Raw genomic sequence first — 109253 nt, 5'->3', positions numbered from 1 at the left:
GGGGCGTACGTCGCCGGTGATCCTCACCCCGCACCAGGGGGAGTTCGCGGCGATGTTTGGCGATATGCCCGGCAGCAAGCTCGACCGTGCGCGCGCGGCGGCCCGGCGCGTGGGGGCGGTGGTGGTGTTGAAGGGCGCCGACACCGTGATCGCCGCGCCCGATGGCCGCGCGGCGCTGACCGAAACCGGCGTGCCGTGGCTCGCGACGGCGGGGACGGGCGATGTGCTCGCCGGCGCCATCGCCGCGGCGCTCGCACACGGCGGCGATTCCTTCGCGGCGGCGCAAGCCGGGGTGTGGCGTCATGCCGCCGCCGCGCGACTGCTTGGTCCGGGCATGATCGCCGACGATCTGGCGCGCGCGCTGAGCGAGGTGGGGCCATGAGCCGGATCGTCCGCGTCGCCGCGCGGGGCGAGGGGGTGAGCGAGGATGGCCGTTTCGCGCCGCTCGCCGCGCCGGGGGATTGGCTCGCGGCCGACGGCACGCTCACGCCCGGGCCGCATCGGGCGACGCCGCCGTGCCGCCACTTTCCCGACTGCGGTGGCTGCCAGCTCCAGCATCTCGATGACGCGAGTTACGCCGACTTCATCGCCGATCGCGTGACGAGCGCGCTCGCCGCGCAGGGACTGGCGGCGCCGATCCGCGCGCCGCTGCTCTCGCCGCCACGCACGCGCCGCCGCGCGAGCCTGCATTATGAGCGCGGCCGGCTGGGGTTCAGCATGGCGGGCAGCCATCAGCTGGTCGATGTCACCGAATGTCATATCCTCGCGCCCGAGCTGTTCGCGCTGATCGCGCCGCTGCGGCGGCTGCTCGGCCGGCTCGCGCCCAAGCGCCGCGCCGAGGTACGGCTGACGCTCGTCGACCAGGGGGTGGATGTGTTGCTGGTGGGGGTCGAGGCCGAGGGGCTCGCCGCCGCCGAAGCGCTCACCAACTTCGCCGAGACCCAGCGACTCGCGCGGCTCGGCCTCGATAGCGGGCTCGGCCCCGAGACGCGCTGGGAACCGCGGCCGGTGACGATTACCCTCGGCGCGGTGCCTGTTTCCCTGCCGCACGCCGCGTTTCTCCAGGCGACGCCCGAGGGTGAGGCGGCGCTGGTGGCCGCGGTGCGCGAGGCGGTGGGGGCGGCACCCGCGATCGCCGATCTGTTCGCCGGGCTCGGAACCTTCGCGCTGGCGCTCGAGGCGCGTGTCTATGCGGCCGAAGCCGCGCGCGACGCGGTGTTCGCGCTGAAAGCGGCGGCGGCGCGCGCGCAGCGTCCGGTGTTCGCCGAGCACCGCGACCTGTACCGCCGGCCCCTGCAACCCGCCGAGCTCGATCGCTTCGCCGCGATCGTCCTCGATCCACCCCGCGCCGGCGCGCGCGATCAGGCGGAGACGATCGCCCGGTCAGCGGTGCCGGTGATCGCTTATGTCTCGTGCAATCCCAGCAGCTTCGCGCGTGATGCTAAGGTGCTGAGCGAAGGCGGCTACACGCTTGATTGGGTCCAGCCGGTCGGCCAGTTCCGCTGGTCGACGCATATCGAGCTGGTCGGGCGGCTGAGCCGGGGCTAGCGCCGGCTCACACCCAGCCTTCGAGCACCATGTCGGGCGGGCGGTGACCATCGGCCCAGACGCGGATGTTGCGGATCACCTTCTCGCCGCTCGCGATCCGCCCCTCATAGGTCGCGGAGCCCATATGCGGCGTCATCACGACATTGGGCAAAGCGAGCAGGCGCGGATCGATCGCCGGCTCGTGCTTCCACACATCGAGCCCGGCGCCCGCCAGTCGCCCGCTTTCGAGCGCGTCGATCAGCGCATCCTCGTCGACGATCCCGCCGCGCGAGGTGTTGATGACATAGACATGCGGCTGCAGCAGCGCGATCCGCTCGGCGCTCAGCAAATTCTCGCTGTCGGGATTGCGCGGGGTGTGGATCGTCAAGATGTCGATCGCGCCCAGCATCTCATCCAGATGCGGGTGCCATTCGGCGCACAGCTCGGCCTCCAGCACCTTGGGCAGGCGGTGGCGGTTGTGATAATGGATCGCCAGGCCAAAGGCGCGCGCGCGCCGCGCCACCGCCTGGCCGATGCGCCCCATGCCGATGATGCCGAGCGCCTTGCCGCCGATGCGGTGGCCGAGCATCGCCCCCGGGCTCCAGCCGTTCCACTGGCCCGAACGCACGAGCTTCTCGCCTTCGGCCAGGCGCCGCGGCACGCCGATGATCAGCGCCATCGCCATGTCGGCGGTATCCTCGGTCAACACGCCGGGGGTGTTGGTGACGATGATCCCGCGCCGGCGGCAGGCGCTGAGGTCGATATGGTTCACCCCCGCGCCGAAATTGGCGATCAGCCCGAGCCGGTCGCCGGCCTGCTCGATCAGCCCCGCGTCGATCTCGTCGGTCACCGTCGGCACCAGCACGTCGCAGTCGCGCATCGCCTGGGCGAGCTGATCGCGGGTGAAGGCGATGTCGGCGCGGTTGAGCGAGACGTCGAACAGCTCCGCCATCCGGTCCATCGTCACGTTCGCCAGATCGCGCGTCACAATCACCCTGGGATTGGGCACCTTGGCCAGCGGGCGTCTCAAATCGGGCATGGGTTTCAGGCTTGGCGAGCGGCGGGCTTTGCGTCAACGGTGTTTGCGGACAGATGGTAAAGGATCGGACCATGCGTCGCCTGATGCTTGTGCTTGCCGCCACGGGGCTCGTCGCGGCCCCCGCGGCCGAGGCGCAGAAGCGCGCCTACCCCTATTTCGCGTCGATCCGCGCGACCAAGGCGCGGATGCGCAAGGGACCGGGACGCAACTATCCGGCGAGCTGGCTTTACGTCCGCCCCGATCTGCCGGTGCGCGTGCTCGATAGCTATAAGGAGTGGCGCAAGGTCGAAGACCCCGGCGGCACCACCGGCTGGATGCAGGGCAATTTGCTGTCGGACGATCGCACCGCGATCGTGCTGGGCAGCGAGGCGCCGCTCCATGCGACGCCCGATCCGGGCGCGAAGCTGCTCTACCGCGCGGCGCCGGGCGTCGTGGGCCGGCTAAGCAAGTGCGCGCGCGGCTGGTGCCTGTTCGACGTGCATGGCCGGGTTGGCTATGTCGAGGCCAATCGGCTTTGGGGCGTGGAGCCGCAGGAAGCGGTTCCCTGAGCCCGCCGGAAGCGAATGTTCATCTACATTGGGAAGAAAAATCGCGACTTCGGCAAGGCTTGCGTTACCAAAACAGCATGAAAATACTCCTTGCTGAAGACGATGAAGTCACCGCCCGGCTGGTAGAACAGGGGCTGGTTGATCTGGGCCACCAAGTCACCCGCGCGGCGACGGGCGACGATGCGCTGAAGACTGGCGGGACGGACAGTTTCGACGTCGTCGTGCTCGATCGGATGCTGCCCGGGATTGATGGCGTCGAAGTGCTCACCCGCTGGCGCGCGGCGGGGATTTCGACGCCGGTGCTGATGCTCACCGCGCTTGGCGGAATCATGGACCGCGTCTCAGGGTTGGAGGCGGGGGCCGATGATTATCTCGTCAAACCCTTTGCTTTTCCAGAGCTTACCGCACGGCTCTCGGCGCTTATGCGCCGGCCCCCGATCAGCGACTCGCAAACCCGGCTCGCGGTCGCCGGCATCGAGATGGACCTGATCAAGCGCGAGGTCCGGCGCGAGGGGCGGGAGATCCACCTCCAGCCGCGCGAATTCTCGCTGCTCGAACAGTTGATGCGCCATGCGGGCAAGGTCGTCACCCGCACGATGTTCCTGGAACTCGTCTGGGGTTTCCACTTCGATCCACAGACCAACATCGTCGAAAGCCATTTGAGTCGGCTGCGTTCGAAGCTGAACGAAGGCTTCGACAACGATCCGATCCAGACGCTGCGCGGCGTGGGCTATCGTATGCGCGCGGATGACTAGGCTCCTCGCGAGCGCCGCCTATCGTATTGCCTTTGTTTACGCCGCGATCTTCGCCTTGACGATCGCGGCGCTCGGCGTCGCGGTCTATTTCGCGGCGGATCGCCAGATCGGCCATCAGCAGGACGAAACGCTCCGGCTCGAAGCCGCCGAGTTGATCGTCGAACACGATGGTGGCGACTTGGCTGAACTCGCCGCGACGATCGACGCGCGGGCGCGCGCCGGGGGCACCAACACCTTCATCTACGGCCTCTACGGGCCTGACGGCCGACCGCGCGCCGGCACGCTCACGATGATGCCGCTCCCCGCCAGGGGCTTTCATTGGGTGACGCTCTCGACCGGCCCCACCCGCTTGCTCGTCGAACCCTTGCGGCGCGGCAACCGGCTGGTGGTCGCGGTTGATGGCGATGCGCTGGGTGCGGTCGAACGGATCATCCTGGAGTTGACGCTCGCGGCGATGGGGATCGCGATCATCGTCGGCGTGGTCGGCGCGATCCTGTTGGGCGGCTATCTGCGGGAGCGGCTCGAAACCGTGGGCGAGACCGCCGAGGCGATCGCGCGCGGTAATTTCGAGCGGCGCGTGCCCGTCTCGCCCCGCGGCGACGAGTTCGATCGGCTGGGCATGGCGCTCAACGCGATGCTCGATCGGATCGTGCAGCTGCTCGAGAACCTTCGCCAGGTGTCGAGCGACGTCGCCCACGATCTGCGCACGCCGCTCGCCCGGCTGCGCGGCGAGGTGGAGCTCGCGCTCGGCACCGGCGAAGCGGCGGGCGATCCCGAGGTTCAGCGCGCCGCGCTCGAACGCGCGCTGAAGCAGAGCGACGATCTGTTGAAGCTGTTCGCGGCGATCCTGCGCATTTCCGAAGTCGAGGGCGGCGCGCTGCGGCGTGGTTTCACGCTGGTCGATGTCAGCCGTCTGGTCGAGGATCTGCACGAGGCCTATGTGCCGGCGGTAACCGACGGCGGCCGATCGATCACGGCCGACATCGCGCCTCATCTGGCGGTGCGCGGGGACCGGGAACTGATCGCCCAGGGGCTTATCAACCTGCTCGATAACGCCCAGCGCCACACGCCGATTGGCACCCATATCTTCCTGGCGGCGCGCGGCGCCGGACCCGACGCGGTGGAGGTGGTGGTGGCCGATAATGGCCCGGGTGTCCCCGAAAAGGATCGCGCGCGGGTCGTCCGCCGCTTCGTCCGGCTCGATCCCAGCCGTGGGGAAGGGGGCCACGGACTGGGGCTGAACCTGGTCGTGGCGATCGCCGCGGCGCATCATGGCCAGTTGATCATCGGCGATAACGCGCCCGGGCTGCGGGCGACGCTGCTGCTCAAGGGCCGGCAGGGCGGTGATGACGAAGCACGCGAAAAAAATTCGGCGGTCGCGTCGCCAAGTTAATCCTTGCGCGTTAGGCTGAGGCTATGTCCACCCCCGCGCCCCATGCCTACCGGATCGAGATCGACCCCCACGACATTGATTTCATGGGGCATGTGAACAATGCCAGCTATTTGAAATGGGTGCAGGAAGCGGTGCTATCCCACTGGCGCCAGCTCGCGCCGACCGAGGCGATCGCGCAGCATCTGTGGGTCGCGCTGAAGCACGAGATCACCTATCGCAAGCCCGCTTTCCTGCAGGACGATGTCGTCGCGACCGTGCTGCTGGAAAAGGTCCACGGCGCGCGTGCCTTCTATCAGACGATCATCAAGCGCGGCGAGGAGGTGCTCGCCGAAGTCCGGTCGAGCTGGTGCTGTGTCGACGCGGCGACGCTCCGCCCCGCGCGGCTCGCCGAAAGCGTGATCGAGCGCTTCTTCGGGCGAAGCGACCCGCGCTGAACGACACCCGCCGCCCCTCGGGGTCGGCGGGCGCGTTGGCCGTGACCGTTTAGAACTTGATCTCGGAAATGCTGCTGATCACGGTGCCGAGGATACCGTATTCCTTGGCCTCGTCGGTGGTCATCCAATAATCGCGCTCGATATCTTCGCGCACGCGCTCGACCGGCTGGCCGGTCTTCTCCGAAATCACCCGCGCCAGACGCTCGCGCATCTTGACGATTTCCTTCGCCTGGATCGCGATATCGGTCGCGCGACCACCGGCGCCGCCCGAGGGCTGGTGGATCAGGAAGCGGGTGTTGGGCAGGCAGAAACGCCGTTCCTTGGCGGCGCCCAGGAAGATGTGCGTGCCCGCGCTCGCCACCCAGCCGGTGCCGATCACCGCGACGGGGCTGGCGATGAACTCGATCAGATCGTGTATCGTGTCCCCCGATTCGACATGGCCCCCGGGCGAGTTCACGAAGATCTTGATCGGATCGTGGCTGATATGATCGAGGTAGAGCAATTGCGCCGACACGCGCTGGGCGAGGCGCTGGTCGATGCCGCCGAAGATCAGCACCGTGCGCGCTTCCAGGAACTTGGCCATCAGCACGCCATTGCCGCCTTCGGCACGCTCCTCCTGCTCGTCTTCGTCGTCGAGGCGGAAGGGCGGGAAAGCGCGATCGAACATGGAGTTTCCTTCTTGGCGGTTTTCGCCGCCTGAGGTAGCCCCGCCCCATCGCCCGCGCAAGGGAGCCTCCCGGGGGCTTGCGCGCTCGCCGCGAGCACCAGATATAGGCTTGGCTGACAACAAGGACATCACATGCATCCGCTTCACGACTCGCTGGTTCCCATCGTTATCGAACAATCGAACCGCGGCGAGCGCAGCTTCGACATCTATTCGCGGCTGCTGCGCGAACGGATCGTGTTCGTGACCGGGGTGGTCGAGGATCACATGGCCTCGCTCATCACCGCGCAGCTGCTGTTCCTGGAGAGCGAGAACCCCAAGCGCGACATCTTCATGTACATCAACTCGCCCGGTGGGGTGGTGACCGCCGGCATGGCGATCCATGACACGATGCAGTATATCCGCCCGCGCGTCGGCACCGTCTGCATCGGCCAGGCGGCCTCGATGGGCAGCTTCCTGCTGGCGAGCGGCGAGCCGGGGATGCGCGTCGCGCTCACCAACTCGCGGATTATGATGCACCAGCCCTCGGGCGGGGCGCAGGGCCAGGCGAGCGATATCGAGATCCAGGCCAAGGAAATTCTGCGCATCCGGCACCGGATGAACGAACTTTACGCAAAATATACCGGGCAGCCGCTTGATGTCATTGAAACCGCGATGGAGCGCGACAAGTTTCTTGCGGCGGACGAGGCCAAGGCATTTGGGTTGATCGATGAAGTGTTCGACAAGCGGCCGGTGCCGGCGGACGAGGCAGCGGCTGCCTGAAGGGGCTAGCGCATAAACCGGATTTTGGTGATTGTCCGATTGAAGCGGGGCAGGCTATGCTAGCTGCCTCTTGGCCGCGCCGTTGGCGCGAAGGATGTTGTGAATGCCTAAAATGACCGGTGGCGATACCAAGAGCACCCTCTATTGCTCCTTCTGCGGGAAATCGCAGCACGAGGTGCGCAAGCTGATCGCCGGCCCCACGGTGTTCATCTGCGATGAATGCGTCGACCTGTGCAACGACATCATCCGCGAGGAAACCAAGTCCGCCCTGGTCTCCAAGAAGGACGGGGGGGTGCCGAGCCCGCAGGAAATCTGCGACGTGCTCGATGATTATGTGATCGGCCAGAGCCGCGCCAAGCGCGTGCTCTCGGTGGCGGTGCACAACCATTACAAGCGCCTCAATCACGGCCAGAAGGGCGCCGATGTCGAGCTCGCCAAGTCGAACATCCTGCTGATCGGGCCAACCGGCTGCGGCAAGACCCTGCTCGCACAGACGCTCGCGCGCATCCTCGACGTGCCCTTCACGATGGCCGACGCGACGACGCTGACCGAGGCGGGCTATGTCGGCGAGGACGTCGAGAACATCATCCTCAAGCTGCTTCAGGCGTCTGACTATAATGTCGAACGCGCCCAGCGCGGCATCGTCTATATCGACGAGATCGACAAGATCAGCCGCAAGGCGGAAAATCCCTCGATCACCCGCGACGTTTCGGGCGAGGGCGTGCAGCAGGCGCTCTTGAAGCTGATGGAAGGCACCACCGCGAGCGTGCCGCCCCAGGGCGGGCGCAAGCATCCGCAGCAGGAGTTCCTGCAGGTCGACACCACAAACATCCTGTTTATCTGCGGCGGCGCGTTCAGTGGCCTTGAGAAGATCATCGGCGACCGCCTGCAGGGCAAGTCGATCGGCTTCGGCGCGCATGTCGCCGCGCCCGAGGAGCGGCGCACCGGCGAGGTGCTGAAGAATGTCGAGCCCGAGGATCTGCTGAAGTTCGGCCTCATCCCCGAATTCGTCGGCCGCCTGCCGGTGATCGCGACACTGGAAGATCTCGACGTGCCGGCGCTGGTGAAGATCCTCACCGAACCCAAGAACGCGCTGGTGAAGCAGTATCAGAAGCTGTTCGACATGGAGAGCGTCGACCTCGGCTTCACCGACGATGCGCTGGTGACGGTCGCCAAGCGCGCGATCGACCGCAAGACCGGCGCGCGCGGGCTGCGCTCGATTCTGGAGGGCATCCTGCTCGACACGATGTTCGATCTGCCGAGCATGGACGGCGTCGATCAGGTGATGATCGACAAGGACGTGGTCGATGGCCGCAAGGAGCCGGTGCGCGTCTACGCCAAGAAGGAAAAGGCGGGCGGCGCCGCCTGACGCTGGCGCCGCATGACCTTCCGCCTCGCGACTCGTCCCGATCGCACCGCCGTTTCGGCGATGCTCGCGCGGGCATTCGCGAACGACCCGGCGATGGCGTGGCTCTACCCCAGCCCGGCGGTACGGGCGCGCAAGCTGCCGGCGCTGTTCGGTCTCCTGTTCGATAGCGATGCGGCGCATGGGCTGCGGCTGATGGGCGGCGGCTGCGAGGCGGCGACGCTATGGCGCGCGCCAGGCCATGCCCAGACCCCGCTCGGCGAGTTCCTGCGCTCCGCCCCACGATTGCTAGGCGCGTTCGGCCTCGCGCTCCCGCGCGCGCTGGCGCTGGCCGGCGCGATCGACGCGCATATGCCGCGCGAGCCCTTCTGGTATCTCCACATCGCCGGCTGTGATCCGGCGCATCAGGGGAAGGGGCTTGGGCGCGGGGCGGTGCGCGCCGGGCTCGACCGGATCGAGGCGAGCGGCGTGCCCGCATATCTGGAGACCGCGACCGAGGCCAATCTCGGCTTCTACCAGGCCCTCGGCTTCCGGGTGACGCACGACTGGCGCGTGAGCCAGAACGGCCCGCGCTTCTGGTCCATGCGTCGCGACCCAGCCTGATCCTACGGAACCGCCGTCGCACCGATCACGTTCAGCCTCCACCCAAAAACAGGAGGATGGGATGGCTGAGAAATATGACGCGCCCCAAACGACGGTGATCGAACGGCGTGGCGGGGGCGCGGGGCTGTTGATCGGAATCGCGGTGCTGCTGCTGGTGGCGGTCGTCGCCTATTTCCTGATCGTTCAGAACCGCAACGACACGCTGCGCACCGATGCCGTCACCAGCGCCGCCAAGGACGTGGGCGACACTGCCAAGAAGGCCGGCGACGCGGTCGAGCGCTCGGTCGATCCGAACAAATAAGTCCTAGCGCAGGCAGGCATCCAGCGCGGCCCGGCGGACCACGCCGGCCCGCGCCCGGATCGCCCCGCCATAGCGCCGGGTGAAACCGACCGGCGCGATCGCGGCGCGCTTCTTGGGGAGCGGCAGCACCGCCGCGATCCGCGCCGCCTCTATTGGGGTCAGCCGGGTGGCGTCATGCCCGAAATAGCGCTGCGTTCCGGCATTGACGCCGTAGGTGCCGATGCCGGTCTCCGCGACGTTCAGATAGACTTCCATGATCCGGCGCTTGCCCCATAAATTCTCGATCAGGAACGTGAACCACGCCTCGAACACCTTGCGGACATAGCCGCCGCCCTGAATCAAAAAGGCGTTCTTCGCCGTCTGCTGGCTGATCGTCGAGCCGCCGCGGATGCGCCCGCCCTTCTGGTTGCGGCGGTAAGCCGCCTCGATCGCCTTGGTATCGAAGCCGTTGTGGAGGCAGAAGCGTGAGTCCTCGCCCGCGATCACCGCGCGCGCCATGTTCGGATCGATCTTGGCCAGCGGCAGCCATTGCTGGGTGATGCTGTGGCCGCTCAGTAGATCGCCGATCATGGTGAAAGTGATCGGCGGGTTGACGAAGCGATACAGGCCCACCCACAGTATCGACAATAGCACGAAGCCAAGCACGGTCTTGAGGAGCAGGCTGAAGGCGCGGGCGAGCATGTCGCCCGGTTGCCACGGGGCGGGGGCGCGGATCAAGCGGAAGGGTGGGGCGTGTTCGACATTCGCGAGGACGATCTTTCAAGCGAACAAACCCGGGCGTTGCTGGCGCTGCACCTGAGCGGGATGCGCGATGGTTCACCGCCGGGCCATAGCTTCGCGCTCGATCTGTCCGGTCTGAAGCAGCCGGGGGTAACGGTTTGGAGCGCCTGGCGCGGCGATCGAATCGCGGGCATCGGCGCGCTCAAGTTGCTCGGTGACGGCGGGGCCGAGCTGAAGTCGATGCGGACCCACCCCGATTATCTCCGTCAAGGGGTGGGGGTCGCGTTGCTCGAGCACATCATCGCTGCCGCACGGTGCCGCGGAGTGCGGCGGCTGAGCTTGGAAACGGGGAAGGGAGCCGCCTTTGAACCGGCGCTCGCGCTCTATCGTCGGCGCGGCTTCGTGAACGGGCCGGCCTTTGCCGACTATGAGGCCAGCGACTTCAACCAGTTCCTGCACGTATCGTTGGCTTGACGGCGATCCTTTGGTTCAGATGACAGCCATTAGTTGCGACGGGAAAGGGTGCGCCAACGCCTGGCCGCCCGCATCGTCGGCCGCCAGCCAGCGCGCATAGTCGTCGGGCTGAAGGATCACCGGCATCGCCTTAGGATGGATCGCGGCGACCAGCGGGTTGGGCTCGCAGGTTAGGAACGCGAAGGCGGCGCCCTCCGATGTCGGCCGCCAGATGCCGGCAAAGGCGAACACAGGAAGGCTCGGTACGCTGAACCAACGTTTGATCTTGGCGCCTTTTTCGCCCTCCCACTCGCAGAACTGGGTAACCGGCACCAGGCACCGGCGGGCGGCATCGGCGAGCGCCGATCGCCAAAAGGGACTGGCCAGGTTGCGCACATTGGTCACTGGCGCGCGGGCAGAGGCGGGCGGTGGGAAGCCCCATCGCATCTGCTCCACCCGCCGCGCGCCGGATTGCTGCACGATTACCGGCGCGAGGCTCTTCGGGTAGAAGTCGCGGTCGCCATCGAACGTGAAGCTAGGCGTGGCGGCGTCGAAAAGCTGGGCTATTTCGCTTCCGGTTCGGCGGGCCGTATAGAGATTGCACATGCCACCAGCATAGCGCACGCGCGAAACGAAACGACAGGGGCAATCGGGCGCGATTGGAGCGGCGCTTTCCGCCAGCCCCATTCGCGTTGTCAGCGCCGGCTCAGATCGCCAGCAGCCGCTTTTCCCCCGCGACCCGCAGCATCGCCTTTTGCAGCTTCTCGAACGCGCGCACCTCGATCTGGCGGACGCGTTCGCGCGAGACGCCATAGACCTGGCTCAACTCCTCCAGCGTCTTCGGGTCGTCGGTCAGCCGGCGCTCGGTGAGGATATGACGCTCGCGATCGTTGAGCGAGCTCATCGCCGAGACGAGCATGTCGTGACGCACATCGGCTTCCTGCGCTTCGGCGACGCGCTCGTCCTGAAGCGGGCTGTCGTCGGCGAGCCAATCCTGCCACTGGCCCTCGCCATCCTCGCGCATCGGCACGTTCAGGCTGGTGTCGCCGCCCAGCGCCATGCGCCGGTTCATGCTGGTGACTTCGGCCTCGGTGACGCCCAGGTCGGTCGCGATCTTGGCCAAATCCTCGGGTCGCAGATCGCCGTCCTCGAACGCGTCGAGCTTGGCCTTCATCCGGCGCAGGTTGAAGAACAGCTTCTTCTGCGCCGCCGTGGTGCCCATCTTCACCAGGCTCCACGAGCGCAGGATGAATTCCTGGATCGAGGCGCGGATCCACCACATCGCATAGGTGGCAAGGCGGAAGCCGCGATCGGCCTCGAACTTCTTCACACCCTGCATCAGGCCGATATTGCCCTCGGAAATCAGCTCCGAAATCGGCAGGCCATAGCCGCGATAGCCCATCGCGATCTTGGCGACGAGGCGCAGGTGGCTGGTGACCAGTTTGGCCGCCGCCTCGGTATCGCCATGCTCCTCGAAGCGCTTGGCGAGCATATATTCCTCTTCGGCCGAGAGGATCGGGAATTTCTTGATCTCGGCGAGATAGCGGTTGAGGCTCGCCTCACCACCGAGCGCGGGGATCGTCGCGGGGACGTTGCTGCCGCTAGCCATGACCGAAACTCCTTTCCCTTTGACCCGAGCGGATAACGAAAATCCGACCGCGCTGAGGCACGGCCGCCGCTCCTACTCCTAGACACGAAGAATATTGAACAGTTCCTGCATGTCTGCAGGGAGTTCGCTATCGAACGTTAAAGCGCTACTGTTAATGGGGTGAATGAACCCCAGGTGAGCGGCGTGCAGGGCTTGCCGACGGAAGTTGAGCGTTTCCAGAGGCCCACGCAGCGGATGAGTAGTTCTACCGTAAACCGGATCACCGAGCAAGCTGTGTCCGAGCGACGCCATATGGACGCGCACCTGATGCGTCCGCCCCGTCTCTAGCCGACATTCGACCAGCGCTGCATGACGCAGCGGCGACAGGGTTCGGTAGTGCGTCACCGCGCGCTTGCCGCCGGGCACGATCGCGATCTTCTTGCGATTGGCGGGGCTGCGCGCGAGCGGTGCGTCGACGGTGCCGGCGGGGGGCGCCGGTCGCCCCTGGACGATCGCCTTGTAGCGCCGATCGATCGAATGCGCGGCGAATTGGCGCGCCAGCCCCTCATGCGCGCGATCGTGCTTGGCAGCGACCATCAGCCCCGACGTATCCTTGTCGATCCGGTGGACGATCCCCGGCCGCGCGACGCCGCCAATGCCCGAGAGGCTGCCGCCGCAATGATGCAGCAAGGCGTTGACCAAGGTGCCGTCGAGATTGCCGGCCGCCGGGTGGACGACGAGCCCCGCGGGCTTGTCCACCACGATCAGATGCTCGTCCTCATAGGCGATCACCAGCGGGATGGCCTGCGCCTCGTTATGCGCGGGGGCGGGGCGGGGCAGGGCGATGGCGAACGCCTGGCCAGCCTCGGTCTTGCGCGCCGGATCACGGTGGAGGACCCCGGCAGCGTCGGACACCTGACCCGATGAGATCAGCGCTTTCATCCGCTCGCGGGAGATTTGGGGCACGGCATCGGCGAGGGCGCGATCGAGCCGCAGCCCGGAAGCCGCGACCTGTACTTGCACAACCTCAACCCCCCGGTCCATTGTGCAATGCGATATGGTCGCGCGCGTTTCCATTTCAAGCGCCCTGCTCGACGAGTTGCAGGCGGCGTCGGCGGCGAGCCCGGGGGCCGAGATTTGCGGGCTGCTATATGGCCGCCCTGACGCGATTTTCATGGCGGAGGCCTGCGCCAATGTCGCGCCGAGGCCGGACCGCGCGTTCGAACTCGATCCCGCCGCACTGATCGCCGCGCATCGACGCGCGCGGGCGGGCGGGCCTGCCATCATCGGCCATTATCATTCCCACCCGAGCGGCCGCGCCGAGCCAAGCGCGATCGATGCCGAGGCCGCCCCGCCCGATGGTGCGCTGTGGCTGATCCTGACGGCCGGGGAGGCGCGATTGTGGCGCGCCACCCCCGACGGAGCGTGGCACGGGCGCTTCGATCCGGTGCCGCTGGCGATCGACGCGCCTTGCGATGCGCCACCGCCTTCGCCATGAGGGGCTTTGTCTAGAAATTGGGGCGCCAGTTACCATGCCAGTCAGCGCGGTCGAGTTCGCCAGCCTGCTTTGTTCGCGGCTGTGCCATGATTTGTTGAGTCCCGTCGGGGCGCTCAACAACGGGCTGGAGCTGCTGGCGGACGAGAACGATCCCGAAATGCGCCAGCGCTGCCTCGATCTGCTCAGCGAGAGCGCTCGGGCAAGCGCGAACAAGCTTAAGTTTTTCCGCCTGGCGTTCGGCGCCGCCGGGGGCTTTGGCGAGACGATCGATGCCCGCGAAGCCCGTGCGGCGATCGAGGGGCTGTTCGGCGACAATCACCGCGTGAAGATCGGCTGGCTGGTCGAGGCGGGGGTGTTGCCGAAGCCGGCGATCAAGGTGATGCTCAACCTTGCGCTGATCGCCGGTGACGCGCTGGTGCGCGGCGGCCAACTCGACATCGGCGCCGAGCTGCAGGGCGAAACGATCGAGATCGTCGTGCGCGGCGATGGACCCCGCATCGTGCTCGATCCCGAATTGCGCAACGCGCTGACGGACGCCGATGAGAGCCTGATCACCCCGCGCGCGGCCGCTGCCTTCCTGGTGCGATCGCTCGTCGCCGAGAATGGCGGGCAATTGCAGGTTTCGCCACCCGATGCGCCGGTGCTGCTGTTCGGGGTTGCTTTCAACGTGCGGTAAACTGCTCTTTAACCGCTGATCGGCCATGAAACGAGCGCGTTAACGCGCGGGGGCTCATGGACGATCTGCTGCAGGAATTCATCGCGGAAACGCGCGAGACGCTCGAAGCGCTCTCGGGCGAGATCGTGATGTGGGAGGCCGCGCCCAGCGATCGGCAGCGGCTCGACGCGATTTTCCGCTTCGTTCACACCGTCAAGGGGAGCTGCGGCTTTCTCGATCTGCCGCGCCTGAGCCGCCTCAGCCATGCCGCGGAGGATGCGCTGGCGGCGGTGCGCGCCGGCGAGCGCGTGCCCGATACTCATCTTGTGAACGCGGTGCTCGCAATCGTCGATCGGATCGGCGAGATCATCGAGGCGATCGACGCGGGCTCTGCATTGGACGATAGTGGCGAGGATCTGCTGATCGCCGCGCTCGCGCCGGGCGGCGCCGGGGCGAAGGCGCAACCGCAGGCGGCGCTGGCGTCGGCGCATCAGGGTGAAGAAGGGGCCGTCACCGCGCCACGCGCCGCGAACCGTTCGGTTCGGCTCAGCGTCGAACTGCTCGACCGGATGATGAGCGGCATGTCCGAAATGGTGCTCGCCCGCAACGAGCTCGCCCGGCGGCTCCGCGACCAGGGGGTCGAGCCGGTGATCGAGGCGGCGCTCGAACGCCTGTCCCACACCGTCGCTGAGATGCGCGACACGGTGACGCGCACGCGAATGCAGAAGATCGACGCGCTCTTCTCCGCGCTGCCGCGGATGGTGCGCGATACCGCCGCCGAAGTCGGCAAGAGCGTGTTGCTGTCGATCGAAGGCGCCGATGTCGAGCTCGATCGCGAGATGATCGAGATGATGCGCGATCCGCTGGTCCACATCATCCGCAACGCGATCGACCACGGTATCGAAAGTCCGGAAATTCGCCGTGCCGCGGGCAAGCGCGAGCATGGCCGGCTCGTCGTTTCCGCCCGGCAATCGGGCAACCAGATCATCATCGAGATCATCGACGACGGCGGCGGCATCGATACCGAGCGGCTGATCGCCAAATATGCGAAGATTAGCGGGCGGAGCGAGGCGGAACTGCGCGCGCTGCCCGAACGCGCCAAGCTCGCTCTGGTGTTCGAGCCAGGGCTCAGCTCCAAGGACAAGGCGACCAGCATCTCCGGGCGCGGGGTCGGCATGGATGTGGTGCGCGCCAATATCGAGCAAATCGGCGGCCGGATCGAGCTGAGCTCCACGCCCGGCAAGGGTTTGGCCATCGCGATCCACGTACCGCTGACCTTGTCGATCATCTCGACGATCGTCGTTGGCGCCAAGGGGCAACGTTTCGCTCTGCCGCGCCAGGCGGTCGAAGAAATCGTGCGCGTGCGCGGTGACGCGATCCGTATCGACATGCTGGGCGACACGCCCGTCGCCACCGTGCGTGACCGGCGGCTGCCGATGATCGCGCTCGACGGGGTGCTTGGGCTGGCGCATTCGACCGATGCCCCGGTGATGCTGGCCATCGTGGCGATCGGCGGCGGCAGTTACGCGCTTGCCGTCGACGAGGTGCACGATACCGAGGAATTGGTGATCAAGCCCGCGCCGCCGGCGGTGATGGCGACGGGGCTTTATGCCGGGCAGACATTACCCGACACCGGACGGCCGATGCTGCTGCTCGATTGTTCGGGACTGGCACAGAAGGCAGGGCTGCGCTTCGGGCGGGATGCACTGGTCGAGGAGGACTCCCCTGTCCAGGCCTGCGAGGACACTGGACGGACGGCGCTGTTGTTCGTCGATCTGGACGGGCAGCGCCGCGCCGTGTCGCTGGACGTAGTCGACCGCGTGGAGCCGGCGAACCCGGAGGCGGTTCGCTTCAGCGCGGGCAAGCTTCGGCTCGCGATCGACGGCACCGTCGTGCCGCTTGCGACGCTCGCGGGCGACGGTGCGCTCGATCTCATCGCTCAGCGCGGCGCGATCAGCGTGCTGCGAATGGCTGATGGCGTTGCCGAGATCGGCTATCCGATCTCCGAAGCTCTCGACATTATCGGATTGACGGATGCGGTGGTGCCGGCGGGTGTTCCGGGGCCTATCTCGGGAATCGTGATGGTCGACGGCGAACCCATCGAATTGCTCGACGTGCACTGGCTGTTCGGCACCGTCGTCGACACGGCGCGACCCAAGGTTCCGCCGCTCTGCCTGTTCGCCGGCGGCGAGGCGCGCTGGATGGAGAATTTCCTGCGCCCGGTGCTGGAGGCGTCGGGCTATCGCGTGGCCAGCGGTGCGGCCGACAATGAAGTGCCTGCCGTGGTGCTGGCGATGGAGGGCGAGGAGATCGCGGCGCGTGCCCCTGTCGTGCGCCTGCGAACCCAGGTCGCGCCGGCGGGCCGAGCAGACAGCATCTATCGTTATGACCGCGCGGCGCTGCTCGCGGCAGTCGCGGCGCGCTCCGGGGAAGCAGCATGACAAGCAAATTGTTCCTGATCGCGCGTATCGCCGGTCGCGCGGTGGCGATCGATTCCGATCAGGTGGAATCGGTCGTCGATGTGCCCGAAATCACACCGGTGCCGGGGGCGGGAGCGGTCGTCCATGGCCTCGCCGCGCTTCGCAGCCGGGTGGTGACAGTGATCGACACCTGCATCGCGCTCGATCTCCCGCCGTCAGAACGAGCCGCGCGACGCGCCGTAATCACGCATGTCGACGGCCATCACTATGCGCTCCCCGTCGATCAGCTGGAGGATGTGGCGATGTTCGATCTGCTGCCGCTGTCCGACGGGTTGGCGATCGAGGGCGGCTGGGCGCGCGCCGCCGCGGGGCTGATCGTGCGCGAGGGCGATCCGATGCTGGCGATCGATCTGCGAGCTCTGATCCCCGGCTTGGCCGCGGCTGCTTAACGTTAAGGTCAGACTTTTCTGCGACCGAGATAGTGAACCGAAAAAGGTGCCCGAGATGAAGACTTGCCTGGTGGTTGATGATTCGAAGGTGATCCGCAAGGTCGCGCGGCACATTCTCGAGACGATGGATTTCCAGGTGAGCGAGGCGGGCGACGGGCGCGAGGCGCTCGATCATTGCCTAGCGAGCGTGCCCGATGTCGTGCTGCTTGATTGGAACATGCCGGTGATGAGCGGCATGGATTTCCTGAAGGCGTTGAAGGACAGCGAGCTGCCGCGCCGACCCAAGATCGTGTTTTGCACGACCGAAAACGGCGTCGCCTATATCCGCGCGGCGATCGAGGCCGGGGCGGACGAGTATGTGATGAAGCCGTTCGACCGCGAAACGCTTGAGTCCAAGCTGCAGATCGTCGGCGTCGCCTGATCGCTGCAAGGGGGTTTCCGCCATGCCCGCCAGGCCACAAAAGCTTGCCGCGTTCACCACGCAGGCGCCGCCCGCACGCATCCTGATCGTCGATGACTCGGTCGTCGCGCGCGCTGTGATCGGCAAGATGATCGAGTCGAACCCGCGCTTCGTCGTGGCAGGCGCGGTCGCTGATGCACATGCCGCGCTCGATTTCCTGCAGCGCGAAACGGTTGACGTGATCCTGCTCGACATCGAGATGCCGGGCGTCGACGGCCTGACCGCGCTGCCCGATCTGCTCGCGGGCGGACGCGGCGCGCGCGTCATCGTCGTTTCCTCAAGCTGCGCCGAGGGTGCCGCGGCGACCATCCAGGCCTTGACCCTTGGCGCGGCCGACACGCTGGTGAAACCGGGGCTCGGCAATCTGGTCGGCAAGTTCGGTGACATGCTGACGGAGAAGATCGCACGGTTGTTCGATGCCGATGACGCGGGCGCCAATCGGTCCCTGCCCGCCGCCACCGCCGGCGCGGTTAGCGATTTCGATATTGTCGCGATCGGTGCGTCGACCGGCGGCATCCATGCGCTGAGCCAGATGCTGCGCGCGGTGCCGCCCGCCTTCCAGGCGCCGATGCTGATCACCCAGCATCTGCCGCCCTCGTTCATGCCCTATTTCGCGGCGCAGATCGCGGTGCTGGCCGGGCGGCCCTGCGAGGTGGCGCAAGAGCATCTGCGGATCAAGCCGGGGCGGATCGTCGTCGCGCCGGGCGACGCGCATTTGCGTTGCGCACGCTATGGCGACGCCGTCGTCGTGCGCCTGACCAATGAGCGCGTGGCGAGCGGATGCCTGCCCTCGGTCGATCCGATGTTCGCCTCGGTCGCGGAGACGTTCGGCACGCGGGCGCTGGGCGTCGTGCTGTCCGGCATGGGCCGCGATGGCGCCCAGGGAGCGGCGCAGCTGTCACACGCCGGCGGCGCGCTGGTGGTGCAGGACAAGGCAAGCTCGGTCGTTTGGGGGATGCCGGGCGCCGTGGCGCAAGGGGGCTTCGCGCAAGCGGTGCTGCCCCCAGATGAGATCGGCCGGCTGATCGCCGCCGGCAAGCGCCCGCAATGATCGTCGATCGGCGCGTGCCCCCGCCCACCACCAGCGCGATGGTCGTGGTGGCGGCATTGCTCGAACAGCGGACCGGCCAACAGATCTCCGCCAATCGCAGCTGGCGCATTGAAACCGCCCTGAAACCGCTGCTCCGCACGCGCGGGTGGCCGACGCTTGAAGCGCTTGTCGACGAACTGCTTCGCGATCCCAACGGGCTTGTCGCCGAGCAGATCGTGGATGCGTTGCTCAACCAGGAAACCTCGTTCTTCCGCGACGCCCCGGTGTTCGAAGCGTTGCTCACCGCGATGAGCGGGTATCGTGCCGAGGGCCGCCGTCCGCGCATTTGGTCCGCTGCCTGTTCAAGCGGCCAGGAGCCGCTCTCGTTGGCGATGCTCCTTGCCGAGCAGGCGCGCAATGGTACGCCGATCGAGGCGGAGATCGTCGCGACGGATGTTTCCGAGGCCATTCTCGCCCGGGCGCGTGCGGGCCGTTATTCGCAGTTCGAGATTCAGCGCGGCCTGTCGGTGCGCCGGATGATCGACTGGTTCGAGGCGATCGGCCCCGATTGGATCGCCCGCCCCGAACTCGTCAACCGGATTACTTTCCGCCGCCATAACCTGGTGAGCGATCCGGCCCCGCCGGGACGGTTCGATATCGTGCTTTGCCGCAATGTGATGCTCTACCTGTCGCCCGCGCTGCGGCGCTCGGTGCTCGATCGCATCGCGCAGGTGCTGCGGCCGGGCGGGCTGCTCGTGCTCGGCGCGGGGGAGACGGTTATCGGCCATAGCGAGGCCTTCGTCCCTTCGGCGCGCTACAAGGGGCTGTATGAGCCCGAGAGCGGCGCGCGCGCCGCCGCCTGAAACCTTGCCAGAGGGTCTGTAAGCCGGGTTCTGTCCACCCCAGACGGGGTTGGGCGACCATTCCTCTTGGCCGGCGCTCGCACGCCGGCTCCAGCAACCAACCCGGGCAGCGGGCCGGAGAAGCCCTGGCGCGCAGCAATGCTGGGCCGTGCCGCCCCTATTCGGTCTTGCTCCCGGTGGGGTTTGCCATGCCACGCCCGTTGCCGGCCGCGCGGTGCGCTCTTACCGCACCCTTTCACCCTTACCGCCCGGTTCTGAGCGGCGGTCTGCTCTCTGTGGCACTGTCCCTGGGGTCGCCCCCGCCGGGCGTTACCCGGCACCGTTTCTCCATGGAGCCCGGACTTTCCTCGACGCCGAAACGCCGCGGCCGCCCGACCCTCTGACTCCTCCGCCTTAATCGTCCCCTTGTGGCTTTGGCAACAGCAGCGCGAGCAGGATCATGCGGCATTCGGCATCGATCTCACCGTCGATCAGCTCGGGGCGGAAGCGGCGCTGGAAGGCCATGATCGCCGCCATCGGATCGCTCACGTCATAGCCGAAGCGTTCGAGCGCGAGCAGGAAGCCGCTCTCGGTCCAATGGGGGTCCATCAGATTCTTGGTCGGGCGCGGGAGCGCGAGGCGCAGCCGGGCGAGCATTCCCCAGGGAAACAGCTCGCCGGGGTCGCGCTTGCGCGCGGGCGCCACATCCGAATGGCCGACGATATTGCCCCGCGTGATGGCGTAGCGCTCCTTGATCGAGGCGACGAGGCGGATCACCGCGTCGATCTGGGCATCGGGGAAGGGGCGGTAGCCAAACTCATGGCCGGGATTGACGATCTCGATGCCGATCGAAACCGCGTTGACGTCATCCCAGTCTCGCCAGTGCGATTTGCCCGCGTGCCAGGCGCGCTTGTCCTCATCGACCAGGCGCAACACCACGCCATCCTCGGCGACGACATAATGGGACGAAACTTTTGCCGCCGGATCGCGCAGTCGGGCGATCGCGCCCTCGGCGGTTTCCATGCCGGTATAATGGAGCACGATCATCGTGATCGGCCCGCTGCGCTCGTTGAAGTTCGGGGAGGGTGCCTCGATAACCGGCGGCATGTCGAGCGGGGTCATGCGCTCCGCGCCGCCGTCCGCATGGTGACGATCGCCACCCCCGCCATTGCCAGCGTGCCCCCAAACAGCATGATCATGGTGACAGGGGTGCCGAAATACCACGCCGCCGTAAAGACCGAAATCACCGGCGCCGCGAGCGTGAACGGGGTAACCGTCGTCACCGGATGGCGCTGCAGCAGCCAGGCGAGCGCGCCGTGCCCGCCCAGCGTCGAGCCGATCGCCGAGAAAGCGATCCAGCCGAGCGTCGACAGCGGCAGCGCCGGCAGCGCGGCGACCGCGCGCGGTTCGAAGGTGATCGCGGCGGCGCCGAGGCCGATCGTGCCCCACAGCGCGATCCAGCCATAGAGCGTCAGCACGGGCACTCCGCGCAGCCGACGCTGGATCAGCGAACCGATCGCCCAGATGAGGCTCGACAGCGCGGTGAGCGCGAGCGCCGGCCCCTCATGCGCCGCGGCGGGATCGAATACCAGCACCGCCACCCCGCCCAGCGCGAGCGCGATTCCGGTCAGCCGGGGCCAATGGATGCGCTCCCCCTGGAACAGCACCGCCAGGATCAGCGCGAAGGGTACGCCCAATTGCCCAGCGATCGCCAACGCCCCCAAATTGGTCGCGAGCGCGAGGGAGAGATTGATGACGATGTAGAACGCGACCCCCAGCAGCAGCCCCAGCGCGCTGATCGCCGCCATGCTGCCAGGCACGCGCCGCAGCGACCCGGCACACACCGCGAGCACGATCGCTTGGCGGAGGAACGCGGCGGTGAGCGGCGCGACCAGCACCACCGATTGCTTCACCGCGATGATGTTTAGCCCCCAGAACAGGTTCATCATGACGACGACAGCCAGATCGAGCGGGCCGAAGGGGCGGGTTGGTTGCATCACCGTGAAGCTTGGCGGTGCGGGCGGCGGTTGTAAACCGGCACGGTCGTGATGCCATCGAGGCCGTGCTTTTGGCAGTTGCGCCGCCGCCCTGGCCGCCTATTTGGAGGCGCTATGCCGCGGCCGACACGCACCAACGACTGGGGTTTTCCGCGCTGGCGCGGCTATGGCAGCGCGCGCGATGCGCAGGCGGTGCGGCTGTGCGACCGCGAGGGATGTAGCGAACCGGGCAAATGCCCCGCGCCCAAATCGCCCAATAGCCCCGATCGCTGGTATTTCTGTGAGCGCCACGCGGCGGAATACAATGCCGGCTGGAACTATTTCGAAGGGTTGAGCGCCGAGGAAGCCGCTGCGCGCGAGGCGAAGGAGCGGCGCGAGGCAGCGGGCTTCACCGCCTCGCAACATAATCGCTGGGCGGGGCCGGGCGACGGCAGCCGATCGCGTGACGAGATGCGCGCGCTCGAAGCGCTCGAGCTCGAACCCGATGCCGATTTCGAGGCGGTGCGTGCGGCCTGGCGCCGGCTCGCCAAGGAACTCCACCCCGATGTCCGCCCGAACGACGCGGAAGCCGCCAAGCGCTTCCAGCAGGTGCAGGCGGCCTATGAAGTGCTGCGCGCGGCGGAAGAGCGGAAAACATGGCGCCCGGCGTGACCAAGTTCGTCAAGGCCGAGTGGGACACCGCCATCCTGGTCTGCGCCAAATGTTCCAAGCGGCTGGATGGCGGTTTCGGCAAGAAGGGCAAGCAGCGCCTCGCCAAGGCGCTCAAGGCCTATTTGGGGGTCAAGCGCTTCCGCAAAAGCCGGCTCGGCGTGGTTGAGGTCAAGTGCCTCGGCGTCTGCCCGCGCGGCGCGGTGACGGTGGTGAACGCCGCCGACCCCAAACGCTGGCGGCTGGTGCCCAAGGGAGCCGATCTCGCCGAGGTGGCGGCGGGGCTGGGGATCGGCGTTCAGGCGTAGCGCCGCGCCGTTTCGCGGATCAGGGCGATCATGTTGGGGATGCCCTGCGTGCGGTTCGAGCTGAGCTGATTCTTCAGATCGAACGGCGCCAGCGCGCCTTCAATGTCGACCGCCAGAATGTCGGCCGCCGGCCGATCCTGCACCGTCTTCAGCACCAGCGCGATGATCCCCTTGGTGATCGCCGCGTTTGAGTCCGCCAGGAAGCGCAACCGGCCATCGTCCAGCCGCGTGGGATAGACCCATACCGAGGCGGAGCAGCCCCGCACCAGCGTCGCCTCGGTCTTGAGCGCTTCGGGCATCGGCTCCAGCGCACGGCCAAGATCGATCAGCAGGCGATAGCGATCATCGGCGTCGAGAAAGCCATATTCGTCTTCAAGTTCGGCGAGAGTCGTCATGGGGAAGGGCGCTAGCGGCTTTTGCCGTCGGAGCAAGCCTGCGCTTCAGGCTTGGCTCGCGGGGCTGGGCCTTGGCCTTTGCCGGGGAAGGTTTTGGACGCACCCCGGTTTCTTCTCCGGCGCAGGCCGGCGCCTAGTCTCGTGCCCTGTAACTACAGATCCACCCCGGCCGCGATGGCTTCCAGCTTGCGGATGCGCTCTTTAAGATCGGCGATTTCGATGCGGGCGCTAGCCGAGGGCACTGCTGGTTCACCACCACCGCCGAGCCGCGCCAGCTCCAGCTGCTTCAGCTGCAACCAGCCGCGCCAGCCGGCGAGCGTCGCCACGGTGACCATCGCGAGCGCGGCGAGCCCGGCGCTGGCGATCGTTAGATAGAGCATCGGATCGGTCATGAGTCCCTCCGGTCGCGCAGCCGCTCGATTTCGCGGTCGAGCCGCGCGGCGTTGCTGTTGTCGTCGGTCGCGAGCTTTTCGAGCACCGCGATGCGTTCCTTGAGTGCGCGTATTTCCTCGTGCTGGCGGATGAAGTCGCCATTCTCCTGAGGGGGCGGGGTGAGGCCGCGGCCCTCGTAGCGTGCGCGCAAGATTCTGCCGATGGTGACGATCAGGACGATCGCGACCACCATCTCTGCCCATTGCATGGTTCTGGCCTCCTTGGCCTTGGGGGTTAGTTAAGCGGCTTGTCGCGCAACCGTTCGATTTCGTCGGCGAGACCCATACCGCGATCGGTGACGATCCGCTCGAGCACCGCGACGCGCGCTTCGAGCCGTTCCTGCCGCGCCGAGTCGATCGAGGCGCGTTCGCGGGCGAGTTGGGCCTCGACTTCAAGCTTGCGCTGCTGGAAGCGCAGCCAGGGCCGCACCACGACACCGCCGAAGATCGCCATCAGGCCGCAGCAGATGCCGAGGATCGGAATGAGGACGGGGTTGATCATCGGTCCATTCCCTTCAGTTGGCGCGGCCGCGCAGCGCCTCGATCTCGCGTTCCAGGCTGTGCGCGCCGTCGGTCACGATCCGCTCGACATTGACGAGCCGGTCCTTCAGCGAACCGAGTTCGGCGCGCAGCTGGGCATTTTCCTGGCTCAGCAGGCGCACGCGCTCGATGATCTCGTCGTTGTGCTTGGGGTAGAGCGCTTGGCCCCATTGCCCATCGAGCGGATAGCCGTGCTTCACCCGAAGCCAGGTGGTGTAAACCCATCCGCCAACGCTCAAGCCGATCACGATGATCACGAGCGGGGCGATCCGCATTACCATTTCACCGAATTCAGCGTGCATGATCGAATTCCTGTTCGCTAGAGCTTGGGTGTCAGCGCAGCGCGTCGATCTGGCGGGCGACCCGCTCGGCGGGATCGGTGGCGATCCGTTCGAGCACCGCGATCCGCTCTTCCAGCCGGCTGATCTGGCCGGTCAGCTTCTCATTCTCGCTGGTCAGCAGCTCCAGCGTGCGCGCGGTCCGCGGATAATCTTCGCGCATGTCCTCGTCGGTAATCTTGCTGACGCTCGCGCCCCATTCATTTTCCACGGGATAGCCATGCTTGGCCCGGATCCAGCTCGTGATCACCCAGCCCAGCGTCGACATGCCGATGATCGCGAGGACGAAGATTTGCCCTGAACTCATTTTATTTCACTCCCCCAAGGGGCGGTTGTTGATCAGCGCAGGCTGTCGATTTCGTCCGACAGGCGCTTGTTGCGGCTGGTGTAGAGCAGTTCGATGTCCGCCAGGCGGCGATCGATGTCGCGGAATTTCGAGCGGACCTCGGCGGTCGAGCGGCGCGGGTTGCTGCGCACGCCCTGCCAGAATTTGGCATCGTCTGGCCCTTCATACAGCCCCGCTGGCTTTTTGTCCGCCGCCCAACCGATCACCAGATACACCAGCAACGGCCAGCCAAAGGCGCAGGTGAGCACAACGGTACCGATGCGGATCAGCAGCGGGTCGATCCCGGTATAATCCGCGATCCCGGCGCAGACGCCCATCACCTTCGCGTTCTGCTTGTCGAGGTAGAATTTCGTACGGCTGACGCTCATTGGTCAGTTCCTTTTCGAAAGGTCATAGTCAGGCCGCTCGGCGAGCGGCATGTTGGGGCGCCAATCGGGGTGATCGGCCGCGATGATCCGTTCGACGGTCGCCAGCCGATCGTCCAGCCGGCGCGCCATCATATAGAGTTCATCGAGCAGCTTCTCGTCCTCGTCGGTGATCTTGGGCGCCTGCCGCCACTTGGTAACATAGTGCAGGACCATCCAAGGCAGCGCGACGAACAGGATACCGACGACGCCCAGCGGGATGAGGACTTCGGACACCTCAGCCGTCCTTGCCCATCCGCGCCTTCAGCGCGGCGAGTTCGGCCTCGACCTTGTCGGTCGCGCGGAGTTCGGCGATTTCCTCCTCCAGCGTCTTGGGCGCGGCGCCCAGCCCAGCGGCATCGGCGCGGCCCTCGGCCATGTCGACCCGGCGCTCGAGCGTTTCGAAGCGGCTGAACGCATCCTGCATCTTCACTCCGGCATAAAGGTCACGCATCCGGTAGCGATTCTGCGCCGATTCCAGCCGCGCGGCGATCGAATTCTCGCGGGTGCGGGCCTCGCGCAGCTTGGTCTGCAGCTTGGTGATGTCGTCCTCGGCGGCCTTCAGCGTTTCGTCCAGCAGGGCGATTTCGCTGTGGAGCTGCTCGCACATATCGGCCGACTTCTGCTTTTCGACCAGCGCGGCCTTCGCCAGATCGTCACGGCCCTTGGACAGCGCCAGCTCGGCCTTTTCGGTCCAGTTCGCCTGGAGCTGTTCGAGCTTGGCGATGTGGCGGCGCATTTCCTTCTGGTCGGCGATGGTGCGCGCGGCCGAGGCGCGAACCTCGATCAGCGTTTCCTCCATCTCGACGATGATCATGCGGATCATCTTGCGGGGGTCTTCGGCCCGGTCGAGCAGATCGGTGACGTTGGCGGCGATGATGTCGCGGGTGCGGGAAAAAATACCCATTGGTCACTCCTTGAGGAACTTGAAAAAGCCGGGGCGGCGAGGGGCGCGCCGCCCCGGCAGGGTGCGTCGCCGGGGCCTAGGCGACGAACGTGGAAGCAGTGGCGGTGGCGGGCGCGATGCCGAACTCGGCAGGGCCGACGGCGCTCAGCAGGAACACCGCGCTCAGCGCCGCGGCGAACAGCGCGGCAGTCGCATGGCGGAAGGATTTGGTCAGGGTCATCTTTCGTCTCCCGTGTCATTCTGATGCTGCCCGGTGGCAGATGCCAACTGCATTGCACGCGCCGTGCCAAACCGAATTATCGCCTCTTTTCCGTGATTTGCCATGATTGAGCTTGGCGAATTGGCGATTTTTGCTTGCCAAGAATTGGGGTTTTGCACCAAGCTTTGGGAAAAGGGGGTGAGGGTGGACCGCCAGACCCAAGTGATCGGCCAATCAAGCGCGTTTCTGGACGTGCTGAAACATGCCAGCCGTGCCGCGGCGCTCGATCGCCCGGTGCTGGTGATCGGCGAGCGCGGCACCGGCAAGGAGCTGGTCGCCGAGCGCCTCCACCGCCTCTCCCCACGCTGGGACGCGCCGCTCATCGTGATGAACTGCGCGGCGCTTCCCGAAACGCTGATCGAAGCCGAGCTGTTCGGCCACGAAGCGGGCGCCTTCACTGGCGCGACTAAGGCGCGACCGGGCCGGTTCGAGGAAGCCGATGGCGGCACGCTGTTCCTTGATGAGCTTGGCACGCTGTCAATGGCGGCGCAGGAACGGCTGTTGCGCGCGGTGGAATATGGCGAGGTGACGCGGATCGGTTCGTCACGCCCGGTGCGCGTCGATGTCCGGATCGTGGCGGCGACCAACGAGCATCTGCCCGAGAAGGTGGAACGCCATGAGTTTCGGGCTGATCTGCTCGATCGCCTGTCGTTCGAGGTGGTGACCTTGCCGCCCTTGCGCGCTCGCGCGGGTGACGTGATGATGCTGGCTGAACATTTCGGGCGCCGCATGGCGAGTGAAATGGGCTGGGAAGACTGGCCCGGCTTCACCGAACGCGCGACCGAGGCGCTGCTTCAGCACAAATGGCCGGGCAATGTGCGCGAGTTGCGCAACGTCGTCGAGCGCGCCGTCTATCGCTGGGAGCAGGGCGGCGCGGTCGACGAGATCATCTTCGATCCCTTCCTATCGCCCTATCGCCCCGCGCCGATGCCGGGGGCGGCGAGCGCGCCGGCAGTAGCGCTCGCACCTTCCGAGCCATTGGTGATCGCCGACGCGCCGCCGCCGTGCGATCCCGACGCCCCCATGGACTTCAAGAGCCAGGTCGCGCGGTTCGAACAACAGATACTGGCCAAGGCACTTAGCCAGCACCGTTTCAACCAGCGCGCGACCGCCGAGGCACTGGGGCTGAGCTACGACCAGCTCCGCCACGCGCTGCGCCGGCATGACATGCTGCCCGGCGGCTAGGGTTGCGCGACTCAGGCCGGGCGCCCAAGTGGGACGCGACGCTTGGGCGGCCCCAAGTGCTGTATCAGAAGGAGGAACCTCATGGCATTCGAACTCCCGCCGCTGCCCTATGATTACGAAGCGCTCGCCCCCACGATCGATGGTGAAACGATGCGCTTCCATCATGACAAGCACCACAAGGCCTACACCGACAAACTCAACGAGGGCGTGGCCAAGGACCCCGCGCTCGAGGGCAAGACGATCGAGCAGATCCTGAGCACGATCTCGTCGCAGCCGGCGCTGGTGCGCAACAATGGCGGCGGCTTTTGGAACCATGATTTCTTCTGGAAGATCATGGGTCCGAACGGCGGCGCGCCGAGCGGCAAGCTGGCCGAGGCGATCGCCACCTATGGCGGGCTCGACAAGCTGCAGGACGAGTTCAACAACCGCGGCGCGGGCCAGTTCGGCTCGGGCTGGGCCTGGATCGTCGCCGATGCGAGCGGAGCGCTCAGCGTCGGCTCGACGCCGAACCAGGACAATCCGCTGATGGATGACGTAGCGCTCAAAGGCACGCCGATCCTTGGCAACGACGTGTGGGAACACGCCTATTACCTGACCTATCGCAACGACCGTGCCGGCTATTTGAAGGCATGGTGGAACGTGGTGAACTGGGAAGAAGCCGGTCGCCGCTATGAGGCGGCCCTGGCGTAAGCTGGAGAGCCGACGAGCCCCTCCCCCTCTGGGGGAGGGGTTGGGGCGGAGGAGATATTGGCACGTTGCCCGCCCGGCAAGCACCCACGCCAAACCCCTCCCTTTGAGGGAGGGGCTTTCATTCAGATCAGCCCTTCGGCTTATCCTCCAGCTCCAGGCCATGCTTGGTCAGCATCGGCAGATTAGCTAGCGCGAAGACGAAGGTGAGGGGTATCACTCCCCAGGTCTTGAAATAGACCCAGGCGGTTTCCGAGAAGTTCAGGCGCACGACTTCGTTGGCGATCGCGAGCGCGACGAAGAAAACCATCCAGTTGATCGTCAACTTGCGCCACCCGACCGGGGACAAGCCCGGAAAGCTCTGCCCCAGCACCTGTTGCAGCAACGGCCGTCCGGTCGCGAGCCCGAAGGCAAGCAGCGCCGCGAGGATACCGTAGATGATCGTCGGCTTCATCTGGATGAAGCGCGCATCGCGGAAATAGAGCGTCAGCCCGCCGAATACGATCACCAGTACCCCGGTAAGCGCCATCATTGGTGGGATACGCTTGTAGAGCGCGACGGCGGTGATCATCGCCGCGATCATCGCGACCATGAAGGCTCCGGTCGCGACCAGCAGCTTGAACAGCGCGATGCCGGGTGCGAGATTGTACGCCAGGAAAAACAAGGCCAGCGGCCCGTAATCGAGCGCGACGTTGATCCAGGGGTTCTTCTTCGCTTCGTTATTCTCGCCGTTCAACGGCTGCTCCCATTCACGTAGTTCGGCGCCAGCCCTCATAAGTCCGGCATGGCGATAGCGCCGATTAGACCGGCCGATCTATCCCCGCGATGATCCGCGCCACTTCGCGCGCGTCGAACGGGCGCAGGTCCGCCATGCCCTCGCCGACCCCGATCGCGTGGATCGGCAGGCCGAACTGCTCGGCCGCCGCGACCAGCACGCCGCCGCGCGCAGTGCCGTCGAGCTTGGTCATGACGAGGCCGGTGACACCCGCCACCTCGCGGAAAATCTCGATCTGCGACAGGGCGTTCTGCCCGGTGGTCGCGTCGAGCACCAGCACCACGTCGTGCGGGCTCGCGGGGTTGAGGCGGCCTAGGACGCGGCGAATCTTGGCCAGCTCGTCCATCAGCTCGCGCTTGTTCTGGAGGCGCCCGGCGGTGTCGACGATCAGCGCATCGGTGCCAACCCCGGTCGCCTGCTTCACCGCCTCGAACACGACGCCGGCGGCATCGCCCCCTTCCGGCCCGCGCACGATCGGCACCCCGACGCGATCGGCCCAGGTGGCGAGCTGGCCAATCGCGGCCGCGCGGAAAGTGTCGCCGGCCGCCAGCATCACCGCATAATCCTGTTCGGTGAACAGATGCGCGAGCTTGGCGATGGTCGTGGTCTTGCCAGAGCCGTTGACGCCGATCACCAGCACGACATGCGGCCGCGGAAAGGCGCTGATTTCCAGGGGGCGCGCCACCGGCGCGAGGGTGCGCTCGATCTCCTCGGCCACGATCAGGCGGATGCCGAGTTCCTCCAGGTTGCGTTCGAAGCTGCCCTCGGCCAGGCGCGCCCGGATGCGCGCGGCGGTCGCGGGGCCGAGATCGGAGGCGATCAGCGCTTCCTCGATCTCGTCGAGCGTGGCCTCGTCGAGCTTGGCGGTGCCGAAGCTCGCCAGGTTGCCGAGCAGCCGGTCGGAAGTGCGGCGGAAGCCGCCGAGCAGCTTGTCGTGCCAGCTCATTCGGCCTCTCCCAGCAGGCGGACGCCGTCGTCGCCGGTGATGCGGACCGGGACGATCGCGCCGACCGGGGCGGGTGTTGCCAAGCGGACCTCGGCATGGTTCGGGGCATGGCCGCGGTCGCCGGGGCGCTCGATGAGCACCGCCGGGACAGTCCCGTGCTGCCCCGAGAGCCATGCCGCGCGCCGTAAAGCCGCCGCCGCGCGCAGCCGGGCAGTGCGGGACTTTACCGTGCGCGCCGGAACCTGCGGCATTCGCGCGGCGGGCGTGCCGGGGCGCGGCGAATAGGGAAAGACATGCGCGTGGACGATGTCGCCCTCGGCGATCAGGTTCAGCGTGTTCTCGAACATGGCCTCGGTTTCGGTGGGAAAGCCCGCGATCAGATCGGCGCCGATCGCGACCTCGCGCCGCGCCTTCACCCGCGCGATCACCCGCAAGGCGTCGGCGCGGGCGTGGCGGCGCTTCATCCGCTTCAGGATCAGGTCGTCGCCCGCCTGGAGCGACAGATGGAGGTGCGGCATCACCCGCGCCTCGCCAGTGATGAGTTCGAACAGCCGGTCGTCGATCTCGATCGAATCGAGCGACGACAGGCGCAGCCGTTCCAGACGGGGGACGTGGCGCAGGATGCGCTCGACCAGCGCCCCGAGCGTGGGCGCGCCGGGCAGGTCGGGGCCATAGCTCGTCAGGTCCACGCCGGTCAGCACAACCTCGCGGTGGCCGGCCTCGACCAGCCCGGCGACACGATCGACCACCGCCCCGGCGGGCGCCGAGCGGCTGTTGCCGCGCCCATAGGGGATCACGCAGAAGGTGCAGCGGTGATCGCAGCCATTCTGCACCTCGACGAAGGCGCGGACATGGCCGGCGAAGCTCGCCGCCAGATGCGGCGCGGTTTCGCGGACGCGGAAGATGTCGGCCACCTGCACCCGTTCGGGCGCGGCCCAGGCGGCGGGGCTGAGCTTCTCGCCATTGCCGATCACCCGGTCGACCTCGGGCATCGCGGCGAAGCCCGCCGGGTCGATCTGCGCGGCGCAGCCGGTGACGACAAGCTCGGCGGTGGGATGCGCGCGCCGCGCCTTGCGGATCGCCGCGCGGGTTTCGGCGACCGCGCTCTGGGTGACGGCGCAGCTGTTGACGATCACCCGCTCGCCCGCGCCCGGCCCGGCTTCCGACAGGGCACGCAAGCTCTCGCTTTCGGCGAGGTTCAGCCGGCAGCCGAGCGTGATGATGTGGGGGGCGGGGGCGGACATCGCCTGGCTCCTCTAGGGTGCCGGGCGCGCGAAGTCCATGTGGGCCGGGTGCGTCGACCGGGGGCGTCAACCGACGGCGGCGCGCGGGGCGGCGGGCAGCGCGCCGCGCAGCAGCCGGCGCTCGGCAAGCATCGTCCGCGCGGCGGCGGGGGCCATCGGCTGACCATAGAGATAGCCCTGGGCGCGCTGGCAGCCCATCGCCTTCAGCCGTTCGGCGATCGCGCCATCGCGCACCCCTTCCGCGATCACCGGCAGGTTGAGGCTTTCGGCGAGCCGCAGGATCGCGTTCACCACCGAGGCGCTGTCGCTGCTGTCGTTGAGCGTGCCGACATAGGCGCAATCGATCTTCAGCCGATCGAGCGGCAGCGCGCGCAGGTGCGAGAGCGACGAGTAGCCCGTGCCGAAATCATCGAGCACCAGCTTCACCCCCTGCTCCTTCAGGCTGGTGAGGGTGGACTGGGCGAGCGGCAGGTTGTCGATCAGCGCCGCCTCGGTGATCTCCAGCTCCAGCCGGTGGGCGGGGAAGCCGGTTTCGGTGAGCAGCTTCACGATCTTCTGGGCGAGCCATGCGTCCTTCAACTGCGCCGGCGACAGGTTCGCCGCCACGCTCAACTCCGCGTCCCAGTCGCGCGCCTGCGCGAAGGCCTGGAGCATCAACGCCAGCGAAAGCTGGTCGATCAAACCGCTTTCCTCGGCGATCGGGATGAAGCGATCGGGCGTCAGCGGCGGCTGGTTGGGCCGTTCCCAGCGCGCGAGCGCCTCGAAGCCGGTGAGCGCCCCGGTCGTGAGATCCACTTGCGGCTCGAAATAGGGCACGATCTCGTGCCGGGGAATCGCGACGCGCAGCGCCCGCTCGACCGCGTTGCGCGCTTCCAGCTCGCGCGCCATCGCCGCCTCGAACCAGATGATCGGGGCCGATTCCGCGCTCTTCGCGGCCGCCAGCGCGATGCTCGCCGCGCGGATGAGGGAATCGACCTGCCAGCCGGCAGCGTCGCTGCGCGCGATGCCGATCGCCGCCTCCACCTGAAGCGGCCGGCCATCGACCTGGAACGGTTCGGCGAGCCGCGCGGCGAGCCGCTCGGCGAAGCGATCGACGGTTTCGGGATAGCTTGGCTCGACCGGCAACAGGCACGCGAATTCGGTGCCCGACAGCCGCGCGACCGGCGCGCCATGCGGCGATGCCTCGACCACTTCGCTGGCGATCGCCTTCACCAGCGCGTCGCCTACCGCATGGCCGTGCAGATCGTTCACCCGTTTGACGCGGTCGATATCGATCAGCACCAGCGCCGCCAGCCGGTTGCGCGCGCGCGCCTGGGCGATCGCGGCGGCGCCCGCCTCGCCGAACGCGCGGCGGGCGAGCAGGCCGGTCAAGGCATCATGCCCCGCGACCAGCGCGCGCGTCTGCGCCGCCTTCAACTCCTCGACCAGCACCCGCTGGCGGCGCCAGCCGAGCAGGATCAAGGCGATGTTGAGCAGCAGCGCGATCGTCAGCCCGCGATCGAGCGACGCGCCGTGCTGGCTGCGCGCGAAAGCGAGCGAGAGTACCGCGCTCGCCGTCGCCACGAACACCAGGATGGCCAGCAGGGTGATGCCGGTCGTCAACTGGCCAAGCGGGCGGGCGATCCGAGGGGGAGGCGTGATCATGCGCAGCCATTCTTGCCACGCTGGCGGTCAATGGCCGGTTAAAGCCGCCCCATTGCAAAGCGACACGTTTTGGATTAGGCGCCGCCGCCTGACCGTTTCCATGCGAAACGCTGGACGCGCGTCCAAATGGCGCGCACACGCTGGCCGACGAGGTTTCGTCCGCCGGCGTTTCTTGCGTTTGGCGCGGGGCCGGCTCGGCAGGAGTGATTATGTTCGAAAGTCTCAGCGATCGCCTTGGCGGCGTGTTCGATCGGCTTCGGGGGCGCGGCGCGCTGACCGAGGCGGACGTGCGCGCGGCGATGCGCGAGGTGCGGATCGCCCTGCTCGAAGCCGATGTCGCGCTGCCGGTCGCGCGTGATTTCGTCGACAAGGTGACCGAGCAGGCGGTTGGCCAGCAGGTGCTGCGCTCGGTCACGCCGGGGCAGCAGGTCGTCAAGATCGTCAACGACGCTCTCGCCGAGATGCTCGGCGGCGGCGAGGTCGGGCTCGAGATCGACGTTACCCCGCCGGCGATCGTGATGCTGGTCGGCCTGCAAGGCTCGGGCAAGACGACGACCACCGCCAAGCTCGCCAAGCGGCTGGCGGGGCGTGAGCGCAAGAAGGTGCTGATGGCGTCCTTGGACGTCAACCGCCCCGCCGCGCAGGAGCAGCTGGCGACTTTGGGCAAGCAGGTCGAGGTGGCGACGCTGCCGATCGTCCCGGGCCAGCCCCCGGTCGATATCGCGCGGCGCGCGGTGCAGGCGGCGAAGCTGCAGGGCTATGACGTGCTGATGCTCGACACCGCCGGGCGGCTCCACGTCGACCAGGCGCTGATGGACGAGATGAAGGCGATCGCCGAGATCGCCCGGCCGAATGAAATCCTGCTCGTGGTCGACGCGCTCACCGGGCAGGACGCGGTGAACGTCGCGCAGAATTTCAGTTCGCAGGTGCCGCTGACCGGCGTGGTGCTCACCCGGATGGACGGCGACGCGCGCGGCGGCGCGGCGCTGTCGATGCGCGCCGTCACCGGCAAGCCGATCAAGTTCGCGGGCACGGGCGAGAAGATGGACGGGCTCGAAGCCTTCCATCCCGGCCGCGTCGCCGGGCGCATCCTGGGCATGGGCGATGTCGTCAGCCTGGTCGAGAAGGCCGCCGAGGCGATCGAGCAGGAAGATGCCGAGCGCATGGCGAAGCGGCTCGCCAAGGGCGAGTTCGACATGAACGACCTCAAGGGTCAGCTCCAGCAGATGCGCAAGATGGGCGGGCTGGGCGCGCTTGCCGGCATGATCCCGGGGATGAAGAAGGCGCAGGCCGCGATGGCCGCCGGCGCGATGGACGAGCGCATCCTGGTGCGGATGGAAGCCATGATCGGCTCGATGACGCCCAAGGAGCGCGCCAAGCCCGAACTGCTCAACGCCAAGCGCAAGATCCGCGTCGCCAAGGGCAGCGGCACCACCGTGCAGGAGGTGAACAAGCTGCTGAAGATGCACCAGGACATGGCCACCGCGATGAAGCGCCTGAAGAAGATGGGCGGCATCAAGGGGATGATGGCGATGCTCGGCAAGGGCGGCATGGGCGGGCTGGGCAACGCGCTCGGCGGCCCGGACCTGGGCGAGATGATGGGCCAGGCCGATGGCGTGCCCGGCCTGCCCGGGATGCCCAAGCTGCCGCCGGGCTTTCAGAATTTCATGAAGACCAAGAAGAAATAACTCCAGATTATTGAAAAGGAAGAATAATGGCACTCAGCATTCGTCTGTCGCGTGGTGGCTCGAAGAAGCGCCCCTATTACCGCATCGTCGTCGCCGACGCGCGCGCGCCGCGTGACGGCCGCTTCATCGAGAAGATCGGCAGCTTCAACCCCCTGCTCGCCAAGGACAGCCCCGAGCGCGTGAAGCTCGAGGCCGAGCGCGCCGCGCACTGGCTGAAGATGGGCGCGCAGCCGACCGATCGCGTCGCGCGCTTCCTCGACGCCGCCGGCCTGCGCGAGCGCCCCGCGCGCAACAACCCCAAGAAGGCGGAGCCCGGCGAAAAGGCCAAGGAGCGCGCCGAGGAGCGCGCGGCCAAGCTCGCCGCCGCCCAGGAAGCGGCCAACGCCCCGGCCGAGGAAGCCGCCGAGGCGTGAGGCGATTGAGCGGCATCATGCGTTCGCCTGGCAACGCCCAAGGAGCGCATGATGCCAGCCGATCCCAAACAAGCCCCGCCGCCTTCGGAAACCGAGCGTGACGCGCCCGGCCAGACCCAGATCAACCCGACCGGCGTCTCGGCCGAAGGGCCCGCCGAGGGCGACGACGCCGCGCCCGAACCCGACCCCGGCTCTCCCCGGGGGTGAGGGCGCGCGCGAGGTCGTGCTCGCCGCGGTGATCGGCGCGCACGGGCTTGCGGGCGAGGTTCGGCTGAAGCGCTTCGCCGATGATCTCGGTGCCTATCGCGTCTTCAATGGCGGCGCGCTGACGCTCGTCGGCTTGCGCGAGGGGCCGAACGGCGCGATCGCCCGCTTCGCCGAAGTGGGCGACCGCAACGCCGCCGAGGCCCTGCGCGGCACCCAGCTCACCGTCCCGCGCAGCGCGCTACCGCCGCTGGGGGAGGGGGAATATTATCACGTCGACCTGATCGGGCTGGCGGTGGAAACCGATGCTGGGCTCGCGGTCGGCCGCGTGGTCGCGGTGGAGAATTTCGGCGCGGGCGACGTGATCGAGATCGAGCGCGATGGCGGCGGCCGCTTCATGGTGCCGATGCGACCCGAGGCGGTGATCGCGTGGGACGAGGCGCGGCTGGTGGTGACGGCGGCGTTCGCCGAGGGATGACGCGGATCGGTCGCGGTAACGGGAACGATCTGCCATCGCCCATCGCTTGACAAATAACTCCTACTGATCTAGTAGGAATACATGCCTGCGGCCGATCCACGGTCTGCCCTTCTCGACCACCCTGTGTGGCAGGCGCTCTCGCATTACATCATCGGCCCCCAGGGCGCCGCGTTCGGCTTCGCCGATCGGCTCGCGCGTGAAAATGGCTGGAAACCCGCATTCGCCGCGCGGGTGATCGAGGAATATAAGCGTTTTTGCTTCCTCGCCGTCACCGTTGGGCGCGAGCTGACGCCGTCCGACGCGGTCGATCAGGCGTGGCACCTGCACCTTACTTACACCCGCGATTATTGGGAGCGTTTCTGCCCGCAGGTGCTGGGCCGCGCGCTCCACCATGGCCCGACCGCGGGCGGGGCTGCGGAGGGGCACCGCTTCTTCAGCCAATATGCCGATACGCTCGCGGCGTATGAAGCCGCGTTCGGCACGCTGCCCCCGGCGGACATCTGGCCCAATGCGCGCCGCCGGCTGCTCCACGATCCGCGCGCCCGCCGCGTCCACCCGCGCCAGGCGCTGATCGTGCCGCGCTGGGTGGTGCGTGTCGCGGCGTCGCTCGTGGTGGTCGCGCTGGGCGTAATGTGGTGGCGTTGGAGGGAAATATGGGCATTTTTGACCTGACCGGGCGTCCATTCCTGTTGCTGTACGCGGCGCTGTTCGTCGGCGCGCTGATCGCGAGCATCCTCATCCCGCGCTGGCTGCGTGCCGAAGGGCGCGCGCCAGCGGGGCTCGATGTCGAGGGTCTCGCTTATCTCGCGGGCGGAGCGGGGCGCTATGTCGACGCGGTGATGGCGCGCCTGCTCGCCGCGCGCGACGTGGCGATGGAGGCGGGCGGCAAGGTGCGCGTGCTCGCGCCGGCGGCGGGTCGCGGGGCGCCCGATCGGGCGGTGCTGCTACTCGACACGCCCGCCCCGTGGCACAAAGTCAGCGCGACGCTCGCCCGCCAGGCCGCGAGGGTCGAGGCGCGGTTGGTCGAGGCCGGATTGTTGATCCACCGCGCAGGCGCTCTGCAACTGCGTTTCTGGGCGATCGCCCCCTGGCTGGCTCTGCTCGCGATCGGCGCGACCAAGTGGGAGATCGGCCGGCTGCGCGACAAGCCGGTCGGCATCCTCACCTTCTTCCTGATCGTCACCGTGTTCGCGCTGGTGGTGCGCTTCGCCAGCGTCGATCGCCGTACCCGCGCCGCGCTCGACCTGCTGCGGCGCGAGCGTGACGGGCGCGAGCGGCTGCGCCGCGCGCCGCGTGCCGAGGAGATGCCGCTCGCGGTCGCGCTCTACGGCACCGGCGTGCTCGCGGCGTCCGAGTTCGGCGCCTATCACGCGCTGCGGGCGCAGGGCGGTGGCGATGCCGGCGTCAGCGCCGACAGCGGGAGCGGCGGCAGCGGCTGCGGTGGCGGCGGCTGTGGGGGGTGCGGCAGCTGAGCTTGTCGGGTTCGGCGTTCCGCCATATATCCGGCGGACCAACGGAGGCGACGATGGGCCGGGAATATCGCGCGAAAGTTTTCAGATCGGGCGACGCACTGGCGCTAATGCTGCCGGAGGCGCTCGGCCTTAAGGAGGGCGCGGAGATGCGTGTGCGCGAGGACGCCCAGGGTGGTTTCACCGTCGAGCCGGCGACCAAAGAGGGCAAGATCGATCTGACGGGCATCGCCGGTTCGATCCCTGGCCTCAAGCCTCTGACGCGCGAGGATCGCGAGATCGAGGAGCGCGAGCTTGATTGGGCGTTAAAACGGATGCGGCGTGACTGACGCCCGCTTTTTGCTCGACTCGAACATCTGCATTTATATTCTCGACGATGCTCATTCCATGGCGGCCGAACGGTTGCAGCTTTGCGACTCCGGGGAGGCTGTGGTTTCCTCGACCACCTATGCCGAAGTGGCGCTCGGCATTCCCCGCACGCCTGATGCACTCACTGGCTTTGCTGCTTTGTTCGAGGTTGTTCCGGTTATCGCGATCGATCGGGCAGCGGCCTGGCAATACGCGCTCTTGCCCTTCAAACGCGCGCGGTTCGATCGGCTGGTCGCCGCCCATGCCTTGGCGCTCGACCTGACGCTCGTCACCAACGATACGACGGACTTCGTCGACATTCCCGGCCTTAAGCTGGAAAACTGGACATGACCTTCGCCGCCACCGTTCTGACGCTTTACCCGGAGATGTTCCCCGGGCCGCTGGGGCTGTCGCTCGCTGGGCGCGCGCTCGCGGAAGGGCGCTGGTCGCTCGACACCGTCCAGATCCGCGATTTCGCGACCGACAAGCATCGCAGCGTCGATGATACACCGGCCGGGGGTGGCGCCGGCATGGTGCTGCGCGCCGATGTCGTGGCTGCCGCGTTCGATAGCGTGGCGGACGCACGCCCGGCGATCGCGCTTACGCCGCGCGGGAGCCCGCTCACCCAGGCACGGGTCCGCGACCTGGCGGCGGGGCCGGGCGTGGTGCTGCTCTGCGGCCGGTTCGAAGGGTTCGACGAACGCCTGTTCGAGGCACGCGCGATCGAGCCGGTCTCGATCGGCGACTATATCCTGTCCGGCGGCGAAATGGGCGCGCTGGCGCTCCTCGACGCTTGCATTCGGCTGCTGCCGGGCGTAATGGGCGCGCCTTCTAGCGGGGATGACGAGAGCTTCGAGACGGGGCTGCTCGAATATCCGCATTATACCCGCCCCGTTGAATGGGAAGGGCGCACGATCCCTGAAGTGCTGCGATCGGGGGATCATGCGAAGATCGCCGCCTGGCGCAAGGCCATGGCGGCGAGCGATACACGGCTAAGGCGGCCGGACCTTTGGGAGCGCCATGAGGGTGCTCGGGTCGGGTCGCCCTCTGGCGCGCGGCGACCTGAGGGACGTTGACGATGAACATTATTCAGCAGATCGAAGCCGAGCAGATCGCGAAGCTCACCGCCGCCCGCAAGATCCCCGAATTCCGCCCCGGCGACACGCTGCGCGTTGGCGTGAAGGTGGTCGAAGGCGATCGCACTCGCGTGCAGGCCTATGAAGGCGTCTGCATCGCGCGCGCCAACAAGGGCATGGGCAGCAACTTCACGGTGCGCAAGATTTCATTCGGCGAGGGCGTCGAGCGCGTTTTCCCGCTCTATTCGCCGAACATCGATTCGATCGAGGTGGTGCGCCGGGGCGTGGTGCGCCGCGCGAAGCTCTATTATCTGCGCGGTCGCCGCGGCAAGTCGGCGCGCATCGCCGAGCGCCGCGAGACCAAGGGCGAGTAAGCCTTTCGCTGCGGATTTAGGTTGCAGGCGGCGCGGGGAGCGATCCTCGCGCCGTTTTTGCGTTGCGATGTGGGGTGTTCGAAACGCGATCTGTCACCCGGGACTTGCTCCGGGGTCCACCGGGGCGCTCGCTCTGCCGGCGTAAACCCTGGCGCAGCGGCGGATGCCGGAACAAGTCCGGCATGACGGATTTTCTTTCGCAATCGCCGCTGGTCCATGGCTCTTTACCTCGGCCCTTCCCGTCGCGATAACGCGCGCCAAATGCGCGACAGGGAGAGCGACAATGCGGGGGTTGATCGGGGCGGCGAGCGCGGTGGCGCTCGCTTGGAGTGGTGCTGCCTTGGCTGAGGAAGCCCCCAGGCTCACCCTGCAGCGCGTCTTCGCCAGCCCCGAACTCGCCGGCCCGGCGCCGCGCGCGGTGCGGCTTTCGCCCGATGGCGCGCTGCTCACCTCGCTCAAACCGCGCGCCGACGAGAAGGAGCGGCTCGACCTGTGGGCGCTCGACACCAAGACCGGGCGCGAATGGATGCTGGTCGATTCGAAGAAGGTCGGCTCCGGCGCCGAGCTTTCGGAGGCCGAGAAGATGCAGCGCGAGCGCGCGCGGATCGGCGGCAGCAAGGGCATCGTCGCCTATGAATGGACGCCCGACGGCAAGGCGATCCTCGTCCCGCTCGATGGTGATCTGTTCCTCGCCCGGCTCGATGGCCAGGTTGATCGGCTGACCAACTCGCCCGAGGGCGAACTGAACCCCGCGATCAGCCCCAAGGGCGGCTTCGTCAGCTTCGTGCGCGACCAGAATCTCGTCGTCCAGCCGCTCGGCGGGCAGCCGCGCGCGATCACTACGGACGGCCAGGGCAATGTCCATTGGGGCGAGGCCGAGTTCGTGGCGCAGGAGGAGATCGACCGGCGCACCGGCTATTGGTGGTCGCCCGATGACCGCCGCATCGCCGTCGAACGCTTTGACGAGACGCCGGTGGGCATCGTCACCCGCGCGGCGATCGGAGCGGACGGGACGAAGGTGGTCGATCAGCGCTACCCCGCCGCCGGCACGCCCAACGCGCTGGTCGAGCTTTACGTGATGAACCCCGATGGCAGCGCCCGGGTGAAGGTCGATCTGGGCGAGAACCCCGACATCTATCTCGCCCGGGTCGATTGGGCGCCCGATGGCAAGACGCTCTATGTCCAGCGCCAGTCGCGCGACCAGAAGACGCTCGACATGCTCGCGGTCGATCCCGCGACCGGCAAGGCCCGCGTGCTGTTCACCGAGCGCAGCGGCGCGAAGAGCTGGCTCAATCTCTCCGACGCCTATCATTTCATGAAGGACGGCTCGCTGATCTGGCGGTCGGAGCGCAGCGGCTATGGTCAGCTCTACCGCTTCAAGGAGGGGAAATGGACCGCGCTGACCCAGGGCGATTGGGTCGTCACCGCTTTGGTCGGGGTCGATGAAGCGCAGGGCAGGCTCTATCTGCTCGGCAACAAGGATGATGTGCTTGAGCAGCATCTCTATGCGCTCGATCTCGCGAAGCCGAACGCGCTCACTCGGCTGACCGAGCGCGGCTGGTGGAACGGCGCGACGATGGACGCGGCCGCCAAGCGCGTGATCGTTGCCCGCTCCAACCCCAATCAGCCGCCGCAGGTCTATCTGGCGGATACGAGCGGCAAGCGGATCGCCTGGATCAGCGAGAATGCGCTGAAGCCCGGGCACCCCTATTACCCGTTCCTCGCCCAGCATCAGGAGCGCAAATTCGGCACGCTGAAGGCCGAGGACGGCACCACGCTCTATTGGGAGATGATCACCCCCAAGCTGGAGCCGGGCAAGAAATATCCCGTGTTCTTCCAGCATTATGGCGGCCCCGGCACCGGCCAGCAGGTGACGCGCGGCTGGGGCGGGGCGCTGCAGCAATATCTCGTGAGCCAGGGTTACATCTGGTTCCAGATCGACAATCGCGGCTCGTACAATCGCGGCAAGGCGTTCGAGGACCAGATCTACCGCGCGATGGGCACGGTGGAGGTCACCGATCAGCTGGTGGGGGCCAGGTTCCTGAAGGAACAGCCGTTCGTCGACGCCAAGCGCATCGCGACGTTCGGCTGGTCCTATGGCGGCTATATGACGCTGAAGATGCTGGAAAAGGCGCCAGGCGTCTTCGCGGCGGGCATCGCCGGCGCGCCGGTGACCAAGTGGGAGCTGTACGATACCCATTATACCGAGCGCTATCTCGGCGACCCCAAGGCCGAGCCCTATGAAGCGAGCAACGCGCTTCTTGATGCGGGCAAGATCAGCGATCCACTGCTGCTGATCCACGGCATGTCGGACGACAATGTCGTGCTCGATCACTCGACCGCCTTCGCCGCGCGGATGCAGGCGCAAGGGCGCCCGTTCGAGATGATGTTCTACCCCGGCCAGACGCACCGCGTGGGCGGCCCCGGGGTGAGCGAACATCTGTGGCGGACGATCCTGGGCTTCCTCGATCGCCGGATGCCGAAGGGGGAGTGATCGCGCAAATGAGACGCCTTCGACCTTACGGGCAGAGGCGCGGCCGGGCCGAAAGATTGAACTGATCGCGCAGCCTGGTCGCCGCCTCCACGACCTGCGGCGCCATGCTGTTGCTCCGGCTGGTCAGTTGAGCCCGGCTTCCGGGGAAGATGAGATATTCATAATCGCCGCGCGGCTTTACGGCCAGAACCGCCCGGTAGTTGGCGGGTCTTGCTTCCTGCCCGGTTACCTGCTGCGCCAGGCGCAGGGTGCCCTCGCCGAGAAACTTGTTGTTGGTGTCGCCGACAATCGCCGGGAACCACTCAGCGGTGCCGGCCTTGCGCACGAGGACCAGGTCGAACAGATCGACCCCGCGCGGCTTCACCAACGCCGGCGGGACGACGATCGCCGGGATGCGGGCGGCGTCAATCCAGTGCTCGGGATCGCACACCGACACGCCGGGGTTCATCGCGCGCGCGGTTTGCGAGACGTAGAAGCCGTCATGTTCACAAGGCGTGCCACGGCTCTTGCCCGGGCGGATCGTGCCCGGTTGCAGGGCGATCGCGTAGAATTCCACATAGCTGCCATCCGCCGGCGCCCAGTTCGCCTCTCTGATCCGGCGGAATTCGGCGATCAGTTTCCCGCATTGGCGGTGGTCGAACACAAGGGCGTCCTGCGAGCCCCTGCCGCGCTTGCGGATACGGACGGCGTTGCAGATGGTGTTCAGCGCGTGGCGGGTGTTCAATTTCGGCCCGAAGAACCCCAGGTCATCGACGGCATAGGATTCCAGCGCCCCATCGGTGTTCACGTCCATATCGGCGGTGAACGTCACCAAGCCGTCGCTGGTGAGGTTGACCGAGCGCTCCTCCACTTTGCCGAGCGATCGACATGTCGGCGGCGGCGACGCCGCAAGAGCGACGAGGCACGCCGCCGCGCCCATCGCGATGATCAATCGTCGTGCCATGCTGTTGCTCCCGCGCCGCTGCAGGCTTGGCCCATGATATCATCACTCCCCCCGACACGCCATTCCGCACCGGGTGAGAGGGGGCCAGGTCGAACGATTTCGACTTCAATTTGCCATCGACCTGCCTATGGAGAACCACCAGCAACAGAAGGTTACGGCGGATAATGGCGTATCGCATCGTGGTCGCGGGCGCGACGGGCAATGTCGGGCGCGAGATGCTCAACATCCTGGCGGAGCGCGAATTCCCCATCAAGGACTTGGCGGTGCTCGCCTCGGCGCGCAGCCAGGGCGACCAGATCGAATTCGGCGATACCGGCCGGATGCTCAAGGTGCAGAATATCGAGCATTTCGATCCCGCCGGGTGGGACATCGCGCTGTTCGCGATCGGCTCCGAAGGATCGAAGCTCCACGCGCCGCGCTTCGCCGCCGCCGGCTGCACGGTGATCGACAATGCTTCGCTCTACCGCATGGACCCCGACGTGCCGCTGATCGTGCCCGAGGTGAACCCGCAGGCGATCGACGGCTATACCAAGCGCAACATCATCGCGAACCCGAACTGTTCGACCGCGCAGATGGTCGTCGCGCTGAAGCCGCTGCATGACGCGGCGGGCATCAAGCGGGTCGTCGTCTCGACCTATCAATCGGTGTCGGGCGCGGGCAAGGCGGGGATGGACGAGCTGTTCGAGCAGAGCCGCAACATCTTCGTTGGCGATCAGGCCGAGCCGCAGAAATTCACCAAGCAGATCGCGTTCAACGTGATCCCGCACATCGACAGCTTCCTGGATGATGGCTTCACCAAGGAAGAATGGAAAATGGTGGTCGAGACCAAGAAGATCCTCGATTCGAAGATCAAGGTCGTCGCCACGTGCGTGCGGGTGCCGGTGTTCGTCGGCCATTCGGAGGCGATCACGATCGAATTCGAGCGTGAAATCTCCGCCAAGCAGGCGCAGGCGATCCTGCGCGAGGCGCCGGGCGTGATGCTGGTCGATAAGCGCGAGAATGGCGGCTATGTAACGCCGGTCGAATGCGTCGGCGAATACGCCACTTATGTCAGCCGCGTCCGCGAAGACCCGACGGTCGAGAACGGTCTGGTACTGTGGTGCGTGAGCGACAATCTGCGCAAGGGCGCGGCGCTGAACGCGGTGCAGATCGCCGAGCTGCTCGGGCGGCGGCATCTGCGGAAGGCGGCTTGAGCGCTGCCCGGACCATGACCGAGGTCACTACCCACCGCTTCGCCTCGTTCGACGGACTGGAGCTTGCCTGGCACGAGCTGGGGGCGGGGCGGCCGGTGGTGCTGCTCCACGGCTTCTTTTCCGACGCGGCGACCAACTGGCTGAAATATGGCCATGCCGCCACGATCGCCGCGCGCGGGTTCCGGGTGATCATGCCCGATCTGCGCGCGCACGGGGCGAGCGCCAAGCCGCACGACGCCAGCGCCTATCCGCTCGACGTGCTCGCGCATGATGGCCTCGCGCTGGTCCGCCATCTTGGTCTCACCGACTATGATCTGGGCGGCTATTCGCTCGGCGCGCGGACCACGGTGCGGATGCTCGCGATGGGCGCAGCCCCCGCCCGCGCCGTCGTAAGCGGCATGGGCTATGAGGGCGTCCGCTCGGTCGGCCAGCGGATCGATTTCTTCCGCCGCGTGCTCACCGAGCCGGGCTTCGAGCGGGGCACGCCCGAATGGGCGGCGCAGGCATTTCTGAAGACGACCGGGGGCGACGCGGCGGCGCTCGTCCACCTGCTCGACACGTTCGTCGCGACGAGCGACGCCGAACTTGCCCGCATCGCGCAGCCGGTGCTCGTGCTCTGCGGCAGCGACGACCAGGATAATGGCTCGGCCGAGGCGCTCGCCGGCGCGCTTCCTCATGCGCGCTATCAGGCGGTGCCGGGCAACCATATGAGCGCCGTGACCACGTCCGAGCTCGGCGCGGCGATCGCCGACTTCCTCGCCGCTTGACGCCGGGCGCCGGACGGCGCCATCAAGCGCGCCGAGGGAGAGACCAATGTTCCGCACCATCAGCGCACTCGCGCTCGCCGCCGCGCTCGCCAGCCCCGCTTATGCGCAATCGACCGACGCCAACGCGACGATCCGCGACGCCGAAGCCAAGCTTGAGACGCTCGCGGTCGACGATGCGCGCGTTCAATGGGTCAACGCCACTTACATCACCGACGATACCGATGCGATCGCCGCCAAGAGTGGCGCGCAGCTCAACGCCTATGTGGTGAAGCTCGCGCTCGACGCGGCCAAGCTGCGGCAATCGCCCGGGCTCCAGCCCGATACACTGCGCAAGATCGACCTGCTCCGCACGGGGCTGCCGCTCGCGGCGCCAACCACGCCTGGCGCGGCCGAGGAACTGGCAGGGCTGGTGACCAAGATGTCGTCCAACTACGGCAAGGGCCGGGGGACGCTCGATGGCAAGCCGATCAATGGTTCCGACATCGAAGCGGCGATGGGCACGGAACGTGACCCCGCCAAGCTCAAGGAAATGTGGGTAAGCTGGCACGACAATGTCGGCGCGCCGATCCGCAAGGATTATGCGCGCGCGACGGCGCTCGCCAACGAGGGCGCGCGCGAGCTTGGCTTCCCCGACACCGGCGCGATGTGGCGTTCAAGCTATGACATGTCGCCCGAGCAGTTCGCCGCGCTCACCGACAAGCTGTGGGCGGAGGTGGAGCCACTCTACAAGGCGCTCCACACCTATGTCCGCTGGAAGCTCAACGCCAAATATGGCGACGCGGTGCAGCCCAAGACCGGGCCGATCCGCGCCGACCTGCTCGGCAATATGTGGGCCCAGGAATGGGGCAACATCTACGACGTGGTCGCCCCCGCCGGCAGCGGCGATCTCGGCTTCGACATTGGCGAGCTGCTGCAGGCCAAGGGCTATGACGCGGTGAAGATGGTAAAGGCGGGCGAGGGCTTCTATTCCTCGCTCGGCTTCGCGCCGCTGCCGGCGAGCTTCTGGGAGCGCTCGCAGATCGTGAAACCGCGCGACCGCGAGGTGATCTGCCACGCCTCCGCCTGGGACATCGACAACAAGGACGATCTGCGCATCAAGATGTGCACCAAGGTGAATAGCGACGATTTCGTCACCATCCACCATGAGCTTGGCCACAACTATTATCAGCGTGCCTATAATGCGCAGTCCTTCCTGTTCAAGAATGGCGCCAATGATGGCTTCCATGAAGCAATCGGCGATTTCGTCGCGCTGTCGATCACGCCGCAATATCTGGTGCAGATCGGGCTGCTCGACGCGGCCAAGGTGCCGAGCCCGGACAAGGATCTGGGGCTCCTACTGCGGCAGGCGATGGACAAGGTGGCGTTCCTGCCGTTCGGCCTGCTGATCGACAAATGGCGCTGGGGCGTGTTCTCGGGCGCGATCAAGCCGGGCGAGATGCAGGCGGGGTGGGATAAGCTGCGGCTGCGCTATCAGGGGGTCGTCCCGCCGGTCGCGCGCGACGAGACGCGCTTCGATCCGGGCGCGAAATACCATGTGCCGGCGGCGGTGCCCTACACCCGCTATTTCCTGGCGCGGCTGCTGCAGTTCCAATTCTACGAGGCGGCGTGCCGGCAATCGGGGTGGAAGGGGCCGCTCCACCGCTGTTCCTTCTACGGCAACAAGCAGGTCGGCGAACGGCTGAACGCGATGCTCGCGCTTGGCGCCTCCAAGCCGTGGCCGGAGGCGCTGAAGGCGTTTACGGGCACCAGCGAGATTTCGGGCAAGGCCATGCTCGCTTATTTCGCGCCGCTAAAGACCTGGCTCGACGAGCAGAACAAGGGCAAGCCGAGCGGGTGGTGAGGAGCTAGGCCGCTTCGCCCCGCGATAGGCAAAGCGGCCATACTCTTGGGGGGCTTCTAGATGATCGCCTCGGGAACACGTTCGGGAATCATATTCTCGTCGGCGATTTGCGCCGCGAACTGGTCGCTTGAGTTGCGGCCATCGACCTGGTGGGCGGGCCAGTCGTCGCTTCGGCGCGGGCTCGCGCGCTTACCACCGAGAGCATAGACGAGCGCGGCGACGCCCGCGCCAGCGGCGCCGAGCACCGCGACGGCGCCCCAGCCGTTGGTCGCGCCCGGTGGCGGCGCCTTCGCGCCACGCGCCACCGGCTCGGCGGGGCTGCGCCTGGCTTTGGGGGCCGGCTTGGCGCTCGCGGCCTTGCGTTGCGCGCGCTGCGCTTTGGGACGCGGAGTGGATTTTGCTTTGGTCGTCATCGGCGAAATCTCCATTGCTGCCGCAGCAACGCGCCAGCCGCCGGCGGGCTCCCAAACGGCATTGCGCCGCCCTGCCCCTTGTGCTAGCGGCCCGCGCTCGCACGCTGGTCGGTAACCAGCGGCACTAGGAGTCCATTCCCGTGAAGACCGACACCCATCCCGATTATCACTGGATCAAGATCCAGATGACCGACGGCACCACCTATGAGACCCGCTCGACCTGGGGCAAGGAAGGTGACGTCATGCTGCTCGAAATCGATCCCAAGTCGCACCCCGCCTGGACCGGCGGCAACCAGCGTCTGGTCGATGCGGGCGGCCAGGTCGCGCGCTTCAACAAGCGTTTCGGCGGGCTGTCGCTCGGCAAGAAGTGAGCGCCGCGCGGCACCGTAGCCGGGCCGCGCACGCTTAATCGCGCTTTAACTAAACATAGTTTAGGTTCCCCGATGCATGAAGGGAGCCTTGTTCACCGCGGAAGTCGAGCCGGCCTTGGCCAACGCCCAAGGCCGCTTTCCGCGTCCGCGACCCGAAACCGCCGCGATGCGCCGCGTGTGCGCCGTCCGCGGGCTCACCCGCAACGTTCTCACGCTGGACACGTTCGTGCCGCTGCGCACGGGTACCATGCTGTGGCTGACCCTGCCGGGCATGGCGCCGACCTTGGGCTCGGTAATCTGGGCCGAGGATTTGAGCGCTGGCTGCCTGCTTGGCAAGCCGCTGTCGCGCGATCAGTTCGATCGCCTCACCAAGCGCTCCGAAACCCCGGTGACGGCGTCGGCCCGCTGAATTTTCGCCACAAGCGCGCTCTATCGAACCGGCTGATGTCTGAGGTGTTTCGCCTTGCCGATCGCTCGGGCATTCACTAGATGGGCGCGCACGATCATTGGGGATCGTCAATCTCTGACGTATCAAAAGGGAGCAGCAGTGGCAGAGGCCGCTAAATCCGTTCGGTTCCGGGATTTTATCGGTTGGGCGCGGCCTATATTGTGGCCCGACCGCCCCTTCCTGCTGCTCGCCGCGATCTATGGCGTGGCGATCAGTCTGTTGTCGCTCGTCACCCCCATTTCGGTGCAGCTGCTCATCAACAGCATCGCCTATACCGCGCTGCCGGTGCCGCTGTTCACCCTGTCGCTGGTGATGTTCGCGTTGCTGATGACGTCGAACATCCTCAGCGCTTTTCGCACCCATTTGATGGAAATCTTCCGCCGTCGCTTCTTCGCGCGGCTGGTCGCGGAGATCACGATGCGCGCGGTGCAGGCGCGCGATCCTTTCTTCAGCGACGCCCGCCGCGCCGATCTGTTCAACCGCTATTTCGACGTGATGAACGTGCAGAAGGCGGTGCCCTCGCTGCTGATCGGGCTGTTCACGATCCTGCTGCAATCTGCGGTCGGGCTGGTGGTGACCTCGCTCTATCACCCGATCTTCCTGGCGTTCAACCTGGTGTTCATCGGCTTGGTATGGCTCGTCTGGCGGCTCTGGTCGCGCCCGGCGATGAGCGCCTCGGTGCAGCTGAGCCACGCCAAATACGACATGGCGCATTGGCTGGAGAGCGTGGGCGCCTCCAATGGCTTCTACAAGTCCAGCCGCCACATCAACTACGCGATCGCGCGCAGCGACGCGCTGAGCGAACGCTATATCCAAGCCGACCGCCGCTTCTTCGGCCACAGCTTCACCCAGAATGTGATGTTCCTGACGCTCTATGCGGCGGGCAGCGCCGGCTTGCTCGCGCTGGGCGGCTGGCTGGTGATCCAGGGGCAGCTCTCGATCGGCCAGCTGGTCGCGGCCGAGTTGATCCTGTCGAGCATCTTCTACGGCGTCGCCCAGCTTGGCCCCTATCTCGACAGCTTCTATGAACTGGTCGCGGCGTGCGAGGAACTGCACCTGTTCCACGAAGTACCGCAGGAAGCGCCCGTCTCCAGCGAACCGCTCGACCGGCTGCCCGGCGGACTGCGGCTGGCGGAGGTCGAGATCGACGATTGCCGCTTCGACTTCACGGTGCCCGAGGGCGTGCGGCTGATCGGCGCCGCCGAGCCCGATGTGAACCGCACGCTGCAACTGCTGCTGAAGCGTCACCGCAGCCCCGCGCGCGGCTTCGTGACGCTGGGGGGCGCGGACATCAGCGCGCTCGACGTGTACCAGCTGCGTTCGGAAGTGATCGTGCTCGATCGGCCGAGCATCGTCGAAACCTCGATCTTCGATTATCTCGGTCTCGCCGATGCCGATGCGACGCCGGCGATGATGATGGAAGCGCTGCGCCAGGTGGGACTGGAACAGGCGATCGGCCGCCTGCCCGAAGGCATTCATACCACCTTGTCCTCGACAGGCTGGCCGCTGGCGCTGCCGGAGGTGATGCGTCTGAAGTTCGCCGCCGCACTGCTCGCGCGGCCGCGCATCCTGATTCTGTCGCCGCTGTTCGACATGGTGCCGCGCCCTGATCTTGAGCGGATGCTCGCAGGCTTTGGTGGTGGGCTCACCAGCCTGATCTATTTCACCAACCGCACCCATCCGCCGCAGCTCGACGGCTATTTGTGGCTCGGCCGCACCGCGCAACATCAGGTCGCGAGCCAGGCCGAGTTCGACGCGCTACGCTATGCGGGCGAGCAGCGGGAGGCGCGCGATGGCCGCTAAGCCCTTGTTCCCGCAATTCACCGCGCTCCACCGGCTGCGCGTGCCGCACATTACCCGCGCGGTCGGGATCATGCTGACGATCGGCATCGTCGTGTCGGTGCTGTTCATGATCTACGTCCCCTGGCTCCAGACCAGCCAGGGCACCGGCAAGGTGATCGCGCTCGATCCGCGCGACCGCGTGACGACTATCACCGCGCTCGTCCCCGGGCGCATCGACCAATGGTATGTCACCGACGGGCAGCTGGTGAAGAAGGGCGATCCGATTGCCAAGGTCATCGACAATGATCCGCAGTTGCTCCCCCGCCTGCAGGCGCAGCGCGAGCAGACGCTCGCCGAGATCGCCTCGGTCGAACAGGCGCTCGCCACCGCCGAGCTCGACGTGAAGCGCACCAGTACCTTGTACCGCGAGGGTCTGGCGGCGCGGCGCGACTATGAACTCGCCCTGATCAAGGTGGCGGATTACAAGGCCAAGCTGGCGAGCGAGCGCGCCTCGCTCAGCACCGTCGAAATCAATCTCAACCGGCAGGACGTGCAGCTGGTGCGGGCGCCGCGCGCCGGGCGCATCCTGAACGTGACGGCGGGCGATCAGTCGACCTTGGTGAAGGCCGGCGATCCGCTCGCGACGATCGCGCCCGAAAATTCGGAGCGCGTGGTCGAGCTTTATATCGATGGCCGGGACGTGCCGCTGATCTATCCCGGCCGCCGCGCGCGGCTGGAGTTCGAGGGCTGGCCGGCGATCCAGGCGAGCGGCTGGCCGTCGGTCGCGCTCGGCGTGTTCGACGGGCGGGTGCGCTCGATCGATCCGCAGGCGTCCGCCAACGGGCTGTTCCGCGTGATCATCGAGCAGGCGCCCGATCGCAAGCCCTGGCCCAAGGAGCCGTTCGTGCGGCTGGGCGCCAAGGTTTCGGGCTGGGTGCTGATGAACCAGGTCTCGGTTGGCTATGAAATCTGGCGCCAGCTCAACGACTTCCCGCTGCAATGGGATCGCCCCGGCGACCCCAAGGCGAAGGCGCTGCCGCCCGAGCCCGATAACGGTACCGCACCCGCGAAATGAGGCGCTGGTTGTTTCTGTCCGCGCTTGCGCTCGCGTCGGCGGCACACGCGGCGGCGGGGGAGGGCGCGCCCCAGCGCCATGCCAAGCCGCGCGGCGCGGCTCCCGCGCCCGCCGTGCCGCCCCCCGCGCCTGCCCCGGCGCGGCCGGTGCTGACCTTGGGCGAGGTGCTCGCTTCCTCGGCCCGCTTCCAGCCGCAAATCCTGGAAGCGGTTGCCAAGGTTCGCTCGGCCGAGGGCAAGCGCCTTCAGGCCGAGGGCGCCTTCGATACGCAGGTGAAGGCGCAGGCCGAAGGGCGCCTGTCGGGTTTTTATGACGGCAGCTATGCCGGCGGCACGATCGAGCGCCCGATCGAGAATTGGGGCGGCAGCTATTATGGCGGCTACCGCATCTCCGGCGGGCGTTTCCCAATCTATGAGGATGAGCGCTACACCAACGTGCTTGGTGAGATCAAAGCCGGCGCCGTACTCTCGCTACTGCGCGATCGCTTCATCGACGATCGCCGCTTCAATCGGGGCAATGCCGCGCTCGATGTCGACGTGGCGGAGGCCGAGAAGCTGATCACCGCGATTTCGGTGCAGCGGCGCGCGGTGGCGGCCTATAATCTGTGGGTCGCGGCGGGGCTGCGGCTGAAGGTCTATCGCGAGCTGCTCGATCTCGCCCGCGCGCGCCAGGCCGGGCTTGAGCGGCAGGTAGAGCTTGGCGCGCGGCCGCGCATCATCCTCACTGAGCAGGCGCAGAACATCCTGCGTCGCGAAACGCTCGTCGCGCGGACCGAACAGGAGCTGGCGAACGCCGCCAACACGCTGTCGCTGTTCTGGCGCGATGCGAACGGCCAGCCGCAGCGCCCCGCTCCCGAACTGCTGCCCGATGCCTTCCCCACCATCCCGCAGCCAACCGGCGCGGCGCGGATGGCGCTGCAGGGCCGCCCCGATCTCAAGACGCTCGATCTGCGCATCGCCCAGGCGACCAACCGGCTGGAGCTTGATCGCAACCAGCTGAAGCCCCGGCTCGATCTGAAGGTGGAGGCGTCGCAGGATCTGGGGCCGGTCGGCTCGGGCGGGCGTTCGCGCAACGGATTCGAGAGCAAGGTTGGGCTGTCGTTCAGTGTCCCGCTCGAACGCCGCGCCGCCAAGGGCCGGATCGCTGCGACCACCGCAGAGATCGACGGCCTCGAACGCCGTCGCCAGACGACGCGCGAGCAGATCGCCGCCGAGATCGAGGGCATCGCGATCGACGTGCGCGCGACCGAGCGGCTGGCGCTGCTCGCCGAGGAAGAGCGCGCCCGGGCGAGCGAGATGGCCCGCGCCGAACAGCGCCGCTTCACCGAGGGCGCGAGCGACTTCTTCCTGGTGAATCTGCGCGAGGAATCGGCGGCGGACGCGGCGGTGCGGCAGTTGGACGCGCGGTTCCGCAACCTGGTGTCGAACGCCGAACTCGCGGCGGCGGCGGCGGATTTGAAGGCGTTGGGGCTGGAATAGCTTTTCTGCGCCTTCGCCAAATGCTTGCCGGCTCGCCAGCGGCGCCCCGTCGGCCTAAGCCGAGACGCGACACAGCGGGGAGGAGGCGGCATGGCGACGCAGGCGAGAACCAAGCTCGATTGGCGGATCGAACCGTGCGGCCCGGTGCTGGGCGCGGAGCTTGGCGGGGTCGAGATAGGCGATGCCGTCGACCCGGAGGTCGCCGCCGAGCTGCGCGCGCTGCTTACCCGCTACAAGGTGCTGTTCCTGCGCGATTTGGACTTGAGCCACGAGCAGCATCTCGCGCTGGGCCGCGTTTTTGGCCCGCTCGAAGGGCATCCGGTGATCGCGCATGTGCCCGGCTATCCCGAAATCCTCGACATTCGCGGCAGCGAGGGGCGGGTGAGCGACGCGGCGAGCGACCGCGCTTTTCGTGCGCTGGATAAATGGCATAGCGACGTCACCTTTCGCGCACGCCCCAGTTTCGGCGCGGTGCTGCGGGCACGCGAGTTGCCGCCGATTGGGGGCGATACGCTGTGGGTGGACGCCGCGGCCGCCTATGAAGGGTTGTCCGACGCGGTCAAGGCGCGGATCGCGGGACGTACCGCGACCCACGATCTTCTCCACGATTTCGGCGATCGCATCGCGCCCGAACGCCGCGCGGCGATGGCCGCCGAATTTCCGCCCCAGCACCACCCGATCGCGCGCGGCCATCCCGAAACCGGCGAACACGTGCTGTTCGTGAATGCGAGCTTCACGAGCCGGATCGACGGCCTTGACGATGCCGAGAGCACCGAGTTGCTCCGCCACTTGCTCGATCAGTTCAAGGTGCCCGAATATCAGATTCGGTTTCGCTGGACGCCCAATGCCGTCGCCATCTGGGATAATCGCTGTACCCAGCACTACCCGGTCGCCGATTACTGGCCCGCGAAGCGTCGAATGGAGCGCGTGACGATCGCCGGGGAGTCGGTGCTGGCGTGACGATGGCGGACAGGGTGGGATTCGAACCCACGGTGGGCTTGCACCCACGGCGGTTTTCAAGACCGCTGCCTTAAACCACTCGGCCACCTGTCCTTGAAGCTCCGCTTAAGGCGCTTATCGCATTTCGCGCAAGGGGCGGGCTTTTCCGGCTTCAGCCCCGCGCGGGGCTGTGGCAAAGCCTTGGGCCATGGGGCGTATCACCACCATCTTGTTCGCCATCACCGCCTGGGGCGCGCTCGGCGGGGCGGCCGAGGAGAGCGGGGACGCGGGCTTTGAGGCCTTTCTCGCCAGCCTGCGCGCCCAGGCGGCGGCGCGCGGGGTGAGCGCCCAGGCGATCGAGGCGGGGTTCGCCGGCGTCACGCTCAACCGCCGCGTGATCGAGCTCGATCGCGCCCAGCCAGGCGGCCCGGTCAACGCGCCGCCACCCAGTTTCGAGCCCTATCGCCGCAGCCATGTCGACACCCCCCGGATCGAGCGCGGGCGCGCGATCTATCAGGCGACGCGCGCGCGCCTCACCGCGATCGAGCGCGAGACCGGGGTGCCCGAAAGCATCATGGTCGCGATCTGGGGACATGAGAGCAGCTATGGCGCGGTCACCGGCAAGTTCGATCTGCCGAGCGCGCTCGCGAGCCTTGCTTATGACGGGCGCCGCCGCGCGCTGTTCACCGACGAGTTCATCGCCGCGCTCAAGATGATCGACCGCGGCGTGCCGCGCGAGCGGCTGAAGGGCAGCTGGGCGGGGGCGACGGGCAACCCGCAATTCCTGCCGAGCGTCTATCTCCGCCTCGCGCGCGACGCCGATGGCGATGGCCGGGCGGACATCTGGACGAGCGAGGCCGATACGCTCGCGTCGATCGCCAATTATTTCGCCGATGCCGGCTGGCGGCGCGGCATACCCTGGGGCTTCGCGGTGAGCGTGCCGGCGGGGCTGGATCGGGCGGGTCTCGCGGGCCGCACCGTCGCCCCGCGCTGCCCGAAGGTGTTCGAGCGCCACAGCCGCTGGCTGACCATGCGGGAGTGGCGCGCGCTCGGGCTGGTGCCGCTCGATCGCCCCTGGCCGGGCGACGAGGTGCTCGCGACGCTGATCGAACCCGATGGGCCGGGCAAGACCGGCTATCTCACCACCGGCAATTACCGCGTGATCCTCGACTATAACTGTTCCAACTTCTATGCGCTGTCGGTGGGGCTATTGGCGGACGCGGTGGAGCGGTGATGCGGGCTTTGGGGGGTGTGATGCTGGCGCTGTTGAGCGCCGCAGCGATGACGCAAGAGCCGCCAGCGGGCGCGGGGCCGCGCGGCACGAGCCAGGAATTCGGCAAGGATCGCTATGACGCGGTCGGCTATGCCAGCTGGTATGGCGAGGAAAGCGGCCAGTTGATGGCGAACGGCCAGCGCTTCGATCCGCAGGCGGTGGTCGCCGCGCATGCCAGCCTGCCGCTCGGCAGCTTCGCCGAGGTGACCGCGCTCGATACCGGCAAGACGATCCTGGTGCTCGTCACCGATCGCGGCCCCGGCGCGCCAGGGCGGTTGATCGATCTGTCGCGCGGGGCGGCCAAGCTGCTCGGCGTCGATAGCAACCCGCTCGCGCCTGTGCGGGTGCGGCGGGTCGATCCGCCCCCGGCCGACCAGGCGGCGCTCCGCGCGGGCAAGCCCGCCTCGCCCCGGCTCGACGCTCCCGCTGCTTTGCTTGCCGCCTTGCGCAAGCAATTGCCGACCGCCCCGCGCCCGGTAATCCCGGCGAGCGCGAAGCCCGTTCCGGTGTCGCCGCGCCGGCCCGTCGCTCAAGCGGCACCAGCACCCGCGCCGGCCGGGCAGGGCCTGTTCGTGCAAGTGGCCGCGCTCTCCAGCAAGGCGCGCGCGCAGGCGCTCGCCGAGCGGCTGGGAGGTGGAGTGCAGGCGGTGGGGCCGGTGTTCCGCGTGCGGCTGGGGCCGTTCGCTTCCCGCGCCGCCGCCGATGCCGCCCGCGCGCGCGCCGCCGCCGCCGGCTATGGCGATGCCCGTTTGGTTCAAGAGTAAGCCTGTGAGACCCGTTATGTTCAAGAAGTTCGCCGCCACCCTGTCGCTCGCCGCGCTTGCCGCAGCACCCCTTTCCGCCGCGGCGCCGCCGTTCAGCACCCCGGCGCCGGTCGCTTACATGGAGGATCTGTCGAGCGGCGCGGTGCTGTTCGCCAAGGACGCCGACCGGCGGATGCCTCCCGCCTCGATGGCGAAGATGATGACCGTCTATGTCGCCTTCGAGATGATCAAGCATGGCGATCTGAAGCTCGATCAGCTGATCACGGTGCGGCCCGAAACCTGGCAGAAATGGCACGGCCCGCAGGCGGGATCGACGATGTTCCTCTCGCCGAACGAGCAGGTGAGCGTCGCCAATCTGCTCTACGGGATCATCACTCTTTCGGGCAACGATGCCTGTGTGGTGCTCGCCGAAGGGGCTTCGGGCACCGAGGAGGCGTTCGTCGCGCAGATGAACGTGGCGGCGAAGAAGCTCGGCCTCACCAACAGCCATTTCGGCACCTCGAACGGCTGGCCCGATGGCGGGGTCACCTATGTGACCGCGCGTGACCTCGCCAAGCTCGCCAGCGCGACCATTCGCGACTATCCGCAATTCTATAAGCGCTTCTATTCGCGGCCCGATTTCACCTGGGGCAAGACATTGGGCAGCGGCAGCCCGATCACCCAGGCCAATCGCGATCCGCTGCTGGGGCGCGTCGCGGGGGCCGATGGGCTGAAGACCGGGCACACCGAGGAAGCCGGCTATGGCTTTACCGGCTCGGCCGAGCAGAATGGCCGGCGCCTGGTGATGGTGATCGCGGGGCTCACCAGCTTCAACCAGCGGATCGAGGAATCGGTGCGCTTCATGGAATGGGGCTTCCGCGCTTGGAAGGCCAAGAAACTGGTCAGCAAGGGCCGCCAGGTGGGGGAGGCCGAGGTCCAGCTCGGAAGCGCGAGCAAGGTGGGGCTGGTCGCGCCGAATGATCTCAACCTGACCTTGCCCGGTGGGCCGACGCCCGAGTTGACGACCAAGATCGCCTATCAGGGGCCGGTCAAGGCGCCGATCAAAGCCGGGCAGCATATCGCCGATCTGGTGGTGACGGCGCCGGGCCTGCCCGCGCAGAAGCTGCCGCTGGTGGCGGCGAAGGATGTCGGCGCGGCCGGCTTCTTCGGGCGCGCCTGGGCGGGGCTCGGGTCGCTCTTCGGTTGGTGACAGGCGCGCGCTTCATCACGCTCGAAGGCGGCGAGGGGGCGGGCAAGTCCACTCAGGCCCGCGCGCTCGCCGAGGCGTTGCGCGCACGGGGGCTGCCCGTGCTGGTAACGCGCGAGCCCGGCGGCAGCGCCGGCGCCGAGGCGATCCGGGCGCTGCTGCTGCAAGGCGAGGCGGGGCGCTGGAGCCCCCGCGCGGAAGCATTGCTGTTCGCCGCCGCCCGCGCCGATCATCTGGAGAAGACCATTCTCCCGGCGCTCGCGGCGGGCGAATGGGTGATCTGCGACCGTTTCATTGACAGCACCCGTGCCTATCAGGGCGCGGGCGGCATCGAGGATGCCGCGATCCTCGCGCTGCACCGCTTTGGCGCGGAAGGGCGGTTGCCCGACCGCACCTTCGTGCTCGATCTGCCGGTGGCCGCCGGGCGGGCGCGTGCCGAGGCGCGTGACGGCGCTGCCGCCGATCGCTTCGCCGCGCGTGGTGATCCCTTCCACGCGAGTGTCCGGGAGAGCTTTCACCGCATCGCCGCCGCCGAGCCCGATCGGGTGCGGCTGATCGACGCGGCGCAAAGGCCGGACGCGATCACCGCCGCGTTGCTCGCTGAACTGACGCCGTGGCTCTGATCGGCAACGAAGCCGCCCGGCACGCCTTCCGCGCGGCGATGGATTCGGGCGCCTTGCACCATGCCTGGCTGCTCACCGGGCCAGAGGGCGTGGGGAAGGGGGCCTTCGCCCGGCTTGCCGCGCACCGCCTGCTCGCCGAGGCGCTGGGCGCGCCGAACCTGCCGCCGGGGCTCGACCTGCCCGAGGGCGACCGCACCACCGCACTGATCGCCGCCGGCGCGCATCCCGATTATCGCGAACTCGTCCGCCTGCCCAAGGACAGCGACAAGCCCGAGGGCGAGCTGGCGCGCTCGATCTCCATCGCCCAGGTGCGCCAGCTCCAGCCCTTGTTCGCGACCAAGCCCGCGCTCTCGTCCAGGCGCGTGATCGTGATCGACGCGGTCGACGAACTCGAGCGCCCCGGCGCCTCCAACGCTTTGCTCAAAAATCTGGAGGAGCCGCCCGCCGGCACTCTCTTCCTGCTGGTCAGCCATGCGCCTGGCAAACTGCTACCCACGATCCGCTCGCGCTGCCGCCGGCTGCGCTTCGATCCGCTGGCCGACGCGGAGGTGCGCGACGTGCTCCGCGGCCAGTTGCCCGAGGCAAGCTCGGCGGAGCTTGAGGCGCTGGTGCGGGTGGGGGCAGGCTCGCCGGGGCGGGCGCTGCGCTATGCGGGGCTCGATCTCGCGGCGATCGACAGCGCGCTATCGGCCATCGCCCGCGACGGCGATCCGAGCAACGCCCGCCGCGCCGCGCTCGCCAAATCGTTGGGCGTGAAGGCGCAACAGTCGCGTTACGAGGCGTTTCTGGATCGCGCGCCGAGCTTCATCGCCGGCTTTGCCGTCGAGCGCCGGGGCGCCGCGCTGCAATCGGCGCTCGATGCGTACGACATGGCGCAGGCGCTCGCCGCCACCGCCCGCGCGCAATCGCTTGATGCTCAGGCGACGGTGTTCGAGCTCGCCGGCCTCGTCGCGCGGCTCGGGCTTCACCAGGCGCGCGCGATGGATTAGGGGCACGGCATGGCCGAGCCTTTCTACATCACCACCGCGATCAACTATCCCAACGGCCGGCCGCATATCGGCCATGCCTATGAAGCGATCGCCGCCGACGCGATCGCGCGCTTCCAGCGGCTGATGGGGCGCGACGTCCGCTTTCAGACGGGCACCGACGAGCACGGCTTGAAAATGGTGCAGACCGCGCGTGACCGGGGCGTGCCGGTCCGCGCGCTCGCCGATGAAATGTCGGGCTATTTTCAGGAAATGCGGGACCAACTTAACATCAGTTGTGATCGCTTCATCCGGACCACCGATGCCGATCATTACGCGGCCAGCCAGGCGATCTGGCGGGCGATGGCGGATGCAGGCGACCTGTATCTCGCGCGCTATGAAGGCTGGTATTCGGTCCGCGACGAGGCGTTTTATGACGAGAAGGAACTGGTCGACGGGGAGGGGGGCAAGCTCTCCCCCCAGGGGACGCCGGTCGAATGGACCGCCGAGGAAAGCTGGTTCTTCCGCCTGAGCAAATATCAGCAGCCGCTGCTCGACCATTACGCCGCGCATCCCGAATTCATCCAGCCCGAAAGCCGCCGCAACGAAGTGCTGCGCTTCGTCGAAGGCGGCCTGAGCGACTTGTCGGTCTCGCGCACCAGCTTCGATTGGGGCGTGCCGGTGCCGGGGTCACCCGGGCACGTGATGTATGTGTGGGTCGACGCGCTCACCAACTATCTCACCGGCACAGGCTATCCGGGCTGGGATAACGAGCTGAAGCGCTTCTGGCCCGCCGATCTGCATCTGATCGGCAAGGACATTGTCCGCTTCCACACCGTCTATTGGCCGGCCTTTCTGATGTCGGCCAAGCTGCCGCTGCCTAGCCGCGTGTTCGGCCACGGCTTCGTGCTCGCGCGCGACGGCGCCAAAATGTCTAAATCGGCGGGCAATGTCGCCGATCCGCTCGCGCTGGCGGAGGCTTTTGGGGTGGATGCGCTTCGCTATTTCCTGCTGCGAGACATCAGCTTCGGCCAGGACGGCACGTGGAGCGAGGAAGCGATCGTCGCGCGCGCCAATGCCGATCTGGCGAACAGCTTCGGCAATCTGGCGCAGCGCACGCTGAGCCAGATCTTCAAGAATTGCGACGGCTATCTGCCCGCGATCCACGGCCACAGCCCCGCCGATGCCGCGCTGTTCGAGACGATCGACCGCGCGGTGCGCGGCACCATCCCCAATGCCTTCCAGGAACTCGCTTTATCGCAGGCGACCGAGGCGTGGATCCAGGCGGTGTTCGCCTGCAACGCCTATATCGACGAGCGGGCACCCTGGGCTTTGCGCAAGACCGATCCGCAGCGGATGGAGACGGTGCTGGCGACGCTTTACATCTGTATCGCCCAGCTCGCGGTTTCCATCAGCCCGGTGATCCCGGCGAGCGCCGCGAAGCTGCTCGACGCGATGGGCATCGCGCCCGAATTGCGCACGATCGAGGCGATCGGCGGCCACTGGTACTCGCCGCTCGCCGAGAGCGGTTTCCGGCTGAGCCAGCCCGTCGCGCTGTTCCCCCGCCTCGATCCGCCGGCCGCGTGATGTTCGTCGATTCGCACTGCCACCTCAATTACAAGGGGCTGGTCGAGCAGCAGCATGACGTCATCGCCCGCGCGCGCGATACGGGCGTGGCGACGATGCTCACCATCTCGACCCGCGAGCGCGAATGGGACGAAGTGGTCGCGATCGCCAAAGTGCATGACGACATTTGGGCAAGCATCGGCATTCACCCGCACGAAGCCGATGCCCACCCGCACGTTACCGCCGAAACGCTGATCGCGCGTGCCGCGCATCCCCGCGTGATCGGGATCGGCGAGAGCGGGCTCGATTATTATTATGATCATAGCGACCGCACCGCGCAGGCGCGCAATTTCCGCGCGCATATCGCTGCCGCGCGCGTGACGGGCCTGCCGCTGATCGTCCACACGCGCGACGCCGAGGACGACACGCTCGCTATCCTGGGCGAGGAGATGGGGAAGGGGGCGTTCCCCTGCCTGATCCACTGCTTCACCGCGAGCGGGGCCTTCGCCGATGCGGCGCTGGCGCTGGGTTGTTACATTTCGATCTCGGGCATCGTGACGTTCAAAAACGCGCGCGACTTGCAGGAAGTCGCCGCGCGGCTGCCGATCGAGCGGATGCTGATCGAAACCGATGCGCCCTTCCTTGCGCCGGTGCCGCACCGGGGGAAGACCGCCGAGCCCGCCTTTGTCGCCGATACCGCGCGGTTTCTCGCCAATCTGCGCGGGATGAGCGTGGAGGCGCTTGCCAAGGCCACAAGCGCCAATTTCTTCCGCCTGTTCGGCAAGGCGCGCGCGTGAAGCTGCGCATCCTCGGTTCGGGCACGTCGTCGGGGGTGCCGCGGATCGGCAATGATTGGGGGGCGTGCGACCCGAACGAGCCGCGCAACCGGCGGACGCGGGTGTCGATCCTGGTCGAAACGCCGGAGATCCGCGTGCTGGTCGATACCGGGCCGGATATGCGCGAACAGCTGCTCGCGGCGGGCGTCGACCGGGTCGATGTGGTGATCTGGACGCACGACCATGCCGATCACTGCCACGGGATCGACGATCTGCGCCAACTCTTTCACGCGCGCGGCACGCCGATCCGCGGTCTCGCCCGTCCGGCGACGGTCGCCACGCTCAACGCGCGTTTTGGCTATGTCTTCCATGGGCAGCACGGTTATCCCGCCAGCGCCACGATCGAGCCCTTGCCCGATTCCTTGACGGTCGGCGATCTGATGATCCGGGTTGCCGATCAACCGCATGGCGGCATCTTCTCGGCGGGCCTGCGCTTCGAGCATGATGGCAAAAGCGCCGCCTATGCCACTGATTTTCATGAACTGACGCCCGCAATGGCCGCGCTTTACGAGGGTCTCGATCTTTGGGTCGTGGACGCGCTGCGCCGCCGCCCGCACCCTTCGCATCCGCATCTGGCGCAGGTGCTCGGCTGGATCGACCAGCTCCAGCCGAAACACGCGGCATTGGTGCACCTGGATCAGTCGATGGACTATGCGAGCCTCGTCGCCGAGCTACCCCAAGGCGTCGAGCCGGGTTATGATGGCCTCGAGTTCACGCTATGAACCAAGGCGCCGACGCACTTTTCTATCTGCTCGTGCTGATCCTGCCGGTATCGGCCCTGGTCGCGCGCCAGGTACCGAGGGGCCAGATGGCACGCATGGCGCTCGCCTGGGTGGGTATCTTCGCGGTCGGGCTGGTGATCGCGACTGGCTACACCCGCAACCGGGCGACGGTGGACGAATGGCTGGTTTCGGCGGGCCTGAAGCGCGTCGCGGTCCGTGGCGGCGCGGTCTCGATTCCGCGATCGAGCGACGGGCATTTCTACGCCGATGTGCAGCTCAACGGCGTCGAACGCCGGCTGATGATCGACAGCGGCGCGACCGAGACCGCGATCGATCCGGACCTGGCGAAGGCTGCCGGTATCGCCACCGATCCGACGCGCAGCGAAGTGGTCGACACCGCCGGCGGCGAGGTGACGGCGCTGATCGGCCATGCCGAACGGCTACGGCTCGGCCCGATCGAGGCCGAGCGCCTGCGCGTGCTGGTCGCGCCGAGCTTCAAGGGCGGCGTGCTGGGGATGAACTTCCTGTCGCAGCTCAAAAGCTGGCGCGTCGAGGGCGATCTGATGGTCCTGGTTCCCATCGGCGCTAGCGGAAATAATTATACATAATGTTGATTATCGTACTTGAGGAGTGGCATGGTTGATCGGCTGGTAACCATCATGGCGCGGCTGCGCGACCCCGTCTCCGGCTGCCCTTGGGATCTCGAGCAGGATTTTGCCTCGATCGCGCCTTACACGATCGAGGAAGCCCATGAAGTCGCCGACGCCATCGCCCGTGGCGACATGGCCGATCTGAAGGACGAGCTTGGCGATCTGCTGCTTCAGGTGGTGTTCCACGCCCGCATGGCCGAGGAAGCCGGCCATTTCGCGCTGGCTGATGTTATCGCGTCGATCAGCGACAAGATGGAGCGCCGCCACCCGCATATCTTCGGCGACGGCAGCGGCGGCCCGGAGCAATGGGAGGCGATCAAGGCCGCCGAACGCGATGCCAAGGGCGCGGCAAGTGCGCTGGACGGCGTCGCCCTGGGCCTGCCCGCCTTGATGCGCGCCGAGAAACTGCAGAAGCGCGCTGCGCGCACTGGCTTCGATTGGCCCGATGCCGAGGGCGCGCGCGCCAAGATCGACGAGGAACTCGCCGAGGTCGCGACCGCCCCAGACGCGGCGGCACGCGAGGAGGAAATTGGTGACCTGCTGTTCGCGGTCGTCAACTGGGTGCGCAAGCTGGGCATCGACCCCGAAGCGGCGCTGCGCGGCGCTAACGCCAAGTTCGAACGCCGGTTCCGCGCGATCGAGGCGACCGACCGTTTCGCTACGCTCGATCTGGCGGCCAAGGATGCCCTATGGGCGAAGGTGAAAGCGACCGAGGGCTGATGTCGACCGCAACCCTTCGGTAACCAAGCGCTGCTATCCAGCGAAGATTGGCAAATCGCAAGGATTGATGATGTCCGCCTCTCTCGCCCGGATCGGTCGTGCTCTCGCCGGACGGTCGTTGACGGACATCCTTCGGCTCGGGGGCAAGACGCTTGTACGCCACGCCAAGCGGCTGAGCCCCGCCGCCCGCGCCGCCGCCCGCGCGGACCGCGCTTTCGACGCGCGTTGGGGGACTGACACGAGCGCGCAGGTGACGATGAGCGGACTCGATTTTCCGCTCGAGCTCCAACGCCTTAGCCACCATTATCAGGCAAGCGGCGCGCATATGGTGGAGGTGGTCATCGCCGCCGCCGGCATCGCACCCGAGCGCTTCACCTTCATCGACTATGGCTGCGGCAAGGGGCGCATGGTGATGTTGGCGGCCGCGCGCTTCGCAGCGGCGATCGGAGTCGAATATTCGCCTAGGCTGATCGCGATCGCCGAACGCAACGCAAAGGCCTTCCTCGCGCGCGGCGGTGCCGATCGGGCGCCCATTTTTTGGCAGGGTAACGCGGCCGAGTTCCTGCCACCCGGGGGTGATCTTTTCTGCTATTTATACAATAGCTTCGGGCCGGAAATTCTGAGCGATTGCCTGCTTCGCCTCGAACAGGCCAAAACGGTTCAGGCAAGCCGGCGCGTGCTGCTTGCTTATGTGGATCCGCAGCACGGGCCGCTCGTTGTCAGTCGCGGCTGGTCGGCGCTCGCCGAAGCACCGGGTCTCACGATCTTCGAAGCCCCCTCCCCGCGAAGGCCTTAGAAGGGCAACTTAAATCCCGGCGGCAGCGGCAGGCCGCTCGTCATCTTTGCCATTTCCTCGTTGGAGGCAGCATCGGCCTTGGTGCGAGCATCATTGATCGCGGCCGCCACCAGATCCTCCACCATCTGCTTCTCGCTCGGCTGAAGCAGCGAGGGGTCGATCTCGACTCCGGTGATCCGCCCCTTGGCGGTGGCGCGGACCTTCACCAGCCCGCCACCCGCCGCGCCTTCCACCTCGATCGTGTCGAGATTGGCCTGGGCGCGCTGCAACTCGGCCTGGACGCGCTGCGCCATTTCCAGCGCTTCCTCGATACCCTTCATCATCTAGCTCCTGTTGATTTCCCACCCCGCCAGCTCGGCCTGCGGGAAAGCGGCGAGCGTAGCGGCGACCACCGGTTGCTCCGTCACCCACGCCCGTTCGGCCGCGACCCGCGCGGCCTCGGCTTCTTGCAGCGTCGGCGCGCCGGGCTCGTCACGGGCCTCGACCGTCCAGGCCGCGCCGGTGATCGCCCGCAGCGTCTCGGCCAGATCGCGGGTGAGCGTGGCGGGGAGCGGCTTGGCCGCGCTCAGCACCAACTCGCCTGGCGCGTAATGCACCAAACGCGCGACGACGCGCAGCGTGCCCGCGAGCGTCATCTTGCCGCGTGCGTCGAGCAGCGCGATCATCTCCTCGAAGCTTGCCGGCAGACCGGCATGCGGCGCCGCCGGCGCGGGGGCAGGCGGCGCGGGCGCGGCGGGGCTCGGGGCGACAGGAGCCCCTTGCCCGCTCAACTGCTTCACCAGTTCGCCCGGATCGGGGAGCGCCGAGGCATGGATCACGCGCAGCAGCGCCATTTCCGCCGCCTCGATCGGCAGCGCCGCGCGGCCTACTTCCTCATGCCCCTTCAGCAGCAGCTGCCACAGCCGGTGGAGCGCGGGAAAGCTCAGCCGCGCCGCCCAACTGGCCAGCGCCGCGCTTTCCTCGGCAGATTGCGCGGCGTCGGTTGGCGTGCCGAGCTTGGCAAGGGTGACGGCATGGCTCGTTTCAAGCAGCGCGCGCAGCACGGCGAGCGGATCGACGCCGAGATCATATTGCCGCCGCAGCGCCGCCAGGCTCTGGCGCGCTTCGCCCGCCAGCAGCAGGCCGAACAGATCGCGCGTCGCGCCACGATCGGACAGGCCCAGCATGTCGCGCACCGCCGCCGCCGCGACGCCGCCGCCCTCTATCCCGGCATGAGCGATCGCCTGATCGAGGATCGAGAGCCCGTCGCGCGCGCTCCCTTCCGCCGCGCGGGCGATCAGCGCGAGTGCCTCATCCTCGGCCTCGACGCCTTCCAGACGGCAGACCTCGGCGAAATGCGCGGCGAGCTTCTCGGCGGGAATGCGCCGCAGATCGAACCGCTGGCAGCGCGAGAGCACCGTGACCGGCACCTTGTTGACCTCGGTGGTCGCAAACAGGAATTTGACGTGCGCCGGCGGTTCCTCGAGCGTCTTGAGCAGCGCGTTGAACGCACTTTTCGAGAGCATATGGACTTCGTCGACGATGTAGATCTTGAACCGCGCCGAAACCGCCGCGTAGCGCGACGCCTCGATGATTTCGCGGACATCGTCCACCCCGGTATGGCTGGCGGCGTCCATCTCGATCACGTCGATATGGCGCCCCTCGGCGATCGCGCGGCACGGCTCGCACACACCGCAGGGATCGATCGTGGGGCCGCCCTGCCCGTCCGGACCGACGCAGTTGAGCGCCTTGGCAATCAGCCGCGCGGTCGAGGTCTTGCCCACCCCGCGCACCCCGGTGAGCAGGAAGGCATGCGCCAGCCGCCCGCGCCGGATCGCGTTGCCGAGCGTCTGCACCATCGCATCCTGCCCGATGAGCGCGGCGAAGCTCTGCGGCCGGTATTTGCGCGCGAGCACGCGGTACGCTTCGGGCTTGGCCGGTTGCGGCGGCTCGCCCAGATCGAGGAAGGAATCGGCCATTTGTGTGTGTTACTAGCGACGCGCGGCGCTCTTGTCGAAGCGGCAGCGGCGCTTTGGAGGTGGGAGCCGGAACGACCCGGGGCGAAAATCGTTGTGGCTGCTTCCTTCCGGACCTGACCAGGTTGGCGACGGCACCGTCCGCCCGACTCCCGCGCGGCATATGGGCGAAAGCGGGGCGCCGATCAAGCTTCCCGTCCTTGCCCAGCCCCGCCCATTGCGCCTAACGCCCCGCAGATGACGCGTTTTGCCTTCACCATCCACGCCCGGGACGGCGCCGCGCGCGCCGGTGCGCTGCAAATGCAGCGCGGCGAAATCCGCACGCCCGCTTTCATGCCGGTCGGCACCGCCGCCACCGTGAAGGCGATGAAGCCGCAGGACGTGCGCGCGGGTGGCGCCGACATCATCCTGGGCAACACCTATCATTTGATGCTGCGCCCGACCGCCGAACGGATCGCGCGGCTTGGCGGCCTGCATGGCTTCATGGGGTGGGAGCGCCCGATCCTGACCGACAGCGGTGGCTATCAGGTGATGAGTCTCGCCGAACTCACCACCCGCAGCGAGGATGGCGTCACCTTCAAGAGCCATCTCGATGGCGCCCGCCACGCGATGTCACCCGAGCGCTCGATGGAAATCCAGCGGCTGCTCGGCTCGGACATCAACATGTGCTTCGACGAGCTTGTCCCCACCACCGCCGCGCGCGAGGTGCAATATGAGGCGATGCGCCGCTCGATGCGCTGGGCCAGGCGCAGCCGCGCGGCGTTCGACTCCGACGAAGACCATGCCGGCCGCGCCGCGATCTTCGGCATCCAGCAGGGTGCGCTCGACGAGGCGATGCGGCGCGAGTCGGCGGACGCGCTCATCGAAATCGGTTTCGATGGCTATGCGGTCGGGGGGCTCGCGGTGGGCGAAGGCCAGGCGGCGATGTTCGGCTGCCTCGATTTCGCGCCTGGGCAATTGCCGGCGGACGCCCCGCGCTATCTGATGGGAGTCGGCAAGCCCGACGACATTGTCGGCGCGGTGGAGCGCGGGATCGACATGTTCGATTGCGTGCTCCCCACGCGATCGGGCCGCACCGGCCAGGCGTTCACGCGGCGTGGACCGATCAACATCCGAAATGCCCGTTTCGCCGAGGACCAAGGGCCGCTCGACCCGGCGTGCGCCTGCCCCGTCTGCGCCCAGTGGAGCCGCGCCTATCTCCACCATCTGGTGCGCGCCGGCGAGATATTGGGCGCAATGTTGATGACAGAGCATAACCTGTTCTTTTATCAAGCGCTGATGGCGGACTTGCGTGCCGCGATCGCCAAGGGGGGCTTGAGCGACTTCGCGCGCGATTTTCGCCGCGATTATTATCGAGAGGACCAGCCATGACCGACGCGCCCCCGGGGAATGAACGAGATCGAGGCCGCCGCGCATCACGCCAAGCGCGCCGCCGAAGGGGCCGCTGACGCCGCACCGGCCGAGCCCTCCAAGAGCTGGAGCACACTGTCGCTCGCGATCGGCGTGGGGGTCGGCTCGGCGGCGATCGCGGCGGCGCTGCTTTACGCCAATTCGGGGCGCGGCAAGAAAAGCGGCGGAGGCTGAGCGCGGCGATCGCACCGCCGCCAAGTGATTGACAGCCGCAATACACGCGGCCAGTTTCGCCGACGTTCAACCCCGCCGGAGAGTTTCATGATCCTTCGTGCCGCCCTGCTGCTCGGCGTCGCCCTCCCCGTCGCGCTTCCCGCCCATGCCGCGCGGCGCCAGCCGGCCCCCCGCCCCGCCGCCGCCAAGCCCGCCACGCCGCCGGTGAAGCCGCTCGCCTTCACCGAGCGCACCCTCGCCAACGGCCTGCGCGTCTATGCGGTGCGCGATCCTTCCGTCGCGACGGTCGCGGTGCATGTCTGGTACAATGTCGGCAGCAAGGACGATCCCAAGGGGCGTTCGGGCTTCGCGCACATGTTCGAACACTTGATGTTCAAGGCGACGCGCAACCTGGTGCCCGAACAGTTCGACCGCCTGACCGAGGATGTCGGCGGCTACAACAATGCCTCGACCGACGACGACTACACCAATTATTTCGAGACTGTGCCGGCGAACCATCTCGAACGCCTGCTCTTCGCCGAGGCCGACCGGATGGCGAGCCTGGTGGTCGAGCCGACGACCTTCGCCTCCGAGCGTGACGTGGTGAAGGAAGAGCTGCGCCAGCGCGTGCTCGCCCAGCCCTATGGCAAGCTGTTCGGCCTGTATCTGAGCGAGATCAGCTATACGGTGCATCCCTATGCCCGCCCGGGCATCGGCAGCCTCGAAGACCTGGAAGCCGCCTCGATCGACGATGTCCGCGCGTTCCATGCGACCTATTACCGGCCTGACAATGCCGTGCTCGTCGTCGCGGGCAATTTCGATCCGGCGCAGCTCGACGCCTGGGTCGACAAATATTTCGCGCCGATCAAGAAGCCCGGCACGCCCATTCCGCGCGTGACCGTGCAGGAGCCCCCGCGCACCCAGCCGGTGGTGCGTACCGTCTATGAAGAGAATGTGCCGTTGCCCGCCGTCGCGGTGAGCTATCAGATTCCCCCCGATCGCAATAAGGACAGCGCCGCGCTCGCGGTGCTCGATGCGGTGCTGTCGGCGGGGAACAGTTCGCGGCTGTACGAGGCGCTGGTCTATCGCGAGCAGGTCGCGGCGCAGGCGGGGACGTTCATCAGCAGCCGCCAGGCGACGGGAACCCTCGCCGCTTATGCGATCGTCGCGGGCGGCAAGAGCGCGGCGGCGGCGGAGGCGAGCCTGAAGCGCGAGATCGCCCGCTTGCGTACCGCCCCCGTTTCGGCGGCCGAACTCGCCGAGGCCAAGAACCAGATCCTGACCGAGGCGATCAAGCGCCGCGAAACCGCCGACGGCAAGGCGTCGGCCATCGCGCAGGCGGTGCTGATCGACGGCGACCCGCGTGCCGCCGATCGCCAGCTCGCCGAAATCGCCGCCGTCACCGCCGCCGACGTGCAGCGCGTCGCCCGCGCCTATCTGGGCGAGAACCAGGCGGCGACGATCCGCTATCTGCCCAAGACCGCGCAAAGCCCCAAGGGTGACAGTATCGCCGTGCCAGCGAGCGTGGAGGTCGCGTCGCTCACGCCGCCGGCCGATATCGCGGTGGTGACGCCCGCGCCCGAGGCTCAGCGGCTGCAACCGCCGCCGCCCGCCGCGCCCGTGGTCGCGGCAGTGCCGCAGCCGGTGGAGTCTAGGCTTTCCAATGGCCTGCGGCTGATTGTGGTCGAAAAGCATGAACTGCCGCTGGCGGCGGCGGTGCTGACAGTGCCCGGCGGCGCGGCGGGCGATCCAGAGGGGCGCGACGGCCTCGCCGATCTCACCGCGACGCTGCTCACCAAGGGCACCACCACCCGCTCCGCCACCCAGATCGCGCGCGAGATCGAGGCGCTGGGCGGCGCGATCGACAGTGACGCCGATTGGGACGGCGCGAGCGTAACGCTCACCGTGAAATCGGATCAGCTCGCCAAGGCGTTGCCGATCCTCGCCGATGTCGCGCAGCATCCGGTGTTCGCGCCGGAAGAGCTCGAGCGCGCCCGCGCCCAGGCGATCGACGCGATCCAGGTGTCGCTGAAGGATCCCGCGCAGCTCGCCGGCTATGTCGCCAACCGCGCGGTGTTCGGGCTCAGCGCCTATGGCGGGGTCGCGAACGGCACGCCCGCCTCGCTCAAGGCGATCGACCGCGCGCAGGTGCGGACGGCCTATGCCGCGCGCTGGCGCCCCGATCAGGCGACGCTGATCATCGCCGGCGACATCACCCCCGCCGCCGCGCGCGCGCTTGCCGAGCAGCAGTTCGGCGGCTGGCGCGCGCCCGGCCCGGCGCCCGAGCCCGAGGCGGTGGGCGGACCGATCCCGGCACCACGCGTGGTCGTGGTCGATCTGCCGGGCGCCGGCCAGGCCGGGGTCGTCGTCGCGCGGCGCGGTATCCGGCGCGCCGATGATCGCTATTATGCCGGCGCGCTCGCCAATGCGGTGCTGGGTGTGGGCTTCTCGTCACGGCTGAACCAGGAAATCCGCATCAAGCGTGGGCTTTCCTATGGCGCCGGCTCGACGCTCGCCGCGCGGCGGATGGCCGGCCCGGTCTCGGCGCGCACCCAGACCAAGAACCCGTCGGCACCCGAAGTCGTGGCGCTGATCCGCGCCGAGATGGCGCGCCTCGGCGCCGAGGCGGTGCCCGCGGCCGAGCTCCAGACGCGCAAGGAAGTGCTGATCGGCGGCTTCGGCCGCTCGACCGAGACGGTCGAGGGACTCGCCGGGCTGGTCAGCAGCTATGTGATCGACGCGGTCCCGCTCGACGAGCTGAAGCGCTACACCCCCGCGATCGCGGGCGTCGATCCGGCGGCGGTGCGATCGACGGCGGCGCAGCTGCTCGACCCCAACCAGGCGAGCATCGTCGTGGTGGGCGACGCCAAGCAGTTCGTCGACGCGCTGCGCAAGGACTATCCGCAGCTCGAGGTTATCCCGGCGGACAAGCTGAAGCTGGAAAGCGCGACGCTGAAGTAGAGGATTGGTGGGGCGGGGTCAGCCTAGCCCCGCCCGCCATTTCCCCCTACACCGCAACCCATGCTCAAGCCGCGCCCGCATCCCTTCTTCTCCATCCACCGCCACGAACTGCTCCGCGTTGCCGCCGCCACGCCGCGCGCGAGCGTCGCCGATCCGGAGGCGAATGCCGCCGCGCATATCGCGATCGTCCAGGCGGCGCATGGCGAGGGGGTGGACCTGATCGTCTTCCCCGAGCTCAGCATCACCAGCTACGCGATCGACGATCTGCACCTGCAACAGGCGGTTCTGCGGGCGAGCGAGGCGGCGGTCGCGCGGCTCGCGGCGGCGACGGCGAAGTGCCGCCCCACCCTGCTTGTCGGCGCGGCGATCGAGCGCCAGGGGCGGCTTTACAATTGCGCGGTCGCGATCGCGCGCGGGCGCATCTTGGGGGTCGTGCCGAAGGTCTTCCTGCCCAATTACCGCGAATTCTATGAAAAGCGCTGGTTCGCGAGCGGCGCCGGCCTCGATGGCCTCAACATCACCTATGCCGGCCAAGAAGTGCCGTTCGGCCCCGATTTGATTTTCGCGGCGACCGATCTGCCCCACTTCATCTTCCACGCCGAAATCTGCGAGGATTATTGGGCCCCCACCCCACCCTCCACCGAAGGCGCGCTCGCCGGGGCACTCATCTGCTGCAACCTCTCCGCCTCCAACATCGTGATCGGCAAGGCGCGCGAGCGGGCGCTGCTGGCGGCGGCGCAAAGTGCCCGCGCCATCTGCGCCTATGCCTTCGCCGCGAGCGGGCCGGGCGAGAGCACCACCGATCTCGCCTGGGACGGGCAGAGCTTCATCTACGAAGCGGGCGAGCTGCTCGCCGAGAGTGCGCGCTTCCGCTGCGAGCTCGATTATGTCATGGCCGACGTCGATTGCGGCCGGCTGCGGCAGGAGCGGCTGCGTAACGGCACCTTCAACGACGCCGCGCGGCTGGCTGGCGATCCCGAATATCGCTTCCGCCGGGTCGAGTTCGAGGCCAAGCCCGATTTCGCCGATCAGGGCCTGCGCCGCCTCCAGCGCCGCTTCCCGTTCGTGCCCAACACCCCCGAGAAGCTCGACGCCGATTGCTACGAAGCCTTCAACATCCAGGTCGAGGGTCTGGTGAAGCGCGTCGAGGCGGCGCGCGCGGAGCGGCTGGTGATCGGGGTTTCGGGCGGGCTCGATTCAACCCATGCGCTGATCGTCTGCGCCAAGGCGATGGACCGGCTGGAACGCCCGCGCGAGCATATCCTGGCCTACACCCTCCCCGGCTTCGCGACGAGCGAGGGTACCAAGGCCAATGCCTGGGCGCTGATGCGCGCGATGCGGGTAGCAGGCGACGAGATCGACATCCGCCCCGCGGCGCAGCAGATGCTCCACGATCTGCGCCACCCCGCCGCGAATGGCGAGCCGGTGTATGACGTGACGTTTGAGAATGTGCAGGCGGGCCTGCGCACCGATTATCTGTTCCGCCTGGCGAACCATCACAACGGGCTGGTGATCGGCACCGGCGACCTGTCCGAACTCGCGCTCGGCTGGTGTACCTATGGCGTCGGCGACCAGATGAGCCATTATGCGGTCAATGCCGGCGTCCCCAAGACGCTGATCCAGCATCTCATTCGCTGGACGATCGCGACCGACCAGTTCGACGCCGAGACCGATCATGTGCTCGAGGCGATTCTCGGCACCGAGATCAGCCCCGAATTGGTGCCGGCGGGCGCGGGCGGCGCGCTGCAATCGACCGAGGCGCGGATCGGACCCTATGCGCTCAACGACTTTTTCCTCCACCATGTCGTGCGCCATGGGTTCGCGCCGTCGAAGATCGCGTTCCTCGCCTGGCACGCCTGGCGCGATGCCGAGGCGGGGCGCTGGCCGCGCGACTTCCCGGCGGCGGCACGCACCGCTTATGATCTCGCCGAGATCAAGGGGCATTTGGAGCGCTTCCTGTTCCGCTTCTTCGAGATCAGCCAGTTCAAGCGCTCGGCGATCCCCAACGGGCCGAAAGTGTCGAGCGCGGGCGCCCTGTCCCCCCGCGGCGACTGGCGCGCGCCGAGCGATGCGAGCGCGCGAGTGTGGATTGACGAACTCCGCGCGAACCTGCCCTAGGCTGCCCGGTTCGAGGGGCGATCCGGCCCGCCCGCTGGTCGGCACCTGTTGCGACCGCTACATCTTTGCGGCATGATGGGCATGAGCCGTTCGGACTCGGGCTGTTCGCGTATCCGTCCCGTTGGGCAGGGAGGCGCTGAAGGTGGAAGGTGGATATCAAAGCCATACGGGCTATGAGCCGGTAGACGCAGTTCGCTATGCGCTTGCGCCGCGGCTAGAAGCGCATGCGGACGCCGCGACCGGGATCCTGCTCTATCGCACACTGAACTACGGCAAGGGCGAAATCACCACCGCCGAGCGCAATGCCGATGACGAGGATCTGCTGTTCCTTTCAGTTGGTGCCGGGGTGCCGGCGCATGGCAAAGTGGCGGGAACGCAGTTCGCGCTCGCCGCCAATCGCGCGACGCGGGTAACGTTCATCCCGCATGGCTGCGATACCAGCATGACCTTCGGCACCGCCGCGCGATCCACCAACTTCATGTTCCCGCGTCATTTTCTGAACGCGCACCTGGCCGGCGTCCAGCAACGCGCAACCGCCCCGGTACTCTACAGCACGGACGAGACGCTGCTGACGCTGATCCCGATGCTGGAGCGCGAAATCGCCGCGCCCGGCTTGGCCCAGCGGCTGATGATCGACAGCATTTCACAAGCCATCGCTGTAGCGCTGGCGCGGATCGACCCTGGCATATTCGCCCGCGAAGCCGCCCGGATCACGCTCCCCAAATGGCGCCTGCGGTTGCTGTTCGAGTTTATCGAAGCGAATTTGGGCGAGGAACTGGGGCTGGACGCACTCGCCAATGTCGCGCGGCTCTCACCCTTTCATTTCTGCCGGGTGTTCAAGCAATCGACCGGCATGACGCCGCACCGTTACGTGATCGAACGCCGCATCGCCCGGGCGCGTGAGATGCTCGCGACCGGCGGCCTGCCGATCGAGGCGGTCGCGACGGCTTGCGGCTTCGCGAGCCAGAAACATTTCACAACGAGCTTCACGCGGATGGTCGGCGTCAGCCCCGGCCGCTTCCGCCGGGCGACGCGCCAATAGCGGCCGCGCGGCCTGAAAAGATCAGGCCGTGACCGGCGCCTTGATCACTTGTGCCGCGAAACGCTCCATCTCTTCCTCTTGCGGGCTCATCTGGAGCAGCAACAGGTCGAGCCCGGCATCCTCATATTCCTCGATCCGCTCGCGCAATTGCTCGGGCGTGCCGACGAGATTCGGGCGCAGGCCGCGGTTGGACACCGCATATTCCTGGATCTTCATCTCGCGTTCGAGCTGCGTGCCCGAGAGCCACTGATCGAAATTATCATAGCCCGCCGGCAGCTCCTTCACCTCGGTGATGCGGGCGAGTTCGCGCTTGGCCTCAGCCTCGCTATCGCGAACGATCGCATAGGCGGCCATGCCATATTGCATCGGCGGCTTGCCGGCGGCCTCGCGCCGTTCGGCCATGTTGGCGATCTTCGGGCGGATCGCGTCGGCGGGATCGCCATGCATCACATAGGCGTCGCACTGGTTGGCGATCATCGTCTTCGCCGCCTCGCTTTCGCCACCGGCATAGATGGTCGGGTGCTTGACCGGCTTGGGGCTGCAGATCGCGCGCTCCGCCGAATAATAGCGGCCCTGGAAGTCGAATTCCGCTTCGCTCCACAGCCCCTCGACCATTTTCAGCCACTCGCCGGTGCGGGCGTAGCGGTCGTCATGCTGGTCGAATTGCAGGCCATAGCGCTTGGCTTCGTCCGCCCACCAGCTCGACACGACGTTGAGCGCGAGCCGGCCGCCGGCGATCTGGTCGATATTCGCCGCCGCCTTGGCGAACAGCGCCGGATGGTGGAAATTGGGGCGGACGGCGACCATCAGCTCCAGTTCCTCGGTCACCGCCGCCAGCGCCGCCGCCGTTGACCAGGCATCGAGCGTCGGCGCGCCCGGCCCCTTGATGTCGTTCATGTTGAGTTCGGCGATCAGCGACAGCGAATAGCCGATCTGCTCCGATCGCTGCGCCAGCCGCTTGGTATAGGCCCAGCTCGCTTCCATCCCCTCATCGGGCACGTTCCGCAGCCAACCGCCGAACACCGGCATCCAATAGCCAAAGCGCATCACTTCACCTTCGCGATTTCGCCGACCAGATAGTCGACCAGTTTTTCGTGCGGGTCCCAGCCCAGCACGTCGAGCGGGCGCGCGACGAAGTTCGACAGCGCGTTGATGTCGTAGAAGCGTGCCGAACCGTCGCGCGCGTCGATCATCACCTCGATGCCGCCAACGTCGAGCCCCGCCGCGCGGGCGATGCGTTCGGCCGCGTCGATCAGCTCGGGCGCGGGATCGGCCTTCACCATCTCGATCGGCTTGCCATCGGCGAGACAGGCATCCGCCGGGCAAAGATCGAACCCGCCACCGCCGGAAATATCCAGCGCGTAGAGATATTTGCCGGCGAGCGTTTCGATCCGAGTGATGCGGCCGTGCTCGGCGGGGACATATTCCTGCACCAGCAGCACGCCGTCGATGCTCTTGGGCAGGAAATTCTCGGCGACCGCCGCGGCCAGCTCCTCGGCGCTATCATAGCGCATGATCCCCGCGCCCGACCCACCGACATTGGCCTTCACGACGATCGGGAAGCGCAGCTCCGCGGCGGCGGGCACGGTATCGATCGGGCGGTGGACGACGCGCGTCGCCGGCACCGCCAGCCCCAGCGCCGCCATCAACGCCAATTGCCGCGCCTTGTTCGAATCGACCGCGAGCGCATCGGCGCCATTGATCACCCGCGCGCCCTTGGCCCGCCAATGGGCGAACAGCGCGTGGCTGTAGTAGATGGCGTGATCGGGCGAGCGCAGGAAGCTCGACATGGCGAGCCGGCTGAGCACCACCCGCGCCGGCGGCAGCGAGCCGGCGGGATCGAACCGATGGCCGTCGATCCCGATGCGGACATAATCCACCCCCCGCGCATCGAGCGCGGCGAAGAGCGGGGTGAACCAGGCGGGATGTTCGTAGAAAATGGCGAGATCGTGCATGGGCCAGGCTGCTAAGCGGGTACCGGCCGGAATGGCACGGCTAGAAATGCTTTGCTTGCCAAAAGCTGCGCTGCGCTCCTACCCCCTTTGCGCGGGACGGGTACGATCGCGAGACGTTAGCGCACCGGTTTTTCGGGGATAGGCGCGTCGATCTCGCACACCAGGCCTTGGGGGAGGAAGGCCATGCGGACCTCGCCCTGTAGCTCGGCGGCGAGCGCCTGTTCGATCATGCGTGAGCCAAACCCCCGCCGGGTCGGTCGCGCGACCGCCGGCCCGCCGCGTTCCTCCCAGCGCAGATGGAGCCTGGGGCCGCTCCGCCCGGCGAGCGTCCAGCTGAGCCGTACCCGCCCCTCTTCGTTCGACAAGGCACCATATTTGGCCGCGTTGGTCGACAGTTCATGCAGCGCCATCGCTATGGTGACGGCCGTTTTGGGGGTGATGCGCAGACTTGGTCCTTCGATCAGCACCCGCCCGTCGCGCCCCATATAGGCGGCGCAGGCTTCGGTCGCGACATCGGCCAGCTCGGCCGATTCCCAGCTTTCCCGCGTCAACAGCGAGTGCGCGTTGGCGAGCGCCGCCAGTCGCTCCTCGAAGGCGCGCCGAGCCTCGGTGGGCAGATCGAGGTGGCGGAAGGTCTGATGGGCGATGCTCTGAACGATCGCGAGCGTGTTCTTCACCCGGTGGTTGAGCTCATCGACCATCAGCCGCAAATGGCGCTGCTGGCGGTTGCGTTCGGTCACGTCGCTCGCCACGCCGACGACGCCGACGATCGCGCCGGTCTCGTCGCGCATCGGCGCCTTGATGCCCTCGTACAAGCGTTCGGCGCCGTCGGGTGTGGTGAAGCGTTCCTCGACCCGGAGCGACTCGCCGGTGGTCAGCACCCGGCGATCATTCTCCACGATCTCGCGCGCTTCGTCGCCGCCATGCCATTCGAGATCGGTACGCCCAAGCACCGTCTCGATCGGCTGGCCGATCACCGCGAGCGTGGCGGCATTGGCGTAAAGCAGCCGGCCCGCGCGGTCCTTGGCGAAGATCAGCTGGCCGGAACTGTCGCCGATAGCGCGCAGCATCCGCTCATTCTCGACCTGCGCACGGTGCGCACGCGCGCTGGCGAGAGCGGCGGCAGTGCGCGCGGCGACTTCGACCACAAGCTGTTCGTCGCTAGGGCGCCAAAGGCGGGGGCGCGCATGGTGGACGAACAGGATACCGCGCAGCCGCTCTTCCTGAACGAGCGGTGCGAGGATCATCGCGCCAACGCCGAGCGCGGCATAAGCGGGAAGCGTCGCAGGCGGCAGGCGAGCATCGCGCGCGACGTCACTCACCATGATCGGGTTGCCGCGCCGCAATTCCTGCATCAAGGCGGAGCCGAAATCGTCCAGGCGGTGCGTGCCCACCACCGCCGCGCCGCCCAGCCCCACCCAGTCGCGCTCAACCGTCGCGGTAAGGCCGGTCGCATCGACCTCGGCATAGCCGACGCTGCTTGCGTCCAGATGGGTTCCCAACGCCTCGGCGGCCGCCGCCAAAACCTGCGCGGGCTCGAGCAGCGCACGCAGTCTGTCCGACAGTTCGGCCAGGAATTGGTGGCGGCGATCGGCGAGCACGCGATCGGTGGTCTCGGTGCAGATCACCATCACCCCGCCGACACCGTTTTCGGCGGTTTCATCGTCGATCGGGCTGTAGCTATAGGTCCAATAGGCTTCGTCCAGCGCGCCGTGTCGCACGATCGGCACCAGATGATCGCGGTGCCAGGTAGCGCCGCGGCCGGCCATCACCAACTCGATCTGCGGACCGATCAGCTGCCAGATTTCGGGCCAGGCCACGACGCCCGGCCGCCCGAGGATCGCCGGATGCTTCTCCGGCCCCAGCGAGGCGCTGTAACCGTCATTGTATAGGCAGATGCTGTGCTCACCCCAGAAGATGAACATCGGGTGGTTGGTGCTGAGCATCAGCCGCACCGCCGTGCGCAAGCTTTGCGGCCATTGCTCGGGCCGCCCGAGCGGGGTCGCCGCCCAATCATGCGCGCGGATCAACGCGCCCATCGCGCCGCCTTCGCGCAGGAAAACCAGCGGTGCCTCCGCCATGCCACGCGACGCCGGGGCGCTTGCCTGGCGATGGTTTTGCAAGGGGCTCACCCCTTGCTCTTGGGCATGGTCGACATCAGCCATTGGTTACCGGCTAAATCCCTGCCTGTCCTTGACAATTGATAGGATTAAACGGTGGCGCAATCGCAAAGAAACGCTGTACCCACGCCGGATCAAGCGCAAAAGACTAGCAAATTTCGGGCACCCTCGCCAGCACGAAGCTTGCCGGCAGTCAGCATAAGCGGGGCGGCGCTATTCGCTCAGGTGCCGCCGCATTCGGCCCACCAGGGCGGCAACTGTCAGCAATACGGCCGGTACCGACACCGCGATCGCCAGCTCGTGATTGATGCCCGGCAGAGCCTTGATCGGATAGGCGAGCAGCGCGACCGCGTAATAGCTGATCGCCACCACCGAGAGGCCTTCCACCGTCTGCTGCAAGCGTAATTGCAGCTTGGTGCGGCGGTCCATCGAGCCCAGCAGATCGCGGTTCTGTTTGGCGAGCGCGATGTCGATACGGGTGCGCAGCAGCGAACTTGTCCAGCCGGCCCGCCGCTGCAGATCCTCGATCCGGTTGGAGAAGCTGTCACAGGTGCGAACCGCCGGCGTCAGGCGGCGCTCGGTGAAGTCGCTCAGCGTCTGGTGGCCGGGCACGGGGGCGACGTCGAGCGCGTGAAGCCGTTCGAGCGACAATTGCGCATAAGCCTTGGTCGCGCTCATCCGGTAGCGCGTCGCCGCCGCCAGTCGGGCGAGTTCGGCGGAAAGGAAGGTCAGCTCGTCGAGCAGCGCATCATCCTCGCTGCGCCGTTCGGACACGTCATGCGTGAGCACCGCGAGCCGGTGTTCGAGCTTGGTGACCTCGGGCGTCGTCGCCTGCGCGAGCGGCAGGCCGAGCAGCGCCATATTGCGGTAATTGCCGAGTTCCTGGACGCGGGTGACAAGCTGCGAGGGCTCGTCGCCCTCCAGCCCCTGATCAAGGATCAACAGCCGGCCATAGCCATCGGCGTGGAGCTTGAAGTCCGACAGCAGCCGCGCCTTACCGCCGGCCACGTCACACACCACCAGCGCGCCGGGATCGAACCAGCGGTCGAGCACCGCCTGTGCGGGTGGCGGCCTGTCGCGTGGCGCGATCGCGATTTGGGTCGCGCGGATCACTTCGCCTGGAATGCCGGCCAGCACCTCGGCGCCGACCGGATCGAAGATGCCGGGATCGAAGGGCACGTCGAAGCTGCCTTCGCGCAGCAGGGTGTAGCTCGCGAATTCGGTGTGCCGCTCCCATACCAAGGTCATGTCGTCGAGCGGGACGACGGCATATTTCGCACGCTCGGCGATGGTCAGTCCGCCGCGCGCCGCCAGTTCGCAGACGTGCCGCCAACTCGCCTCGCCCGTCTCGCCGAGCAAGGTAACGATCTGCACCGCGCGCGCCGGCGAGGCGAAGCGCGGCAGCCGGCGAACGTGCATCTCGGCCGAAAGCGAGGCACGTAAGGGATGACTGCGCAGGGCGAGCGTCAGCCGGGCAGGCGGCTCGAACGCAACGGGCGCGTCGCTCATCGCGACGCGCCCGAACGAACGAACCTGGCTGGCGCCCTCACCTCACCGCGTCGCGTGGGTCGCGGCGGTGCCGGCGGGTTGGCCTTGCGCGGCCTCCCCCACCGTCTTGAGCGGCGGCGCCTCGGGCGTGGTTTGCGCGACCACCGGCGCGGCGGCCGGAGGGCCAAGGTCCGGATAGTTCTTCAACATGCTTACCCCGCCAAGCGGCTTGTTGAGCCCCTGGTGGCAGGTCTGGCAATTGGCCTTGTAGACGTCGCCATGCGGCCCCTTGCGATAGTCCGGGAAGACGCTGGTGAGCGAGCTGATATACTCGTTGTTCACGTCGCGCGCCATGCGGATGCCGTACCAGGCGGTCACGCGCTGGGGGCTGCTTTGCGACCAGTCCGACCAGGCCCGGCTGTTGTGACAGAAGGTGCAGTTGACGCCGAGCGCCGAGGACATATGCATCATCAGGCCATAGGTCAGCTCGGTTCGCGCGATCGAGGCGTGTGACGTATCACTGGGCAGCGGCTGGCGCCCCTGGACGCGGATGTTGCTCGCGCCGCGCAGATAGGGCGTGAAGGGATCATAAGGCAACGAGGCATAAGCGGGCGTCGCCGCCGGCGTGTCCTGGCCGTGCTTATATCCCATCAGCCGCGTGCTCGCCGGCTGGGCGCCCGCCGCGTCGGCCATCGACCAGACATAGCGCGGCACGGCATTGCCACGGTGGCAGGTATAGCAGGTGACGCCCGTCTGCTTGACGTGGGCGGACCACTTGGAATTGATCGCCTGCGTCATCTGGATCATGCGCCGCGCGACGATCTTGGTGTATTTCTCGTCGGAGGCGAGATTATTGGGGTTGTGGCAGTAGTTGCAGCCGACATTGTTGGGATCGGCGCCTTCCTGCGGCGCGACCCAGGTGTTGATCGCGAGCATCAGATAGTTGAACCGCTCGGCCGAGATGTTCCCGAGCACCTTCACATTCTGATAGACCTCGCTCGCGCGCTGGCCGTCCGCGGGCGGCAGCTCATAGGGCGGCGGCGGCACAGGCTGCGGCGCGCGGCGCTTGACCGTCGTCACCTGATCGAGCCCGGTGCCGCGATAGCCGTTCTGCGAGACAAGTTTGGGGCCGAATTCGCAGCCGCTCAAGGCCAGCGACAGCGCGCCGACGGTGAGCGGGACAAGATAGCGAGCAACGCTCATTTCGGGGCTCCCGGCAAAGTGGCTGGATCGATCACGCCCGTACTTGGATAGGCCGGAGCATAGCCGTGTTGCTGGGCCCAAAGGAACCAGTTGTCGACCAGCGTACCGGTGATGAGGATGCCGATCCCGCCGGTCAGCGTCGTCAGCACCGCGAACCACCACGCCCAACGGTGGATCGATTCCATCGTCGCGTTGAAGCCCATCGTCCAACGCCAGAACAAGGCGGCGCGTTCGGTCGCGGTGCCGCGATCGACGATCTGCTCGATCTCGCGCTCACCGCCATAGCGGCCGACCGCTAGGATCGTCGCGCCATGCATCGCGAAGAGCAGCGTCGAGCCGTAGAGGAACACGATCGAGAGCGCGTGGAAGGGATTGTAGAACAAATTCCCGTAGCGGATCGAGAAAGCCGCGGTCCAATCGAGGTGCGGGAAAATCCCGAACGGCACCGCCTCCGACCAGCTGCCCATCAGGATCGGGCGGATGAAGCCCAGCACCAGGTACAGCCAGATCGCGCTTGCGAACGCCCAGGCGACGTGCGTGCCCATCTTCAGCGCCCGGGCGCGGAGATAAGTGCGTACCCACCACAGGATGATCGAGGTCGTCAGGAAGAAGCCGGCGATCAGCCACCAGCCGCCTTCCTGTAGCGGCGGCAATACGCGCAAGCCATATTGCGGCGGCGGTGGTTCCAGCGCGAGCCAGAAGAGCTGGCGGACGAACTGGATCGGGTTCCAGTTGACGCTCGCCCACATGTTGAGCCCGATGATCACGAAGGCGAGCGTGCCGAAGACGAGCGCGATCGAGCCGAGATAACCGAGGAAGATCGGGCCGATCTGCGCGTTGCCGAGCTTGCCGATCCAGTGATTGTAGAAGGGCTTGCCGATCCGCGGATCGCTGCCGTCCAGGGCCGGCGGGCCATATTCGGCCGGCCCGCGGATCTGCACTTGGGTGAAGATATTCTGATAGGTCGCCATCGCTCCCTCCCCCTCAGTGCCAGATCGGCAGATTGAGCCACCAGGTCCACCATTCGGGCCAACCGCGTGTCCACACGGGGCCGGAGATGATGATGCACACCGCGCTCCAGAACCCGGCGTTCAGCGCCAGCAATAGCCCCAGCCGGTGAATGCCGAGGGTGCCGATCGAATAGCCGATGGTGTCGCGGAAGAACGCGTCTTCATATTCGGGCGACTTCACTTCGTCGCCGGGCAGCGGGTTGACCGCCGACAGCACCAGCGCCCCGTGCAGCGCGAGGGCGAAAGTGGTGGTGAAGAAGAAGCTCACCGCCAGCATATGCGCCGGGTTGTAGTGAAAGTGCAGATATTGGTAGCCGGTGTTCGACACCCAATCCAAATGGCTCCAGATGCCGTAGGGGAAGCCCCAGTGCCACGCGCCCATCAGGAACGGGCGGAAGACAACCAGCGTCACATAGGCGAAGATCGCGAAGCCAAAGGCGACCGGGACATGATAGCCCATGCCCAATTTGCGACAGATTTCCACCTCGCGCAGCGCCCAGGAACAAAAGGCACCGATCGCGCAGATCGTAATGATCTGCCACAGACCACCATGGAGCAGCGGGGCCAGGCCCAGGCCATATTTCAGGTCGGGCGGCGCGATCGAGATTAGCCAGGGGTTCCAGGTCGGGCCTTGGCTCGCGCCGTACAGGATCAGCGCGGTGCCGATGCCAGCGAACAGGATCGTGGTGATGCCGAAGAAACCGACATAAAAGGGCCCGATCCAGTAATCGAACAGATCGCCGCCGACGAGCGTGCCGCCCCTTACTCGGTACTTCCGTTCATAACTCAACAGTGCCATGGATCAAGCTCCCTCACCCGCACGCCCAGGGGGCGGCAGGAGGTTGTGGCGTCACGCGGTGGACGGTGGGGCGAAGGGGTGGCCGCCGGGTGCGCGAGGCACACGCGCCACCACCCTCGCCCGCGTTGCCGCGCTACGCCCGCGACACGATACTCAGCCGGTCTTGCTTTACTGCGCGGGCGGAGCAGCAGCCGCCGGGGCGGCGACTGCCGCCTCGGTGTGCGGCCCATCGAGCCAGTTGTAGCGATTGGTGCTAAGCAAGATGAAATGGATGAGAATCGCAAGCGAAAACAGGAAGATCGCCAGCACCGTCAGGATGCGGCGGCCATCAAAAGTGACCCACATTCTCCACATGATCGTTCCTCCTCAGGCTTTGCCAGTGACGTGGAGCGGCGCGGTCGCGGTCAGGCCGGCCTTGTACGGCGCGGTGCCCGGGAACCAGGGGCGCCATTCCCACACCAGGAAATGGGCAACGCACGCAACGAACACGAAAAACGCGGTCGAGGTGACAAAGAGTTTGTGGAACTCCTTGGCCTCGTCCGGGGTCATATAGGTCCCCGGCCCCATGCGATCGTCAGTCATAAAAGCTCCTTCCTTCTGAGTCGTGCCGGCGAGTTGGGGCGCGCGGCTCGCGTCCCCCGACGGATCCGCCGGGGGAAGCGCCCCGGAGGATGGTGGTGCCGCGCGAAGCGGCGAATGGCGTGCGGCGGCTCATGGCACCGCCTCGGCGAGTAGCGCGTCGAGCCGCTGCGGTGAGACGCGGCTTTCCCCGGCGCGCCGCGCGGCGGCCTCGGCGGCGTCGCGCAGGCGTTTGGCGGCAGAGATGCGGACCAGCACCGGCTCCGCCTCGATCCGGGCGTCGAGCGCGGCCTTGGCGGCATCGTCCCACGCGATCGGTGCCTCGCGCGCCGGCGTCGCCTCGACAGCGTCGAGCTGGGTGGCGAGCGGCAGGATGTTGAACAGCGCGTCGAACAGCGCGTTGCACACCTCCTGCACCAGGTAGGTCGCGCCGGCATAGCCCATGAACGGTGTGCCGGTGTGGCGGCGGATGATCGCGCCCGGGAAGCTCGCGGGGACGTAGATTCCGCGGCCCCCCGCTTCGGCCAGATACATGCGTTCGTTATACGAACCGAACAGTACCAGCGGCGGATTGGCCTTGATCGCGGCGCGTACCGCGGCGTTATCAGGCTTCACCCCCGCCGAGCGCTGGAAGGCGAAGTGGCACGGCAGGCCAAGATCGTCCTCCAGAAATCCCCGCACTCCTCGCGCGTAAGTTTCGGTCGCGACGATGCCGAAGCTCGCAGTGCCGAAGAAATCCTGCGTCACCGAGCGCCACAAATCCCATAGCGGTTTGATCGTGGTGTGCTTCTCGCGCTCGATGAAGGGTTCGGGATCGAGTCCGAGCAGCTCGCCGAGCGTGCGCAGGAAAGCCGTGGTCGAGTTGAGCCCGATCGGCGCCTGGAGATAGGGCCGCTCCAGCACCTCGCACAAGGCCCGCCCGAATTCGCGGTAGAGGCACACATTCGCCTCTGCATCAGCCAGCTGGCGGATGTCGGCGAGGTGCGCGCCCATTGGGAACACCAGGTTCACCTCGGCGCCGATGCCCTCGATCAGGCGACGGATTTCAGCCATGTCGCTTGGCTGGTTGAAGCTGCCATAGATCGCGCCGATGATGTTGACGCGAGGCTTAGCGCCTGGCTTGCGGCGCACCGGCGGCACGGCCTTCGGCCCGAACTGGGTCCACAGCCAGCTGAGCGCGCGGTCGGCCGATTGCCACTGATCCTCGTCGATCGTGCGTGGCAGGAAGCGCTGGATGTTGGTGCCCTCTGGCGTCACCCCGCCACCGATCATCTCGGCGATCGAGCCGGTCACCACCACCGCGGGCAGATCGGGGTCGAGGCTCTTCCAAGCGCGGCGCATCGCGCCCTCGGTGCCGTCGCGCCCCAGCTCCTGTTCGGACAGGCCGGTGACGGTGATCGGCAGCTCATGCGGCGGCAAGGCGTCGGTGTAATGCAGCACCGAGGTGACGGGCAGATTCTCACACCCCACCGGACCGTCGATGATCACCTGTAGGCCCTTGATGGCGGTAAAGGCGTAAACCGCGCCCCAATAGCCGCCGGCGCGATCGTGATCGAGGATCAGCATGGGCCGTACTCCCCGTGGGTCGGAAGGGCGATCGCGTTAAACACCGACCGCCTCCTGCGCCTTGGCCGCGGCGATCCGCTTGGCGGCGAACTTGGCCTTGAATTCGGGATGGAGCACCGGCGTGCCCTGCCACAGCCCGGCGGTGTCGGCGCGGCCAACGCCCTCGAAGAAATCGCGCATGGCATCGAAGCGCGCCTGGTTCGCCATCGCTGCGTTCACCACGAGCGCCAGGCTTCCCGCCCCAGCCGGCCCCATCAACGGGCGCGCCGAGATGAGGTTGGTGAAATAGAGCGCGGGGATACCCTTGCTCTTGGCGTGCTGCACCACGGGCGTGGTGCCGATGGCGAGATCGGGGCCGAATTCCTCGACCGCGGCGATATCCTGCTCCAGGCTTGCGCGATACTGCACCCGCGCCCCATGCGCCTCGAGCCATTCGCGATCGGCTTCGCTCCACGGTGTGCGCGGGCAGGCGGTGCCGACATAGGGCACTTCGGCGCCGCTTTCGATCAGCAGCCGCGCGACGAGCAGTTCGCTGCCCTCATAGCCCGAGACGGTGATCCGCCCCGCCACCGGCCGCGCGGCCAGCGCACCGGCGATCGCAGGCAGGAAGCGGTTTTTCGCAGCATCGACCTTGGCCTGGGCTACGCCATAGGCGGCGCCGATCGCATCGAGCCATGCCGCCGTGCCATCGCGCCCGACCGGCGCCGATCCGACGATGCGCCGCCCCGCGCCTTCGAACACGCGGATGCTCGCGGTGTAGAAGGGATGGATCGCCGCGACGACGCCGCCCTCGAGCGCCGCGTACAACTCGCGCCACTCGCGTGTCGGGACGACCGGGCCGGCCGCGAGGCCCAGGGGTTCCAGCATCAAGCCGATACCCGGTGGGTCGGCCGGGAACATCTCCCCCAGGAGAGTCACCGTCGGCCGGTCCGATCGTTCCTTGGGCGCGGCGACCGGGCCGGCTTCGGCCTCGTTCGCCGCATAAGCGAGCATCGCGCCCGCCAGCACATCCTTCGCCTCGGCATGGGTCGGCACCCCGAATCCGGGCACGTCGATGCCGATGATCCGCACGCCGTTGATCGCCTTGGGCAGCAATTGCAGCGGCACGCCCGAAGCGGTGGGAACGCACAGGTTCGTCACCACGATCGCGTCGTACAGCGCGGGGTCGGCGGTCTGCTCGACCGCCTCCTTGATGTCCTCGAACAGCTTGCCGGTGACGAGCGTCTCCGAATTGAACGGCACATAGCCGACCGTGCGTCGCGCGCCGTAGAAATGGCTCGTGAACGTCAACCCATAGACGCAGCAGGCGGAGCCCGAGAGGATGCTCGCGGTGCGCCGCATCCTGAGGCCCACGCGCAGCGAGCCGAACGCCGGGCACATCGATTGCGGCTGATCGTGCGGCCCTTGCGGATAATCCGCCGCATAGCGATCGAGCACGCCCGCCTTGCCGGCGTCGATCGCGGCGGCACGCAAAGTGTCCTTGGAAGCGCAACCACCCTCTGCGGATGGGGCGAGCGTCAGGCGATCGGCGCTGCGGGGGGCACCTTCTCCCCCTTGTTGGGATTTGGCCTCAGACGGTGTCATAGATCACCTCGAGGCTGGGCTTGGGAACATAATCGGCGCCGCGCATGTCGGCCTGGCTCGCGGGGATCAGCGTAACATTGCCGCCGGTATCCTCGGGCTTGAACAGGCCGAGCAAAGCGTCGCCTTCCAGCGGCGTCGGGCGCACCGGGGGCGCGGCGGCAACGTTGATCGCGAGCTGCTCGAACAGCGGCGCCCACTCGCCGCCCGGCTTGCCGATGATCTGGTAATTGGCCGATTTGCGCCGAATATCCTCATGCGCCGGGATCGCGGCGAGCACCGGAATGCCGGCGGCCTCGGCGAAGGCGTGTGCCTCGCCGGTACCGTCATCCTTGTTGATCAGGATGCCCGCGACGCCGACATTGCCGCCCAGCTTGCGGAAATATTCCACCGCCTTGCAGACATTGTTGGCGACATAGAGCGACTGCAGATCGTTCGAGCCGACGACGATCACTTTCTGGCACATGTCGCGCGCGATCGGCAGGCCGAAGCCGCCACAAACCACGTCGCCCAGGAAATCGAGCAGGACGTAATCGAACCCCCATTCATGGAAGCCCAATTTCTCCAGCGTCTCGAAGCCGTGGATGATGCCGCGCCCGCCGCAACCGCGGCCGACTTCCGGCCCGCCCAACTCCATCGCGAACACGCCGTCGCGCTGGAAGCAGACATCCTCGATCCGCAGCTCCTCGCCGGCGAGCTTCCTCTTGGAGCTGGTTTCGATGATCGTAGGTGTCGCTTTGCCACCAAAGAGCAGGCTGGTCGTGTCGCTCTTGGGGTCGCAACCGATCAGCAACACGCGCTTGCCCTGCTGCGCCATCATGTAGCTGAGGTTGGCCAGCGCGAACGACTTGCCCGAGCCGCCCTTGCCATAAATGGCGATGATCTGCGTTTCCTTGGTGACCGGGCCAGTCGGCACCGGTTCGGGCTCCTGGCCAGCCTCGTGACGCAAGGCTCCTACATCGAGCATCATTTGGCGGCCCTCCAATCAAGCACCATTTTCACGCAACTCGGGTCTTCAAAGGCGGCGGCATAAGCCTGCGGCGCCTCGCTTACGGGGCGGACGTGACTGACCAAGCCGTCGAGGCTGAGCGCGCCCGCCTCGACCAGCGCGATCACCGCGCGACTATCCTCGCGGGTGAATTCGGCCGCGATCCGCAGCCGTGCCTCACGCATGAAGGCGCCCGGATAAGCGAAGCCCAGCTTGTCGTAGAAGCCCGCGAGCACGATCTCGCCGCCGCGCGCGAGGCGGGCGATCCAGCTATCGAGCTGCGCACCCGCGCCGCTCGCATCGCAAATCGTGCGATAATCGTGCCGGCCGTCGAGTTCGGGCGCGATCACCGCATAACCCATGGCGCCTGCGCGGCGCTGCGGATTGGTTTCCCAAACCATCGGCGGCGGCGCGCCGAGCGCGATCGTGAGCCGTGCGATCAGCCGGCCGAGAATGCCGTGGCCGATGATCAGCTCGGGCGTGAGGCCGCCAGCAATCGCATGATGCGCGGTGGCGGCGAGCGCGAGCAGCACGCCCCGCTCGCCGATCGCGGGATCGATCCGCAGCGCGCGGGGCGAGGGCAGCACCACTCGTTCGGCTGAACCGCCGAAAAGCGCATGCGCGCCCTCGAAGCAATTGGCGCCGGGGACGAAGACCCATTCGCCCACCCGGGCCCGCACGCGCGCGCCCGCCTCGACGATCTGGCCAACAGATTCGTAACCGGGAACGAGGGGGTAGCCCATGCCGGGGAAAGGCGGCATCGCGCCAGACCACAACAGCTTCTCGGTGCCGGTGCTGATTCCGCTCCAGGCGATTTCGACCAGCACATCGGTCTCGGCGATCGGCGCCAGCGGCAAAGGCCGTAGCTCGATGCGTTGAGGGGCTGCAAGAATGACGGCTAGCGAATGCATGATCGCTCCTTCGCCGCCAAGTACCGGGCGGGAACGCTGCTTCAGTCATGTCAATCTAACGACACCGCTCGTACTGTCAATATAGTTGGACATATTTCATTCGGCGCGCGCAATTATCAGCTGCGCGTTGAGTGGCAGCGCGGTGTCGCGCGCCCGCCAGCCGGCGAAGCCCGCTGCCTTCAGCAATCCGCCAATTTCATCGGGACGGCGCGGTCTTCCCGACCCCATCGCCCACAGATAGAGCCCGAAATAAGCGTCCCCCATGCGCTTGGCGCCCCGCGCGGCCGCCATCGGTTCGGCGATCACCAACCGGCCGGTGGGCGGAAGCGCGGCGCGGATGGCCCGCAGCAGCGTGAGCGCGGGCGTGTCGTCATGATCGTGCAACACGCGCACCAGCGTGATCAGGTCATAGCCCGTGGGCAGCGGATCGGCGAGGAATGAGCCCCCATGTACCCGCACGCGCTCAGCGAGGCCCGCTGCGGCCAGCCGGGCGGCGGCACGCTTGCCAACCTCGGGCAGATCGAACAGCCCGATGCGCAGCCCGGGCACCGCGCCCGCGACCGAAGCGGCAAACGCCCCTTCCCCGCCGCCAACATCAAGCATCGCCCGGTGACGCCCGAAGTGATACGCGCGGATCACAAGCTCGGCCACCAATGGCTGCGAGGCGGCCATCAGCCTTGAATAATCGCTCACCGCCCCTTCCGGCCCCGCGCCAGCATCACGCGCGTAATGCCAAAAGCCCTGCAAGGCCCCGCCCCCACCCCCGCGCCGCAGCAGCGCGACCGGATCGGCGAGATCGGCATAAAGCAGCCGGTGGTGGGCGATCATCGCGGTGATCCCGGGATTGCCAAGCAGCGCGGCGCCATCCGGAGCGAGTGCCCAACCGTCCCATAACGGTTCGACCAGATTGAGTGCGCCAAGCGCGCGCAACAGGCGCTCGGCGGCGGCCGGCGCCATGCCCCATTCGGCGGCGAGCGAGTCGGCGCTCGCTGGAGCGGCCCGCAGCCGCTCGAACAGATCAAGCTCGATCGCCGCCGCCAGAATCTGCGAGTAAGTGAAGCCCGCGACGCGATCGAACATCGTCCGCGCCTTCGCCTGCACCAGCCAGCGCAAGCCGGGCACGCGCAGCATCGCGCGTTGCACGCTGGGGTCGGCGAGCAGCTTGTTACGCCAGCCGACCCAGCGCGCGATGCTATTGTCTTTACTGTTGGACAGTCGCATGATGTCCACCAGACTGGACGCGCGCTTCCCGGGCGTCAATCGGTCGAGGAGCAAAGCGTGGCCAGCGAGCACGACGATGTGATCGTGATCGGCGCCGGGGTCGGCGGTCTGAGCGCCGCGGCCTTGCTCGCGGCGCAGGGGATGCGCGTGACCTTGCTGGAGGCGGCGTCCGGCCCTGGCGGCAAGATGCGGCAGCTGCGCTGTGGCGACGCGCAAGTCGATGGCGGGCCGACGGTGTTCACGATGCGCCCGGTGTTCGAGGCGATTTTCGATGCGTGCGGCGCGCGGCTGGACGATGCGGTGCGACTCCGCCCCGCGACCGTCCTCGCCCGCCACGCCTGGGGAGACGATCGGCTCGATCTGTTCGCCGATCGCGCCCAGAGCGAGGCGGCGATTGGCGCGTTCGCGGGTGCCGCCGCCGCGCGCGGCTATGCCGGCTTCTGCCGCGAGGCGGAACGGCTCTACACCGCGCTCGAACAGCCCTTCATCTGGGCCGAGCAGCCCAGCCAGGTCGGACTGGCCTGGGCGATGCTCCGCGCCAACGCCGCGGATCTTTTTTCCCGCCGGCCGTTCCAATCGATGTGGCGCGCGCTGGGCGACTATTTCTCCGATCCGCGGCTGCGGCAGCTGTTCGGGCGCTATGCCACCTATTGCGGCGCCGATCCTTGGCAGGCACCCGCGACGCTGCTGCTGATCGCGCATGTCGAAGCGAGTGGGGTGTGGCTGATCGACGGCGGCATGGTGGCGCTCGCCCGCGCGCTCGCGGGACTTGCCGAGCGGCACGGCGCGGTGCTGCGCTATGACGCGCCCGTGCGCGAGATCGTCGTCGATGGCCAAGGCGTGGCGGGGGTGGTGCTGGCAAGCGGCGAGCGGCTATCGGCGCGACGGATCGTGTGCAACGCCGATCCCGCCGCGCTCGCCGCTGGCCGGTTTGGCCCGGGCGTCACCCAGGCAGCACCCGCGATGCCGGCGCCCCTCCGCTCACTGTCGGCGATGGTTTGGACGACTCACAGCACCACCGTCGGCTTCCCGCTCGCCCATCACAACGTGTTTTTCTCGGGCGATTATGCCGCGGAATTCCGTGCGCTTGGCGCCGGGCAGGTTCCCGCCGACCCCACCATCTATATCTGCGCCGCCGACCGTGCGAGCGACGGCGGTGCCGCGCCCGGTGGGCCGGAACGCCTGCAAATCCTGGTCAATGCCCCGGCGCGCGGCGATGCCCGCGCGCTCAGCCCATGGGAGATCGAGCAATGCCAAGCGCGAATGATCGCCTGCCTCGCACGGTCGGGGCTGAACCTGGACTTGCCGCCCGAGGCGACCGTGCTCACTACGCCGGAGGGGTTCGAGACGCTGTTCCCCTCGACGGGTGGGGCCCTTTATGGACGGGCCTCGCACGGATCGGCGGCAGCCTTCCGCCGCCCGGGGGCACGCACGCCTATCCCGGGGCTCTATCTCGCGGGGGGCGCGACCCATCCGGGGCCGGGCGTGCCGATGGCGGCGCTGAGCGGCCGGCTAGCCTGCGCTACCCTGCTTGCGGACCGCGCTTCGACGGCGCGGTTGCACCCGGTGGCTATGCCTGGTGGTATCTCGACGCGACAAGCGACGACGGCCGCTTCGGGCTGACCATCATCGCCTTCATCGGCAGCGTCTTCTCGCCGTATTACAAGGCGAGCGGCCGCCCCGCGCCTGAGGATCACTGCGCGCTCAACGTCGTCCTGACTGGCCCCTATGCCAATAGCTGGGCGATGACCGAGCGCGGCGCGGGCGCGCTGCGACGCGATGCGCGCCACCTCAGCATCGGCCCGAGCAGCCTGCGCTGGGACGGGGACGCGCTCGTCATCCACATCGACGAGACATGCGCGCCGGTGCCGCTACCGATCCAGGGCGTGGTGTGCGTGCGCCCCGAATGGGTGGGCGAGACGGGCTTTCACCTCGATCCCGCCGGTCGGCACCGTTGGCACCCGATCGCGCCGCGCGCGCGGGTGCAGGTGGCGCTCGCGCACCCCACACTCAGCTGGCGCGGGAGCGGCTATCTCGACTCGAATTTCGGCGAGGAACCGCTCGAGGCGGGCTTTCGCGACTGGCACTGGTCGCGCGCGCATCTGCGGCGTGATGTCGCGGTGCTCTACGAAGGCACGCGCGCTGGCGGCGAGCCGTTCGAGCTCGCGCTGCGGATGGACCGCCAAGGTCGCTGGGAGGACATGCCCCTGCCCCCGCGTCGAACGTTGCCGCGCAGCTTCTGGCAGCTCGAACGCCTCACCCGCGCCGATGCCGACGCGTGGCCGCAGGTAGAGCGCACGTGGGTCGACGCCCCCTTCTACGCCCGCTCGCAACTCCGCACCCGGCTGTATGGCGAAGATGCTTGCGCGGTGCATGAGAGCCTGTCGATGCCGCGCTTCTGCGCCCCGGCGGTGCAGTGGATGCTGCCCTTCAAGATGCCGCGCCGGGCCTGAGGCAGCACGCCACGCGCGGGCAAGGACGAGGTTTTGGTCGGGGAGACAGGATTCGAACCTGCGACCCTCTGCTCCCAAAGCAGATGCGCTACCAGGCTGCGCTACTCCCCGACGTGGCGCGCCATGCGCCATTGGCGGCGCGGGCGCAAGTCGTGAGGCGTTACTTGGGCCCCGTGAAGGTCGCGGCGGCGGCGATCGTCGCCAGCAGCGCGGTCGCACCCGCGATCGGAAGCAGGCCATGTAAAATGAAGGGCGCGACCAGCGCCGTCCCCGCCGCCGGCAGCGCGAGCATCGCCACCACGATCAGCGCCGCCCCCCGCGCCTCGTCTCCCTTCGCGGCGATCAGCGCGGCGTTAAACCCAGCCGGCCCGCGCAGGCCGAGCCCGAGGTTCAACAAGAAGAAGATCGCGCTCACCGCCACGATGTCACGTCCGCCCGCCAGCGCGTAACCAAGCAACCCTAACCCGCCGGCGAGCGCGAGCACGGCGCCGAGCGCGATCAGCCGCCCGGTCCCGAGCCACCGCGCGAGCCGGCCTGCCAAGAGCGACGCCAGGATGAATAGCGCGACACCCGCCATTTGCATCGCGATGAACGCCCCGATCGTTGCGCCAAGCACCCGGGTAAACACCACTGGCGCGCCGAACACGAACACGAGCAGCGCGGCCACCGTCGCGGCGTGCGCCAGCGCCTGCCGCGCGAAGGCTGGCTGAACCAGCAGGCGCGCATAGCTGCCACGGGTCGCGGCCGGCGCCGGGGGCCATCCAGACGAGCCGCTCGCGGCGGCGGCGAGCAGCAACGCCAGCGCCGCGATCACCCAAAAGCTCACCCGCCAGCCGCCAAGCCCCAGAAGCGCCCAGCCCGCGACCGGCGCCAGCGCGGGCGCAAGCGACTCGATCGCGCCGATCGCACCGAGCGCCGTCACCGCCTGTGCCCCATAAAGCCGCCGCACGATTCCCGGCGCGAACACCCCCGCCGCCGCCGAAGCGACACCCTGCCCGAAGCGAAGCGCGATCAGCACCGGCAGCGACGGGCTCGCCGCGCACAGCAGCGACAGCAAGGCATAGGCCGCGAGCGAGGCGGTGATCAGCGTCCTTTCGGAAGCGCGTCCGCTAAGCGCGCCAAACAACAGCAACCCCACCGCCATGCCGCCGGTGAAGCTTGCGAGCACATATTGTGCCTGCTCGACGCTTCCCCCCATCGCACGGGGCAGCAGCGGCACGGCCGGCAGCACCAAATCGGTGCCGGCGAACCCCAGCACCGTCGCCCCGGCGAGGATGAGGAAGATCGGCGTTCGTTGCATCGCCGGTCGCTTAGCGAATGCGCGAAGCGCCGGCGACGGCTGATTTGGGGGCGACGCTTGCCAAGTCTGCTCGCACGCGAAAACACCGCCGCCCCTCGCGAAAGCACTTCTACCCGGCGGTGTCGCCTGCTAGCCGAGCGCATGATGATTGACCTTATCTGCCTCGATGCCGATGATACGCTGTGGCACAATATGCGCCATTTCGAGGCGACCGAGGCCGCGCTCGCGCAACTTCTGGCACCCTTTGCCGAACATCATGTCGCGCTAGAACGCCTCGCAGAGGTCGAGCGACGCAACCTCGCGCTCTATGGCTATGGCGCGAAGAGCTTCACCCTCTCGATGATCGAAACCGCGCTCGATCTGTGTGGTGACGCGCTCACAGCGGCCGAGGTACGCGGGATCATCGATGCCGGCCGCGCGCTGCTTGCTCATCCCATTGAACTGCTCGACGGCATCGCCGAGACAATCGCGGCGCTTCGCGACATCGCCCCGCTGGTGTTGGTGACGAAGGGCGATCTGCTTCACCAGGAAAGCAAGCTCGCTGCGTCTGGCTTGGGCGAGCATTTCACCGGGGTCGAGATTGTCAGCGAGAAGGAACCGGGATTATTCAGCCGGTTGTTCGCCAAATATGGCACGCCGCCTGAACGTGCATTGATGGCGGGCGACTCGATGCGGTCCGATGTGCTGCCCGCGCTCGCGGCCGGTGCCTGGGGTGTATACGTTCCGCACGCCATCGTCTGGAGTCATGAACGCGCGCCCGCGCCCAGCGATCATCCGCGCTTTGTCCAGCTCGATCGGCTCGGCGACCTGCCCGGCTGGATCGCCGCGCGAACCTAGGCCTTCATCGCCGCCGCCGCCGCCAGGGCCCGTTCGCGCGCGGCCTTGTGGCCGATGATCTTGCGCGGGTAGTCCCGCGGCCGCGCGCCGGCCTCGTCAGGGTCATGGATCGCGGCATCGCTGACGCCCTTCAGCTCCGGCACCCAGCGGCGGATATAGCCGGCAGCATCGAACTTTTCGGACTGGCTGAGCGGCGCCATGATCCGCACGAACATGTTCGCGTCGATCCCCGATCCCGCGACCCACTGCCAGTTGACCGCGTTAGAGGCGTAATCGGCGTCGATCAACGTGTCCCAGAACCATTGCTCGCCGGCGCGCCAATCGATCAGCAGGTGCTTGATGAGGAACGAGGCAGCGATCATCCGCACGCGATTGTGCATCCAGCCGCTCGCCCAAAGCTGGCGCATCCCGGCGTCGACGATCGGATAGCCGGTGCGCCCCTGCTGCCAAGCCTGCAGATCATCCGCGACGCGGCTGTCGTCGCGCCAAGTCAGCTTGTCGAACTGCGGCTTGGCGTTGCGACTGGCATAGTCGGGAATTTGTAGGATGACGTTCTGCGCATAGTCGCGCCAGCCAACCTCGCCGAGAAACGTGCCGACCGAGCCTCCCGCTCCTTCCACGGCGTGCCACGCCGTCGCGGGAGAGACTTCGCCGAAATGGAGATGCGGTGATAGACGCGAGGTGCCTTCGATGCTGGGCAGGTTCCGGCGCTCGTCATAGCGCGCGGCGCGGGTGGCGAACGCATCGAGCCGCGCGGCAGCGCCTGCTTCGCCCGGCGTCCATTCGGCTTCGAAGCCGGTCGCCCAATTGGGTTTGGTTGGGAGCAGGCCCCAGTCGCCGAGGGAGTCGCTCGCCGGCCAGCGTTCGGGTGCGATCAGCCGCCTAGGCGCGGAGCGTGGCGCCGCAGGGGGCAGGGTCGCCGAGAGTGCGCGCCAGAAGGGCGTGTAGATTTTGTACGGTGTGCCCGAACCACTGGTGATGCTGCCCGGCGGGGCGAGATAATTGCCGTCGTGGCACACCAGCTCGATCCGCTGCGCGACCGCCCGCTCGGCGTTGCGCCACCAGGGCTCGTAATGGCGCAAGGCGTGGACGCGGCTGGCGCCAGTCTCCTGCGCGATGGCGGCGAGCTGCTCGTCGCACCGCCCGCGTCGCAGGATGAGCCTAGAGCCCAAGGCCTGGAGGCTCTGATCGAGGCTGGCCAGGCTATGATGGAGCCACCAGCGCGAGGCGCCGCCCATCTTGCGGTGCTTGGGCGTCTCGTCGTCCAGCACGTAGACGGGAATCACAGGGCCTTCCGCGGCGGCGGCGAGCGCCGCCTGATCGGCGAGGCGCAGGTCGCGGCGGAACCAGACGATCGAGGTCATGCGCGGCGTTTAATGTCCTTCCGAGAAGAGGCAAAGCCATGAGAGAGGGTTAGTGCGGTTCCCGGCGCTGCCACCAACTTCGCGTTTGAAGGCGAGACCGTTGGCGGTTGGCGCTAAGCCTTGATAACCACAGACCCGCCCTTTTCGTGTCGGTACGTTCGCCCGCCAGATCGCGCTCAAACCTCGTGCGGCTGTTTCTCCACCATCCAGGTTTCGCCCTTCGCCACCAACCGCTGCAAGTCAGCCGTTTTGCCTGCGGCCGCGCTCTCATTCTGCGCGACGACCGCCGCCTCGAAGGTTGGCTTCGGATCGTCGTAGAGTACGCCGAGCGCCATGGGAAACTCGCCAAAGGGCAGCTCGACCAGCATATGCGCGACCGTGCGGTTGGTGACGTCATGCAGGATCACGCCCGCCGCCTGCCAGTCGCCGTCCGCCACATCGACCACCACCGGCGTCAGCGTCTTGTGGTCGATCGACAGGCCCTTGGTGCCGCCGGCGAACAGCATCGGCTTGCCATGTTCCAGCCACAGCTGATGCCCCGGCGCCTGATCCTTCGCGGTGAAGGCTGCGAACACTTCGTCATTATAGACGATACAGTTCTGAAAAATTTCGACAAATGCCGCGCCTTGGTGGCGATATGCCGCCTTCAGCACGCTCGGTAAATTCTTGTGCACGTCGATCCCGCGCGCGACGAACCGCGCACCCGAACCGAGCGCGAAGGCGCAGGGCGTGGCGGGGCGATCGACCGAGCCATAAGGAGTCGAGGGGCTGCGCGTGCCCTCTCGGCTGGTCGGCGAGTATTGGCCCTTGGTCAGCCCGTAAATCTCGTTGTTGAACAGCAGGATCTGGCAGTTAAGGTTGCGCCGCAGCAGGTGCATCGTGTGGTTGCCGCCGATCGACAAAGCGTCGCCATCGCCGGTGATGATCCACACGTCGAGTTCGGGATTGGCGAGTTTCACCCCCGTCGCGATCGCCGGCGCGCGGCCGTGGATCGTGTGGAAGCCATAAGTTTCCATATAATAGGGGAAGCGGCTCGAGCAGCCGATGCCACTGACGAACACCGTATTCTCAGGTCGCGCGCCGATCTCGGGCATGGTGCGCTGCACCGCCTTCAGGATCGCATAATCGCCGCAGCCTGGGCACCAGCGGACTTCCTGATCGGATTCCCAATCCTTGATCGTCGTCTTGGCGATGGGAGTCATGTCATTCATGAGACGGTCTTTCGTTGATCAGGCAAGCGCCGCGTCGATCGCGGCTTCGATTTCGGCGATGCGGAAGGGCTGGCCCGAAACCTTGTTGAGAGGCTTGGCATCGACCAGGAACTGATCGCGCAGCACGGTCTTGAGCTGGCCCGTGTTCATCTCGGGTACGAGCACCTTGTCGTAACTCTTGAGGAGCGAGCCCAAATTGCCGGGCATCGGCCAGATGTGCCGGATATGGATATGGCTCACGTCGAGCCCGCGCAGCCGCGCGCGGCGGACCGCCTGGTGGATCGGGCCGAAGGTCGATCCCCAGCCGACCACGACGAGCTTCCCGCCGGCCTCGCCCAGATCGATTTCTTGGTCGGGCACGTTGATGCCCAGCACCTTGCCCTGGCGCAGCTCGGTCATCGCCTGGTGGTTGGCGGGCGAATAATCGATATTGCCGGTACCGACCGACTTCTCGATCCCGCCGATCCGGTGGAGCAGCCCTGGCGTCCCCGGCTTCACCCAGGGGCGCGCGCCCTTGGCGTTGCGCGCATAGGGCAGGAAGCCGCCCTCGGGCACCGCGTCCAGGAAGCGGACCGGGAAAGGCGCGTAAGCGCTCATGTCCGGCACGCGCCACGGCTCGGCGGCGTTCGCGAGATAGCCGTCGGTGAGCAGCATGACAGGCGTCATATACTCTACCGCGATCCGGCACGCCTCGATCGCGCAATCGAAGCAATCGGCGGCCGAGCGCGCGGCGATCACCGGCATCGGCGCGTCGCCATTGCGGCCATAGACCGCTTGATAAAGGTCCGATTGCTCGGTCTTGGTCGGCAGGCCTGTCGACGGGCCACCGCGCTGCGAGTTGACGATCACCAGCGGCAGCTCGGTCATGATCGCAAGGCCCATCGCCTCGCCCTTGAGCGCGATGCCGGGGCCGGACGAGCTGGTGACGCCCAATTGCCCCGCATAAGACGCGCCGATCGCCGAGCAGATCGCGGCGATCTCATCCTCCGCCTGGAAGGTGGTGACGTCATATTCCTTCAGCCGCGCGAGGTGGTGGAGAATCGCCGACGCCGGGGTGATCGGATAGCCGCCAAAGAACATCGGCAGTCCAGCGAGCTGCGCGCCCGCGACCAGCCCGAGCGAGATCGCCTCGGCCCCGGTCACGGTGCGGTACAGTCCGGCCTCGGCCGGCGCCGGGGCGATCGGGTGCTGCTTCATCGGCCCCGAAAGCTCGGCGGTTTCGCCATAGGCATGGCCGGCGTTGAGCGCCGCGATATTCGCCTCGGCGAGGATCGGCTTCTTGGCGAATTTCTGGTTGAGCCAATCGACGATCGGCTGGCGATCGCGATCGAACATCCACAGCGCCAGCCCCAGCGTCCACATATTCTTGCAGCGCAGCGCTTCCTTGTTGCCAAGGCCGAAAGGCTTCACCGCATCGAGCGTCAGCTGGCTGATATTGAGCTTCATCAGCTGCCACTTCGCCAGACTGCCGTCGTCGAGCGGGTTGGCCTCATACTTGGCCTTGGCCAGGTTGCGCTCGGTGAACTCGCCCTCATCGGCGATGATCAGGCCGCCGGCGCGGAGCTGATCGACGTTCACTTTCAGCGCCGCCGGATTCATCGCGACAAGCACGTCGGGCTGGTCGCCGGCAGTCGTGATCTCGGTCGAGCCGAAATTGATCTGGAACGCGGAGACGCCGAACAACGTGCCCTGCGGCGCGCGGATTTCGGCGGGGAAATCGGGGAAGGTCGCAAGGTCGTTGCCCGACAGCGCGGTCGAAAGCGTGAACTGACCGCCGGTCAGCTGCATCCCGTCGCCCGAATCACCGGCGAAGCGCACCACGACCGACTCCGCGGGCGGGGTGGCGCTGGCCTCTTCGGGAAGGAGGGTGTGGGTGGCGGTCGCCATTGTCATTGTCCTGTCATCGTTGTCAGTCGCCCCATAGAGGGCAAGGCGGGTGAGCCCAAAGTAGAAAATCAGCCCGGAAGGTAAAGCCGGGATTTCGCGAATGCAGCACCAAGGGTGCGCACCGATAGCGCGTGTCGCTGGGCGACCTCCATCGCATCCGCTCCATAACCGCCGCCCAGCGTGGAGGCGAGCGGTACACCCCTCGTCTGGGCGAGGCCAGCGATCAGCGCGTCGCGCGCAACCAACCCGTCCTGGGTAAGTGCCAGCCGACCGAGCCGATCCCCGTGGAATGGGTCGACCCCCGCCTGATAGAGGATCAGTGCCGGCCGCACCGCATCGATCAGCGGTGTGAGCGTGCTCTCCAGCGTCGCCAGATAGGTGGCGTCTTCCACGCCATCCGGCAGCGGCACGTCGAGGGTCGAGCGGCACTTGCGCACGGGGAAGTTCTTTTCGGCATGGATCGAATAGGTTGCGATCCCGGGATGGCCGGCGGTGAGCGCCGCGGTGCCGTCGCCTTGGTGGACATCGCAGTCGACGATCAGCACCGGCCCGACCCCTTCCGCCGCCAGCCGGAGCGCGGCGACGGCGAGATCGTTGAACACGCAATAGCCCGCGCCGGTTTCGTAAAGCGCGTGGTGGCTGCCGCCCGCGCTGTTGGCGGCGAAGCCTTGTTCCAGCGCGATCCGCGCGGCGAGATAAGTGCCGCCCGGCACCGCCTGGGCACGCCGCGAGACCAAGGGCGTGACCGCGAAGCCGATCCGCCGCTCCTTCTCGCGCGGCACCTGGGCGCTTAGCACTTGCGCGACATAATCGGGGCAGTGCGCCGTCTCCAGCCAGGCGCGCGGCATTGGGTCGGGCGTGTGCCACTCGATCGCGTCGTCACTCTCGCTAAGTATCTGGCGGACAAGGCCGTTTTTGTTCCATTGATAGGTGGAGCCGGGCGCGCCGGGGGCGACATAATCGGGGTGATGGACGACCGCGTACATCGCTCCTAGTTAGGGCGAAACGAGGATCAGGAGGAGAGCCCGGTGACCGACCCCCACGCGACGACCCCTTATGTCCGCCCCGACGTCGCGCAATTCCTTGCTTTCCTGAACAATTTGCCCGGCCCGCGCACGCATGAGCTGGAGCCGCCGGCGGCGCGCGCGGTCTATGTCGCCTCGAGGGACATGACCGATCCACCGCTCGGCGAACTCGCCGTTCACCGCGATTTGGCCATTCCCAGCCCCGCCGGGACCATCCCGGCGCGGCTCTACGACGCCCGGGAGCAGCGCGGGGCAGGCGCGGCCCTTGTTTTTTACCATGGGGGCGGCTTCGTGATCGGTGATCTCGAGACGCATGGCAGTTTCTGCGCGGAGATGGCGCGCCAGCTCGATCTGCCGGTGATCTCGGTCGACTATCGGCTCGCCCCCGAACATCCCTGGCCCGCCGCGCCCGATGATTGCGAGGCGGCGGCGCGCTGGGTCGCGACAAGCCCGGCCGAACTGGGTCGACAGGTGACGGGGCTGGTTCTCGCCGGCGACAGCGCGGGCGGCGCGCTCACCGTGATCACGACGATGGCGCTGCGTGACCAGCCCGCCGCGGTGCCGGTGATCGCGCAGTTCCCGATCTATCCAGTCGTTGACGTCTCGGTGAATTACGCATCCTACGAAGCGTTTGGCGAGGGGTTCCTGCTCACCAAGCCGAGCATGACCTGGTTCGACGGCCATTATAAGCCCGACCTGACCCATTGGCGCGGCGCACCGCTGACCGGGGCGCACCATTGCCTGCCGCCGACGCTGATCATCACCGCCGGGCTCGATCCGCTGCGCGACCAGGGCCGCGCCTATGCGGCCGCGCTAGCCCAGCACGGCGTACCGGTGACCTATCGCGAGGCGGTGGGGACGATCCATGGCTTCGTCACGCTGCGCAAGGCGATCCCGTCGGCCCAGACCGACGTGACCCAGGCGCTGACGGTGCTGAAGCAGATCATCGCCGAGGCGACCGCGTGAGCATCGACAAGGCCAGCCTACCCTATCGTCCCTGCGCCGGGATGCTGGTGATCAACCGCGAGGGGCTGGTGTTCGTCGGCCAGCGGATGGACCAGAAGCTGGAGGCGTGGCAGCCGCCCCAGGGCGGGATCGACCCCGGCGAGGACGCACTCGCCGCCGCCATCCGCGAGCTGGGCGAGGAGACCGGCATCGGCCCCGAACATCTCGAGCTGATCGCCCAGGCGCCGCACGAGCTGTATTACGATCTGCCCGACGACATGATCGGCCGCGTCTGGCAGGGCAAATGGCGCGGCCAGCGCCAGCGCTGGTTCCTGTTCCGCTTCCTGGGGCAAGACAGCGACATCGACATCGCGACCGCGCACCAGGAATTCCGCGCCTGGCGTTGGGTCCATGCCAGTTCGGTCGTCGAGCTGGCGGTGGACTTCAAGCAGCAGCTGTACCGCGAAGTGATGGCGGCGTTCGCGGGGCATTTGAGCTAGCCTGACAAATCCTCCCCCCTCCCCACTAAGTGGGGAGGATCCCGCGCTCTAAGGCTTCGCCACCATCACCCACACCGCCGCGACCAGCGGCACCGTTGCGATCAGCCCCCAGACGAGCCAGGCGCGCGCATCGCGGCGATAGCTTTCGGGCACCTCCGCTTCCCCGGCGAAGCCCCGCGCCGCCTTTGCCTGGCGGATTTGCAGCGGCACCAGCAACCCCAGCCACATCAGCCCGCCGCCGAAGAACAAGGCCTGCCCCCAGAACAGCCAGTCGGTCGCCCACAGATCGAGGCCGGCGATCCACGCCATGGCATAGCCGCCCGCGATCGTCAGGATCACACCCCAGAAGGTCAGCCACCAATCGGTGATCGTCACCAGCCGCTGCGCGAAGGCGATGATGCGGGGATCGTCGGTGCGATCGGCGAAGAATTTCCAGATCGCGGTCGCGGTCACATTGCCGAGCAGCATGATCACGCCGGTCAGATGCACGAACTTGGCGAGGTCATAGCTCATTCGCAGCCAGTTGAGCCCAACCCCGGTGGGAAAGCAATTGGGTGGCGGCGGCAAAACGAACCGGCTAGAGGCGAAATCCATGGGGCTGAGCGGGTTGGAACATTCGCTGATCGAGCGGGCGCGGGTGGCGCCGATGCGCGGCTGGGTGGAGACTTGGGCGGCGGTGAATTCCGGCACCCGCAATTTGGCGGGACTGCGGACGATGGCCGGGCTGCTCGCCGACGCTTTCGCGGCGCTGCCCGGGGCGCTGGCGCTCGTCCCGCCCGCGCCGGTCGAAACCGTGCTGGCCGATGGCGGCGTGCTGGCGCTCGACCACGGCGCGCATCTGCTGCTGACGGTGCGGCCGGAAGCGCCGGTGCAACTGCTCTTCACCGGGCATATGGACACGGTCTATCCCGCCGATCATCCCTTTCAGACGCTGACCTGGCTGGAGTCGGGGGTGCTGAACGGCCCGGGCGTCGCCGACATGAAGGGCGGGCTCGCGCTATTGCTCGCCGCGCTGCTGGCGATCGAAGGCGCGCCGGGGGCGGACCGGATCGGCTATCAGGTGATGATCAATTCGGACGAGGAGACGGGATCGCTATCGTCTTCGACGCTGATCGAGCAGGTCGCGCGGGGCAAGCGGGCGGCGCTCACGTACGAGCCGGCGCTGCCCGATGGCACACTCGCCGGCGCGCGCGGCGGCACGGGCAATTTCTCGCTGGTGGTGCGCGGGCGCAGCGCCCATGCGGGCCGCAACCCCGAGGAAGGGCGCAACGCGATCGTCGCCGCCGCCGATCTCGCGCTGCGACTCGCCGCCGGCAAGGGCGATGGGTTGAGCGTCAACCCCGCGCGGATCGAGGGTGGCGGGCCGAACAATGTCGTGCCCGAATTCGCGCTGCTGCGGGTGAATTTCCGCCCCAAGGATGCCGGCGCGATCGCCCGGGCCGAGGCGCTGCTGGCAGACGCCGTCGCCGCCGTCGCCGCGGCGCACGAGGTGCGGATCGAGCGCCACGGTGCCTTCAACCGCCCGCCCAAGCCGATCGACGCCGGCGCCGCCGCCCTGTTCGACACGGTGAAGCGCGCTGGCGGCGATCTCGGCCTCGCCATCGCCTGGCGCGATACCGGCGGTGTGTGCGACGGCAACAACATCGCCGCCTGCGGGGTGCCGGTGGTCGATACGATGGGCGCGCGCGGTGGCGCGATCCATTCGCGCGACGAATTCCTGATCGTCGAAAGCCTGGCCGAACGCGCCGCGCTCTCGGCACTCACCATCGCCAGATTGGGGGACTTGTGAGCTACCGCATCCGCGCCGCGCGCGACGAGGATTTGCAGCATCTGTACGAGATGGCGAAGCTGACCGGGGGCGGCTTCACTAACCTGCCGCCCGACAAGCCGGCGCTGAAGACTAAGCTCGACCGCGCGCGCGCCGCCTTCGCCCAGGGCGAGGCCGGTGCCGGCGCCGACGAGCTGTTCTTGCTGGTGCTGGAAAACACCGAAACCGGCGAAGTGCGCGGCACCTGCCAGCTGTTCACCCATGTCGGCCAGCGCCACCCCTTCTACAGCTACCGTATCGGCACGCTCACCCAGCACAGCAAGGAGCTGAACCGCACGTTCCGCGCCGAGCTGCTGACCCTCACCACCGATCTTGAGGGGTGCAGCGAGGTCGGCGGGTTGTTCCTCCACCCCGGCGAGCGGGCCGGGGGACTGGGGATGCTGCTCGCGCGCAGTCGCTATCTGTTCATCGCCAGCCACCGCGCGCGCTTCGCCGAACGCATCCTGGCCGAACTGCGCGGGGTGATCGACGAGGCGGGCGGCTCGCCCTTCTGGGACGGGCTCGCCGGGCGGTTCTTCGGGATGAATTTCCAGGACGCCGATCGCTTCAACGCGACCCACGGCCACCAATTCATCGCCGATCTCTTCCCCAAGCACCCAATCTACATCGCGATGCTTTCGGAAAACGCGCGCGCCGCGATCGGCATCCCCCATCCCTCGGGCCGCGCGGCGATGCGGATGCTGGAGAATGAAGGCTTCGCGTTCGAAAAATATATCGACATCTTCGATGGTGGCCCGACGATGACCGCGCGCACCGATCAGGTCCGGTCGGTGCGCGAGGCGGCGACATCGCGCGTGATCGCGATCGATGACGATGGCGGCCAGCCCACGCTGGTCGCGGCGGGCCGGCTCGGCGATTTCCGCTGCGCCTATGGCACGGTGCGTGTCGCGGGCGACGGCGTGGTGCTCGACACCGCCACCGCCGCGCTGCTCGGCGTGACGGTGGATGACGAGGTCATCCATGTCGGGCGATAACGGCCGCCAATGAATTCCAACGTCACCCCCGGCTTGACCCGGCTCGGGGCCGGGGTGACGCCCTAAACAAGAATGGCCGGGAGGATGCGAAATGCTGCGCGAGATCAACTTCGACGGGATCGTCGGCCCCAGTCACAATTATGCTGGCCTCTCCCCCGGCAATCTCGCCGCGACCAGCAATGCTGGCGCCACCTCGCACCCGCGCGCGGCGGCGCTGCAGGGGCTGGCGAAGATGCGCGCCAATCTCGCGCTCGGGCTCGCCCAGGGCATTTTGCTGCCCCATGCCCGGCCCGATCATCGCTGGCTCGCCGCGCTCCACACCGATTACCCGCGCGCGCCGCGCCATATCCAGGCACAGGCGCTCTCCGCCTCGGCGATGTGGGCCGCGAACGCCGCGACCGTCTCCCCCGCGCCCGATACCGCCGACGGACGCTGCCACCTGACGGTCGCCAATCTGGTGACGATGCCGCATCGCAGCCATGAAGCCGCCGAGACGCTCGCCCAGCTGCGCCTCGCCTTCGCCGACGCGAGCTTCGCGGTCCATGCGCCCATCCCCGCGCCGTTCGGCGACGAGGGCGCCGCCAATCATATGCGCCTCGCCGAGCGGCATGACGCGCCCGGGATCGAGGTGTTCGTCTATGGCGAACCCGGCGGCCCCTTCCCCGCGCGCCAGGCCCGGCAGGCGAGCGAGGCGGTGGCGCGCGCGCACGGCCTCGATCCCGAGCGCGTGCTGTTCGTCCAGCAAAGCCCGCAGGCGATCGCCGCCGGCGCGTTCCATAACGATGTGGTCGCGGTGGCGAACGAGCAGGTATTGTTCACCCACCAACAGGCGTTCGCGGTGCAGGGCGATTTCTACGCCGCGCTCCGTGCCAAGCTGCCCTCGGTCCAGATCGTCGAGGTGCCGGCGAGCGCGGTGAGCCTTGAGGACGCGGTGCGCTCCTATCTGTTCAACGCCCAGCTGGTCAGCCTGCGCGACGGCGGCATGGCGCTGGTCCTGCCGCGCGAGGCAGAGGCGCATCCCCGCGTTTGGCCGTGGCTGCAGGAAATGGTCGCGGGCAACGGCCCGATCCGCCGGCTCGAAGTGGTCGATGTGCGCGAGTCGATGGCGAATGGCGGCGGTCCGGCATGCCTGCGCCTGCGCGTCGTCGCCGATCCGGCAAGGGTCGATCCGCGCTTCCTGGTCGATGCCGCGAAGCTCGATCGGCTCGCCGCGTTGATCGAGGCCGAATGGCCCGAGTCGATCAGCGCTGGCGAGATTGGCGACCCTGCCCTGATCGCCCGGATCGAAACGGCGCGCGCGCGGCTGTTCGATCTGCTCGACCTGTCGGATTTACTGACAGTTAACCACGCCGCTTAACACCGAAATGGCGGAAATCCGGGCTTGGCGCGGGGTTTGCTTAACTCTTCGCATGTTCGCGCGCGTCGCCCAGCTGTTCGTCATCAAGAACAAGTTCGAGGCCTTTCTGGTGATTTTCGGGCTGGCGAACGGGGCGGTGGAGCGCGGGGTGCATTATCTGCAGCAATATCCCGGCCCCGGCGGCTGGCTGTTGTTCGCGGTGTGCCCGATCGCGGTGTTCATGGCGGGCGTGCGCATTATCGATTCGCTCGATCGCCAGCGCGCCGAGGAGGGCTGAGCGCGCGGACGCTCGCTTTGGCGCCGCTTTTGTGGCACGAGACCCCCGTAATGCTTAGCGATCCCGCCCTGTCCGACGCCGCGCTCGCCCGCGCGATCGCGATCGAGGCTGGCGATTTGTTGCGCGCCTTGCTCGGCGATGGCGACTGCTGCGGCGACCAACTCGGCAATCGCGGCGATTTCGAAGCGAACCGGCTGATCCTCGATCGCCTCCATGCCGCGCGGCCCGACGATTTCATCCTGTCGGAGGAATCGCAGGACGATGGCGCCCGCTGCGGCGCGCACCGGGTCTGGATCGTCGACCCGCTCGACGGCACGCGCGGCTTTTGTTGCCGCTCGCCCGACTGGGCGGTGCATGTCGGGCTCGCGATCGACGGCGTGCCACGCGTCGGCGCGGTAACCCTGCCCGCCTCGGGCCGCACCTTCTCGTCGGATCAGCCCCCCGCCCTTCCGGCGCCGCATGGTGGACGGCCGCGCATCGCGATCAGCGACTCGCGACCGCCCGCGATCGCCGGCCCGGTCGCCGATGCGCTCGGTGGCGATCTGGTGCCGATGGGCTCGGCCGGGTTCAAGGCGATGGCGGTGCTAACCGGCGCCGCCGACATCTATCTCCATGCCGGCGGGCAATATGAGTGGGACAATTGCGCGCCCGCCGCGGTCGCGCTCGCCGCCGGCTGCCACGCCTCGCGGATCGACGGCAGCAGGCTCGTGTACAACTGCGCCGATCCGCGCCTGCCCGATCTGCTGATCTGCCGCCCCGAATGGGCCGCGCCCGTGCTCGCCGCGATCGCCGCGGCTTGAGCTTCCCCCGCCCGCGCCCAGGCGTTAGAGGCTGTTTCAGCAGGGCTTAAACAGCGTCGGCGCCGGCCCGCTCCCCCACCCGACCTCCCAACAGCGTAATCTATGGGAGGTCGGGTGGGGGAGCGGGCCGGTGCCGGTTCAGCGAAGCTGAAACCGACTCTAGGGGGCGCTGAAGTCAGGGGAAGTTGATTGCGCGTCGCTCGTCGGTTGTTTCTATCGTTCCTCGTTGCCGCTGGGGCGATCGTCGTGCTGGCGCTGCTCGCGGCGGGGGCGCTGCTAGCGGCGCTAAGCCTGAGCGGCGAAACCCGGCTGGCGGCGCAGCTGCTAGCGATCGGCGTGGTGATGCTGGTGGCGCTGGGCGCCGTCGCGATCGTCGGGCGCGGCTTTGCCCGGCGCCACGCCGCGCTCCATGCGCGCCTGCTGGCGGCGACCGAGGCGGTCGGCGCGCGCGAGCCGGTGATGCTCGACGAAACCGCCCCATTCGAGGTGGCGCAGGGTCTTCGCAACCTGGCGCGCATCGCCGACGCACGCGAGCGGACCGAGCGTTCGCGGCGCACCTGGCTGGTCGCGATCGCCGAGGAGATGCGCGTGCCGGTCGAGGCGCTTGTCGCCGCCGCCGAGGCGGAGGGCGCCAGCGAAGCGCGGCTCCAGCCGGTCGTCCGGCTGGCGCGGATCGTCGAGGATCTCCGCGCGGTCGCGCTCGCCGATCTCGGGCGCCTGCCGGTCGCGCTCGCCCCCACCGATCCCGGCGCGCTGATGCGCAACGCAGGTTTCGTCGCGCAGCCACTCGCCGACAAGGCCGGGGTCGCGCTGGAGCTGACGCTGCGCGCCGCCAGCGGTGGCCTGCCGCGTTGGGACGGCGCGCAAATCGAGCAGCTGCTCGGCGCGCTGATCGAACATAGCCTTCGCTACACCCCGCGTGGCGGCCGCATCCTGCTCGGCGCCGAGCCACGCGGCGGCGCCTGGGAGCTGACGGTGGACGACAGCGCGCCCGGCGTCGATATCGATCTCGCGCAGCAGCTGTTCGAGCCCTTCTACCGCGCCGCCGATCTGCCCGAGGAATCGCTCACCCACTTGTCGCTCGCCTTCGCGACTGCGCAGGCGATCGTCGAGGCGCATCACGGGCGGATCGAGGCGAGCCGGTCACCGCTCGGCGGCTTGCGGGTCGCGGTGGTGCTGCCCGGCGAGCCGCCGGTGGCGTGAGGAGGCCCGGCTGCCGCGCTAGTTCAAGGCCGCGCCCCACACCTCCAGATTGTCCACGCGTTCGACCGGCCGGCTTGTCCGCAAAGTCGCGAGCGCGCCGAGCCCGGTTTCCTCCAGCAGCGCCTTGCCCTCCGGCGTGAGCGCCGCCTGCAAGCGGTCGAGCAGCCAGAAGCGATAGGGCATCACCAGCGTCTCGATGCCGTGCCCATGCCAATCGAACCGCGCCTTGCCGATCGCGCGCGCGCCGGGGGTGTCGAGCCCATTGGTCCCTGCGGTGAGATCGGGCCGCGCGGCGAGCCAGTCATTGGCGAAGGCGACATGAGCCGCCAGCTCGGGCAGATAATCCCCGGCGACGAAGCGCAGCAGCGCGGCGAGCGTCTCGGGCACGCCGTCATCGGCGATCAGCGCCTCGCTGGGATAGCCATCGAGCAGCGCCTGGGGTCGGTTCATCCGTTCGACCCAGCGCCAGACGTGATAGGCGCGGCGCTGCATCTCGGCGACGGGGTACGGATCGCGCCCCAGATGCGCGAACAGCGGCCCGATCAGCGCATAATCGCCAAGCGTCGGCGCGCCGCCGAGCAGATAGGGGTGCTTGGCCAGATGCGCGTCGAGCAGCGCGAGGAAGCGGTGATAGCTTGCCTCGACCGCCCCCGCCGTTTCGGGCGAGACGCCGAAGCCGTCGCGCGCGCGGCGCATCCGGCCGCTGGCGTTATCGAACACCGCCGCTTCCACCTCGGGCGTCGCGCCGGGGAAGAGCGCGCGGACGAAATCGGTGCGCAGGAAGTCAAGGTTCGCGTCATCGAAATCCCAGCGATAATGCATCGCCGGGCGCAGCAGCCCCTCGCCGCCATAAAGCTCGAACACATGGGCGATCGCGCGGTGGCGCGGCGTCGCAGGATAGGCCGAGCGCCGCACGCCTTGCGCCTCGACATGATCGATGATCGCCACGCCGTCCTGAATCAGCGTGCCATCGTTAAGTTGCAGTACCGGGATGATCCAGCGGCCGACCGCCTTGGTCACCTCCGGCCAGCCGGGATCGCCGGGGATCGCCTCCTCGAAGGCGACATGCTGCTTGATCAGATAGCTGCGCGCCCGCGCGGTGTAGAGCGAGCCGGGCATCCCCCAGAGCTTGGCGGTCAAAACGAACCTCTCCCTTTGTCGTTGCGCCGATGTGCCCCGGCGCGGAGGGATCGGCAAGCACCAGTGCATTCCAAAGACGCGCCGTCACCCCGGCCCTGAGCCGGGGTCCCGCTGCCTTGCGACCGAAGAAGAAGCGGGACCCCGGCTCAAGGCCGGGGTGACGGATAGTCCAACCGAATTGTTCGGTCGGGTTTCGTCGCGGCAACCTTCAGGCGGCGGTCTTGCGTGCCTTGGCGAGTTTCTTCAGCAACATGTCGCGCTTCAACCGAGAGAGATGGTCGATGAAGATGATCCCTTCCAGATGATCCATCTCATGCTGCAGACAGGTCGCGAGCAGCCCGGTCAGTTCCTCGTCATGTGCCGTGCCGTCGGCGTCGAGCCAGCGGGCGCGGCAGCGCGCGGGGCGTTCGACATCGGCGAACTGATCGGGGACCGAAAGGCAACCCTCGGTATAGACCGAGTGTTCGTCCGAGCTCTCGACGATCTCGGGGTTGATGAACACGCGGGGGGCGCGAATCGGCTTGCCCTCCTCGTCTTCTTCTTCCTGCAGGTCGATCACCAGGATGCGCTGCGGGACGCCGATCTGGATCGCGGCGAGGCCGATGCCGCGCGCGGCGTACATCGAATCGAACATGTCGTCGATCAGCGCGCGCGTTTCGTCGGTCACCTCGGCGACGGGGGTCGAGATGGTGCGCAAGCGCGGGTCGGGAATTTCTACGATCGGACGGACGGCCATGGCGATCAGCTAGGATCGCGTTCCGTAAAGGTCAAGCAACCGGCCGCCGCGCGCGTAATGCCTGGGCGAGCGTGCCCTCGTCGAGATAATCCAGCTCGCCCCCCACCGGCAGCCCGTGCGCGAGCTGGGTGACGCGCACCGGGAAGCGCTCGATGCGATCGGCGATGTAATGCGCGGTGGTCTGGCCTTCGAGCGTGGCGTTCATCGCGAGCACCACTTCGTCCACGCCGCCGCCCTCGATCCGGCGGACAAGCGCATCGATGCTCAAATCCTCGGGCCGCACCCCTTCGAGCGCCGACAAGCGCCCGCCGAGCACATGGTAGCGCCCGGGGAAGATCCGCGCGCGATCAAGCGCCCACAGGTCCGCCACCTCCTCCACCACGCACAGCGCGCGCGCGTCGCGGCGGGGGTCGGCGCAGATGGCGCACGGATCGCAGGTGTCGACATTGCCGCAGATGTGGCACCGGGTCAGCCGGTCCGAAACGGCGGCGAGCGCGTCGAGCAATGGCGCGAGCGCGGTCTCGCGCTTCTTGAGCAGATGCAGCACCGCGCGGCGGGCGGAGCGGGGGCCAAGGCCCGGCAGACGGGCGAGCGCTTGGGTAAGGGCGTCGATCTCGGGCGACATGCCTCGCCACATAAGGGCTTGCGCGCGCCCCTGCCAAGCGCTTCACGGGAATGATGCGTATCGTCTTCATGGGCACCCCCGATTTCGCCGTGCCGACGCTCAGGGCGCTGGCGGCGGCGGGGCACGAGATCGTCGCCGCCTACAGCCAGCCGCCGCGCCCGGCGGGACGGGGCAAGGCGCTAACCCCCTCCCCCGTGCAGGCGGCGGCGGAGGCATTGGGCGTGCCGGTGCGCACCCCGCTCACGCTGCGCGACGCCGAGGCGCAGGCCGATTTCGCCGCGCTGGCGCCCGATGTAGCGGTGGTCGCCGCTTATGGCCTGATCCTGCCCAAGGCGGTGCTGGCCGTGCCGCTGCATGGGTGCTTGAACGTCCACGGCTCGCTGTTGCCGCGCTGGCGCGGCGCGGCGCCGATCCAGCGCGCAATCCTGGCGGGAGATGCGGTGACGGGTATCGGCATCATGCAGATGGAAGCCGGGCTCGATACCGGCCCCGTACGATTGGAGGAATCGGTCGAGATCGGCCGGAAAACGGCTGGCGAGCTGACCGACGAACTCGCGGGCCTGGGGGCGCGGCTGATGGTGCAAGTGCTCGCCGATCTGGCAGGCCACCCGCCCATCCAGCAGGCCGAGGCCGGCGTGACCTATGCGGCCAAGATCGACAAGGCCGAAGCGCGGATCGACTGGCGGCAGAGCGCGGCGCAGATCGAACGGCAAGTCCGCGCCTTCAACCCCGCGCCCGGCGCGTTCTTCGAACATGGCGGCGAGCGGCTGAAGCTGCTTCGCGCCGAGGTGGTGGACGGAAGCGGCGCGCCCGGGACCGTGCTCGACGGCACCCTCACCATCTCCTGCGGGCTCGGCAGTGCGCTGCGCCCGACGCTCGTCCAGCGCGCCGGCCGCGCCCCGATGACCGCCGCCGAGCTGCTGCGCGGCTTCGCGATCCCGCCGGGTACGCAACTGTGACCCGCTTCGCGCTGACGGTCGAATATGATGGCCGCCCGTTCATGGGCTGGCAGCGTCAGGCGCATGGGCCGAGCGTGCAGGAGGCGATCGAGAACGCCCTCGCCCGCCTGGCGCATGAGGTCGCCACGCTCCACTGCGCCGGCCGCACCGATGCCGGCGTCCACGGCCTCGCGATGCGCGCGCATGTCGATCTCAGCCGCACGATCACCCCGTTCCGGCTGATGGAGGGGCTCAACGCGCTGCTCCGCCCCGATCCGGTCGCGATCCGCGCGTGCGAGGTGGTGCCCGATGATTGGCACGCGCGCTTCTCGTGCCTG

The 109253-nt window shown here is 67.5% G+C and carries 120 protein-coding genes, 2 tRNA genes and 2 other RNA genes (2 of these 124 running past the window's edge); 71 read left to right on the top strand and 53 right to left on the bottom strand.

Annotated elements, in window-relative coordinates:
- A protein-coding gene (locus tag K2X73_RS09205; protein WP_294110145.1) for an NAD(P)H-hydrate dehydratase crosses the window boundary here: on the top strand, positions 1–382 show its 3' portion. Its footprint begins 983 nt before the window's first position; 382 of the gene's 1365 nt are visible here — the last part of the coding sequence; its start codon lies off the left edge, out of view; the stop codon is at positions 380–382.
- A complete protein-coding gene (locus tag K2X73_RS09200; protein ID WP_294110144.1) occupies positions 379–1548 on the top strand; it encodes a class I SAM-dependent RNA methyltransferase in 1170 nt (389 codons plus the stop codon). The genes K2X73_RS09205 and K2X73_RS09200 overlap by 4 nt, the downstream gene beginning before the upstream one ends.
- 7 nt (positions 1549–1555) lie before the next feature.
- Here K2X73_RS09200 and K2X73_RS09195 read toward each other — a convergent pair whose 3' ends face one another.
- Complete coding sequence (locus K2X73_RS09195; RefSeq protein WP_294110143.1) at positions 1556–2566, bottom strand: D-glycerate dehydrogenase; 1011 nt, start codon at positions 2564–2566, stop codon at positions 1556–1558.
- Between the two features lie 71 nt (positions 2567–2637).
- Here K2X73_RS09195 and K2X73_RS09190 point away from each other — a divergent pair, with 71 nt between their 5' ends.
- From K2X73_RS09190 to K2X73_RS09175, 4 genes are all read left to right on the top strand, one after another.
- A complete protein-coding gene (locus tag K2X73_RS09190) occupies positions 2638–3114 on the top strand; it encodes an SH3 domain-containing protein (RefSeq protein ID WP_294110141.1) in 477 nt (158 codons plus the stop codon).
- Positions 3115–3191: 77 nt separating this feature from the next.
- Entirely contained in the window at positions 3192–3869 is a 678-nt protein-coding gene (locus K2X73_RS09185) for a response regulator transcription factor (protein WP_294110138.1), read from the top strand.
- Complete coding sequence (locus K2X73_RS09180; protein WP_294110136.1) at positions 3862–5262, top strand: ATP-binding protein; 1401 nt, start codon at positions 3862–3864, stop codon at positions 5260–5262. The genes K2X73_RS09185 and K2X73_RS09180 overlap by 8 nt, the downstream gene beginning before the upstream one ends.
- A 23-nt stretch (positions 5263–5285) precedes the next feature.
- Entirely contained in the window at positions 5286–5696 is a 411-nt protein-coding gene (locus K2X73_RS09175; protein WP_294110134.1) for a thioesterase family protein, read from the top strand.
- A 49-nt stretch (positions 5697–5745) separates the two neighbouring features.
- Here K2X73_RS09175 and K2X73_RS09170 read toward each other — a convergent pair whose 3' ends face one another.
- On the bottom strand, positions 5746–6363 hold the full coding sequence (locus K2X73_RS09170; RefSeq protein ID WP_294110132.1) for an ATP-dependent Clp protease proteolytic subunit: 618 nt from the start codon (positions 6361–6363) through the stop codon (positions 5746–5748).
- Positions 6364–6495: 132 nt separating this feature from the next.
- Here K2X73_RS09170 and clpP point away from each other — a divergent pair, with 132 nt between their 5' ends.
- The 4 genes from clpP (at position 6496) to K2X73_RS09150 (ending at position 9392) form a co-directional block, all read left to right on the top strand.
- Positions 6496–7122, top strand: coding sequence for an ATP-dependent Clp endopeptidase proteolytic subunit ClpP (gene clpP / locus K2X73_RS09165; RefSeq protein ID WP_294110130.1), 627 nt, complete (start codon positions 6496–6498; stop codon positions 7120–7122).
- A gap of 103 nt (positions 7123–7225) precedes the next feature.
- Positions 7226–8491 (top strand): ATP-dependent Clp protease ATP-binding subunit ClpX, encoded by a 1266-nt coding sequence (gene clpX / locus K2X73_RS09160; RefSeq protein ID WP_294110127.1) that lies wholly within the window; start codon positions 7226–7228, stop codon positions 8489–8491.
- 12 nt (positions 8492–8503) lie between these two features.
- Positions 8504–9091: a GNAT family N-acetyltransferase gene (locus K2X73_RS09155; RefSeq protein WP_294110124.1), complete on the top strand. Its 588-nt coding sequence runs from the start codon at positions 8504–8506 to the stop codon at positions 9089–9091.
- A gap of 61 nt (positions 9092–9152) precedes the next feature.
- On the top strand, positions 9153–9392 hold the full coding sequence (locus K2X73_RS09150) for a hypothetical protein (RefSeq protein ID WP_294110123.1): 240 nt from the start codon (positions 9153–9155) through the stop codon (positions 9390–9392).
- Positions 9393–9395: 3 nt separating this feature from the next.
- Here the strand turns inward: K2X73_RS09150 and mtgA are convergent, their stop codons facing one another.
- Complete coding sequence (gene mtgA / locus K2X73_RS09145; protein WP_294110121.1) at positions 9396–10073, bottom strand: monofunctional biosynthetic peptidoglycan transglycosylase; 678 nt, start codon at positions 10071–10073, stop codon at positions 9396–9398.
- Between the two features lie 51 nt (positions 10074–10124).
- On the opposite strand from mtgA, the gene K2X73_RS09140 reads away from it, so the two are divergent.
- The gene (locus tag K2X73_RS09140; protein ID WP_294110119.1) at positions 10125–10586 is read left to right on the top strand and encodes a GNAT family N-acetyltransferase; all 462 of its coding nucleotides are present in this window, start codon (positions 10125–10127) and stop codon (positions 10584–10586) included.
- A 15-nt stretch (positions 10587–10601) separates the two neighbouring features.
- Here K2X73_RS09140 and K2X73_RS09135 read toward each other — a convergent pair whose 3' ends face one another.
- The 3 genes from K2X73_RS09135 to K2X73_RS09125 all read right to left on the bottom strand — a co-directional run bounded on the left by K2X73_RS09135 (position 10602) and on the right by K2X73_RS09125 (position 13197).
- Positions 10602–11171, bottom strand: a complete 570-nt coding sequence (locus tag K2X73_RS09135; protein WP_294110118.1) for an SOS response-associated peptidase family protein — start codon at positions 11169–11171, stop codon at positions 10602–10604.
- A 100-nt stretch (positions 11172–11271) separates the two neighbouring features.
- On the bottom strand, positions 11272–12174 hold the full coding sequence (gene rpoH / locus K2X73_RS09130; protein ID WP_294110116.1) for an RNA polymerase sigma factor RpoH: 903 nt from the start codon (positions 12172–12174) through the stop codon (positions 11272–11274).
- A 78-nt stretch (positions 12175–12252) separates the two neighbouring features.
- Positions 12253–13197, bottom strand: a complete 945-nt coding sequence (locus K2X73_RS09125; protein ID WP_294110114.1) for an RluA family pseudouridine synthase — start codon at positions 13195–13197, stop codon at positions 12253–12255.
- A 13-nt stretch (positions 13198–13210) separates the two neighbouring features.
- On the opposite strand from K2X73_RS09125, the gene K2X73_RS09120 reads away from it, so the two are divergent.
- Genes K2X73_RS09120 through K2X73_RS09090 form a run of 7 tightly spaced genes read left to right on the top strand, consistent with a single transcriptional unit; the run spans position 13211 to position 19528 of the window.
- Positions 13211–13651: a M67 family metallopeptidase gene (locus K2X73_RS09120; RefSeq protein WP_294110112.1), complete on the top strand. Its 441-nt coding sequence runs from the start codon at positions 13211–13213 to the stop codon at positions 13649–13651.
- Positions 13652–13685: 34 nt separating this feature from the next.
- A complete protein-coding gene (locus K2X73_RS09115; protein ID WP_294110110.1) occupies positions 13686–14327 on the top strand; it encodes a histidine phosphotransferase family protein in 642 nt (213 codons plus the stop codon).
- 56 nt (positions 14328–14383) lie between these two features.
- On the top strand, positions 14384–16747 hold the full coding sequence (locus K2X73_RS09110) for a chemotaxis protein CheW (protein ID WP_294110108.1): 2364 nt from the start codon (positions 14384–14386) through the stop codon (positions 16745–16747).
- Positions 16744–17175 carry a chemotaxis protein CheW gene (locus K2X73_RS09105; protein WP_294110106.1) on the top strand — a complete coding sequence of 144 codons (432 nt, stop codon included), beginning with the start codon at positions 16744–16746 and terminating at the stop codon, positions 17173–17175. The genes K2X73_RS09110 and K2X73_RS09105 overlap by 4 nt, the downstream gene beginning before the upstream one ends.
- A 55-nt stretch (positions 17176–17230) precedes the next feature.
- Positions 17231–17596: a response regulator gene (locus tag K2X73_RS09100; RefSeq protein WP_294110104.1), complete on the top strand. Its 366-nt coding sequence runs from the start codon at positions 17231–17233 to the stop codon at positions 17594–17596.
- Between the two features lie 22 nt (positions 17597–17618).
- Positions 17619–18686, top strand: coding sequence for a chemotaxis-specific protein-glutamate methyltransferase CheB (gene cheB / locus K2X73_RS09095; RefSeq protein ID WP_294110103.1), 1068 nt, complete (start codon positions 17619–17621; stop codon positions 18684–18686).
- Complete coding sequence (locus K2X73_RS09090) at positions 18683–19528, top strand: protein-glutamate O-methyltransferase CheR (protein WP_294110102.1); 846 nt, start codon at positions 18683–18685, stop codon at positions 19526–19528. Before cheB ends, K2X73_RS09090 begins: the two co-directional genes overlap by 4 nt.
- Before the next feature lie 3 nt (positions 19529–19531).
- On the opposite strand, the gene rnpB is transcribed toward K2X73_RS09090, so the two are convergent.
- The 3 genes from rnpB to K2X73_RS09075 all read right to left on the bottom strand — a co-directional run bounded on the left by rnpB (position 19532) and on the right by K2X73_RS09075 (position 21504).
- Positions 19532–19911: RNase P RNA component class A (gene rnpB, locus K2X73_RS09085), an RNA gene on the bottom strand.
- Positions 19912–19921: 10 nt separating this feature from the next.
- Positions 19922–20629, bottom strand: coding sequence for an N-acetylmuramoyl-L-alanine amidase (locus K2X73_RS09080; protein WP_294110101.1), 708 nt, complete (start codon positions 20627–20629; stop codon positions 19922–19924).
- Positions 20626–21504, bottom strand: coding sequence for a DMT family transporter (locus tag K2X73_RS09075; protein ID WP_294110100.1), 879 nt, complete (start codon positions 21502–21504; stop codon positions 20626–20628). Before K2X73_RS09075 ends, K2X73_RS09080 begins: the two co-directional genes overlap by 4 nt.
- Positions 21505–21618: 114 nt before the next feature.
- Between K2X73_RS09075 and K2X73_RS09070 the strand changes: the two genes are divergently transcribed.
- Both K2X73_RS09070 and K2X73_RS09065 read left to right on the top strand, forming a co-directional pair.
- Positions 21619–22155: a J domain-containing protein gene (locus K2X73_RS09070; protein WP_294110099.1), complete on the top strand. Its 537-nt coding sequence runs from the start codon at positions 21619–21621 to the stop codon at positions 22153–22155.
- Complete coding sequence (locus K2X73_RS09065) at positions 22140–22460, top strand: (2Fe-2S) ferredoxin domain-containing protein (RefSeq protein ID WP_294110098.1); 321 nt, start codon at positions 22140–22142, stop codon at positions 22458–22460. The genes K2X73_RS09070 and K2X73_RS09065 overlap by 16 nt, the downstream gene beginning before the upstream one ends.
- Here K2X73_RS09065 and K2X73_RS09060 read toward each other — a convergent pair.
- The 10 genes from K2X73_RS09060 to K2X73_RS09015 all read right to left on the bottom strand — a co-directional run bounded on the left by K2X73_RS09060 (position 22451) and on the right by K2X73_RS09015 (position 26041).
- Entirely contained in the window at positions 22451–22855 is a 405-nt protein-coding gene (locus tag K2X73_RS09060) for a SufE family protein (RefSeq protein WP_294110097.1), read from the bottom strand. The two genes, K2X73_RS09065 and K2X73_RS09060, sit on opposite strands and share 10 nt — an antisense overlap.
- 152 nt (positions 22856–23007) lie before the next feature.
- On the bottom strand, positions 23008–23247 hold the full coding sequence (locus tag K2X73_RS09055) for a hypothetical protein (protein ID WP_294110096.1): 240 nt from the start codon (positions 23245–23247) through the stop codon (positions 23008–23010).
- On the bottom strand, positions 23244–23495 hold the full coding sequence (locus K2X73_RS09050) for a hypothetical protein (RefSeq protein WP_294110095.1): 252 nt from the start codon (positions 23493–23495) through the stop codon (positions 23244–23246). The genes K2X73_RS09055 and K2X73_RS09050 overlap by 4 nt, the downstream gene beginning before the upstream one ends.
- 26 nt (positions 23496–23521) lie before the next feature.
- Entirely contained in the window at positions 23522–23788 is a 267-nt protein-coding gene (locus K2X73_RS09045; RefSeq protein WP_294110094.1) for a hypothetical protein, read from the bottom strand.
- A gap of 13 nt (positions 23789–23801) precedes the next feature.
- A complete protein-coding gene (locus K2X73_RS09040; protein ID WP_294110093.1) occupies positions 23802–24128 on the bottom strand; it encodes a hypothetical protein in 327 nt (108 codons plus the stop codon).
- A 31-nt stretch (positions 24129–24159) separates the two neighbouring features.
- Entirely contained in the window at positions 24160–24471 is a 312-nt protein-coding gene (locus K2X73_RS09035; protein ID WP_294110092.1) for a hypothetical protein, read from the bottom strand.
- A 32-nt stretch (positions 24472–24503) separates the two neighbouring features.
- A complete protein-coding gene (gene pspC, locus K2X73_RS09030) occupies positions 24504–24878 on the bottom strand; it encodes an envelope stress response membrane protein PspC (RefSeq protein WP_294110091.1) in 375 nt (124 codons plus the stop codon).
- A gap of 3 nt (positions 24879–24881) precedes the next feature.
- Positions 24882–25151 carry an envelope stress response membrane protein PspB gene (gene pspB / locus K2X73_RS09025; RefSeq protein ID WP_294110090.1) on the bottom strand — a complete coding sequence of 90 codons (270 nt, stop codon included), beginning with the start codon at positions 25149–25151 and terminating at the stop codon, positions 24882–24884.
- A 1-nt stretch (position 25152) separates the two neighbouring features.
- Positions 25153–25821: a phage shock protein PspA gene (gene pspA / locus K2X73_RS09020; protein WP_294110089.1), complete on the bottom strand. Its 669-nt coding sequence runs from the start codon at positions 25819–25821 to the stop codon at positions 25153–25155.
- A gap of 76 nt (positions 25822–25897) precedes the next feature.
- On the bottom strand, positions 25898–26041 hold the full coding sequence (locus K2X73_RS09015) for a hypothetical protein (protein ID WP_294110088.1): 144 nt from the start codon (positions 26039–26041) through the stop codon (positions 25898–25900).
- A 183-nt stretch (positions 26042–26224) separates the two neighbouring features.
- Between K2X73_RS09015 and pspF the strand changes: the two genes are divergently transcribed.
- Positions 26225–27265 carry a phage shock protein operon transcriptional activator gene (gene pspF / locus K2X73_RS09010; protein ID WP_294110087.1) on the top strand — a complete coding sequence of 347 codons (1041 nt, stop codon included), beginning with the start codon at positions 26225–26227 and terminating at the stop codon, positions 27263–27265.
- 81 nt (positions 27266–27346) lie between these two features.
- Positions 27347–27955 carry a superoxide dismutase gene (locus tag K2X73_RS09005; RefSeq protein ID WP_294110086.1) on the top strand — a complete coding sequence of 203 codons (609 nt, stop codon included), beginning with the start codon at positions 27347–27349 and terminating at the stop codon, positions 27953–27955.
- Between the two features lie 127 nt (positions 27956–28082).
- On the opposite strand, the gene ispZ is transcribed toward K2X73_RS09005, so the two are convergent.
- The 4 genes from ispZ to K2X73_RS08985 form a co-directional block, all read right to left on the bottom strand.
- Positions 28083–28727 carry a septation protein IspZ gene (ispZ, locus tag K2X73_RS09000; RefSeq protein ID WP_294110085.1) on the bottom strand — a complete coding sequence of 215 codons (645 nt, stop codon included), beginning with the start codon at positions 28725–28727 and terminating at the stop codon, positions 28083–28085.
- Between the two features lie 25 nt (positions 28728–28752).
- Complete coding sequence (gene ftsY / locus K2X73_RS08995; RefSeq protein WP_294110084.1) at positions 28753–29673, bottom strand: signal recognition particle-docking protein FtsY; 921 nt, start codon at positions 29671–29673, stop codon at positions 28753–28755.
- On the bottom strand, positions 29670–30917 hold the full coding sequence (gene mtaB / locus K2X73_RS08990) for a tRNA (N(6)-L-threonylcarbamoyladenosine(37)-C(2))-methylthiotransferase MtaB (protein WP_294110083.1): 1248 nt from the start codon (positions 30915–30917) through the stop codon (positions 29670–29672). Before mtaB ends, ftsY begins: the two co-directional genes overlap by 4 nt.
- Before the next feature lie 66 nt (positions 30918–30983).
- Positions 30984–32561, bottom strand: a complete 1578-nt coding sequence (locus tag K2X73_RS08985) for a GGDEF and EAL domain-containing protein (RefSeq protein WP_294110082.1) — start codon at positions 32559–32561, stop codon at positions 30984–30986.
- Positions 32562–32770: 209 nt separating this feature from the next.
- On the opposite strand from K2X73_RS08985, the gene ffh reads away from it, so the two are divergent.
- The 11 genes from ffh (at position 32771) to K2X73_RS08930 (ending at position 41105) form a co-directional block, all read left to right on the top strand.
- Positions 32771–34249, top strand: coding sequence for a signal recognition particle protein (gene ffh, locus K2X73_RS08980; protein WP_294110081.1), 1479 nt, complete (start codon positions 32771–32773; stop codon positions 34247–34249).
- Positions 34250–34275: 26 nt separating this feature from the next.
- The gene (rpsP, locus tag K2X73_RS08975; protein WP_294110080.1) at positions 34276–34662 is read left to right on the top strand and encodes a 30S ribosomal protein S16; all 387 of its coding nucleotides are present in this window, start codon (positions 34276–34278) and stop codon (positions 34660–34662) included.
- 51 nt (positions 34663–34713) lie between these two features.
- Complete coding sequence (locus K2X73_RS08970; protein ID WP_294110079.1) at positions 34714–34869, top strand: hypothetical protein; 156 nt, start codon at positions 34714–34716, stop codon at positions 34867–34869.
- A 16-nt stretch (positions 34870–34885) separates the two neighbouring features.
- The gene (gene rimM, locus K2X73_RS08965) at positions 34886–35344 is read left to right on the top strand and encodes a ribosome maturation factor RimM (RefSeq protein WP_294110078.1); all 459 of its coding nucleotides are present in this window, start codon (positions 34886–34888) and stop codon (positions 35342–35344) included.
- Positions 35345–35425: 81 nt separating this feature from the next.
- Positions 35426–36016: a hypothetical protein gene (locus K2X73_RS08960; protein WP_294110077.1), complete on the top strand. Its 591-nt coding sequence runs from the start codon at positions 35426–35428 to the stop codon at positions 36014–36016.
- On the top strand, positions 35998–36816 hold the full coding sequence (locus K2X73_RS08955) for a TIGR04222 domain-containing membrane protein (RefSeq protein ID WP_294110076.1): 819 nt from the start codon (positions 35998–36000) through the stop codon (positions 36814–36816). Before K2X73_RS08960 ends, K2X73_RS08955 begins: the two co-directional genes overlap by 19 nt.
- A 53-nt stretch (positions 36817–36869) precedes the next feature.
- Positions 36870–37142 (top strand): AbrB/MazE/SpoVT family DNA-binding domain-containing protein, encoded by a 273-nt coding sequence (locus tag K2X73_RS08950; RefSeq protein ID WP_294110075.1) that lies wholly within the window; start codon positions 36870–36872, stop codon positions 37140–37142.
- A complete protein-coding gene (locus tag K2X73_RS08945) occupies positions 37135–37512 on the top strand; it encodes a type II toxin-antitoxin system VapC family toxin (protein WP_294110074.1) in 378 nt (125 codons plus the stop codon). The genes K2X73_RS08950 and K2X73_RS08945 overlap by 8 nt, the downstream gene beginning before the upstream one ends.
- Positions 37509–38237: a tRNA (guanosine(37)-N1)-methyltransferase TrmD gene (gene trmD / locus K2X73_RS08940; protein ID WP_294110073.1), complete on the top strand. Its 729-nt coding sequence runs from the start codon at positions 37509–37511 to the stop codon at positions 38235–38237. Before K2X73_RS08945 ends, trmD begins: the two co-directional genes overlap by 4 nt.
- 2 nt (positions 38238–38239) lie before the next feature.
- Entirely contained in the window at positions 38240–38611 is a 372-nt protein-coding gene (rplS, locus tag K2X73_RS08935; RefSeq protein WP_294110072.1) for a 50S ribosomal protein L19, read from the top strand.
- Positions 38612–38894: 283 nt separating this feature from the next.
- On the top strand, positions 38895–41105 hold the full coding sequence (locus K2X73_RS08930) for a S9 family peptidase (protein ID WP_294110071.1): 2211 nt from the start codon (positions 38895–38897) through the stop codon (positions 41103–41105).
- 25 nt (positions 41106–41130) lie between these two features.
- Here the strand turns inward: K2X73_RS08930 and K2X73_RS08925 are convergent, their stop codons facing one another.
- The gene (locus tag K2X73_RS08925; RefSeq protein ID WP_294110070.1) at positions 41131–42048 is read right to left on the bottom strand and encodes a glycoside hydrolase family 75 protein; all 918 of its coding nucleotides are present in this window, start codon (positions 42046–42048) and stop codon (positions 41131–41133) included.
- A gap of 164 nt (positions 42049–42212) precedes the next feature.
- Between K2X73_RS08925 and K2X73_RS08920 the strand changes: the two genes are divergently transcribed.
- The 3 genes from K2X73_RS08920 to K2X73_RS08910 are packed head-to-tail and all read left to right on the top strand — an operon-like array spanning position 42213 to position 45848.
- Positions 42213–43241 (top strand): aspartate-semialdehyde dehydrogenase, encoded by a 1029-nt coding sequence (locus K2X73_RS08920; RefSeq protein WP_294110069.1) that lies wholly within the window; start codon positions 42213–42215, stop codon positions 43239–43241.
- A gap of 14 nt (positions 43242–43255) precedes the next feature.
- The gene (locus tag K2X73_RS08915; RefSeq protein WP_294110068.1) at positions 43256–44008 is read left to right on the top strand and encodes an alpha/beta fold hydrolase; all 753 of its coding nucleotides are present in this window, start codon (positions 43256–43258) and stop codon (positions 44006–44008) included.
- Between the two features lie 46 nt (positions 44009–44054).
- Entirely contained in the window at positions 44055–45848 is a 1794-nt protein-coding gene (locus K2X73_RS08910; protein WP_294110067.1) for a M2 family metallopeptidase, read from the top strand.
- A 56-nt stretch (positions 45849–45904) separates the two neighbouring features.
- Here the strand turns inward: K2X73_RS08910 and K2X73_RS08905 are convergent, their stop codons facing one another.
- Positions 45905–46261: a hypothetical protein gene (locus tag K2X73_RS08905; protein WP_294110066.1), complete on the bottom strand. Its 357-nt coding sequence runs from the start codon at positions 46259–46261 to the stop codon at positions 45905–45907.
- A 140-nt stretch (positions 46262–46401) separates the two neighbouring features.
- Here K2X73_RS08905 and rpmE point away from each other — a divergent pair, with 140 nt between their 5' ends.
- From rpmE to K2X73_RS08875, 6 genes are all read left to right on the top strand, one after another.
- Positions 46402–46632 (top strand): 50S ribosomal protein L31, encoded by a 231-nt coding sequence (rpmE, locus tag K2X73_RS08900; protein WP_294110065.1) that lies wholly within the window; start codon positions 46402–46404, stop codon positions 46630–46632.
- A 76-nt stretch (positions 46633–46708) separates the two neighbouring features.
- A complete protein-coding gene (locus tag K2X73_RS08895) occupies positions 46709–47041 on the top strand; it encodes a hypothetical protein (protein ID WP_294110064.1) in 333 nt (110 codons plus the stop codon).
- 198 nt (positions 47042–47239) lie between these two features.
- Positions 47240–48883 (top strand): ABC transporter ATP-binding protein, encoded by a 1644-nt coding sequence (locus K2X73_RS08890; RefSeq protein ID WP_294110063.1) that lies wholly within the window; start codon positions 47240–47242, stop codon positions 48881–48883.
- The gene (locus K2X73_RS08885) at positions 48873–49937 is read left to right on the top strand and encodes an HlyD family efflux transporter periplasmic adaptor subunit (protein WP_294110062.1); all 1065 of its coding nucleotides are present in this window, start codon (positions 48873–48875) and stop codon (positions 49935–49937) included. Before K2X73_RS08890 ends, K2X73_RS08885 begins: the two co-directional genes overlap by 11 nt.
- On the top strand, positions 49934–51415 hold the full coding sequence (locus K2X73_RS08880) for a TolC family protein (RefSeq protein WP_294110061.1): 1482 nt from the start codon (positions 49934–49936) through the stop codon (positions 51413–51415). Before K2X73_RS08885 ends, K2X73_RS08880 begins: the two co-directional genes overlap by 4 nt.
- A 90-nt stretch (positions 51416–51505) precedes the next feature.
- Positions 51506–52375 carry a TauD/TfdA family dioxygenase gene (locus K2X73_RS08875; RefSeq protein ID WP_294110060.1) on the top strand — a complete coding sequence of 290 codons (870 nt, stop codon included), beginning with the start codon at positions 51506–51508 and terminating at the stop codon, positions 52373–52375.
- 3 nt (positions 52376–52378) lie between these two features.
- Here the strand turns inward: K2X73_RS08875 and K2X73_RS08870 are convergent.
- A tRNA-Ser gene (locus K2X73_RS08870) sits at positions 52379–52468 on the bottom strand.
- 94 nt (positions 52469–52562) lie between these two features.
- On the opposite strand from K2X73_RS08870, the gene K2X73_RS08865 reads away from it, so the two are divergent.
- The 11 genes from K2X73_RS08865 to K2X73_RS08815 all read left to right on the top strand — a co-directional run bounded on the left by K2X73_RS08865 (position 52563) and on the right by K2X73_RS08815 (position 62455).
- On the top strand, positions 52563–53588 hold the full coding sequence (locus K2X73_RS08865; protein WP_294110059.1) for a lytic murein transglycosylase: 1026 nt from the start codon (positions 52563–52565) through the stop codon (positions 53586–53588).
- Complete coding sequence (locus tag K2X73_RS08860; protein ID WP_294110058.1) at positions 53588–54391, top strand: RlpA-like double-psi beta-barrel domain-containing protein; 804 nt, start codon at positions 53588–53590, stop codon at positions 54389–54391. The genes K2X73_RS08865 and K2X73_RS08860 overlap by 1 nt, the downstream gene beginning before the upstream one ends.
- Positions 54392–54407: 16 nt before the next feature.
- Complete coding sequence (locus tag K2X73_RS08855) at positions 54408–55580, top strand: D-alanyl-D-alanine carboxypeptidase family protein (RefSeq protein ID WP_294110057.1); 1173 nt, start codon at positions 54408–54410, stop codon at positions 55578–55580.
- Entirely contained in the window at positions 55574–56200 is a 627-nt protein-coding gene (tmk, locus tag K2X73_RS08850) for a dTMP kinase (protein ID WP_294110056.1), read from the top strand. Before K2X73_RS08855 ends, tmk begins: the two co-directional genes overlap by 7 nt.
- Entirely contained in the window at positions 56191–57189 is a 999-nt protein-coding gene (locus K2X73_RS08845) for an AAA family ATPase (protein ID WP_294110055.1), read from the top strand. The genes tmk and K2X73_RS08845 overlap by 10 nt, the downstream gene beginning before the upstream one ends.
- Before the next feature lie 9 nt (positions 57190–57198).
- The gene (metG, locus tag K2X73_RS08840) at positions 57199–58752 is read left to right on the top strand and encodes a methionine--tRNA ligase (protein WP_294110054.1); all 1554 of its coding nucleotides are present in this window, start codon (positions 57199–57201) and stop codon (positions 58750–58752) included.
- A complete protein-coding gene (locus tag K2X73_RS08835; protein WP_294110053.1) occupies positions 58752–59528 on the top strand; it encodes a TatD family hydrolase in 777 nt (258 codons plus the stop codon). Before metG ends, K2X73_RS08835 begins: the two co-directional genes overlap by 1 nt.
- The gene (locus K2X73_RS08830) at positions 59525–60289 is read left to right on the top strand and encodes an MBL fold metallo-hydrolase (RefSeq protein WP_294110052.1); all 765 of its coding nucleotides are present in this window, start codon (positions 59525–59527) and stop codon (positions 60287–60289) included. The genes K2X73_RS08835 and K2X73_RS08830 overlap by 4 nt, the downstream gene beginning before the upstream one ends.
- Positions 60286–60897: a TIGR02281 family clan AA aspartic protease gene (locus K2X73_RS08825; protein WP_294110051.1), complete on the top strand. Its 612-nt coding sequence runs from the start codon at positions 60286–60288 to the stop codon at positions 60895–60897. Before K2X73_RS08830 ends, K2X73_RS08825 begins: the two co-directional genes overlap by 4 nt.
- Before the next feature lie 27 nt (positions 60898–60924).
- A complete protein-coding gene (mazG, locus tag K2X73_RS08820; protein ID WP_294110050.1) occupies positions 60925–61659 on the top strand; it encodes a nucleoside triphosphate pyrophosphohydrolase in 735 nt (244 codons plus the stop codon).
- Positions 61660–61987: 328 nt separating this feature from the next.
- Positions 61988–62455, top strand: coding sequence for a methyltransferase domain-containing protein (locus K2X73_RS08815; RefSeq protein WP_294110049.1), 468 nt, complete (start codon positions 61988–61990; stop codon positions 62453–62455).
- On the opposite strand, the gene K2X73_RS08810 is transcribed toward K2X73_RS08815, so the two are convergent.
- The 3 genes from K2X73_RS08810 to ffs all read right to left on the bottom strand — a co-directional run bounded on the left by K2X73_RS08810 (position 62452) and on the right by ffs (position 64567).
- Complete coding sequence (locus tag K2X73_RS08810; RefSeq protein ID WP_294110048.1) at positions 62452–62775, bottom strand: YbaB/EbfC family nucleoid-associated protein; 324 nt, start codon at positions 62773–62775, stop codon at positions 62452–62454. The two genes, K2X73_RS08815 and K2X73_RS08810, sit on opposite strands and share 4 nt — an antisense overlap.
- Positions 62776–62778: 3 nt before the next feature.
- The gene (locus K2X73_RS08805; RefSeq protein ID WP_294110047.1) at positions 62779–64413 is read right to left on the bottom strand and encodes a DNA polymerase III subunit gamma/tau; all 1635 of its coding nucleotides are present in this window, start codon (positions 64411–64413) and stop codon (positions 62779–62781) included.
- Positions 64414–64468: 55 nt separating this feature from the next.
- An RNA gene (ffs, locus tag K2X73_RS08800) (signal recognition particle sRNA small type) lies at positions 64469–64567 on the bottom strand.
- Between the two features lie 80 nt (positions 64568–64647).
- Between ffs and tgt the strand changes: the two genes are divergently transcribed.
- The 5 genes from tgt (at position 64648) to K2X73_RS08775 (ending at position 72094) form a co-directional block, all read left to right on the top strand.
- Positions 64648–65781 carry a tRNA guanosine(34) transglycosylase Tgt gene (gene tgt, locus K2X73_RS08795; protein WP_294110046.1) on the top strand — a complete coding sequence of 378 codons (1134 nt, stop codon included), beginning with the start codon at positions 64648–64650 and terminating at the stop codon, positions 65779–65781.
- 18 nt (positions 65782–65799) lie between these two features.
- Positions 65800–65994, top strand: coding sequence for a hypothetical protein (locus K2X73_RS08790; RefSeq protein WP_294110045.1), 195 nt, complete (start codon positions 65800–65802; stop codon positions 65992–65994).
- A gap of 87 nt (positions 65995–66081) precedes the next feature.
- Positions 66082–68934: a pitrilysin family protein gene (locus K2X73_RS08785; RefSeq protein ID WP_294110044.1), complete on the top strand. Its 2853-nt coding sequence runs from the start codon at positions 66082–66084 to the stop codon at positions 68932–68934.
- A gap of 60 nt (positions 68935–68994) precedes the next feature.
- Positions 68995–71052 (top strand): NAD(+) synthase, encoded by a 2058-nt coding sequence (locus tag K2X73_RS08780; RefSeq protein ID WP_294110043.1) that lies wholly within the window; start codon positions 68995–68997, stop codon positions 71050–71052.
- A gap of 142 nt (positions 71053–71194) precedes the next feature.
- Complete coding sequence (locus tag K2X73_RS08775; RefSeq protein WP_294110042.1) at positions 71195–72094, top strand: AraC family transcriptional regulator; 900 nt, start codon at positions 71195–71197, stop codon at positions 72092–72094.
- A 21-nt stretch (positions 72095–72115) separates the two neighbouring features.
- Here K2X73_RS08775 and K2X73_RS08770 read toward each other — a convergent pair whose 3' ends face one another.
- The 14 genes from K2X73_RS08770 to K2X73_RS08705 form a co-directional block, all read right to left on the bottom strand.
- Positions 72116–73141, bottom strand: a complete 1026-nt coding sequence (locus K2X73_RS08770) for an LLM class flavin-dependent oxidoreductase (protein WP_294110041.1) — start codon at positions 73139–73141, stop codon at positions 72116–72118.
- On the bottom strand, positions 73141–74049 hold the full coding sequence (locus tag K2X73_RS08765) for an alpha-L-glutamate ligase (RefSeq protein WP_294110039.1): 909 nt from the start codon (positions 74047–74049) through the stop codon (positions 73141–73143). The genes K2X73_RS08770 and K2X73_RS08765 overlap by 1 nt, the downstream gene beginning before the upstream one ends.
- Before the next feature lie 116 nt (positions 74050–74165).
- Positions 74166–76214 (bottom strand): HWE histidine kinase domain-containing protein, encoded by a 2049-nt coding sequence (locus K2X73_RS08760; RefSeq protein ID WP_294110037.1) that lies wholly within the window; start codon positions 76212–76214, stop codon positions 74166–74168.
- A 168-nt stretch (positions 76215–76382) separates the two neighbouring features.
- Positions 76383–77678 (bottom strand): DUF3422 domain-containing protein, encoded by a 1296-nt coding sequence (locus K2X73_RS08755; RefSeq protein ID WP_294110035.1) that lies wholly within the window; start codon positions 77676–77678, stop codon positions 76383–76385.
- Positions 77679–77720: 42 nt separating this feature from the next.
- Positions 77721–78860: a photosynthetic reaction center cytochrome PufC gene (gene pufC, locus K2X73_RS08750; protein WP_294110034.1), complete on the bottom strand. Its 1140-nt coding sequence runs from the start codon at positions 78858–78860 to the stop codon at positions 77721–77723.
- Positions 78857–79831, bottom strand: coding sequence for a photosynthetic reaction center subunit M (pufM, locus tag K2X73_RS08745; protein WP_294110033.1), 975 nt, complete (start codon positions 79829–79831; stop codon positions 78857–78859). The genes pufC and pufM overlap by 4 nt, the downstream gene beginning before the upstream one ends.
- Positions 79832–79844: 13 nt before the next feature.
- Positions 79845–80669, bottom strand: a complete 825-nt coding sequence (gene pufL, locus K2X73_RS08740; protein WP_294110031.1) for a photosynthetic reaction center subunit L — start codon at positions 80667–80669, stop codon at positions 79845–79847.
- A 168-nt stretch (positions 80670–80837) separates the two neighbouring features.
- Complete coding sequence (gene pufA / locus K2X73_RS08735) at positions 80838–81023, bottom strand: light-harvesting antenna LH1, alpha subunit (protein ID WP_294110029.1); 186 nt, start codon at positions 81021–81023, stop codon at positions 80838–80840.
- Between the two features lie 12 nt (positions 81024–81035).
- Entirely contained in the window at positions 81036–81251 is a 216-nt protein-coding gene (gene pufB / locus K2X73_RS08730) for a light-harvesting antenna LH1, beta subunit (protein ID WP_294110027.1), read from the bottom strand.
- 129 nt (positions 81252–81380) lie between these two features.
- On the bottom strand, positions 81381–82814 hold the full coding sequence (gene bchZ / locus K2X73_RS08725) for a chlorophyllide a reductase subunit Z (protein ID WP_294110025.1): 1434 nt from the start codon (positions 82812–82814) through the stop codon (positions 81381–81383).
- A 36-nt stretch (positions 82815–82850) separates the two neighbouring features.
- Positions 82851–84398, bottom strand: coding sequence for a chlorophyllide a reductase subunit Y (bchY, locus tag K2X73_RS08720; RefSeq protein WP_294110023.1), 1548 nt, complete (start codon positions 84396–84398; stop codon positions 82851–82853).
- On the bottom strand, positions 84385–85362 hold the full coding sequence (locus tag K2X73_RS08715; RefSeq protein ID WP_294110349.1) for a chlorophyllide a reductase iron protein subunit X: 978 nt from the start codon (positions 85360–85362) through the stop codon (positions 84385–84387). Before K2X73_RS08715 ends, bchY begins: the two co-directional genes overlap by 14 nt.
- On the bottom strand, positions 85362–86294 hold the full coding sequence (gene bchC, locus K2X73_RS08710) for a chlorophyll synthesis pathway protein BchC (protein WP_294110021.1): 933 nt from the start codon (positions 86292–86294) through the stop codon (positions 85362–85364). The genes K2X73_RS08715 and bchC overlap by 1 nt, the downstream gene beginning before the upstream one ends.
- A 96-nt stretch (positions 86295–86390) precedes the next feature.
- Positions 86391–87515: a methyltransferase gene (locus K2X73_RS08705; protein WP_294110347.1), complete on the bottom strand. Its 1125-nt coding sequence runs from the start codon at positions 87513–87515 to the stop codon at positions 86391–86393.
- Positions 87516–87572: 57 nt separating this feature from the next.
- Here K2X73_RS08705 and crtD point away from each other — a divergent pair, with 57 nt between their 5' ends.
- Both crtD and K2X73_RS08695 read left to right on the top strand, forming a co-directional pair.
- Positions 87573–89138, top strand: a complete 1566-nt coding sequence (gene crtD / locus K2X73_RS08700) for a 1-hydroxycarotenoid 3,4-desaturase CrtD (protein ID WP_294110019.1) — start codon at positions 87573–87575, stop codon at positions 89136–89138.
- 122 nt (positions 89139–89260) lie between these two features.
- On the top strand, positions 89261–89968 hold the full coding sequence (locus K2X73_RS08695) for a hydratase (RefSeq protein ID WP_294110017.1): 708 nt from the start codon (positions 89261–89263) through the stop codon (positions 89966–89968).
- Between the two features lie 34 nt (positions 89969–90002).
- Here the strand turns inward: K2X73_RS08695 and K2X73_RS08690 are convergent.
- Both K2X73_RS08690 and K2X73_RS08685 read right to left on the bottom strand, forming a co-directional pair.
- Positions 90003–90079, bottom strand: a tRNA-Pro gene (locus K2X73_RS08690).
- 49 nt (positions 90080–90128) lie between these two features.
- Positions 90129–91268, bottom strand: a complete 1140-nt coding sequence (locus K2X73_RS08685) for an MFS transporter (protein ID WP_294110015.1) — start codon at positions 91266–91268, stop codon at positions 90129–90131.
- 141 nt (positions 91269–91409) lie between these two features.
- On the opposite strand from K2X73_RS08685, the gene K2X73_RS08680 reads away from it, so the two are divergent.
- The gene (locus K2X73_RS08680; RefSeq protein WP_294110013.1) at positions 91410–92105 is read left to right on the top strand and encodes an HAD family hydrolase; all 696 of its coding nucleotides are present in this window, start codon (positions 91410–91412) and stop codon (positions 92103–92105) included.
- Here K2X73_RS08680 and K2X73_RS08675 read toward each other — a convergent pair.
- The 4 genes from K2X73_RS08675 to K2X73_RS08660 all read right to left on the bottom strand — a co-directional run bounded on the left by K2X73_RS08675 (position 92102) and on the right by K2X73_RS08660 (position 97553).
- Positions 92102–93469: a deoxyribodipyrimidine photo-lyase gene (locus tag K2X73_RS08675; protein ID WP_294110010.1), complete on the bottom strand. Its 1368-nt coding sequence runs from the start codon at positions 93467–93469 to the stop codon at positions 92102–92104. The two genes, K2X73_RS08680 and K2X73_RS08675, sit on opposite strands and share 4 nt — an antisense overlap.
- Before the next feature lie 176 nt (positions 93470–93645).
- The gene (locus K2X73_RS08670) at positions 93646–94680 is read right to left on the bottom strand and encodes a 2-oxoacid:ferredoxin oxidoreductase subunit beta (RefSeq protein ID WP_294110008.1); all 1035 of its coding nucleotides are present in this window, start codon (positions 94678–94680) and stop codon (positions 93646–93648) included.
- An 18-nt stretch (positions 94681–94698) separates the two neighbouring features.
- The gene (locus K2X73_RS08665) at positions 94699–96567 is read right to left on the bottom strand and encodes a 2-oxoacid:acceptor oxidoreductase subunit alpha (RefSeq protein WP_294110005.1); all 1869 of its coding nucleotides are present in this window, start codon (positions 96565–96567) and stop codon (positions 94699–94701) included.
- 68 nt (positions 96568–96635) lie between these two features.
- Positions 96636–97553 (bottom strand): histone deacetylase, encoded by a 918-nt coding sequence (locus K2X73_RS08660; protein ID WP_294110003.1) that lies wholly within the window; start codon positions 97551–97553, stop codon positions 96636–96638.
- A gap of 42 nt (positions 97554–97595) precedes the next feature.
- Here K2X73_RS08660 and K2X73_RS08655 point away from each other — a divergent pair, with 42 nt between their 5' ends.
- Positions 97596–98558: an alpha/beta hydrolase gene (locus K2X73_RS08655; protein ID WP_294110002.1), complete on the top strand. Its 963-nt coding sequence runs from the start codon at positions 97596–97598 to the stop codon at positions 98556–98558.
- Positions 98555–99037: an RNA pyrophosphohydrolase gene (locus tag K2X73_RS08650; RefSeq protein WP_294110000.1), complete on the top strand. Its 483-nt coding sequence runs from the start codon at positions 98555–98557 to the stop codon at positions 99035–99037. Before K2X73_RS08655 ends, K2X73_RS08650 begins: the two co-directional genes overlap by 4 nt.
- A 48-nt stretch (positions 99038–99085) precedes the next feature.
- Here the strand turns inward: K2X73_RS08650 and K2X73_RS08645 are convergent, their stop codons facing one another.
- Positions 99086–99550, bottom strand: coding sequence for a DUF2269 family protein (locus K2X73_RS08645; protein WP_294109998.1), 465 nt, complete (start codon positions 99548–99550; stop codon positions 99086–99088).
- A 79-nt stretch (positions 99551–99629) separates the two neighbouring features.
- Between K2X73_RS08645 and K2X73_RS08640 the strand changes: the two genes are divergently transcribed.
- The 6 genes from K2X73_RS08640 to K2X73_RS08615 all read left to right on the top strand — a co-directional run bounded on the left by K2X73_RS08640 (position 99630) and on the right by K2X73_RS08615 (position 105476).
- Positions 99630–100826 carry a hydrolase gene (locus K2X73_RS08640; RefSeq protein ID WP_294109997.1) on the top strand — a complete coding sequence of 399 codons (1197 nt, stop codon included), beginning with the start codon at positions 99630–99632 and terminating at the stop codon, positions 100824–100826.
- Entirely contained in the window at positions 100823–101839 is a 1017-nt protein-coding gene (locus tag K2X73_RS08635; protein ID WP_294109996.1) for an arginine N-succinyltransferase, read from the top strand. Before K2X73_RS08640 ends, K2X73_RS08635 begins: the two co-directional genes overlap by 4 nt.
- 91 nt (positions 101840–101930) lie before the next feature.
- A complete protein-coding gene (locus K2X73_RS08630) occupies positions 101931–103196 on the top strand; it encodes an N-succinylarginine dihydrolase (protein WP_294109995.1) in 1266 nt (421 codons plus the stop codon).
- A 52-nt stretch (positions 103197–103248) separates the two neighbouring features.
- Positions 103249–103473, top strand: a complete 225-nt coding sequence (locus tag K2X73_RS08625) for a hypothetical protein (protein ID WP_294109994.1) — start codon at positions 103249–103251, stop codon at positions 103471–103473.
- 50 nt (positions 103474–103523) lie between these two features.
- Positions 103524–104273 (top strand): 3'(2'),5'-bisphosphate nucleotidase CysQ, encoded by a 750-nt coding sequence (locus K2X73_RS08620; RefSeq protein ID WP_294109993.1) that lies wholly within the window; start codon positions 103524–103526, stop codon positions 104271–104273.
- A gap of 189 nt (positions 104274–104462) precedes the next feature.
- Positions 104463–105476, top strand: a complete 1014-nt coding sequence (locus K2X73_RS08615; protein WP_294109992.1) for an ATP-binding protein — start codon at positions 104463–104465, stop codon at positions 105474–105476.
- 18 nt (positions 105477–105494) lie between these two features.
- On the opposite strand, the gene K2X73_RS08610 is transcribed toward K2X73_RS08615, so the two are convergent.
- From K2X73_RS08610 to recR, 3 genes are all read right to left on the bottom strand, one after another.
- Positions 105495–106616: a glutathione S-transferase N-terminal domain-containing protein gene (locus K2X73_RS08610; RefSeq protein WP_294109990.1), complete on the bottom strand. Its 1122-nt coding sequence runs from the start codon at positions 106614–106616 to the stop codon at positions 105495–105497.
- Between the two features lie 208 nt (positions 106617–106824).
- Complete coding sequence (gene def, locus K2X73_RS08605; protein ID WP_294109988.1) at positions 106825–107352, bottom strand: peptide deformylase; 528 nt, start codon at positions 107350–107352, stop codon at positions 106825–106827.
- Positions 107353–107383: 31 nt separating this feature from the next.
- Positions 107384–107977, bottom strand: coding sequence for a recombination mediator RecR (recR, locus tag K2X73_RS08600; RefSeq protein WP_294109986.1), 594 nt, complete (start codon positions 107975–107977; stop codon positions 107384–107386).
- A 53-nt stretch (positions 107978–108030) separates the two neighbouring features.
- On the opposite strand from recR, the gene fmt reads away from it, so the two are divergent.
- A complete protein-coding gene (gene fmt, locus K2X73_RS08595) occupies positions 108031–108936 on the top strand; it encodes a methionyl-tRNA formyltransferase (RefSeq protein ID WP_294109985.1) in 906 nt (301 codons plus the stop codon).
- Positions 108933–109253, top strand: partial view of a tRNA pseudouridine(38-40) synthase TruA gene (truA, locus tag K2X73_RS08590; protein WP_294109983.1) — the start only. 426 nt of this gene lie beyond the right edge of the window; the window shows 321 of its 747 coding nt (coding positions 1–321); the start codon lies at positions 108933–108935; its stop codon lies beyond the right edge, outside the window. The genes fmt and truA overlap by 4 nt, the downstream gene beginning before the upstream one ends.

The organism is Sphingomonas sp., from assembly GCF_019746665.1.
Classification (GTDB): Bacteria; Pseudomonadota; Alphaproteobacteria; order Sphingomonadales; family Sphingomonadaceae; genus Sphingomonas.
The sequence above is the reverse complement of the archived record's forward strand: the minus strand, read 5'-3'. Positions and strand labels throughout refer to the sequence as shown.

Bases quoted from the DNA above. Each gene is read 5' to 3' on its own strand.
- K2X73_RS09080 (WP_294110101.1), bottom strand. From the start codon at position 20,629: ATGACCCCGCTCGACATGCCGCCGGTTATCGAGGCACCCTCCCCGAAC.
- K2X73_RS09015 (WP_294110088.1), bottom strand. From the start codon at position 26,041: ATGACCCTGACCAAATCCTTCCGCCATGCGACTGCCGCGCTGTTCGCC.
- K2X73_RS08905 (WP_294110066.1), bottom strand. From the start codon at position 46,261: ATGACGACCAAAGCAAAATCCACTCCGCGTCCCAAAGCGCAGCGCGCG.
- K2X73_RS09050 (WP_294110095.1), bottom strand. From the start codon at position 23,495: ATGCAATGGGCAGAGATGGTGGTCGCGATCGTCCTGATCGTCACCATC.
- K2X73_RS09170 (WP_294110132.1), bottom strand. From the start codon at position 6,363: ATGTTCGATCGCGCTTTCCCGCCCTTCCGCCTCGACGACGAAGACGAG.
- K2X73_RS09195 (WP_294110143.1), bottom strand. From the start codon at position 2,566: ATGCCCGATTTGAGACGCCCGCTGGCCAAGGTGCCCAATCCCAGGGTG.
- K2X73_RS08645 (WP_294109998.1), bottom strand. From the start codon at position 99,550: ATGAGCTATGACCTCGCCAAGTTCGTGCATCTGACCGGCGTGATCATG.
- K2X73_RS08620 (WP_294109993.1), top strand. From the start codon at position 103,524: ATGCTTAGCGATCCCGCCCTGTCCGACGCCGCGCTCGCCCGCGCGATC.
- clpX (WP_294110127.1), top strand. From the start codon at position 7,226: ATGCCTAAAATGACCGGTGGCGATACCAAGAGCACCCTCTATTGCTCC.
- pspA (WP_294110089.1), bottom strand. From the start codon at position 25,821: ATGGGTATTTTTTCCCGCACCCGCGACATCATCGCCGCCAACGTCACC.
- K2X73_RS08630 (WP_294109995.1), top strand. From the start codon at position 101,931: ATGCTGCGCGAGATCAACTTCGACGGGATCGTCGGCCCCAGTCACAAT.
- ffh (WP_294110081.1), top strand. From the start codon at position 32,771: ATGTTCGAAAGTCTCAGCGATCGCCTTGGCGGCGTGTTCGATCGGCTT.
- fmt (WP_294109985.1), top strand. From the start codon at position 108,031: ATGCGTATCGTCTTCATGGGCACCCCCGATTTCGCCGTGCCGACGCTC.
- K2X73_RS08755 (WP_294110035.1), bottom strand. From the start codon at position 77,678: ATGAGCGACGCGCCCGTTGCGTTCGAGCCGCCTGCCCGGCTGACGCTC.
- K2X73_RS09110 (WP_294110108.1), top strand. From the start codon at position 14,384: ATGGACGATCTGCTGCAGGAATTCATCGCGGAAACGCGCGAGACGCTC.
- K2X73_RS08685 (WP_294110015.1), bottom strand. From the start codon at position 91,268: ATGCAACGAACGCCGATCTTCCTCATCCTCGCCGGGGCGACGGTGCTG.
- mtaB (WP_294110083.1), bottom strand. From the start codon at position 30,917: ATGTCCGCCCCCGCCCCCCACATCATCACGCTCGGCTGCCGGCTGAAC.
- rplS (WP_294110072.1), top strand. From the start codon at position 38,240: ATGAACATTATTCAGCAGATCGAAGCCGAGCAGATCGCGAAGCTCACC.
- K2X73_RS08705 (WP_294110347.1), bottom strand. From the start codon at position 87,515: ATGCGACTGTCCAACAGTAAAGACAATAGCATCGCGCGCTGGGTCGGC.
- K2X73_RS08670 (WP_294110008.1), bottom strand. From the start codon at position 94,680: ATGAATGACATGACTCCCATCGCCAAGACGACGATCAAGGATTGGGAA.
- K2X73_RS09100 (WP_294110104.1), top strand. From the start codon at position 17,231: ATGAAGACTTGCCTGGTGGTTGATGATTCGAAGGTGATCCGCAAGGTC.
- K2X73_RS08810 (WP_294110048.1), bottom strand. From the start codon at position 62,775: ATGAAGGGTATCGAGGAAGCGCTGGAAATGGCGCAGCGCGTCCAGGCC.
- K2X73_RS08885 (WP_294110062.1), top strand. From the start codon at position 48,873: ATGGCCGCTAAGCCCTTGTTCCCGCAATTCACCGCGCTCCACCGGCTG.
- K2X73_RS08860 (WP_294110058.1), top strand. From the start codon at position 53,588: ATGCGGGCTTTGGGGGGTGTGATGCTGGCGCTGTTGAGCGCCGCAGCG.
- K2X73_RS08825 (WP_294110051.1), top strand. From the start codon at position 60,286: ATGAACCAAGGCGCCGACGCACTTTTCTATCTGCTCGTGCTGATCCTG.
- K2X73_RS08640 (WP_294109997.1), top strand. From the start codon at position 99,630: ATGGGGCTGAGCGGGTTGGAACATTCGCTGATCGAGCGGGCGCGGGTG.
- pufB (WP_294110027.1), bottom strand. From the start codon at position 81,251: ATGACTGACGATCGCATGGGGCCGGGGACCTATATGACCCCGGACGAG.
- K2X73_RS08695 (WP_294110017.1), top strand. From the start codon at position 89,261: ATGACCGAGCGCGGCGCGGGCGCGCTGCGACGCGATGCGCGCCACCTC.
- ftsY (WP_294110084.1), bottom strand. From the start codon at position 29,673: ATGAGCTGGCACGACAAGCTGCTCGGCGGCTTCCGCCGCACTTCCGAC.
- K2X73_RS09040 (WP_294110093.1), bottom strand. From the start codon at position 24,128: ATGCACGCTGAATTCGGTGAAATGGTAATGCGGATCGCCCCGCTCGTG.
- K2X73_RS08910 (WP_294110067.1), top strand. From the start codon at position 44,055: ATGTTCCGCACCATCAGCGCACTCGCGCTCGCCGCCGCGCTCGCCAGC.
- K2X73_RS08950 (WP_294110075.1), top strand. From the start codon at position 36,870: ATGGGCCGGGAATATCGCGCGAAAGTTTTCAGATCGGGCGACGCACTG.
- K2X73_RS09135 (WP_294110118.1), bottom strand. From the start codon at position 11,171: ATGTGCAATCTCTATACGGCCCGCCGAACCGGAAGCGAAATAGCCCAG.
- K2X73_RS08930 (WP_294110071.1), top strand. From the start codon at position 38,895: ATGCGGGGGTTGATCGGGGCGGCGAGCGCGGTGGCGCTCGCTTGGAGT.
- K2X73_RS08960 (WP_294110077.1), top strand. From the start codon at position 35,426: ATGCCTGCGGCCGATCCACGGTCTGCCCTTCTCGACCACCCTGTGTGG.
- K2X73_RS08785 (WP_294110044.1), top strand. From the start codon at position 66,082: ATGATCCTTCGTGCCGCCCTGCTGCTCGGCGTCGCCCTCCCCGTCGCG.
- bchY (WP_294110023.1), bottom strand. From the start codon at position 84,398: ATGACACCGTCTGAGGCCAAATCCCAACAAGGGGGAGAAGGTGCCCCC.
- K2X73_RS08665 (WP_294110005.1), bottom strand. From the start codon at position 96,567: ATGGCGACCGCCACCCACACCCTCCTTCCCGAAGAGGCCAGCGCCACC.
- pufM (WP_294110033.1), bottom strand. From the start codon at position 79,831: ATGGCGACCTATCAGAATATCTTCACCCAAGTGCAGATCCGCGGGCCG.
- clpP (WP_294110130.1), top strand. From the start codon at position 6,496: ATGCATCCGCTTCACGACTCGCTGGTTCCCATCGTTATCGAACAATCG.
- K2X73_RS08925 (WP_294110070.1), bottom strand. From the start codon at position 42,048: ATGGCACGACGATTGATCATCGCGATGGGCGCGGCGGCGTGCCTCGTC.
- K2X73_RS09070 (WP_294110099.1), top strand. From the start codon at position 21,619: ATGCCGCGGCCGACACGCACCAACGACTGGGGTTTTCCGCGCTGGCGC.
- K2X73_RS08880 (WP_294110061.1), top strand. From the start codon at position 49,934: ATGAGGCGCTGGTTGTTTCTGTCCGCGCTTGCGCTCGCGTCGGCGGCA.
- pufA (WP_294110029.1), bottom strand. From the start codon at position 81,023: ATGTGGAGAATGTGGGTCACTTTTGATGGCCGCCGCATCCTGACGGTG.
- K2X73_RS09120 (WP_294110112.1), top strand. From the start codon at position 13,211: ATGGTCGCGCGCGTTTCCATTTCAAGCGCCCTGCTCGACGAGTTGCAG.
- K2X73_RS09065 (WP_294110098.1), top strand. From the start codon at position 22,140: ATGGCGCCCGGCGTGACCAAGTTCGTCAAGGCCGAGTGGGACACCGCC.
- metG (WP_294110054.1), top strand. From the start codon at position 57,199: ATGGCCGAGCCTTTCTACATCACCACCGCGATCAACTATCCCAACGGC.
- K2X73_RS09105 (WP_294110106.1), top strand. From the start codon at position 16,744: ATGACAAGCAAATTGTTCCTGATCGCGCGTATCGCCGGTCGCGCGGTG.
- K2X73_RS08955 (WP_294110076.1), top strand. From the start codon at position 35,998: ATGGGCATTTTTGACCTGACCGGGCGTCCATTCCTGTTGCTGTACGCG.
- K2X73_RS08920 (WP_294110069.1), top strand. From the start codon at position 42,213: ATGGCGTATCGCATCGTGGTCGCGGGCGCGACGGGCAATGTCGGGCGC.
- K2X73_RS09045 (WP_294110094.1), bottom strand. From the start codon at position 23,788: ATGATCAACCCCGTCCTCATTCCGATCCTCGGCATCTGCTGCGGCCTG.
- K2X73_RS09035 (WP_294110092.1), bottom strand. From the start codon at position 24,471: ATGAGTTCAGGGCAAATCTTCGTCCTCGCGATCATCGGCATGTCGACG.
- recR (WP_294109986.1), bottom strand. From the start codon at position 107,977: ATGTCGCCCGAGATCGACGCCCTTACCCAAGCGCTCGCCCGTCTGCCG.
- K2X73_RS08765 (WP_294110039.1), bottom strand. From the start codon at position 74,049: ATGCACGATCTCGCCATTTTCTACGAACATCCCGCCTGGTTCACCCCG.
- pufC (WP_294110034.1), bottom strand. From the start codon at position 78,860: ATGAGCGTTGCTCGCTATCTTGTCCCGCTCACCGTCGGCGCGCTGTCG.
- tgt (WP_294110046.1), top strand. From the start codon at position 64,648: ATGACGCGTTTTGCCTTCACCATCCACGCCCGGGACGGCGCCGCGCGC.
- mtgA (WP_294110121.1), bottom strand. From the start codon at position 10,073: ATGCTCGCCCGCGCCTTCAGCCTGCTCCTCAAGACCGTGCTTGGCTTC.
- K2X73_RS09200 (WP_294110144.1), top strand. From the start codon at position 379: ATGAGCCGGATCGTCCGCGTCGCCGCGCGGGGCGAGGGGGTGAGCGAG.
- K2X73_RS09005 (WP_294110086.1), top strand. From the start codon at position 27,347: ATGGCATTCGAACTCCCGCCGCTGCCCTATGATTACGAAGCGCTCGCC.
- K2X73_RS08855 (WP_294110057.1), top strand. From the start codon at position 54,408: ATGTTCAAGAAGTTCGCCGCCACCCTGTCGCTCGCCGCGCTTGCCGCA.
- rpoH (WP_294110116.1), bottom strand. From the start codon at position 12,174: ATGGCTAGCGGCAGCAACGTCCCCGCGACGATCCCCGCGCTCGGTGGT.
- K2X73_RS09075 (WP_294110100.1), bottom strand. From the start codon at position 21,504: ATGCAACCAACCCGCCCCTTCGGCCCGCTCGATCTGGCTGTCGTCGTC.
- K2X73_RS08660 (WP_294110003.1), bottom strand. From the start codon at position 97,553: ATGTACGCGGTCGTCCATCACCCCGATTATGTCGCCCCCGGCGCGCCC.
- K2X73_RS08760 (WP_294110037.1), bottom strand. From the start codon at position 76,214: ATGGCTGATGTCGACCATGCCCAAGAGCAAGGGGTGAGCCCCTTGCAA.
- K2X73_RS08680 (WP_294110013.1), top strand. From the start codon at position 91,410: ATGATGATTGACCTTATCTGCCTCGATGCCGATGATACGCTGTGGCAC.
- K2X73_RS09055 (WP_294110096.1), bottom strand. From the start codon at position 23,247: ATGACCGATCCGATGCTCTATCTAACGATCGCCAGCGCCGGGCTCGCC.
- pspC (WP_294110091.1), bottom strand. From the start codon at position 24,878: ATGAGCGTCAGCCGTACGAAATTCTACCTCGACAAGCAGAACGCGAAG.
- K2X73_RS09180 (WP_294110136.1), top strand. From the start codon at position 3,862: ATGACTAGGCTCCTCGCGAGCGCCGCCTATCGTATTGCCTTTGTTTAC.
- K2X73_RS08865 (WP_294110059.1), top strand. From the start codon at position 52,563: ATGGGGCGTATCACCACCATCTTGTTCGCCATCACCGCCTGGGGCGCG.
- K2X73_RS08835 (WP_294110053.1), top strand. From the start codon at position 58,752: ATGTTCGTCGATTCGCACTGCCACCTCAATTACAAGGGGCTGGTCGAG.
- trmD (WP_294110073.1), top strand. From the start codon at position 37,509: ATGACCTTCGCCGCCACCGTTCTGACGCTTTACCCGGAGATGTTCCCC.
- K2X73_RS08770 (WP_294110041.1), bottom strand. From the start codon at position 73,141: ATGCGCTTTGGCTATTGGATGCCGGTGTTCGGCGGTTGGCTGCGGAAC.
- rpsP (WP_294110080.1), top strand. From the start codon at position 34,276: ATGGCACTCAGCATTCGTCTGTCGCGTGGTGGCTCGAAGAAGCGCCCC.
- K2X73_RS09175 (WP_294110134.1), top strand. From the start codon at position 5,286: ATGTCCACCCCCGCGCCCCATGCCTACCGGATCGAGATCGACCCCCAC.
- K2X73_RS08675 (WP_294110010.1), bottom strand. From the start codon at position 93,469: ATGACCTCGATCGTCTGGTTCCGCCGCGACCTGCGCCTCGCCGATCAG.
- K2X73_RS08895 (WP_294110064.1), top strand. From the start codon at position 46,709: ATGAAGGGAGCCTTGTTCACCGCGGAAGTCGAGCCGGCCTTGGCCAAC.
- K2X73_RS08915 (WP_294110068.1), top strand. From the start codon at position 43,256: ATGACCGAGGTCACTACCCACCGCTTCGCCTCGTTCGACGGACTGGAG.
- K2X73_RS09190 (WP_294110141.1), top strand. From the start codon at position 2,638: ATGCGTCGCCTGATGCTTGTGCTTGCCGCCACGGGGCTCGTCGCGGCC.
- K2X73_RS09125 (WP_294110114.1), bottom strand. From the start codon at position 13,197: ATGGACCGGGGGGTTGAGGTTGTGCAAGTACAGGTCGCGGCTTCCGGG.
- K2X73_RS09155 (WP_294110124.1), top strand. From the start codon at position 8,504: ATGACCTTCCGCCTCGCGACTCGTCCCGATCGCACCGCCGTTTCGGCG.
- K2X73_RS08805 (WP_294110047.1), bottom strand. From the start codon at position 64,413: ATGGCCGATTCCTTCCTCGATCTGGGCGAGCCGCCGCAACCGGCCAAG.
- K2X73_RS09115 (WP_294110110.1), top strand. From the start codon at position 13,686: ATGCCAGTCAGCGCGGTCGAGTTCGCCAGCCTGCTTTGTTCGCGGCTG.
- def (WP_294109988.1), bottom strand. From the start codon at position 107,352: ATGGCCGTCCGTCCGATCGTAGAAATTCCCGACCCGCGCTTGCGCACC.
- ispZ (WP_294110085.1), bottom strand. From the start codon at position 28,727: ATGAGGGCTGGCGCCGAACTACGTGAATGGGAGCAGCCGTTGAACGGC.
- bchC (WP_294110021.1), bottom strand. From the start codon at position 86,294: ATGCATTCGCTAGCCGTCATTCTTGCAGCCCCTCAACGCATCGAGCTA.
- bchZ (WP_294110025.1), bottom strand. From the start codon at position 82,814: ATGCTGATCCTCGATCACGATCGCGCCGGCGGCTATTGGGGCGCGGTT.
- K2X73_RS08970 (WP_294110079.1), top strand. From the start codon at position 34,714: ATGCCAGCCGATCCCAAACAAGCCCCGCCGCCTTCGGAAACCGAGCGT.
- K2X73_RS08985 (WP_294110082.1), bottom strand. From the start codon at position 32,561: ATGATCACGCCTCCCCCTCGGATCGCCCGCCCGCTTGGCCAGTTGACG.
- K2X73_RS08625 (WP_294109994.1), top strand. From the start codon at position 103,249: ATGTTCGCGCGCGTCGCCCAGCTGTTCGTCATCAAGAACAAGTTCGAG.
- K2X73_RS08875 (WP_294110060.1), top strand. From the start codon at position 51,506: ATGGCGACGCAGGCGAGAACCAAGCTCGATTGGCGGATCGAACCGTGC.
- pufL (WP_294110031.1), bottom strand. From the start codon at position 80,669: ATGGCACTGTTGAGTTATGAACGGAAGTACCGAGTAAGGGGCGGCACG.
- cheB (WP_294110103.1), top strand. From the start codon at position 17,619: ATGCCCGCCAGGCCACAAAAGCTTGCCGCGTTCACCACGCAGGCGCCG.
- K2X73_RS09150 (WP_294110123.1), top strand. From the start codon at position 9,153: ATGGCTGAGAAATATGACGCGCCCCAAACGACGGTGATCGAACGGCGT.
- K2X73_RS08715 (WP_294110349.1), bottom strand. From the start codon at position 85,362: ATGCTCGATGTAGGAGCCTTGCGTCACGAGGCTGGCCAGGAGCCCGAA.
- K2X73_RS09185 (WP_294110138.1), top strand. From the start codon at position 3,192: ATGAAAATACTCCTTGCTGAAGACGATGAAGTCACCGCCCGGCTGGTA.
- mazG (WP_294110050.1), top strand. From the start codon at position 60,925: ATGGTTGATCGGCTGGTAACCATCATGGCGCGGCTGCGCGACCCCGTC.
- K2X73_RS09060 (WP_294110097.1), bottom strand. From the start codon at position 22,855: ATGACGACTCTCGCCGAACTTGAAGACGAATATGGCTTTCTCGACGCC.
- K2X73_RS08780 (WP_294110043.1), top strand. From the start codon at position 68,995: ATGCTCAAGCCGCGCCCGCATCCCTTCTTCTCCATCCACCGCCACGAA.
- K2X73_RS08790 (WP_294110045.1), top strand. From the start codon at position 65,800: ATGAACGAGATCGAGGCCGCCGCGCATCACGCCAAGCGCGCCGCCGAA.
- K2X73_RS09090 (WP_294110102.1), top strand. From the start codon at position 18,683: ATGATCGTCGATCGGCGCGTGCCCCCGCCCACCACCAGCGCGATGGTC.